At 63.2% G+C, this 112,637-nt stretch carries 115 protein-coding genes and 3 pseudogenes; 68 read left to right on the top strand and 50 right to left on the bottom strand.

Translation table 11 applies throughout. From position 1 onward, the window contains the following. Positions 1-188 precede the first annotated feature (188 nt). Positions 189-809, top strand: coding sequence for a DUF6188 family protein (locus CH271_RS21415; protein ID WP_179274735.1), 621 nt, complete (start codon positions 189-191; stop codon positions 807-809). On the opposite strand, the gene CH271_RS21420 is transcribed toward CH271_RS21415, so the two are convergent. Further along, on the bottom strand, positions 788-1,537 hold the full coding sequence (locus CH271_RS21420) for a YqjF family protein (protein WP_256986484.1): 750 nt from the start codon (positions 1,535-1,537) through the stop codon (positions 788-790). The genes CH271_RS21415 and CH271_RS21420 overlap by 22 nt on opposite strands. Positions 1,538-1,560: 23 nt before the next feature. Further along, entirely contained in the window at positions 1,561-2,229 is a 669-nt protein-coding gene (locus tag CH271_RS21425) for an SIMPL domain-containing protein (RefSeq protein ID WP_037190699.1), read from the bottom strand. Positions 2,230-2,316: 87 nt separating this feature from the next. Between CH271_RS21425 and CH271_RS21430 the strand changes: the two genes are divergently transcribed. Continuing rightward, positions 2,317-3,309 (top strand): isopenicillin N synthase family dioxygenase, encoded by a 993-nt coding sequence (locus CH271_RS21430; protein ID WP_094634741.1) that lies wholly within the window; start codon positions 2,317-2,319, stop codon positions 3,307-3,309. Here the strand turns inward: CH271_RS21430 and CH271_RS21435 are convergent. Continuing rightward, on the bottom strand, positions 3,303-3,731 hold the full coding sequence (locus tag CH271_RS21435) for a DoxX family protein (RefSeq protein WP_218828520.1): 429 nt from the start codon (positions 3,729-3,731) through the stop codon (positions 3,303-3,305). The genes CH271_RS21430 and CH271_RS21435 overlap by 7 nt on opposite strands. Before the next feature lie 34 nt (positions 3,732-3,765). Between CH271_RS21435 and CH271_RS21440 the strand changes: the two genes are divergently transcribed. Further along, complete coding sequence (locus tag CH271_RS21440; RefSeq protein ID WP_094634743.1) at positions 3,766-4,833, top strand: DNA polymerase IV; 1,068 nt, start codon at positions 3,766-3,768, stop codon at positions 4,831-4,833. Here the strand turns inward: CH271_RS21440 and CH271_RS21445 are convergent, their stop codons facing one another. From CH271_RS21445 to CH271_RS21455, 3 genes are all read right to left on the bottom strand, one after another. Beyond that, positions 4,834-5,538 carry a TerD family protein gene (locus CH271_RS21445; protein WP_094634744.1) on the bottom strand — a complete coding sequence of 235 codons (705 nt, stop codon included), beginning with the start codon at positions 5,536-5,538 and terminating at the stop codon, positions 4,834-4,836. Between the two features lie 118 nt (positions 5,539-5,656). Next, entirely contained in the window at positions 5,657-7,408 is a 1,752-nt protein-coding gene (locus CH271_RS21450; protein WP_094634745.1) for a pyruvate dehydrogenase, read from the bottom strand. Positions 7,409-7,604: 196 nt separating this feature from the next. Next, the gene (locus CH271_RS21455) at positions 7,605-8,657 is read right to left on the bottom strand and encodes a LacI family DNA-binding transcriptional regulator (protein WP_094634746.1); all 1,053 of its coding nucleotides are present in this window, start codon (positions 8,655-8,657) and stop codon (positions 7,605-7,607) included. Positions 8,658-8,769: 112 nt separating this feature from the next. On the opposite strand from CH271_RS21455, the gene CH271_RS21460 reads away from it, so the two are divergent. The 10 genes from CH271_RS21460 to CH271_RS21505 all read left to right on the top strand — a co-directional run bounded on the left by CH271_RS21460 (position 8,770) and on the right by CH271_RS21505 (position 19,520). After that, the gene (locus tag CH271_RS21460) at positions 8,770-9,804 is read left to right on the top strand and encodes a formamidase (RefSeq protein ID WP_037190707.1); all 1,035 of its coding nucleotides are present in this window, start codon (positions 8,770-8,772) and stop codon (positions 9,802-9,804) included. A 159-nt stretch (positions 9,805-9,963) separates the two neighbouring features. Next, the gene (locus tag CH271_RS21465; RefSeq protein WP_094634747.1) at positions 9,964-10,596 is read left to right on the top strand and encodes a flavin reductase family protein; all 633 of its coding nucleotides are present in this window, start codon (positions 9,964-9,966) and stop codon (positions 10,594-10,596) included. Continuing rightward, positions 10,593-11,486 (top strand): carbon-nitrogen hydrolase family protein, encoded by an 894-nt coding sequence (locus CH271_RS21470; protein WP_094634748.1) that lies wholly within the window; start codon positions 10,593-10,595, stop codon positions 11,484-11,486. The genes CH271_RS21465 and CH271_RS21470 overlap by 4 nt, the downstream gene beginning before the upstream one ends. Then, on the top strand, positions 11,464-12,495 hold the full coding sequence (locus CH271_RS21475) for a hypothetical protein (protein ID WP_037190708.1): 1,032 nt from the start codon (positions 11,464-11,466) through the stop codon (positions 12,493-12,495). Before CH271_RS21470 ends, CH271_RS21475 begins: the two co-directional genes overlap by 23 nt. Before the next feature lies 1 nt (position 12,496). Continuing rightward, positions 12,497-13,756 (top strand): FAD-dependent monooxygenase, encoded by a 1,260-nt coding sequence (locus tag CH271_RS21480; protein ID WP_094634749.1) that lies wholly within the window; start codon positions 12,497-12,499, stop codon positions 13,754-13,756. After that, entirely contained in the window at positions 13,753-15,183 is a 1,431-nt protein-coding gene (locus CH271_RS21485; RefSeq protein ID WP_256986485.1) for an MFS transporter, read from the top strand. Before CH271_RS21480 ends, CH271_RS21485 begins: the two co-directional genes overlap by 4 nt. Beyond that, positions 15,183-16,034: an FAD binding domain-containing protein gene (locus CH271_RS21490; RefSeq protein WP_094634750.1), complete on the top strand. Its 852-nt coding sequence runs from the start codon at positions 15,183-15,185 to the stop codon at positions 16,032-16,034. The genes CH271_RS21485 and CH271_RS21490 overlap by 1 nt, the downstream gene beginning before the upstream one ends. Further along, positions 16,031-18,397 carry a xanthine dehydrogenase family protein molybdopterin-binding subunit gene (locus CH271_RS21495; protein ID WP_256986486.1) on the top strand — a complete coding sequence of 789 codons (2,367 nt, stop codon included), beginning with the start codon at positions 16,031-16,033 and terminating at the stop codon, positions 18,395-18,397. The genes CH271_RS21490 and CH271_RS21495 overlap by 4 nt, the downstream gene beginning before the upstream one ends. After that, entirely contained in the window at positions 18,394-18,897 is a 504-nt protein-coding gene (locus CH271_RS21500; protein ID WP_094634751.1) for a (2Fe-2S)-binding protein, read from the top strand. The genes CH271_RS21495 and CH271_RS21500 overlap by 4 nt, the downstream gene beginning before the upstream one ends. Then, positions 18,894-19,520, top strand: coding sequence for an SRPBCC family protein (locus CH271_RS21505; protein WP_094634752.1), 627 nt, complete (start codon positions 18,894-18,896; stop codon positions 19,518-19,520). The genes CH271_RS21500 and CH271_RS21505 overlap by 4 nt, the downstream gene beginning before the upstream one ends. 4 nt (positions 19,521-19,524) lie before the next feature. Here the strand turns inward: CH271_RS21505 and CH271_RS21510 are convergent, their stop codons facing one another. Both CH271_RS21510 and CH271_RS21515 read right to left on the bottom strand, forming a co-directional pair. Further along, positions 19,525-20,190, bottom strand: a complete 666-nt coding sequence (locus CH271_RS21510) for an aspartate/glutamate racemase family protein (RefSeq protein WP_094634753.1) — start codon at positions 20,188-20,190, stop codon at positions 19,525-19,527. A gap of 3 nt (positions 20,191-20,193) precedes the next feature. Then, the gene (locus CH271_RS21515) at positions 20,194-21,612 is read right to left on the bottom strand and encodes an MFS transporter (protein WP_094634754.1); all 1,419 of its coding nucleotides are present in this window, start codon (positions 21,610-21,612) and stop codon (positions 20,194-20,196) included. A gap of 199 nt (positions 21,613-21,811) precedes the next feature. Between CH271_RS21515 and CH271_RS21520 the strand changes: the two genes are divergently transcribed. After that, a complete protein-coding gene (locus CH271_RS21520) occupies positions 21,812-22,486 on the top strand; it encodes a GntR family transcriptional regulator (RefSeq protein ID WP_094634755.1) in 675 nt (224 codons plus the stop codon). A gap of 7 nt (positions 22,487-22,493) precedes the next feature. Here CH271_RS21520 and CH271_RS21525 read toward each other — a convergent pair whose 3' ends face one another. Beyond that, positions 22,494-23,612 carry a YbfB/YjiJ family MFS transporter gene (locus CH271_RS21525; protein WP_094634756.1) on the bottom strand — a complete coding sequence of 373 codons (1,119 nt, stop codon included), beginning with the start codon at positions 23,610-23,612 and terminating at the stop codon, positions 22,494-22,496. A 155-nt stretch (positions 23,613-23,767) separates the two neighbouring features. Between CH271_RS21525 and CH271_RS21530 the strand changes: the two genes are divergently transcribed. Genes CH271_RS21530 through CH271_RS21545 form a run of 4 tightly spaced genes read left to right on the top strand, consistent with a single transcriptional unit; the run spans position 23,768 to position 26,506 of the window. Further along, a complete protein-coding gene (locus CH271_RS21530) occupies positions 23,768-24,067 on the top strand; it encodes a type VII secretion target (protein ID WP_094634757.1) in 300 nt (99 codons plus the stop codon). Next, positions 24,064-25,071: a hypothetical protein gene (locus CH271_RS21535; protein ID WP_094634758.1), complete on the top strand. Its 1,008-nt coding sequence runs from the start codon at positions 24,064-24,066 to the stop codon at positions 25,069-25,071. The genes CH271_RS21530 and CH271_RS21535 overlap by 4 nt, the downstream gene beginning before the upstream one ends. Beyond that, a complete protein-coding gene (locus tag CH271_RS21540) occupies positions 25,068-25,979 on the top strand; it encodes a hypothetical protein (protein WP_143546091.1) in 912 nt (303 codons plus the stop codon). Before CH271_RS21535 ends, CH271_RS21540 begins: the two co-directional genes overlap by 4 nt. Continuing rightward, on the top strand, positions 25,976-26,506 hold the full coding sequence (locus tag CH271_RS21545; RefSeq protein WP_143546092.1) for an LpqN/LpqT family lipoprotein: 531 nt from the start codon (positions 25,976-25,978) through the stop codon (positions 26,504-26,506). Before CH271_RS21540 ends, CH271_RS21545 begins: the two co-directional genes overlap by 4 nt. Here the strand turns inward: CH271_RS21545 and CH271_RS21550 are convergent. Continuing rightward, a complete protein-coding gene (locus CH271_RS21550; protein WP_094634761.1) occupies positions 26,503-27,870 on the bottom strand; it encodes an MmgE/PrpD family protein in 1,368 nt (455 codons plus the stop codon). The genes CH271_RS21545 and CH271_RS21550 overlap by 4 nt on opposite strands. Before the next feature lie 178 nt (positions 27,871-28,048). On the opposite strand from CH271_RS21550, the gene CH271_RS21555 reads away from it, so the two are divergent. Together CH271_RS21555 and CH271_RS21560 are read left to right on the top strand one after the other, a co-directional pair. Further along, positions 28,049-28,861: a cyclase family protein gene (locus CH271_RS21555; protein WP_037190730.1), complete on the top strand. Its 813-nt coding sequence runs from the start codon at positions 28,049-28,051 to the stop codon at positions 28,859-28,861. Beyond that, the gene (locus tag CH271_RS21560; RefSeq protein ID WP_094634762.1) at positions 28,858-30,285 is read left to right on the top strand and encodes an MmgE/PrpD family protein; all 1,428 of its coding nucleotides are present in this window, start codon (positions 28,858-28,860) and stop codon (positions 30,283-30,285) included. Before CH271_RS21555 ends, CH271_RS21560 begins: the two co-directional genes overlap by 4 nt. 58 nt (positions 30,286-30,343) lie before the next feature. Here CH271_RS21560 and CH271_RS21565 read toward each other — a convergent pair whose 3' ends face one another. After that, entirely contained in the window at positions 30,344-31,171 is an 828-nt protein-coding gene (locus tag CH271_RS21565; protein ID WP_094634763.1) for an HpcH/HpaI aldolase/citrate lyase family protein, read from the bottom strand. Further along, positions 31,168-31,956 (bottom strand): IclR family transcriptional regulator, encoded by a 789-nt coding sequence (locus tag CH271_RS21570; RefSeq protein WP_037190737.1) that lies wholly within the window; start codon positions 31,954-31,956, stop codon positions 31,168-31,170. Before CH271_RS21570 ends, CH271_RS21565 begins: the two co-directional genes overlap by 4 nt. A 210-nt stretch (positions 31,957-32,166) precedes the next feature. Here CH271_RS21570 and CH271_RS21575 point away from each other — a divergent pair, with 210 nt between their 5' ends. The 9 genes from CH271_RS21575 to CH271_RS21615 are packed head-to-tail and all read left to right on the top strand — an operon-like array spanning position 32,167 to position 41,523. Beyond that, positions 32,167-33,387, top strand: coding sequence for an ABC transporter substrate-binding protein (locus CH271_RS21575; RefSeq protein ID WP_037190739.1), 1,221 nt, complete (start codon positions 32,167-32,169; stop codon positions 33,385-33,387). Beyond that, entirely contained in the window at positions 33,384-34,373 is a 990-nt protein-coding gene (locus CH271_RS21580; RefSeq protein ID WP_094634764.1) for a branched-chain amino acid ABC transporter permease, read from the top strand. Before CH271_RS21575 ends, CH271_RS21580 begins: the two co-directional genes overlap by 4 nt. Next, complete coding sequence (locus tag CH271_RS21585; RefSeq protein ID WP_037190742.1) at positions 34,370-35,413, top strand: branched-chain amino acid ABC transporter permease; 1,044 nt, start codon at positions 34,370-34,372, stop codon at positions 35,411-35,413. The genes CH271_RS21580 and CH271_RS21585 overlap by 4 nt, the downstream gene beginning before the upstream one ends. Continuing rightward, positions 35,410-36,132: an ABC transporter ATP-binding protein gene (locus CH271_RS21590; RefSeq protein WP_037191073.1), complete on the top strand. Its 723-nt coding sequence runs from the start codon at positions 35,410-35,412 to the stop codon at positions 36,130-36,132. Before CH271_RS21585 ends, CH271_RS21590 begins: the two co-directional genes overlap by 4 nt. Then, complete coding sequence (locus tag CH271_RS21595) at positions 36,129-36,833, top strand: ABC transporter ATP-binding protein (protein ID WP_179274734.1); 705 nt, start codon at positions 36,129-36,131, stop codon at positions 36,831-36,833. Before CH271_RS21590 ends, CH271_RS21595 begins: the two co-directional genes overlap by 4 nt. A 13-nt stretch (positions 36,834-36,846) precedes the next feature. After that, entirely contained in the window at positions 36,847-37,479 is a 633-nt protein-coding gene (locus CH271_RS21600; RefSeq protein ID WP_094634766.1) for a hypothetical protein, read from the top strand. Next, entirely contained in the window at positions 37,476-38,849 is a 1,374-nt protein-coding gene (locus tag CH271_RS21605; protein WP_094634767.1) for an FAD-dependent oxidoreductase, read from the top strand. The genes CH271_RS21600 and CH271_RS21605 overlap by 4 nt, the downstream gene beginning before the upstream one ends. Before the next feature lie 20 nt (positions 38,850-38,869). Further along, the gene (locus CH271_RS21610) at positions 38,870-40,336 is read left to right on the top strand and encodes a dihydroorotase (protein WP_094634907.1); all 1,467 of its coding nucleotides are present in this window, start codon (positions 38,870-38,872) and stop codon (positions 40,334-40,336) included. After that, positions 40,333-41,523 (top strand): CaiB/BaiF CoA transferase family protein, encoded by a 1,191-nt coding sequence (locus CH271_RS21615; RefSeq protein WP_037190752.1) that lies wholly within the window; start codon positions 40,333-40,335, stop codon positions 41,521-41,523. Before CH271_RS21610 ends, CH271_RS21615 begins: the two co-directional genes overlap by 4 nt. A gap of 40 nt (positions 41,524-41,563) precedes the next feature. Here CH271_RS21615 and CH271_RS21620 read toward each other — a convergent pair whose 3' ends face one another. Further along, positions 41,564-42,490, bottom strand: coding sequence for an ABC transporter substrate-binding protein (locus CH271_RS21620; RefSeq protein ID WP_094634908.1), 927 nt, complete (start codon positions 42,488-42,490; stop codon positions 41,564-41,566). Between the two features lie 74 nt (positions 42,491-42,564). Further along, positions 42,565-44,862 carry an ATP-binding cassette domain-containing protein gene (locus tag CH271_RS21625; RefSeq protein ID WP_094634768.1) on the bottom strand — a complete coding sequence of 766 codons (2,298 nt, stop codon included), beginning with the start codon at positions 44,860-44,862 and terminating at the stop codon, positions 42,565-42,567. Between the two features lie 174 nt (positions 44,863-45,036). On the opposite strand from CH271_RS21625, the gene CH271_RS29395 reads away from it, so the two are divergent. After that, entirely contained in the window at positions 45,037-45,507 is a 471-nt protein-coding gene (locus CH271_RS29395; RefSeq protein WP_256986487.1) for a PASTA domain-containing protein, read from the top strand. Position 45,508: 1 nt separating this feature from the next. On the opposite strand, the gene CH271_RS21635 is transcribed toward CH271_RS29395, so the two are convergent. Continuing rightward, the gene (locus CH271_RS21635; protein WP_094634769.1) at positions 45,509-46,048 is read right to left on the bottom strand and encodes a DUF2231 domain-containing protein; all 540 of its coding nucleotides are present in this window, start codon (positions 46,046-46,048) and stop codon (positions 45,509-45,511) included. An 89-nt stretch (positions 46,049-46,137) separates the two neighbouring features. Between CH271_RS21635 and CH271_RS21640 the strand changes: the two genes are divergently transcribed. After that, positions 46,138-47,634, top strand: a complete 1,497-nt coding sequence (locus CH271_RS21640) for an acyl-CoA synthetase (RefSeq protein WP_037190760.1) — start codon at positions 46,138-46,140, stop codon at positions 47,632-47,634. A gap of 7 nt (positions 47,635-47,641) precedes the next feature. Here the strand turns inward: CH271_RS21640 and CH271_RS21645 are convergent, their stop codons facing one another. From CH271_RS21645 to CH271_RS29405, 3 genes and pseudogenes are all read right to left on the bottom strand, one after another. After that, complete coding sequence (locus CH271_RS21645; protein WP_256986488.1) at positions 47,642-49,327, bottom strand: HNH endonuclease signature motif containing protein; 1,686 nt, start codon at positions 49,325-49,327, stop codon at positions 47,642-47,644. A gap of 46 nt (positions 49,328-49,373) precedes the next feature. Further along, positions 49,374-49,625, bottom strand: a complete 252-nt coding sequence (locus CH271_RS29400) for a DUF3253 domain-containing protein (protein WP_230596286.1) — start codon at positions 49,623-49,625, stop codon at positions 49,374-49,376. A 15-nt stretch (positions 49,626-49,640) separates the two neighbouring features. After that, positions 49,641-49,814, bottom strand: a pseudogene (locus tag CH271_RS29405) (DUF2256 domain-containing protein); the annotation flags it as partial. Between CH271_RS29405 and CH271_RS21655 the strand changes: the two are divergent. Next, a complete protein-coding gene (locus tag CH271_RS21655) occupies positions 49,792-50,358 on the top strand; it encodes a peptide deformylase (RefSeq protein ID WP_037190763.1) in 567 nt (188 codons plus the stop codon). The pseudogene CH271_RS29405 and the gene CH271_RS21655 sit on opposite strands and share 23 nt — an antisense overlap. Here CH271_RS21655 and CH271_RS21660 read toward each other — a convergent pair whose 3' ends face one another. After that, positions 50,359-50,799: a hypothetical protein gene (locus tag CH271_RS21660; RefSeq protein ID WP_094634770.1), complete on the bottom strand. Its 441-nt coding sequence runs from the start codon at positions 50,797-50,799 to the stop codon at positions 50,359-50,361. It abuts the gene before it with no gap. Further along, on the bottom strand, positions 50,799-51,131 hold the full coding sequence (locus CH271_RS21665; protein WP_094634771.1) for a hypothetical protein: 333 nt from the start codon (positions 51,129-51,131) through the stop codon (positions 50,799-50,801). The genes CH271_RS21660 and CH271_RS21665 overlap by 1 nt, the downstream gene beginning before the upstream one ends. Before the next feature lie 108 nt (positions 51,132-51,239). On the opposite strand from CH271_RS21665, the gene CH271_RS21670 reads away from it, so the two are divergent. Together CH271_RS21670 and CH271_RS21675 are read left to right on the top strand one after the other, a co-directional pair. Beyond that, positions 51,240-51,653, top strand: a complete 414-nt coding sequence (locus CH271_RS21670; RefSeq protein WP_094634911.1) for a DUF6992 family protein — start codon at positions 51,240-51,242, stop codon at positions 51,651-51,653. Between the two features lie 142 nt (positions 51,654-51,795). Then, positions 51,796-53,064, top strand: a complete 1,269-nt coding sequence (locus CH271_RS21675; protein WP_094634912.1) for a DUF4185 domain-containing protein — start codon at positions 51,796-51,798, stop codon at positions 53,062-53,064. On the opposite strand, the gene CH271_RS21680 is transcribed toward CH271_RS21675, so the two are convergent. Beyond that, entirely contained in the window at positions 52,997-53,659 is a 663-nt protein-coding gene (locus tag CH271_RS21680) for a hypothetical protein (protein WP_094634772.1), read from the bottom strand. The two genes, CH271_RS21675 and CH271_RS21680, sit on opposite strands and share 68 nt — an antisense overlap. Further along, positions 53,656-54,612: a hypothetical protein gene (locus CH271_RS29410; protein WP_256986489.1), complete on the bottom strand. Its 957-nt coding sequence runs from the start codon at positions 54,610-54,612 to the stop codon at positions 53,656-53,658. Before CH271_RS29410 ends, CH271_RS21680 begins: the two co-directional genes overlap by 4 nt. A 104-nt stretch (positions 54,613-54,716) precedes the next feature. On the opposite strand from CH271_RS29410, the gene CH271_RS29415 reads away from it, so the two are divergent. Both CH271_RS29415 and CH271_RS21690 read left to right on the top strand, forming a co-directional pair. Beyond that, a complete protein-coding gene (locus tag CH271_RS29415; RefSeq protein ID WP_256986490.1) occupies positions 54,717-54,851 on the top strand; it encodes a hypothetical protein in 135 nt (44 codons plus the stop codon). An 81-nt stretch (positions 54,852-54,932) separates the two neighbouring features. After that, positions 54,933-56,291 carry an acetamidase/formamidase family protein gene (locus CH271_RS21690; RefSeq protein ID WP_094634773.1) on the top strand — a complete coding sequence of 453 codons (1,359 nt, stop codon included), beginning with the start codon at positions 54,933-54,935 and terminating at the stop codon, positions 56,289-56,291. Between the two features lie 20 nt (positions 56,292-56,311). Here CH271_RS21690 and CH271_RS21695 read toward each other — a convergent pair whose 3' ends face one another. After that, on the bottom strand, positions 56,312-56,929 hold the full coding sequence (locus CH271_RS21695) for a TetR/AcrR family transcriptional regulator (protein ID WP_179274733.1): 618 nt from the start codon (positions 56,927-56,929) through the stop codon (positions 56,312-56,314). An 85-nt stretch (positions 56,930-57,014) separates the two neighbouring features. Here CH271_RS21695 and CH271_RS21700 point away from each other — a divergent pair, with 85 nt between their 5' ends. Next, positions 57,015-58,367: a cytochrome P450 gene (locus CH271_RS21700; RefSeq protein ID WP_094634775.1), complete on the top strand. Its 1,353-nt coding sequence runs from the start codon at positions 57,015-57,017 to the stop codon at positions 58,365-58,367. Between the two features lie 2 nt (positions 58,368-58,369). Here CH271_RS21700 and CH271_RS21705 read toward each other — a convergent pair whose 3' ends face one another. The 7 genes from CH271_RS21705 to CH271_RS21735 all read right to left on the bottom strand — a co-directional run bounded on the left by CH271_RS21705 (position 58,370) and on the right by CH271_RS21735 (position 64,765). Further along, positions 58,370-59,233: an alpha/beta fold hydrolase gene (locus CH271_RS21705; protein WP_094634776.1), complete on the bottom strand. Its 864-nt coding sequence runs from the start codon at positions 59,231-59,233 to the stop codon at positions 58,370-58,372. Between the two features lie 47 nt (positions 59,234-59,280). Beyond that, entirely contained in the window at positions 59,281-59,577 is a 297-nt protein-coding gene (locus CH271_RS21710; protein WP_094634777.1) for an antibiotic biosynthesis monooxygenase family protein, read from the bottom strand. Positions 59,578-59,648: 71 nt separating this feature from the next. Further along, positions 59,649-61,025 carry an NAD-dependent succinate-semialdehyde dehydrogenase gene (locus CH271_RS21715; protein ID WP_094634778.1) on the bottom strand — a complete coding sequence of 459 codons (1,377 nt, stop codon included), beginning with the start codon at positions 61,023-61,025 and terminating at the stop codon, positions 59,649-59,651. A 67-nt stretch (positions 61,026-61,092) separates the two neighbouring features. Then, positions 61,093-62,079: a helix-turn-helix domain-containing protein gene (locus CH271_RS21720; protein WP_252342085.1), complete on the bottom strand. Its 987-nt coding sequence runs from the start codon at positions 62,077-62,079 to the stop codon at positions 61,093-61,095. Positions 62,080-62,188: 109 nt separating this feature from the next. After that, on the bottom strand, positions 62,189-62,671 hold the full coding sequence (locus CH271_RS21725) for a hypothetical protein (protein ID WP_094634779.1): 483 nt from the start codon (positions 62,669-62,671) through the stop codon (positions 62,189-62,191). Between the two features lie 22 nt (positions 62,672-62,693). Then, entirely contained in the window at positions 62,694-63,221 is a 528-nt protein-coding gene (locus CH271_RS21730) for a flavin reductase family protein (RefSeq protein ID WP_218828517.1), read from the bottom strand. A gap of 119 nt (positions 63,222-63,340) precedes the next feature. After that, a complete protein-coding gene (locus CH271_RS21735) occupies positions 63,341-64,765 on the bottom strand; it encodes an NtaA/DmoA family FMN-dependent monooxygenase (protein WP_094634914.1) in 1,425 nt (474 codons plus the stop codon). 629 nt (positions 64,766-65,394) lie between these two features. Here CH271_RS21735 and CH271_RS21740 point away from each other — a divergent pair. The 6 genes from CH271_RS21740 to CH271_RS21765 all read left to right on the top strand — a co-directional run bounded on the left by CH271_RS21740 (position 65,395) and on the right by CH271_RS21765 (position 70,541). Next, positions 65,395-67,632, top strand: a complete 2,238-nt coding sequence (locus tag CH271_RS21740; RefSeq protein ID WP_037190794.1) for an NADP-dependent isocitrate dehydrogenase — start codon at positions 65,395-65,397, stop codon at positions 67,630-67,632. Positions 67,633-67,858: 226 nt separating this feature from the next. Continuing rightward, positions 67,859-68,227, top strand: a complete 369-nt coding sequence (locus CH271_RS21745; RefSeq protein WP_094634781.1) for a WXG100 family type VII secretion target — start codon at positions 67,859-67,861, stop codon at positions 68,225-68,227. A 21-nt stretch (positions 68,228-68,248) separates the two neighbouring features. Continuing rightward, positions 68,249-68,539, top strand: coding sequence for a WXG100 family type VII secretion target (locus tag CH271_RS21750; protein WP_179277878.1), 291 nt, complete (start codon positions 68,249-68,251; stop codon positions 68,537-68,539). Further along, the gene (locus CH271_RS21755) at positions 68,536-69,876 is read left to right on the top strand and encodes a colicin D domain-containing protein (protein WP_094634783.1); all 1,341 of its coding nucleotides are present in this window, start codon (positions 68,536-68,538) and stop codon (positions 69,874-69,876) included. Before CH271_RS21750 ends, CH271_RS21755 begins: the two co-directional genes overlap by 4 nt. Further along, positions 69,876-70,175, top strand: a complete 300-nt coding sequence (locus tag CH271_RS21760) for a colicin immunity domain-containing protein (RefSeq protein WP_094634784.1) — start codon at positions 69,876-69,878, stop codon at positions 70,173-70,175. The genes CH271_RS21755 and CH271_RS21760 overlap by 1 nt, the downstream gene beginning before the upstream one ends. Before the next feature lie 69 nt (positions 70,176-70,244). After that, a complete protein-coding gene (locus tag CH271_RS21765) occupies positions 70,245-70,541 on the top strand; it encodes a colicin immunity domain-containing protein (RefSeq protein ID WP_094634785.1) in 297 nt (98 codons plus the stop codon). Between the two features lie 127 nt (positions 70,542-70,668). Here CH271_RS21765 and CH271_RS21770 read toward each other — a convergent pair whose 3' ends face one another. Then, positions 70,669-71,502: an adenylate/guanylate cyclase domain-containing protein gene (locus CH271_RS21770; RefSeq protein WP_179274732.1), complete on the bottom strand. Its 834-nt coding sequence runs from the start codon at positions 71,500-71,502 to the stop codon at positions 70,669-70,671. Further along, positions 71,499-72,479: a GlxA family transcriptional regulator gene (locus CH271_RS21775; RefSeq protein ID WP_094634786.1), complete on the bottom strand. Its 981-nt coding sequence runs from the start codon at positions 72,477-72,479 to the stop codon at positions 71,499-71,501. Before CH271_RS21775 ends, CH271_RS21770 begins: the two co-directional genes overlap by 4 nt. 123 nt (positions 72,480-72,602) lie before the next feature. Between CH271_RS21775 and CH271_RS21780 the strand changes: the two genes are divergently transcribed. Beyond that, positions 72,603-73,241, top strand: coding sequence for an isochorismatase family protein (locus CH271_RS21780; RefSeq protein ID WP_094634916.1), 639 nt, complete (start codon positions 72,603-72,605; stop codon positions 73,239-73,241). A gap of 45 nt (positions 73,242-73,286) precedes the next feature. Here CH271_RS21780 and CH271_RS21785 read toward each other — a convergent pair whose 3' ends face one another. Next, positions 73,287-74,489 carry a vWA domain-containing protein gene (locus CH271_RS21785; protein ID WP_094634917.1) on the bottom strand — a complete coding sequence of 401 codons (1,203 nt, stop codon included), beginning with the start codon at positions 74,487-74,489 and terminating at the stop codon, positions 73,287-73,289. A gap of 217 nt (positions 74,490-74,706) precedes the next feature. On the opposite strand from CH271_RS21785, the gene CH271_RS21790 reads away from it, so the two are divergent. The 4 genes from CH271_RS21790 to CH271_RS21805 all read left to right on the top strand — a co-directional run bounded on the left by CH271_RS21790 (position 74,707) and on the right by CH271_RS21805 (position 77,898). Continuing rightward, positions 74,707-75,126, top strand: a complete 420-nt coding sequence (locus CH271_RS21790) for an EVE domain-containing protein (RefSeq protein ID WP_256986491.1) — start codon at positions 74,707-74,709, stop codon at positions 75,124-75,126. Between the two features lie 12 nt (positions 75,127-75,138). Continuing rightward, positions 75,139-76,110 carry an alpha/beta fold hydrolase gene (locus tag CH271_RS21795; RefSeq protein WP_094634787.1) on the top strand — a complete coding sequence of 324 codons (972 nt, stop codon included), beginning with the start codon at positions 75,139-75,141 and terminating at the stop codon, positions 76,108-76,110. A 22-nt stretch (positions 76,111-76,132) separates the two neighbouring features. Further along, positions 76,133-76,789 (top strand): nitroreductase family protein, encoded by a 657-nt coding sequence (locus CH271_RS21800; RefSeq protein WP_094634919.1) that lies wholly within the window; start codon positions 76,133-76,135, stop codon positions 76,787-76,789. 104 nt (positions 76,790-76,893) lie between these two features. Further along, positions 76,894-77,898, top strand: coding sequence for an HNH endonuclease (locus tag CH271_RS21805; protein ID WP_094634788.1), 1,005 nt, complete (start codon positions 76,894-76,896; stop codon positions 77,896-77,898). Positions 77,899-77,913: 15 nt separating this feature from the next. On the opposite strand, the gene CH271_RS21810 is transcribed toward CH271_RS21805, so the two are convergent. From CH271_RS21810 to CH271_RS21820, 3 genes are all read right to left on the bottom strand, one after another. Next, positions 77,914-78,981: a ParB/Srx family N-terminal domain-containing protein gene (locus CH271_RS21810; RefSeq protein ID WP_094634789.1), complete on the bottom strand. Its 1,068-nt coding sequence runs from the start codon at positions 78,979-78,981 to the stop codon at positions 77,914-77,916. Between the two features lie 139 nt (positions 78,982-79,120). Then, the gene (locus tag CH271_RS21815; protein WP_094634790.1) at positions 79,121-80,347 is read right to left on the bottom strand and encodes an MFS transporter; all 1,227 of its coding nucleotides are present in this window, start codon (positions 80,345-80,347) and stop codon (positions 79,121-79,123) included. 33 nt (positions 80,348-80,380) lie between these two features. Beyond that, complete coding sequence (locus tag CH271_RS21820) at positions 80,381-80,911, bottom strand: GNAT family N-acetyltransferase (RefSeq protein ID WP_094634920.1); 531 nt, start codon at positions 80,909-80,911, stop codon at positions 80,381-80,383. 121 nt (positions 80,912-81,032) lie between these two features. On the opposite strand from CH271_RS21820, the gene CH271_RS21825 reads away from it, so the two are divergent. The 5 genes from CH271_RS21825 to CH271_RS21845 all read left to right on the top strand — a co-directional run bounded on the left by CH271_RS21825 (position 81,033) and on the right by CH271_RS21845 (position 85,996). After that, complete coding sequence (locus CH271_RS21825; RefSeq protein ID WP_094634921.1) at positions 81,033-81,887, top strand: ABC transporter permease; 855 nt, start codon at positions 81,033-81,035, stop codon at positions 81,885-81,887. A gap of 3 nt (positions 81,888-81,890) precedes the next feature. Next, on the top strand, positions 81,891-82,610 hold the full coding sequence (locus tag CH271_RS21830) for an ABC transporter ATP-binding protein (protein ID WP_094634791.1): 720 nt from the start codon (positions 81,891-81,893) through the stop codon (positions 82,608-82,610). Between the two features lie 36 nt (positions 82,611-82,646). After that, positions 82,647-83,693, top strand: a complete 1,047-nt coding sequence (locus tag CH271_RS21835; RefSeq protein ID WP_094634792.1) for an ABC transporter substrate-binding protein — start codon at positions 82,647-82,649, stop codon at positions 83,691-83,693. A 29-nt stretch (positions 83,694-83,722) separates the two neighbouring features. After that, positions 83,723-84,826 (top strand): LLM class flavin-dependent oxidoreductase, encoded by a 1,104-nt coding sequence (locus CH271_RS21840; RefSeq protein ID WP_094634793.1) that lies wholly within the window; start codon positions 83,723-83,725, stop codon positions 84,824-84,826. A 138-nt stretch (positions 84,827-84,964) separates the two neighbouring features. Then, the gene (locus CH271_RS21845) at positions 84,965-85,996 is read left to right on the top strand and encodes a zinc-binding dehydrogenase (protein WP_094634794.1); all 1,032 of its coding nucleotides are present in this window, start codon (positions 84,965-84,967) and stop codon (positions 85,994-85,996) included. Between the two features lie 84 nt (positions 85,997-86,080). Here CH271_RS21845 and CH271_RS21850 read toward each other — a convergent pair whose 3' ends face one another. The 4 genes from CH271_RS21850 to CH271_RS21865 are packed head-to-tail and all read right to left on the bottom strand — an operon-like array spanning position 86,081 to position 90,092. Further along, positions 86,081-87,214, bottom strand: a complete 1,134-nt coding sequence (locus CH271_RS21850; RefSeq protein WP_094634795.1) for a serine hydrolase domain-containing protein — start codon at positions 87,212-87,214, stop codon at positions 86,081-86,083. Continuing rightward, a complete protein-coding gene (locus tag CH271_RS21855; RefSeq protein ID WP_094634796.1) occupies positions 87,204-87,845 on the bottom strand; it encodes a TetR/AcrR family transcriptional regulator in 642 nt (213 codons plus the stop codon). Before CH271_RS21855 ends, CH271_RS21850 begins: the two co-directional genes overlap by 11 nt. Further along, complete coding sequence (locus CH271_RS21860) at positions 87,842-89,404, bottom strand: class I adenylate-forming enzyme family protein (protein ID WP_094634797.1); 1,563 nt, start codon at positions 89,402-89,404, stop codon at positions 87,842-87,844. The genes CH271_RS21855 and CH271_RS21860 overlap by 4 nt, the downstream gene beginning before the upstream one ends. Positions 89,405-89,429: 25 nt before the next feature. Further along, positions 89,430-90,092, bottom strand: coding sequence for a nitroreductase family protein (locus CH271_RS21865; RefSeq protein WP_032383742.1), 663 nt, complete (start codon positions 90,090-90,092; stop codon positions 89,430-89,432). A gap of 183 nt (positions 90,093-90,275) precedes the next feature. On the opposite strand from CH271_RS21865, the gene CH271_RS21870 reads away from it, so the two are divergent. Both CH271_RS21870 and CH271_RS21875 read left to right on the top strand, forming a co-directional pair. Continuing rightward, positions 90,276-92,216, top strand: a complete 1,941-nt coding sequence (locus CH271_RS21870) for a flavin-containing monooxygenase (RefSeq protein WP_179274731.1) — start codon at positions 90,276-90,278, stop codon at positions 92,214-92,216. A gap of 130 nt (positions 92,217-92,346) precedes the next feature. After that, positions 92,347-92,742, top strand: a complete 396-nt coding sequence (locus CH271_RS21875; protein ID WP_094634798.1) for a RidA family protein — start codon at positions 92,347-92,349, stop codon at positions 92,740-92,742. Positions 92,743-92,808: 66 nt separating this feature from the next. Here CH271_RS21875 and CH271_RS21880 read toward each other — a convergent pair whose 3' ends face one another. Next, the gene (locus CH271_RS21880) at positions 92,809-93,456 is read right to left on the bottom strand and encodes a hypothetical protein (RefSeq protein WP_094634799.1); all 648 of its coding nucleotides are present in this window, start codon (positions 93,454-93,456) and stop codon (positions 92,809-92,811) included. After that, positions 93,456-94,121 carry a hypothetical protein gene (locus tag CH271_RS21885; protein WP_094634923.1) on the bottom strand — a complete coding sequence of 222 codons (666 nt, stop codon included), beginning with the start codon at positions 94,119-94,121 and terminating at the stop codon, positions 93,456-93,458. Before CH271_RS21885 ends, CH271_RS21880 begins: the two co-directional genes overlap by 1 nt. A gap of 261 nt (positions 94,122-94,382) precedes the next feature. On the opposite strand from CH271_RS21885, the gene CH271_RS21890 reads away from it, so the two are divergent. Both CH271_RS21890 and CH271_RS21895 read left to right on the top strand, forming a co-directional pair. Beyond that, positions 94,383-94,907: a hypothetical protein gene (locus CH271_RS21890; protein ID WP_094634800.1), complete on the top strand. Its 525-nt coding sequence runs from the start codon at positions 94,383-94,385 to the stop codon at positions 94,905-94,907. Positions 94,908-94,933: 26 nt separating this feature from the next. Then, positions 94,934-95,449 (top strand): hypothetical protein, encoded by a 516-nt coding sequence (locus tag CH271_RS21895; protein ID WP_094634801.1) that lies wholly within the window; start codon positions 94,934-94,936, stop codon positions 95,447-95,449. Between the two features lie 177 nt (positions 95,450-95,626). Here CH271_RS21895 and CH271_RS28975 read toward each other — a convergent pair whose 3' ends face one another. Beyond that, positions 95,627-96,808 carry a hypothetical protein gene (locus tag CH271_RS28975; protein WP_179274730.1) on the bottom strand — a complete coding sequence of 394 codons (1,182 nt, stop codon included), beginning with the start codon at positions 96,806-96,808 and terminating at the stop codon, positions 95,627-95,629. A gap of 176 nt (positions 96,809-96,984) precedes the next feature. Then, positions 96,985-97,758 carry an 8-oxoguanine DNA glycosylase OGG fold protein gene (locus tag CH271_RS21905; protein ID WP_094634802.1) on the bottom strand — a complete coding sequence of 258 codons (774 nt, stop codon included), beginning with the start codon at positions 97,756-97,758 and terminating at the stop codon, positions 96,985-96,987. A 360-nt stretch (positions 97,759-98,118) separates the two neighbouring features. On the opposite strand from CH271_RS21905, the gene CH271_RS21910 reads away from it, so the two are divergent. Genes CH271_RS21910 through CH271_RS21925 form a run of 4 tightly spaced genes read left to right on the top strand, consistent with a single transcriptional unit; the run spans position 98,119 to position 102,187 of the window. Continuing rightward, entirely contained in the window at positions 98,119-98,859 is a 741-nt protein-coding gene (locus tag CH271_RS21910; RefSeq protein ID WP_143546095.1) for a hypothetical protein, read from the top strand. Next, positions 98,856-99,812 carry a beta-ribofuranosylaminobenzene 5'-phosphate synthase family protein gene (locus tag CH271_RS21915; RefSeq protein ID WP_094634804.1) on the top strand — a complete coding sequence of 319 codons (957 nt, stop codon included), beginning with the start codon at positions 98,856-98,858 and terminating at the stop codon, positions 99,810-99,812. Before CH271_RS21910 ends, CH271_RS21915 begins: the two co-directional genes overlap by 4 nt. After that, on the top strand, positions 99,805-101,382 hold the full coding sequence (locus CH271_RS21920; RefSeq protein WP_094634805.1) for a non-canonical purine NTP pyrophosphatase: 1,578 nt from the start codon (positions 99,805-99,807) through the stop codon (positions 101,380-101,382). The genes CH271_RS21915 and CH271_RS21920 overlap by 8 nt, the downstream gene beginning before the upstream one ends. After that, positions 101,369-102,187 (top strand): DNA adenine methylase, encoded by an 819-nt coding sequence (locus CH271_RS21925; protein ID WP_179274728.1) that lies wholly within the window; start codon positions 101,369-101,371, stop codon positions 102,185-102,187. Before CH271_RS21920 ends, CH271_RS21925 begins: the two co-directional genes overlap by 14 nt. A gap of 345 nt (positions 102,188-102,532) precedes the next feature. On the opposite strand, the pseudogene CH271_RS29635 reads toward CH271_RS21925, so the two are convergent. From CH271_RS29635 to CH271_RS28980, 3 genes and pseudogenes are all read right to left on the bottom strand, one after another. Then, positions 102,533-102,718, bottom strand: a pseudogene (locus CH271_RS29635) (integrase core domain-containing protein); the annotation flags it as partial. Positions 102,719-102,772: 54 nt separating this feature from the next. Further along, complete coding sequence (locus tag CH271_RS29640) at positions 102,773-102,955, bottom strand: hypothetical protein (protein WP_094634808.1); 183 nt, start codon at positions 102,953-102,955, stop codon at positions 102,773-102,775. 17 nt (positions 102,956-102,972) lie between these two features. Beyond that, positions 102,973-103,206 (bottom strand): annotated as a pseudogene (locus tag CH271_RS28980) (IS3 family transposase); the annotation flags it as partial. A gap of 195 nt (positions 103,207-103,401) precedes the next feature. Between CH271_RS28980 and CH271_RS28985 the strand changes: the two are divergent. The 5 genes from CH271_RS28985 to CH271_RS21965 all read left to right on the top strand — a co-directional run bounded on the left by CH271_RS28985 (position 103,402) and on the right by CH271_RS21965 (position 108,670). Continuing rightward, the gene (locus CH271_RS28985; RefSeq protein WP_179274727.1) at positions 103,402-103,854 is read left to right on the top strand and encodes a hypothetical protein; all 453 of its coding nucleotides are present in this window, start codon (positions 103,402-103,404) and stop codon (positions 103,852-103,854) included. 688 nt (positions 103,855-104,542) lie between these two features. Beyond that, entirely contained in the window at positions 104,543-105,535 is a 993-nt protein-coding gene (locus tag CH271_RS21950; protein WP_179274726.1) for a thiamine-phosphate kinase, read from the top strand. A gap of 24 nt (positions 105,536-105,559) precedes the next feature. Further along, positions 105,560-106,456, top strand: a complete 897-nt coding sequence (locus CH271_RS21955) for a radical SAM protein (protein ID WP_094634812.1) — start codon at positions 105,560-105,562, stop codon at positions 106,454-106,456. Between the two features lie 54 nt (positions 106,457-106,510). Further along, complete coding sequence (locus CH271_RS28990; RefSeq protein ID WP_179274725.1) at positions 106,511-107,941, top strand: hypothetical protein; 1,431 nt, start codon at positions 106,511-106,513, stop codon at positions 107,939-107,941. Positions 107,942-108,484: 543 nt separating this feature from the next. Next, complete coding sequence (locus tag CH271_RS21965; protein ID WP_094634814.1) at positions 108,485-108,670, top strand: hypothetical protein; 186 nt, start codon at positions 108,485-108,487, stop codon at positions 108,668-108,670. Positions 108,671-108,672: 2 nt separating this feature from the next. Here CH271_RS21965 and CH271_RS21970 read toward each other — a convergent pair whose 3' ends face one another. The 3 genes from CH271_RS21970 to CH271_RS21980 form a co-directional block, all read right to left on the bottom strand. After that, positions 108,673-109,050 (bottom strand): hypothetical protein, encoded by a 378-nt coding sequence (locus CH271_RS21970; protein WP_094634815.1) that lies wholly within the window; start codon positions 109,048-109,050, stop codon positions 108,673-108,675. Between the two features lie 61 nt (positions 109,051-109,111). Further along, positions 109,112-110,422, bottom strand: coding sequence for a cytosine permease (codB, locus tag CH271_RS21975; RefSeq protein ID WP_094634816.1), 1,311 nt, complete (start codon positions 110,420-110,422; stop codon positions 109,112-109,114). Then, entirely contained in the window at positions 110,419-110,883 is a 465-nt protein-coding gene (locus tag CH271_RS21980; protein WP_032368971.1) for a nucleoside deaminase, read from the bottom strand. Before CH271_RS21980 ends, codB begins: the two co-directional genes overlap by 4 nt. A 144-nt stretch (positions 110,884-111,027) precedes the next feature. On the opposite strand from CH271_RS21980, the gene CH271_RS21985 reads away from it, so the two are divergent. Beyond that, positions 111,028-112,302: a PucR family transcriptional regulator ligand-binding domain-containing protein gene (locus CH271_RS21985; protein ID WP_256986493.1), complete on the top strand. Its 1,275-nt coding sequence runs from the start codon at positions 111,028-111,030 to the stop codon at positions 112,300-112,302. Beyond that, positions 112,268-112,579 (top strand): helix-turn-helix domain-containing protein, encoded by a 312-nt coding sequence (locus tag CH271_RS29420; protein WP_256986494.1) that lies wholly within the window; start codon positions 112,268-112,270, stop codon positions 112,577-112,579. Before CH271_RS21985 ends, CH271_RS29420 begins: the two co-directional genes overlap by 35 nt. The last annotated feature ends 58 nt before the right edge of the window (positions 112,580-112,637 follow it).

The following is a 112,637-nucleotide window of genomic DNA, read 5'->3' on the forward strand; positions in this document are numbered from 1 at the left end:
CCCCTACTCCCACCCCCTCCGGCAAACGCGCGCGCATTCGCCATCCGCGCGCACAATCGCATCCCGACCTGTACCTATTCCGCGCGCACCTGACACACGCGCGCGCATTCGCTCGCCTCCAGGCCGAACCTCCCCTCCCGGCCAGTCTTCGTGTGCTCCCACGAGATTCTGTGGCACAGTCGATATCGATGAAACTCGCAGTCGATCAGCGCCGCGTCAGCAAAATTCTGCTCGATTTCGATCTGAGCATCGAATTCGACAACGGTGCCAGCATTGCCTTCAGTGAGGTGACGGTCGATGACCTCATCGTCGACGAGGACAATCAGTTCGAGGGCCTACGAGCCTTCGCGACATTGCACGGACTTGTGTGCGACGACGCAGACTACGACGAATCCGGCGTTCTCCGTTTGACGTTCGAGGGCCGGCAGCGAGTGGTGGCCAGTCCGCGAGTCGAAGTGGAATCCTGGGAGTACAGCGCCGCGGACGGCTCGACTGTGTTGTGTGGACCGGAAGGGGCCGTCGAATCGTGGCCCGCACCCGAGCGCCCGGAGGCGGAAGCCCCGACTGTCGAGAGGCTTCCTTCCATCGGTGCCACTGTGGTCCGGCTCTCGACCGGCGACGACCCTGCCGTCGAATTCTCGGACGGCACGAAGTTGCTGTTCGACCTCGCCCTCGACGCCGGGTACCTCGTCTTGCGGGAAAGCGTGACGTCGAGCTCCCACTCGGACAGTGCTGCTGCAGCACAGGGGGACTGGGTCGTCGAACTGTCCTCGGGTCACGTGATCTTCTACCGACCGCGCACCGTGTAGGGCCTACCGAATTGAGTCTCGACACCGGGGGAGTACAGCACCGAGTCCGGTGGCCGGGTACTCACGTCGGGTAGGCCCGCCGCTGCCACGAGCTCGTCGGCGCAGTGGGTCAGCTCCGCATCGACCAGTGGCCAGTGTCGGTGCACGTTCGGAACGTACAACAGGCGTCCGGCGAGTGAGGTGTGCAATCCCCAACGCGCGGTGAGGAACACAGCGAGTGGATCCTCGGACATGTCGCGTGACCCTCTGACGACGCCGAAGTCCGTCGTTGCGCCTCGGCGCGGCGGTGCGAGTCGTCGGCTGCGGTAGCCGATCGTTCGACTGTCGTCGTCGATGTCGATCGATGACCAGCGGTACGGAACGCGAGCGGCGTTGGTGCCCAACACGACTGCGAGTCTGGTTGCTTCCAGTGATCGGAACACGACGCCGCGTCGACCCTCCGCGTCGATCGAGTACAGGCGCACGTTGATCTCACCGAACGTGCCGAAGTACGGAACGGGGTGACGGTAGCCGAGGCCGGCTCCGACCATGTGGAAGCCGATCAGTCCGACCCACGACGAGCCGTCGAATTCGTCGGGCGCGCACCCTCGGGGCAATAGCGGGGCGACAGCCGAACTCGGAACCCGCCAGTGCAGAAAGACGAGCCGTTCCCATCGCTGATCCATCAGGATCGGACGAGGCAGCAGTGGTGGCCGCGGCCAGAGGCGTCGGGCATCGTCTCGATTCATCGTTCGAGCGTAGGCGCGACGCGTCAGGAGGCAGTGAATCGGGCGTGCACGCTCGCGGAGATCGTGATGTTCTCCGGTTTGAGGGCAAACCCGGCCGGCGCGGATGTGGCGGCGAACATGCGCGCCGAGGATTCGGCACCACCACTCTCCGCGATCCCTGGCAGCAGACCGGGGTCGGCCACCGCGACGGCCTGCACGCCCGATCTCCCCAGACTCGACGCGTAGGACTCGGCCTTGGAGACGGCGTCGCGAACAGCGAGTTCTCGGACGGCGAGGGTGTGAGCAGTTCTGCTGGATTCGGTGAGGTCCCAGCCGAAGTGGTCGATCGACACTCCCTCGAGTGCGGATGCTGCGTAGACGAACGCATCCACCAGATCGAGTTGGCTGAACTGCACCTCCACGGATGCCTCCGCTTGATACACGTACGGCAGCTGTTCTCCGTCGTGGTTGAACGGGCGGTGGCGCGAGTGGCGCACTTGGTCGACCGACCACCGATCGATGGGGCCGCCGTCGCTGTTGTAGAGCGGCTCGACCAATCTCGTGAGCTCCCGGACGAGTTGCTGAGCCGGTTCGGACGCCGACTCCGCCGTTCGTCCGTCGGTACGGACGGTCAGCGACAGCGTGCACTGCTCGGGCGGATAGGTGGCTGCGCCGTGACCGACGACTGTGATGTCGAGTGCTTCATGGCTCATGGCGTCCAGTCTCGCATCCGCGCACCGATATTCACCGAATCTCAACAGTGCTGGCCGACGCGTCAGGTGGGGAGGACAATTAGGAACATGCTTCCTGTTCTCGATCTTGCTTCCGCCGAAAACGACCCCCGCGCGTTCCAGCGGTCACTGCGCGAAGCTGCTCATCGTTCCGGCTTCTTCTATCTCGTCGGACACGGGATCGAGACCGAACGAATGCACGAGGTGCTGCGTCTTGCGCGTCGGTTCTTCGCCGTGCCGGACCATGTGAAGGACGAGATCAGTCAGCTGAAGAGCCCGCACTTCCGCGGTTACTCACGGGTGGGTGGGGAGCTGACCAACGGCCGGGTGGACTGGCGGGAGCAGATCGACATCGGACCCGAGCGCCCGGCCATCGACGGGGCCGAGGGGTACTGGAACCTGCAGGGTCCCAATCTGTGGCCGTCACAGCCCACAGGCTTCAGAGAGACGTTCGAGGAGTGGGAACGCACGGTATCGGGTCTCGGACTTCGCCTCCTGCGACATTGGGCGCAATCCCTCGGAGCCCCCGAGAACGTGTTCGACGATGCTTTTGCCACCGCGCCCGCGACCCTGATGAAGGTCGTGCGTTACCCGGGCACTCCCGATCATTCGCAGGGCGTCGGTGCGCACAAGGACTCCGGGGTGTTGACGCTGCTGCTCGTCGAGCCGGACTCGACCGGGCTGCAGGTGGAGACGACGCCCGATACCTGGATCGACGTTCCGCCGTTGGCCGGGGCATTCATCGTCAACATCGGTGAGCTGTTGGAAGTGGCGACCGGCGGCTATCTACGGGCGACGCGGCATCGGGTCGTCGCGCCAGGGCCTGACACGGACCGGATATCGGTGCCCCACTTTCTGAGCCCGGCCCTCGATGCCGTCGTCCCGGTGATCGAACTGCCCGCCGAATTGGCGCAGCACTCACGAGGTGTCGAGAACGATCCCGACAACCCCATCTACAGCACCTACGGTGAGAACGCGTGGAAGTCACGTACGCGAGCACACCCCGACGTGGCGCAGTTGCACCACGGCATCGCTCCCGTCGGTCGGCAGTCTGCCTACTGACGCCGGCTGCGGCCCCGACGTGACGCCCGGTACTGGGCCCACGCCCCGGTGCACCACAGCGCCCAGACGATCAGCAGCGGCTGGAACAGCAATCGGATTCCTCGTGCCGTATCGGAGTCGAGGCCGAACGCGTCGGTGTGGGTGACGAACTGCGAGATGTTGCCGGGGAAGACCGCAACGAAGAACGCGGCGACCACCCAACCCACGAGCGGCGCGCGAGTAGTCCAGAACAGCAGCGCCAGGCCGAGCACGATCTCCACGACGCCCGATGCCAGCACGACGAAGTCGGTGCTCAGTGGCACCCACTCGGGAACCTGCGCTGCGAACGTCTCGCGCGCCCAGAAGAGGTGGCTGAGCCCGGCGAAGACGAGGAACGCCCCCAACACGACCCGCCCGATGGTGCGAGAAATCGATTTCGTCATGGCGACATGAGACACCACGGGCACACTGAACACCATGACCGGGAGCGCTTCGACCGACTTCGCTCGTCGCCGATGGGTACTGCATGTCGACCTCGATCAGTTCATCGCCGCCGTCGAAGTGCTGCGCAACCCCGATCTGGTGGGCAAGGCAGTGGTGGTCGGAGGGCGGGGAGATCCCACCGAACGCGGGGTGGTCTCGACGGCCTCGTACGAGGCGCGTGCGAAGGGCGTCGGGTCCGGAATGCCACTGCGCGTCGCTGCGAAGAAGATTCCCGACGCGGTCTTCCTGCCCGTGGACAAGCCGGCGTACGACGAGGCGTCGGCGATGGTGATGGACACTCTGCGGACGTTGGGGTACGTGGTCGAGGTCATCGGCTGGGACGAGGCGTTTCTCGGTGTGGAGACCGACGATCCCGAGGGTGTGGCGAAGACGGTGCACGACGCCGTGTTCGACGCGACGGGGCTGCATTGCTCGGTGGGCATCGGAGACAACAAGTTACGAGCCAAGATCGCCACCGACTTCGACAAGCCGCAGGGCGTCTACTGGCTGACGCAGGACAACTGGTTCGAGGTGATGGGCGATCGCGGCACCGATGCGCTGTGGGGGATCGGCAAGAAGATCTCGAAGAGGCTGGCCGCCCTCGGCATTTCGACAGTCCGAGAACTGGCCGATGCGCAGGACGAGGACCTCGGCGCCGCGTTCGGACCGAAGATCGGTCCGTGGCTCGGGACGAAAGGGCGAGGCATCGACCTCGCGCCGGTGACGTCCGAGCCGTGGGTTGCACGGTCGCACAGCCGTGAGGTCACGTTCCAGACCAACGTCGCCGATTGGGCGGTCATCCGAGACGAGGTCGCCGGTTTGACGTCGAAGGTGTTGGCCGACATCGAAGCCGAGAACCGGCCGGCTGTTCGGGCGGCATTGAAGATCCGCTACGCGCCGTTCGAGACGCATACCGTCAGCGCACCGATCGTCGGTGCGCCGACCTTCGATCCGAAGATTCTGACCTCGGCTGCGGTGGCCCTCGTCGACCGCCTCGACCACAGTCGCGAGGTTCGATTGATCGGCGTCCGGCTGGAAATGACTCCGCCGCAACCTCACTGACTACTTGCGACCCGCCGCCCAGCGCAGTCCCCAACCGTACTTCTTGTCGAGGTCGGCCTGGCTACCCTGGATGTACTCCACCTCGCGGGTGACGGTGATCCCCGCAGAAGTGTTCTCCAACAATGCGATCGAGCAGATTCGCGCGGAGTTCTCGGCCGAGTCGAGGCGTACCTCGACCTGTGGTCCGCTGGTGGGGTACAGCGTCACCACCCCGTCCACTGCTGCCCAGTTCGGCGCGCCGTCGTAGATCATCGCGAAGATCAGGATTCGAGCGAACTTCTCGGGATGGGCGAGGTTGATGTGCATGTTCTCGCCGCCGCTGACCGAACCGGAGCGATCGTCGCCGTCGAGCGCGATGAACGGGGAATCCTGCAGTGAACCGAAGCTGTTCCCGAGTGCCTGGACGACGCCCTTGGAACCGTCGCGCAGTTCGTAGAGGCACCCGAGGTCGAGATCGACACCGCCGGAGCCGTACGACGCCGCGGCCAACTTGGCCAGGAAGCCCTTCTTCTTCGGCTGCGCCGCGGGTGCGCCGGTCGACCAGTTCAGGTTGACCCGCATCGAACCCTGCTTCTCGCCGGACTTGGTGAGGCTGATCGTCGGCGACGCCTTGGACAGCGTCACTTTGCTCAGACTGACCGGAGCACCGGCCTGCGACGCCGAGGATTGCCCGGACGAGGGCTTGCGTGTGTAGTCGATGGCCATGGTTGTGCCTTCCGGAACGGTCGGTTACCGGATCGAGGTGTCCGGTTTGGGCGGTGTGTCGACAATAACCGCCTGTCCGAACATCTCGATGATCGCACCGCTGCGTACGAGAATTCGTCTACGGTCGAGGCACGTTACGCAGATTCGACTTGGCCATTCGCATTGCCTCGCCGACGCCGCCGTTGAGCACGACCTTGCTCATCGCGAGCGCGAATCCCTTGATCTGCTCGCCGGTGATGGTCGGCGGGACGGACAGTGCCAGCGGATCGGTGATCAGTTGCACCAGCGCCGGTCCGTCGACCGCGAACGCGGTCTCGAGTGCGCCGCGGATGTCCTCGGGCTGCTCGACGCGTTGTGCGTGGATACCCGCGGCGGCGGCGATGCCGGTGTAATCGACCTGGGGCACGTCGACGCCGAAGTCGGGCAGACCGTCGACGAGCATCTCGGCCTTGACCATGCCGAGCGTGGAATTGTCGAACAACACGATCTTGACGGGCAGCTTGTACATCGCGACGGTCAAGAGTTCGGAGAGCAGCATCGAGAACCCGCCGTCGCCGGAGATCGAGACGACCTGGCGGCCCGGATTGGCGAACTGCGCTCCGATGGCGTGCGGCAGGGCATTGGCCATGGAACCGTGCAGCATCGACGCGACGAATGCCCTTCTGCCGGTGGGGTTGATGTAGCGCGCGGTCCACACGTTGCACATGCCGGTGTCGGTGGTGAACACGGCGTCGTCGGCGGCGAGGTCGTCGAGCACCGAGGCAGCGTACTCGGGGTGGATCGGAACGAGCTTCTCGGCGTTGCGGGTGTACGCGCCGACGGTCTTCCCCATCAGGTCGTTGTGCTTGTCCACCCACTTCTCCACGTAGCGGCGGTCGGTCTTGCGAGTGATCAATGGCTGCAACGCATTCAGTGTTGCCCGAACATCACCGTGGATCGGGTACTGCACCGAGGTTCGACGCCCCAGCTTCGTGGGATCGATGTCGATCTGCGCGGTCGTGACGTCCTCGGGCAGGAACTGCTGATACGGAAAGTCGGTGCCGAGCAGGATGAGCAGATCCGCGTCGTGAATTCCTGCATGGGCCGCGCCGTAGCCCAGCAACCCTGTCATGCCGACGTCGTACGGGTTGTCGTACTGGATGAATTCCTTGCCGCGCAACGAATGTCCGACGGGGGCGCCGATGGTGTCGGCGAATGCCACCACCTCGTCGTGAGCACCCTTGACTCCGTAGCCGGCGAAGATGGCGACCTTCTCGGCATTGTTGATGGCCTCGGCCAGTTTCTGGATGTCCGCCGCAGGCGGGGTGACGACCGGTGTCGAGGGAATGGCTATCGGGTCCATCGATCCGGCGGCCGACAATTCGGCGATGTCGCCGGGGAGCGTCAGCACCGACACCCCACCACCGGTGATGGCGGCATTGATCGCCGCTCGGAACACCCGGGGTGCCTGCGCGGCGGTGGAGACGAATTCGTTGTAGAGCGAGCACTCACCGAAGAGGCGATCGGGGTGCGTCTCCTGGAAGTACCCCGAGCCGATCTCGCTGCTGGGAATGTGCGACGCGATCGCCAGAACCGGTGCGCCGGAACGGTGTGCGTCGTACAGGCCGTTGATCAGATGCAGATTTCCCGGTCCGCACGAACCCGCACAGACGGCGAGTGTGCCGGTGGTCTGCGCGTCGGCAGACGCCGCGAACGCCGCGGCCTCCTCGTGTCGTACGTGAATCCAGTCGATACCGCCCTTGGCCGATCCGCCGGTGCGACGCACTGCGTCGACCACAGGATTGAGACTGTCGCCGACGATGCCGTAGATGCGTTGTACGCCGGCGTCGACGAGTCCTCGAACGAGCTGATCGGCCACTGTGGTGGGCATTTCACTGTCTCCTCAAAATTCGGTGACGCACCGATATGCCTCGGCCGCGCCTTCTCGACGCCTTCCCTGCACCGAGGGTCTGCCAAACATAGAAGTGCACGCGACGGAGGGTCGTCAAGGTGAACCTGCTGGTGAAGGCCCTCTACGATCTCCGTCACGTCGGGATGTTCCAGGCAGCACCCAGAGATGACTGCGGCTACCCGCCGACCGGCGAGAAGTGGCTGGGTGCAGTTCGCCCCGGAACCGTGGAGTCGCGGACGACCAGTGTCGGCGTGAGTGCCACCGAGGACACCGGCAGTCCGTGAGTGACGGCCAACAGCATTTCGGCTGCGCGTGTGCCGATTTCGCGGTGTGGGCTGTGCACTGTCGTCAAGGGCACCGTCAGCTCGCTGCAAATCGAGATGTCGTTGTAGCCGACGACCGCAACGTCGCGTCCCGGCTGCAATTCCGCTTCGCGCAGGACGCCGAGAACTCCGATGGCACTGAAATCGTTGGTCGCGAAGATCGCCGTCGGCGGTGTCGGCAATGCCAGAAGTGCTGTGGCCCCGCGTCGTCCGGCCTCGGGATCGAAGCCCTCTTCCCGTACGTACTCGTCCGGAACGTCGATGCCTGCATCGCGGAGGGCAGCTCGGCAGCCCTCCAATCGGTCGATTCCGGTGCTGGCCCACGCCGGGCCGGACACGATCCCCACTCGGGTGTGGCCGAGTCTGGCCAAGTGCTCACCGGCGAGGTAACCGCCCCGATAGTCGTCGCACGTCACCGAGGTCATCCCCGGGTATCTACGGCTGATGAGCACGAACTTGATTCCTCGGCGGTGGAGGTCCTCGAGGTTGTCGCTGTCGAGGCGAGCGTCCCCGAAGATGAGGCCGTCGACGTTGCGGCCGAGCAGCAGATCGATGCGTCGACGCTGCTGAATCGGATCGTCGTGGGTGTTGGCGACGAAGGTCTCGTACCCGGCACGGTTCGCTGTTTCCTCGATGGCGTCGTACATCGCCGAGAGCACCACGTCGGTCAATCGGGGGACGAGTACTCCGAACGCGGTGGACTTCTTGGTGGTCAAGCTCGCCGCGTTGGGGTTGGGGACATAGTCCATCTCGCGGGCCAGCTCGAACAATCGCAGGTCTCCGGCGCTGGCACCGGCCGGGTCGAGCGCAACGCGTCGCAGAGCTCGGGAAACGGTCGAGACATGAACTCCCGCAGCAGCTGCGACCGTTTTGAGCGTGACGCTTCCCGACGTAGTGCTGTCCACTGGCGGTTCCCCTCGATCCTCCGTCGGCGCTGCCCCGACCCCTGATGACCCCTAAGCTAGCACCGTGCGCAATCGTTTGCGCAACAAGTTGCCCTCGAGGAACGGACATTCGATGACAGGTTTGGGTGGTCTCAATCCGTCGCCGACGTCGCTCACGCTCGGCCTGGTTCAGCAGCAGATTCCGCTGATCACGAGCATGGACGATGTGAACGCGACGACCGATCGTGTGTGCAGGCAGTTACGCGAGGCGAAGGCCGGCTTCTCGGCGCTCGACCTCGTGGTGTTCCCCGAGTACTCGCTGCACGGTCTGCGCAAGTCGTCGTGGGCGTCCGACGAGGTGATGTGTGACATGGACGGTCCGCAGGTGGAGCGGCTGCGCGACGCGTGCCGTGAGTCGGCAGTGTGGGGATGTTTCAGCATCATGGAACGTAACCCCGGCGGAGCGCCGTTCAACTCCGGAATCATCGTCGACGACCGAGGTGACATCGCGCTGTACGTCCGCAAACTGCATCCCTGGACGCCCAAGGAGCCGTGGGAGCCCGGCGACATCGGCCTACCGGTCTGCCCAGGTCCCAAGGGGTCGGTGCTGTCGCTGTTGATCTGCCACGACGGAATGTTTCCCGAGATGGCGCGGGAGGCGAGCTACCGCGGTGCCAACGTGCTGCTGCGCACGGCGGGGTACAAGTTTCCGCTGCGGCAGTCCTGGCGTATCACCAACGAGGCAAATGCCTTTCACAACCTGGCGTACACGGCGTCGGTGTGTCTGGCGGGGGAGGACGGCAACGGCATCCCGTCGATGGGCGAGGCGATGGTGTGCGACTACGAAGGAACGATCGTCGAGCGCGGCGATTCGACACCCGATCGGGTGGTGACCGTGTCGATCGAGCCGGCCAGGGCGGATGCGGCGCGTCGCGAGTGGGGAGTGGAGAACAACATCTATCAACTGGGTCATCGTGGGTACACCGCGCTCGATGGAGGGGCGCGCGATTGCCCGTACACCTACGTTCGCGACCTCGCCGACGGAACCTACCGAGTGCCGTGGGAGGACGAGGTTCGCATCGTCGACGGGACCTCGGAGGGGTACGGACCCCCGCGTCGGCTCGGCAGCGCAACCGATTCCGCGCGGGCCGGTCTGCGCGGGGAGTAAGGCGGAGGTTACGCGACCCGTGCCCGTGTAACGGTGCCATTAATTGGTTCCGGATTTGTCGCCCAAAGCTCGACATCGACCGAGAAACCCCTCTATCGTCAGAGCAACGCAATCGGTTGCACGACCGGTTGCACAGCAAGCGAAAGAAGGCTCGTTTCGATGACTTCCCAGGTAGGCGACTCTCTGGAGCTCACGGATCGCACCCGCCACGACATCGAATCGATGTCGTCGGGGGATGTGTACAAACTGCTGTCCTGCGCGGTGCAGCCTCGTCCGATCGCATGGATCTCGACCGTTTCCGGCGACGGCGTCCGCAACCTGGCACCGTTCAGCTTCTTCAACGTCGCGTCGCGCAATCCGGCGACGCTGATGATCTCCATCGGTGAACGCATCGGGTTCCCCGGAGAGTTCAAGGACACACTGGTCAACATTCGCGACACCGGCGAATTCGTCGTCAATATTCCGTCCGCCGACACCGTGGATGCGGTGACCGCGAGTTTCGCCACCGTCGATGCGGAGGTCGACGAATTCGAGCTCTCGCACATGACCGCGGTGCCGTCGGTGTCGGTCGCGGCCCCGTCGGTGCTCGAATCCCTGGTCTCTCTCGAATGCCGGACGATGCAGGAAATTGCACTCGGCACGGACACTCTGGTGTTGGGGACCGTGACGGCGGTGACCAGTAGGCCTGGACTGCTCACCGCCGACCTGCACGTCGATACTCTCGAACACCGTTTTCTCGGCAGGCTGGCGGGCCCGTTCTACACCACCGACATGAATCGGGTGGCGCAGTGACCGCCTCGGCCCGGCTGCGCGGCGTCGACACCGAATCGGTCGTCGATACGTTCGATATCGCTGTCGTGCAGACCGGTTCGCGAATCGGAGCCTGGCAGCAGAACATCGACGCGGTGCGCGCAGAGGTGCAGGCTCTCGCCGCGAGCGGGTCGAAGGTGATCGTTCTGCCCGAATTGTTCGCCAGCGGTTACGATCTCGACGGCATCGAAACCATGGCAGAGTCCGTACCCGGTCGAACGTCGACCGCACTCGGAGTGCTGGCCGCCGAGACCGACACGGTTCTGGTGACGGCCATCGCGTTTCGTGATGCCGACGGAATCGTCTTCGACAGCTCGCTCGTCGTGGGGCCGGGCGGCCTGATCGCTCTGGGACACAAGCGCTTTCTGTGGGACCGAGAGAAATCGGTGTTCACTCCTGGCGCTGAGAGCGGACTGCTGGTCAGCACTCCGTTCGGCACCATCGGCGTCGTGATCTGCTACGAGGCAGGGTTTCCCGAGACGGTCCGCGACCTCGTCCAGCGAGGAGCCGATGTGATCGCCGTACCGTCGGCCTTCGGGCACGTCCGTTTGCACGTATGGAAGCTGCTGACCCGCTCCCGCGCACTCGAGAACGGCGTCGTCGTCGCGGCCGCCGGACTCACCGGACAAACCGGCGACGGCCCACGGTTCGCGGGCCACAGCGTCATCGTCGGACCACAGGGGCGCACCATCGTCGAGATGGACGAGAGCGTCGGATCGGTGTCGGCAACAGTGACTCGCCGCGAGTTGCTCGACGCACGCGACGAAGTCCCCTATCTGAAAGACCTTGCCCGACTGGGCGGTATCACCGAGACACGAACGACCGAGAACGATCACGAGAGGAACCGAGATGTTCGATCTGCGATCAGCTGATCTGTTGCGCGCCTTCACCCGTCAGCTCGAGCTGTGCAAAGTTCGGCCCGGAGAGCAGGTGGTCATTCTGGCGGAACCGTCGAGCCGCGGTGATTACGTCTCGGCTGCGTTCGGGGCGGCTCAGAGTTTGGGCGCACAGGTACTCTCGGCCACCGTTCCCGGCGGCAGTCCGGCACCGATGCCGAGCACCCACACCGGTGCGGGCCCCGGTCTGGTGTCGGTCATGAACAGTTCGGTCGCACAGGACATGCTCAAGGGAGCCGACCTGGTGGTCGATCTGACCAGCGAGGGCTTCATCCACGCGCCCATCCAGCAGGAGATCCTGGCCGCCGGAACGCGCATCATCTTCGTGTGCGACGCCCCGGACGTGCTCATCAGGAACATGCCGCAGGACGGAGACAAGGAACGGGTGCAGGCCGGCGTCGATCTGATCCGCAACGGTTCGACCATGCGCATCACCAACGAGGCCGGCACCGATCTCACCGTGCAACTGAGCAATTCGCAGCCCGAGTTCCAGGTGGGCTTCGCCGACGACAAGGGACGCTGGGACCACTGGCCGTCCACCATGGTGCTGTGTTGGCCGGAGATCTCCAACGGACAGATCGTGTTGTCCGAGGGAGATATCCTGCTGCCGTTCAAGGAGTACGTCCGCGACAGGACGACACTGGCCGTCACCAACGGCCACATCGACGAGGTCACCGGCGGCGCAGAAGCGGCACTGCTCAACATGTTCTTCGACGACTCCAACGACAAGTGGGCGCGCTACCTGTCCCACATGGGCTGGGGGTTGATGAAGACCGGCGACTGGTTCGCGGCCGCGATGTACGGCAAGGACGACATCATGGGCATGGACGCCCGAGCGTTCGCAGGCAGCTTCCTGTGGTCCACCGGCCCGCACCCCGTACTCGGCCGAGACTCCTACGCACACCTCGACATCGGGATGCGCGCCTGCACCGTATCCATCGACGGCATCGATGTCGTCACCGAAGGTCGATTGGTGGAGAACTGACATGGCACCGATCGAAGTGGTCGTCGCAGGCGGCGGCCTGGGCGGGCTGACCGCGGCGCTCTCGCTGCGGCACAGGGGAATCCAGGTAACGGTACTCGAAGCTGCCGCCGAGCTGGGCGAGGTCGGCGCAGGCATCCAGACCGCTCCGAACGCCAGCCGCATTCTCATCGCCCTCGGTATGCGCGAGAAGCTCGAAGCAATCAAGACCGAGCCGATGGATCAGGTGCGCAGGCGGTGGGAGAACGGCAAGGTCATCGCGCTCACTGCACTCGGCGAGTACTGCAAGAAAACGTTCAACGCGCCGTACTGGCACTACCACCGCGCAGACCTGCACTCTGCCATCCACGCGCAGTGCCTCGACCCCGACGGCCCCGGCCCGGTCGTGGTGTTCGAGACCGACGCGAAGGTCGTCGAGGTCGATCGCACCGACCCGATGCGGCCCGTCGCGGTCACCGGAGCGGGACGTCGGTACGAATCGGATCTGCTCATCGGAGCCGACGGAATCCGATCGACGGTGCGCGATCTCATCGGTCTGCCCGACACGCTGGTGTTCTCCGGCGAAATGGCATACCGCGCACTCATTCCGGGTGATCGCATCGTCAAGGATCCGGCCACCCGCTGGCTCGTCGACCGATACCAGAGCACCATCTGGTACGGACCCGACCGACACCTGGTGCACTACATGATTCGTGACGGCGAATACCTCAATGTCGTTGCGCTGGCACCGTGTACCGACGAGGTCCGCGACGGTGGACCACGGCTCGTCGGACCCGAGGAACTGATGGCGACGTTCCCGGACTGGGACGACCGTGCCCACGCGATGCTGTCCAAGGCCGACGAGAACGTGCTGTGCCAGGCGCTCTACTACCGCAGGCCCGACCCGCGTTGGACCGACGGCCGCGTCGCGCTGCTGGGCGATGCCTGCCACGCCATGCTGCCGTACCAGGCGCAAGGTGCCTCGCAGGCCATGGAGGACGCAGCCGTGCTGGCCGAGGAACTCGCGAAGGTGACCGCGAGCGGAATCGACGACGCGTTGGCGCGCTATGTCTTTCGCCGGGCCCGACACGCGCGGATGGTGCAGGACGCGAGCCTGCAGAACAAGACCTTCTACCACATACCCGATGGACCCGAGCAGCAGAAGCGGGACGCGACACTGGCGTCGTTCGATGGGGAGTCCGACATCTCGTACGACTGGCTGTGGAGCGGTACACCGCTCGACGACAGCGACGACGAGAAATTCCATTACTCGTTCGTCCGATGACGACCTCGGACCACAACACCGCGCCGGAGGCTGCGATGAAGACTGGTGATCAGGTAGTACAGGAACTCCCCTGGAAATGGGGTGTGCAGGGCAAGATCTTCATCATCGGCGGGCTGGGTTACATGTTCGACGCCTGGGACGTGGCGCTGAACGGCTTCTTGACGCCGCTGCTCGGAAGTTACTGGGATCTGTCCCAGGCCGAGCGTGGGCTCGTCGCCACCGGCAACCTGATCGGCATGGCCGTTGGAGCCGTCGTGTGGGGAACGATCGCCGACCGAGTCGGGCGAAAACGTGCATTCTCGTTGACGCTGTTGATTTTTGCGCTGTTCTCGGTCCTGGGTGCTTTCGCACCGAGCTTCGAGATCTTCATCGTTCTGCGGTTCCTCGCAGGGTTCGGCCTCGGCGGCTGCATCCCGGTGGACTACGCGTTGGTCAGCGAATTCTCGCCACGCCGCATTCGCGGCAAGATTCTGTCCGCGATGGACGTCTGGTGGCCGATCGGTGCCACCATCTGCGGCGTCGTCGCCACACTTCTGGTCCCGATCGACGGTGATGTTCGCTGGCGCTACATGCTGCTGTTCATGGTTCTGCCTGCGCTGCTGCTGTTCTGGGTCCGACGCGGTATCCCGGAGTCGCCCATCTACCTCGCCAAGGTCGGCCGAGAAGCCGAGGCTCGCGCCGTCATCGACGACATGGTGACGCGCACCGAATCCGAGGCCGTCGAGTACGTCATCGTCGCCGATACCGCACCGAAGGGTCCGGGCGGCATGAAAGCTGCTCTGACACAGCTCAAATCGGTCTGGCGTTACAGCCCGCGCATCACCGCCGCAGCCTGGATGCTGTTCGTGTCCATCATGCTGCTCTACTACGCAGCGCTGAGCTGGATGCCGTCCATCCTCCGCGCCGAGGGCTACGGAGAGTTCGCAGCCTTCGCCGGTACGACGCTCATGACCGGAGTCGGCATCGTCGGTGTGCTCACCTCGGCGTTCATCGTGGAGATCTTCGGACGCAAGTGGGTCATCGGGCTGTCCGGCCCGATCGCGGGTAGCGCGCTGGTCATGTTCGCCGTCATGCTCGACATCCAGTCGGCTGCGCTGATCTGGCTCGGAATCTTCGGATTCGTCATCCAGCTGACCATCCCGGTGCTGTACTGCTACGTCTCCGAGCTCTATCCCACCAACATCCGCGCATCGGGATTCGGGTACGCGTCCTCGGTCAGCCGGGTTGCCACCGGCTTCGCGCCACTGCTCTTCGGCTCCGTCATGTGGCCGATCCTGGGTCTTCCGTTGACCTTCGGCATCGTCACCGCGTTCGTGTTGTTCGCGGTCATCTGGATGGCGTACTTCGCACCCGAGACCAAGGGGCGCGAACTCGACACCCTCGTCGACGAACCCACCGAGGTAGTCGCAGGCGAGGCTCGGGTCTGATGAAGCCCGCACAGTTCGACTACCACCGGGCGCGCGATGTCTCGGGTGCAGTGCGGCTGCTGTCCGAGTTGGGCGAGGACGCGAAGATCATCGCCGGAGGCCAGTCCCTGGTCGCCATGATGAACTTCCGCCTCGCCCGGCCCGGGCATCTGGTCGACGTGGGTGGGTTGAACACACTGCGATACATCCGCCGAGAAACCGACGGCCTGCACATCGGGGCGCTCACCACCCACCACGACGTCGAATCCGGCGACGTGGGAACGGACTTCGCCGTCCTTCGCGAGGCCATGCGGTGGGTGGGGCACTACCCGATTCGTACCCGCGGCACCGTCGGGGGCAGCATCGCTCATGCGGATGCGACGGCGGAATGGTGCTTGTTGGCCATCCTGCTCGACGCCCGCATCGTCGTCGAGAGCGTGCGGGGGCGGCGAACCGTCGAGGCAGACTCGTTCTTCTTCGGGTACTACTCCACCGATCTCGCGTTCGACGAGATGATCGTCGAGATCGTGTTCCCGAACCCGGCACCGCACGCTGCGGTGACCGAATACGCCGAACGACAGGGAGATTTTGCGATCGTCGGCGCAGCAGTGTCCCTCGATCTCGACGGCGTGGCCGTGGTGGGCGGGCGCGTCGCCCTCGCCGGGGTCGGCGCGACCCCGATGCGATCTCCCGCCGGCGAGGCCGCTCTCGCGGCAGGAGGAACGTTTGCCGACTGCGCGGACGCCGCAGCCGAAGCACTGGAACTGGAGGACGAGGGCATGGTCACCGCCGAGTACCGCCGCGCCCTGGTGCGCACGTTGGTCGCCGAAGCCTGCAGCGACGCACTGGTATCGCAGGGGGTGCCCACGTGAGCGTCGATCAGGTTCTCACGCCGAAATTCGTCGGCACCTCGGTCGCACGCCGCGAGGACCCTCGATTGCTCACCGGCCGCGGCAGATTCGTCGACGACATCGCGATGCCGGGCATGCTGCACGCCCAGTTCGTGCGCAGCACCGTGGCGGCCGGCCACATCACCGGTCTCGATGTCGGTGATGTCACCGGGGTCGAGGGAGTGCGCGGCGTCTTCACCGCGGCGGACTTGGACCTGCGGCCGATCCGCGCCGAATTGTCGAGTCCGCTGAGCGAATTCGTGCCCACCGATATGCCCGTGCTGGCGCACGACGTCGTACGTTACGTCGGTGAGCCGCTGGCCATCGTCGTCGCCGCCGATGCGTACAGCGTCGAAGACGGGCTCGAAGCGGCACGAGTGTCGTACCGGACCGTCACCGCCGTCACCTCCGCAGACCAGGCCATGTCCGAGGGCATTCCGCTGGTGCACGATTCGGTGCCGAACAACACCGTCGTGGACGTGCAGATGTTCGCCACCGAGGGCATCGACGAGATCTTTCACGACGCGCACACCGTGGTGTCCGTGCAGTCCAGAACGGGGCGTCAGAACGCACTGCCGCTCGAGACCCGCGGATGCATTGCCTACTGGGACGACCGCGACGAACAGGTGATCATCTACATCTGCACGCAGGTCCCGCACCAGGTTCGCACCGTCACCGCACAGTGCCTCGGTCTCGACGAACGCCAGGTTCGGGTTGTCGTGCCCGACATGGGCGGCGGGTTCGGGCAGAAGTGCGTCGTCGGTCGTGAGGAGATCGCCGTCGCGGCAGCTGCATTGAAGCTCCGTCGCCCGGTCAAGTGGATCGAGGACCGCAAGGACGCACTGACGGCCTCGTTCCTGGCCCGCGAACAGCAGTACGACGTGCGAGCCGCGTTCGATTCCGAGGGCCACATTCTCGGCCTCGACGCAGATGTCGTGTGTGACATGGGTGCGTACTCGTGCTACCCCTTCACCGCAGGCATCGAGCCGCTCATGGCCTCGGCCGAAATGCCTGGGGTGTATCAGGTTCCGGCGTACCGGGTGCGGGGCCGTTCCGTGTTCAGCAACAAGGCACCGACCGCGCCGTACCGAGGGGTGTCCCGGCCGCAGTACGTCATGGTGATGGAGCGGCTGTTCGAGCGAGCGGCTCGTGAACTGCAGCTCGATGCAGTGGAGATCAGGCGGCGCAACGTCATCACCGCCTTCCCGTACACCGGCGTCAACAACATCACCTACGACCCGGGCTCGTACCTCGAGGCGCTGAACCTGTGCGAGCAGACCCTTCGCGACGGCGGTTGGTACGACTTCCAGGAGCGGGCGACCGCAGACGGCCGACACATCGGCATCGGATACTCGTGCTTCAGCGAGCGAACCGGATACGGCAGCAGCGCATTCGCGGCTCGAAAGATGAACGTGGTGCCCGGGTTCGACATCTCGGAGGTCAGGATGGACACCTCCGGAACCGTTGTCGTGACCACCGGAACGATGAGCCACGGGCAGAGTCACGAGACCACGATGGCGCAGATCGTCGCCGACCGACTCGGCATCGGCGTCGAACAGGTCAAGATCGTGCAGGGCGACACCGACCGCATCACCTACGGCTTCGGGTCGTTCGCCTCCCGCTCGATCACCATCGGCGGCAGTGCAGTGGCGTTGGCGTCGAACAAGCTGGGAGACAAACTGTGTGAGATCGCGGCGCACCTGATGGAGACTCGCGACGACAACGTCGAGCTTGCTTCGGGGCGCGTCCGTCAGCGCGACGACCATTCGAAGTACGTCACCTACCGGGACATCGCCGACGTCGCGTATCTGAAGGCGCAGCTGCTGCCGAAGGGCGTCGAGCCGGGATTGTCCGCGACGGCGAGCTTCGACGTGTTCAACGACGGAACGTTCTCCAACGCCACGCACGGCGTTGTCGTGGAGTTGCACGAGGGCACCGGCCGAGTGGAGATCCTGAAGTACGTCTGCGTCGAGGACTGCGGAGTCGCCATCAACCCCAAGATCGTCGAAGGACAGTGCCGGGGCGGAATCGCCCAGGGCATCGCCGGTGCGTTGTTCGAGCAGGTGTCGTACGACGATCACGGAAATCCACTGTGCGCGAGCTTCATCGACTACAAGGTGCCCACCGCCTGCGAAATCCCGGACATCGAGATCCATCACCTCGAAACGCCGTGCCTGTTCACCGAATCCGGGGCCAAGGGAGCCGGTGAGGGCGGCACGATCGGCGCACCGGCCGCCGTGCTCAACGCCGTCAACGACGGATTGCGCTCCACCGGAGTCGAACTGAACGACACACCGATCACCCCCGTGGCGGTACAGGCGGCACTGGCGAAGGGAAGGCCATGAGCAACAAGCAACTGATCGAACTGAACGTCAACGGAACCATCCATGAGGTGATCACCGAATCACGCCGAACTCTGGTCGACGTACTGCGGCACGATCTGCAGCTCACCGGAACGCATGTCGGGTGCGAGCACGGCGTGTGCGGAGCCTGCACCGTGCTGATCGATGGGAAGCCGGCCCGCGCGTGCCTGACGTTCGCAGCGCAGGTGGAGAACTCGGACATCGAGACCGTCGAATCACTCGGCATCGACGGTGAATTGAACGATCTGCAGCAGGCCTTCGCAGACCACCACGGTTTGCAATGCGGGTTCTGCACACCGGGATTCCTGATGTTGGCCGAGGGCTACCTCGCCGACAACCCCGATGCCACCAAGGAACAGATCCGCGAGGTGGTGGCGTCGAACTACTGCCGATGTACCGGGTATCAAACCATCGTCGAGGCCATCGACTCGTGTGCCGAACAGCGGCGCTGCGCCGGCTGTGTGAACGGAGTTTCCCAGTGATCTTGACCAACACGCTCGATATCGATGCCTCCGCCGAGGACGTCTTCCGGCTGATCAACGACGTCGAGAAGGTGGCGACCTGCGTACCGGGTGCCGCCATCACCGGTAAGGACGGTGAGACCTACCTCGGCGGAGTCAAGGTCAAGGTCGGCCCGATCAGTGCGTCGTACGCCGGTACGATTCGCTTCCTCGAGGTCGATGCCGAAACCCGAACGCTCTCACTCGAAGCCAAAGGAGCCGACTCGCACGGCAACGGCGATGCCGAGGCCCAGGTGAAACTGGCGGTCGAGGCGATCGGTGACCGTTCGCGGTTGACCCTGGACACCGATCTGGTGATCAGCGGAAAGATCGTCTCGTTCGGCAAGGGCGCGATCGTCGCGGTGTCGAACAAGGTGCTGCAACAGTTCGCCGTCAATCTCGGTGCGCTGCTGAGTGGTTCGGCCACGGCCGAATCGACCACGCCTGCAGCGGTGAAGACCGCTGTTGCGAGCCCGATCGGCGGCGAATTGAACGCGATGAGCCTGATGCCCGAACCGGTGCGCAAGTACGCACCGATCGCGGGCATCTTCCTCGCCGGAATGGTCGAGGGCTGGCTGGTGTCCAGGGCCTTCGGGCGACGGTAGAGAGCTAGCTGCGTACCGCGTTCGAGATTCTGTCGACAACCATCGCAATGGCACTCGGAACCGGCTCGATGACGTCCACGTCGGTGCGCAGCGCCAGCCGCCGGGCCGAATCGCTCAACGGTCCGCCGCCGATGACGACGGCCGTCGCTCCGGCGGCCACTGCTGCATCGACCGCCGTTCCCAGTTCGGCAACGCTCGATGCGAGGTCCTCGGCCAGGACCAACGGCGATGACGCGGTGAGGAACACCCCCGCGAAATCGCCGTCGGGCACGGTGGCACGAGTCAGCGCATCGAGCTGGGGGGCGAGATCGGCTGTGGTGGTAGCGATCGCGAAGCGGCGACCGCCTCGTGCGGCGCGCAGGATTCCTGCCTCGCCGATCCCGACGACCGGAATGTCGACGAGGGTTCGGAGTTCGGCGGCACCGGGATCACCGAACGCGCCGACGATCACCGCGGCCGGGCCATGGCGCTCGATCGCGTCGAGGGCCGCGGCCACGACATCCGGTCCGGCAGCACGCAACTGTTCGGTGCCGGTGATCATCGCCGGTCCGGTACCCGCGGTGACCCCGATGACGGTGAATTCTGTGTCGTGGAGCCACCGCCGTGCGACGTCGACGAGCAGCTGCGTCGTTGCAGTGTTCGAGTTGGGGTTGATCACGAGAATTTTCACTGCTCAGCCATCTTCCGGCATGGGTTGTCCGAAGGTCTCTTTCGGGAACTGCACGGCAATTCCGCACACGATGAACAGGCCGGCCAGCATCGCGAACATGGCACCCACGCCGGACGAGTCCAGTACGGCTCCGGCGATGAGCGGGAACAGTCCGCCGGAGAGGGAGCCCAACGCCAGGATCACCGACGTCGCGAGGCCACGGATTCGTGTGGGGTACTGCTCGGGTGCGAACAGCCAGATCGTCGTGTTGAGGATGATGACCGAGAAATTGAACAGGGCACCGAAGAACAGTACGAGGCCGATGGACGTTGCGAAGAAGCCGAATCCGAGCCCGGCGACGATACCGAGTACAGCGCCACCGGTCAGCGTCACCTTGCGGGGGAGTTTGCGAGCGATGAGTGCGGCGGTCAGCGCGCCGATCAACGATCCGGACTGCATCACGAGGGTGTACCAGAGCGCACTCGAGATCGACATTCCCCGCTCGGTCAGGATGACGGGGATCAGCGTGAGCATCGAGATCTGTGCTGCGTAGGACATGCAGACGGCAATGCCGAGGGCGAGAGTGCTTCTGCGGTAACGCTGCCCGAACATTTCCGTCCACCGTGCGCGCGGTGCGGCGTGATCATCGACCGAGGTGTCGACGTTCAAGTACTGAACCTCGGAGTCGAGGGTGCCGCGAAGCTTGCCCTGCGCCAGGCGGTTGATGACGGTATTGGCTTCGGCCACACGGCCTGTCGCGGCGAGGAAGCGAGGTGTTTCCGGAAGCGAGCGGCGATAGACCACGACCGCGAGTGCGGGCAGTACGAGCAGACCGAACAGCCAACGCCAGCGGTCGTCACCGGTGAAGATCGCGAAGACGATGACCCCGAACAGTGGGGCGAGCATGTTGCCCAGACCTGCGGCCGCGACGTTGATCATGCCGACCGCGGTACCGCGATGCTTGGCGGAGAAGAACTCGGAAAGCATGATCACTGCTACGGCGATCTCACCGCCGAGTCCGAGCCCGACCAGGAATCGAGCGCCCACCAGCACCTCGTAGTTGGGTGCGAATGCGCACAGTAGCGAGCCGAACGCGAAGACTAGAAGGTTTGCGCCGAGGAGGGTTCGACGACCGAAACGGTCCATCACGGCTCCGGCCAGGATGCGCCCGAGTGCGACGGCGGTGAACGTCGCGGTGTTCAGCAGTCCGATCTCGGTTCCGCCGAGGCCCCAGGATTCACGCAGGAGCGGTCCGGTGATGCCGACGGCATTCTGTTCGATGGCATCGAAGAACACACCGAACAGGACCATGGCGACGATGCCGAAGTGCGCCGTGGTGAGGCCGATCTTCGAGTACGACGCCTCGATCTGTTCGCTGAGGCTACCGGCCTCGGGCGGTGGGTCGATCGGTGACGGCTTCTCGTTCCTGGTCGGGACGCTCATCCCAGTGCCTCTCGCTAAGTGGTATACCAACAACGGAGAATTTACGGAGCATCAGGCCGCGACAGGTTTCTCGGCGGTAACACTTGTGTTTCCAGGTCCTCTCACCAGTGTATTCCTGTTGAGGTCTTCGTCGGGAAAAGTCTGCGGACTGCTTCTGTGGATGCGCGGTATACCTTCAGGTCGCTGGTATACAAGCATCATGGCATCCACGGAAGGTCGCGAGTCGCTGTCGCGTTCGGTGTTCGACGCGATCAGAACACGCATCCTCGACGGCCGCCTCCGACCTGGTGAAACGCTGAGCGAGCGCAATCTGGGAACCGAGCTGCAAGTGTCGAGGGTGCCTATTCGTGAGGCGCTTCCATTGCTCGAAGCGGCCGGGTTGGTGACGCTGTCGCCGAGACGCCCTGCCGTGGTGACGGGAGTGACCAGAAGTTCCGTCGACGAGTTGTACGACATCAGGTCCGCGCTCGAGCCGCTCGTGGCTCGACGGGCAGCGTCCGCTGTGGCGGCGGGCGCGGACGCGTCATCGCTGGTCGACGCCGTGTCCCGTGCAGGTGCAGCGCTCGACCGGGGCGATTTACTCGAATTCCATCACGCGAGCTCAGGGGTGCACTCGGGGATCGAGGCGTTGTCCGCCAACCGGCTGTTCCCGGTCATCATGGAACCGTTGCGCGAGCGCAGCAATCGACTCAACATGGCCAATCTCGAACGGGATCCGTCGCTGCGACACGGGGAGCATGTTTCCCTCGTCGACGCCATCGCGAAGGGGGATACGGAATTGGCTGCCGCCGTTGCGTTCGCACACGTGGAATGGGGCCGAGCACGAACCTTCGAGACTCTGGCGCAGGTTCCGGGTTACGACCCGCAGCACTGAGCCGTACTCAGCGCGACGCGGTCAGTCTGGACACCTGTACGGCCCCGGCAGTCCCGAGCACGAGTACCCCCGTCGCGACAGCAAAGGCGATCGCATAGGAGTCGCCGATGGCAGGCGCGACGATCAATGGGCCGAGTACCTGCCCGACGCCGTAGAACGCAGTCAGTGTTGCCGCGGTACGCCCGATGGGCAGTGTCTGAGCTGTGCTCATCGTCAGCATCGTGATGCCCATGAACGTTCCGCCGAACAGTAGGGCCGAGAACACGGCGGCGACGGTGTTCCCGGTCAGAGCGGGGAGGACCGCTGCGATCGACTGCAACGCGAACGCTGCCACCAGGGCATTGCGCATGCTGGTTCGGCGGGCAACCGCCTGCCACAGCACCGTCGCCGGTACCGCGGCGAATCCGACGACGATCCACACCGCCGGACCAACCGACGTGCTGCCGTGGCCACCGACCGCAGCCACGAGAAACGTGCCGACGATGATGTAGCCGAGACCCTCGAGAAAGTACGCGAACAGCAATGTCCGCCATACGGTCCGGGTCTTGTGGTCGATGTCGCCCGGCGTAGCCCGCGTTGTGGGCTCCGGATGCACCCGTAGCGTCCACGCCGGGGCGATGAGGACCGCTGTCAGTAGCGCCGAGCACACCCACAGCGACTCCCAGGACAGGTGCGGTGCGACGAGCAGCGTCAGAATTCCCGACGCCGCGATGCCTGCGCCGACGCCGCCGAACGCGATGCCGGGGGAGGCACCGTCGGCGCGATGTTTCGTGACGGTACTCGCGCACGCGATGAAGACCGCTGCGCTCGCCAGGCCTGCCAGGAATCTCAGTGCGGAGAACGCAGCGGTGGAATGGACAGCGGCCATGGCCAACTCGCTCGCTACGAGGACCACGGTCCACAGTCGGAACGATGTCGTCGTGTTGATCGACGGGCGCACGGACAACACGATTGCACCGACGAGATAGCCGGCGTAGTTCGCGGTCGCGATGACGGCACCGCTGCTCGGCGTCACCTCCGCCGCATCGACCATGATCGGCAGTAGTGGCGTGAACACGAATCGCCCGACGCCCATCGCGGCCGCGAGTCCGGCCGCGGCAGCGAACGACAGTCGACGGCCGTTCATGGCGAGCACCCCCTATATCGTTAGCCGGGCCAACGGTACCCGCCGCATTCGCGACTCCGGAATCGGACCGGACGGAACCGATCCGAGCCCACAGGCGTCAAACCCCATGACGCCGATTCACCGGGCGTCGATACGGTGCGACTCGGGGGAGCGTCATGACAGTGAATGTGGATCCAGCGATCCTGCGGCAGTTCTCGAATGTGTTGTCGGCAACTGGCGGGGTGATCCGTGAGGTGGATGCTCTTGCTCCGTTCCGGGAATCGGAGAATGCGGTGCAGGGTAGTGACTTCCGCGCAGCATGTGCGGCGGCAGCAGCCGCAGCGGCCGGAGCTGTTGCAGCCCTGGCCGGGCGGGCCGAATGCGTCGCGGACATCGCCCGCGGCGTCGCGCAGAACTACGAGATCGCCGACGACGAACTCGCCCGCCGCCTCGCTGCGATGGACCAGCCGAAGTGACCCCCACCGTGCCGCACGTCGCGGGCTGGGAGCCGGAGTCGATGCGCAAGACGATGATCGAACTGTCGGAGATCGTCGAGCGCGTCAACGGCCAGCGCACCGGAGTGCTGGAGGAGCAGGACACATTGGCCGAGACGTGGACCGGTGAGGCAGCCGAGGCCGCAGCCGAACGCGTGGTGGCCGAATGCTCCCGGATGAGCTCGGTGTGCAATGAGATCGATTCACTCGGTAAGGCATTCGAGACCGCAGCAGCAATGGTCGACGCCGCGAAGGCGCACCTGCAGGCGCAGGTGTCGGCGGCGACGACGAGCGGGTTCGCCGTTCGGGCCGACGGTGTGGTCGACCCCGACGGGATGATCGCGTTGATACCGGACGTCCTGGGTGAAGAAAAGGTACGACAGGCCGACGAACTACGTTCTGCTGCAGCGCAGTTGACCGACGACATCCAGGATGCTCTGAGGCAGGCAGACCGAGCCGCACTCGACGCTGCTCAGCAGTTGGCCGAGCCCACGAAGCTGTTGACCGAGCTTGCGCTCGGTAGCCCGACCGGGAAGTTCATCGAGAACCCGGACGGATCGTTCTCGTGGATGCCGGACTGGCCGACGACCGTAGCAGCGACGGTGATCGGGGGCATGAGCGACGCAATGACGAGGGCGCTGGAACTTCCAGGTGTCGGTTCCGTGGACGATGTTGCCAAGAACATCGGTCGGGGGTTGGGGGCGTTCGGTGCGGTGGCGGGAACTGTTCCCTCGATTACGCACGATATCGACGAGGGGGTGAGCCCCACTGAGGCGATTGCGGTCAACACTGCGAGTACCGCCGCCGGCCTCGCAGCTGCGAGCTACGTGACCGGCGCCCTGGCGGGACTCGGTGGTGCCGCGGGTTCGGTGTTTCCCGGGCCGGGCACGGTGGCCGGTGCTGCCGCAGGCGTCGCGTTGGGTGCCCTGGTCGGGGGCTCCGTCAGCCACGGCGTATCGAAGGTCTTCGAATGGACGCTGCGATGACCGATCGTGAGGACACAAGCGCGAACACGCCTGCGGATCCGGGACCTGTGTGGGTGCGGAGGTGGCGCAGTGTCCACCTCGGCTGGCTTGCAGCGGTTTTCGGCATCTGTACGGTAGTGGTGGGACTGCTGGTTGTCGCCATCCCTGTGATTGCCAGGACGGGCGCAGGCGGCCTCCTGGCACTGTTGTGGCTCGCGTTCTTCGTGCTCCTTCCCTTGGGGATGGCTGTGCCGATGTCCGGCATCGGATCTGCGCGACTGTCACGTTTCGTGCGGCGGGTCGATGTTGCAGGCGTCGGCGCCGGTTTGTCGGTGCCCGGGCGCGGGGACTTCGTGGCTCGGGCAGGTCTGCTCGCCTTCGCGTCGGTGGTGGGCCTGTCCTACTTCGTATTCAGGGATGACGGACCGGGCCCTCGTCAAGGGAGGGCCGAGTTGCTGACGGCGATAGGCGCGCCGGCATGCTTGGCGTGGTTCGTCCTGGGGTTCGTCATCGTCAACCGCACCAGGGTCTCTCTGCACCCCGAAGGTATCGTCCAACAGATCTATCGGCGTCGTGGGTGGAAGGTGTCGAACGACGTGACGGTCCTGCCCTGGAGCGACATTGCGGATCTGCGCCTGGAGGAGCATCCGAATCCAGCTGTACCGCACCGAGGTGACCTGCCGGTGATCAGAGTCCCGCGCCGATCGAGCGAGACCGACGAGCCGGAGCTGGTCATCATGGCGTGTGAGAAGAAGGTCGAACCGAATACGCTGCTCGCGCTGCTTCTGTGGTGTCGCGACAATCCCTGGGCGCGCGAGCAACTGGGACGCGAGGATGCGCGGGAGTTACTGCGTCCGCCCAGCCTGCGCGAGCGCATCCGCGCCGACCGTGCCGCATCGACTTTCGGTGGAAGGAGCACTGTCCAGTGACGGTTCGAGAAAGGACGATGGAAACCTATCTCCGGCAGCAGGATGTCGAACTGGCACCGGTGCACCGCGACGAATGCGACAGGTTCGGGCTCGAGCTCCTGGTGCTACCGGACTGGGAGGCTGTTTCCGAGCATCACTTCCCACACGCCACCGCGGTGCTGTCCTCACCGGTGAACGCGGTCGAGGGATTCGTACCGAACGCGGTCGTTCTGGTCGGCAAACTCAGTCGATCGGTCCATCCGGAATCGTTGCTGGACTGCGGCTTCGGTGACTCTCGGGCGCTGCCCGGCTGGGTCGAGATCGGTCACGACCGAGACTCGTTCTGCGGTCTACCGGCCGTCTCGATCGCAGGTCGCTACGACTGCGACGGTCGGTTGCTCTTCGCCCGGACCCGGTACGTCGTCGTCCACCACATCGTCGATCAGTATCTGGTGCAGGTGACTGTCACCGTGCCGGATTCGCTACGGCAGACATTGTCCTGCGCTGTAGACGCATTCGTCGACGAGGTGCGCTTCGGGCGAAGCTAGTGTTTGGGCAGCTCGCGCAACAGTGCCGCCACGTCCTCCGTCGCGCCGAGGGCATCGACGATGTCTTCGAGAACGGTGGTATCGGATTCGCCGACCAAGCGAGAGATCTTGGCCCGCAGTGCGGCGTAGTCCATCGGGAAGTGGTCGATGTCGCCCACTGGATTCGGGGTGGTCGCGGAGACCGTACGTCCGTCCTTGAATTCGATCGTCACCTCGGCGGCTCGACGCGCGGGCAGCAGAGCATCGAGTTCGCTCGATGTCGCCACGTCGACCCGAGCGCTGAACAATTCGGCCGCCGCGAAAGTCGCACTTCGAGGATCGAGAGATTCGACGTCTATCGCGTCGGACACGACGGCGGCTGCAACGACGAACGGCAGCGAGAACATGGCGCCCAGCCTGCTGGAGGGGTGTCGGCGAAACAGTGGTTCTGCCAACGAATGCGTTCGCACCCGCACATGTTCGATGTCGTCCGCGGACCATTCGGCATTCGAGCGCAGACTCTGCACGGCGTCGACGGCGGCGTGCGTGTACGAGCAGCTGGCGTGCTGCTTCGTGTAGCCCTCGAGCGTGAGCCATCGATCGCCGAGGTCCTCCGTCAGTCTGGCGGTGTTCAAGGTCCCGACAATCGCGCCCAAGGTGTGCTCGATGGCACCCGAGTTGTGCACCGCCCCCGATCGGGCCAGCCTGGCCGCGTTCAGGCCCGCCCGCGCGGCACCGCCGATCCACAGGTTGCGGGAGAAGTTTCCGTCGAGAACCACCGCCCATGGCGCTACATGAACCAGCGCAGACGAGGAGTCGATCGCTGCGGCAACCTCGTTCGCACCGGCACCGTGTATGGATGCCGCTGCCGTGGCCGCACCGGTAGCACCCCAGTGTCCATGGGTGTGCCAGGAGCTGTTGCGGTTCAGTGCCCAGCCGAATCGGGCAGCAACCTCGTATCCCGCCACGATGGCCGTCAGGAAGGTCGAACCCGAAATCGGCGTCGGTGAAAGCCTGGTCGCGGCGACAGCCGCGGGGAGCACGTGCGCAGCAGGATGACCGGCGGCGTACTTGTTTCCCTCGTCCAGTTCGAGGCAACACGATGCGATCGCGTCGAGCTCGGACGCGGTTTCGACAGTGGTACCTGCGCTCCCACCGATCGGGTGCGTCGATCCGGTCTCTGCAGCCCAGTTCCTTCGCAATTCGACCATCTCGGCGGAGCGGGCACCGGCGAGTGTGACACCCAGTAGATCGAACAGGACCAACCGAACCCGGTCGTTCAGCGGTGCGGTCAAGGGTGCGCCCCTGAGCTCGACCATCACGGCAGCCAGACAATCGACTGCGGCAATATGTTCCGTTGAGCGAAACGCGCGTGAACCGTCCATTCGCGGACTGTAGAAGGTGGAGAATGAAAGAGTCAATGATCGAGACGGGTTACCAGCAGACTGCTACGCTCGTCCTAGCGTCGGCGCAACTCTCTGAGAGTCACAAGCGTTCCGGCTAGCGAAACGAAACTACGCTGGTGTGAGGTGCCTGCTCAGCGTCGAACGAGGAGATGAAGCAATGTCCGATCAACTTCTTCGTGCCGTCCAAGGGGGCGTGCACGTAGTCGATCTCGGGAGGCAGCTGAGAGTCGGCATGCCACAGTCACCCAATCATCCGCAGTTCTGGCACACGTTGCCGCGCAGGCACGGTGACATGACCCGAGCGGATGGCGGCAGCGCCGCGAACGACATGATCACCACCGGAACGCATGTGGGCACGCATATCGACGCCCTTGCTCACGTCAGCCAGGACGGCAAACTGCACGGCGGCGCCGATGCAGGTCAGTCCTGCCTCGGTGGGAAATACGTCGAACACGGCGTGCACACCATCGAGCCCATGATCCGCCGCGGTGTGCTGCTGGACATCCCGAGGCGCCTCGGTGTCGGCCGCTGCGAGGGTGGATACGAGATCACCGTCGACGATCTCGAATCTGCCTGTGCAGCCGAGGGTGTCGAGATCGGACCTGGCGATGTCGTCTTGATTCGTAGCGGCTGGGGGCAGTTGTTCGCCGAAGGGCTGCCCTACGTCGGCGGACCGTCCGGCGTTCCCGGAGTCGGAGAAGCAGGTGCGCAGTGGCTGGCGGACAAGGGCGTACACGCTGCGGGTGCCGACACCATCGCGTTCGAGCGGCTCGCTCCCGGCAGCGGCCATGGTCTGCTACCCGCGCACCGGGTTCTCCTGGTGGAGAGCGGAATCTACATCATCGAGGCACTCGACCTCGAAGAGCTCTCGCAGCAGGAACTCTTCGAGTTCACGTTCCTCCTCGTTCCGCTGAACATCTTCGGCGCAACGGGTTCGCCGGTCCGGCCGTTGGCGGTGAGGTCCGCATGACCGAACGCACTCTCGCACAGCACATGGCTCACTTCGCCGCGACCACCCGCTACCAGGATCTACCCGAGGCCGTTGTCGCCTCGGTGGGGATGCGAGTACTGGACACGCTCGGCATCGCGGTGGCCGCCACCGACCTCGATACCAGTCGGGCCGCGACCGCGTGGGCACGAGAACAAGGTGGGTCGGCAACGGCGTCCGCCGTCGGGCTCGACGTTGCACTGCCTCCTGCCATGGCCGCCTTCGTCAACGGCGTGCTCGCACACTCGCTCGATTTCGACGACACCCATCTGCCGTCGATCCTGCACCCGAGTGCCAGTGTGGTGCCTGCGGCACTCGCGGCCGCTCAAGAGCACGGGGCCGACGGCCGAGAACTCGTACGGGGCATCGCGATCGGGCTCGAAGTCTGTGTGCGGATCGGAATGGCGGGCTTCGATCCGGAGACCAAGAATTCGGTGTTCTTCGAGCACGGTCAACACGCCACTTCCATCTGCGGTGCCATGGGCAGCGCCGTGGCTGCAGCGGTCATCGGTGGTGCATCCGAGGATCGGATCGTGGACACGATGGGTATTGCCGCGTCGATGGCGTCGGGCATAATCGAGGCCAACCGCACCGGCGGAACGGTCAAGCGTATGCACTGCGGATGGGCTGCACACTCCGCTCTGTCTGCGGCCGGGCTTGCGCGACACGGGATCACGGGACCGCCGACCGTCCTGGAAGGCCGATTCGGCTTCTTCCAGGCCTGGTTGCACGAGCCGGGTCGAGCCGACGAAATTCTGGACGGACTCGGCTCCGAGTGGGCCGTTCCCGGAATCTTCTTCAAGCCCTACCCGGCCAACCACTTCACCCATGCTGCGATCGACGCGGGAGCAGCCCTGCGGGCGAGGGGAATCGGGCCGGAGCAGATCGAGAAGCTGGAGCTCGGAGTGCCCGCGGCGAACCTGCGGACGATCGGCGAACCCATCGACGTCAAGCGCACGCCCGAGACCGGATACATGGCTCAGTTCAGCGGGCCCTACGCGGTGGTGGTCGGCCTGCTGGGCGGGGGCGGACTCGGTGCTGCGCTCGAGGATTACACGGACGAATTGGCGAAGTCAGCCGATCGGCGAGCGCTGATGGCCAAAGTCGACGTCGTTCCGGATTCCCGATGCGATGCCATTTTCCCGCATCAGTTTCCAGCGGTACTGACCGCAACCCTGACCGACGGAACAGTCGTCGTCGAAGAGGTGCTGACCACCCGCGGAGGACCCCAACGGCCGCTGTCGTTCGGTGAGGTCTCGACCAAGTTCACCAGCAACGCCGGGCCGTTCCTCTCCGACGTCGAATTGAAGGAACTGGCCGGTCGATGCGATCGGCTCGGGGACCTGACCGACATCGGAACACTGCTCGCGCCGTTGACCGATCTGAAATCGTCCACGCAGCAATAGGACAGTCCTCGGGCACCGTCACCCCTGTGGCGGTGCCCGAACTGCGGTTTCGACCAGTTCAGGCCCGGGCGAGGATCTCCCGCGCGCCCCGTACCACTGCTTCGTCGACGAATCGGCCGCTGTCGTCCACGGTCGGACCGCCCTGGGCCACGTCGTAGAGTTCCACCAGTCGACGGGCCGCAGCGACATCGTCCGCCGACGGCGTGAGTGCGGCATTGATGATCGGGACCTGGCTCGGGTGCAGTGCCGTCCGGCCGCGGAACCCCATCTGCACGAAACGTGCTGTGGTGGCGACAAATCCGTCCAGGTCGCGGAAGTCGGTCGATGTCGGAGCGATCGGCGCGGCCAGACCTGCGGCAGCGCAATCGATCACGACGCTCAGGCGGATGGCGTCGATCATCGCTTCGGTGGACTCCGAACGGATGATCCGCAGGTCTGCGAGCAGGTCGACCTCACCGATCCCGAACGTTCGAACTCTGTTGCACCGAGCCATCTCCGGCAGAGCGCGCAAGGAGTGAGCGGTCTCGATGAGGCCGATCAGCTCGATGTCGGGGAGGTTGCGCATCTCGAGGAATTGGTCCGCACGTGTCAGTGACTCGGTCGAACACTTCGCCACCATGATGCCGGTGGTGCCTGTTCTGGCGACGGCCTCCAGATCCTGCGTCATGAACTCGGGGGTGACTCGGATCCAGATCTGGGTATCGGTCGACGACCTCGACTCCAACCACTGCGCGACCTCGTTGCGCGCTCGATCCTTGTCCGGCAACGGAACAGCGTCCTCGAGGTCGATGATCACCGCGTCGGTGTCTCCGCGCACTGCCTTGTCGAACAGTTCGGGTTTGTTCGCGGGGACGTAGAGGAACGACCGGGCAGAGGTGGGGGTCATCGAGCTGCACGCGCTTCCAGGATGCTGGTGATCGACTGGGCTGCCGCGACAACCTGACCGGCGTGCACGATGTGTTCGTCGTCCGCGGACGAGGAGTAGCGGAAGGCTGGACCGGACGAGCTGACCGATCCGAGTACGTGCCCTGCGGCGTCGAAGAACGGAGCGGCGATCGAGGCTGCACCGGTGTTTCGTTCGTTCGTCGAGGTTGCGTACCCGTTGGTGCGGATCTCGGCGAGGCGAGCGCGGAAGCGGGTCTCGTCGGCGTCGGGGGAACTGCTGCGGAGCTCCTGAAATGCTTCCTGCGCGAATCGATCGGGGAGGAACGCCAGGATCGCTCGGCTCGATGCACCCGAGTGCAGCGCGTACTGAGGCCCGATCTCGACGACCATCTTGACCTCCTGAGGGCTCTCGTACTGATCCAGATAGACGCGTCGGTGCCCGACAAGCACCGACAGTGTTGCGGTTTCGCGTGTATTCGCCCGCAGCGCGCGGAGCACCGGAGCGGCGATCGAGCGAACGTCGAGCTGGCTCCACGCCTTGGTGCCGAGTCCGATCGCCGCCGGGCCGAGTGAATAGGTCGACTCGCCCGCGACCGGCTGCACGATCGACCGCGACGCGAGCGATTGCAGAATGCGGTGCACAACAGCCTTGCTCAGGTCCAAAGTGCGGGCGATCTCGGACACGCCGAGCGCCCGGTCGGATTGCGCGAAGGCGATCAGTACATCGGCGACACGATCGGCCGACTCGGTTCCGGTCGAGGTCTCCAGTGCAGGCTTGCTGACCATAAGTGCCACCTTTCGGATGTGCAGGCGTTCCGCTGAGCGAACCATACCCGTAACAAGAAATTGACGGAAGAGCCTGTTCTGAGGCCGTGATGCGTGCCATACTCGATTTCAGCGAGATCAATCATCAATCTGATGGTGCGCTCAGCGGAACGGTAGGTTCCGCCCAGTGGTTCGACTCGGCGCCGATGGGCGCGGAAGGCAGATTCGACAATGAAGAAGCTCGTAGGTGTGCTGACAGCCGTTGCAGTCGTGGGTGCAGCAGCGTGTGGTTCCTCCACCGGCTCGGACGACTCCGGCCCCATCAAGATCGGATCGGTTCATCCCACCACCGGAGCTCTGGCAGGTGTGGGCGGATTGATGAACGACGGTGCTGCTCTTGCGGTGGCCGATATCAATGCAGCAGGCGGTATTTCGTCCTTGGACGGTCGGCAGCTGGAGTTGGTGTCGGGTGACAGCCAGGGCAAAGCAGAGGTCGGCCAGAGCGAGGCACAGCGACTGATCGACGACGGCGCGGTGTCGCTCATCGGCACGTACCAGAGTGACGTCACTCAGAACGTCGCCTCGGTCGCCGAACGATCTCGGGTGCCGCTCGTGATCGACGTGGCCGTCGACGACAAGATCCTCGATCAGGGTTACCAGTACTCCTTCCGGATGCAGCCGAACGCCTCCAGCATGGGTACCGACGGTGCCAAGGCACTGGCCGCGATCGAGGAGCAGACCGGCCAGGCCATCGACCGAGTGTCGTACCTGCATATCGAGGGATCCTTCGGCGACAGCGTCTTCAACGCATTCGAGGCCGAGGCAGCCAATCAGGGGATCTCGTCGGTCCAGGAAATCACCTATCCCGCAACCAATTTCTCCGACGCCACCACTCAGGTCCGTGAGGCAGCGGTATCGAATCCCGACGTCATCGTCGCGACCGGCTACTACCCGGACGGTTTGTTGATCGCGCGTGCGGTGCAGCAGCTGAACCTGAACGTCAAGGGTGTCTACGGAATTGCCAACGGCGCGTTCGACGACAGCTCGTTCCCCAGCGATGCAGGCGCGGCCGGCAACGGCGTGTTGAGCGCCAACTACCACTACGACGCCACCAGTGACCGCGTCACCGACATTCGTACGCGGTTCGAGGCTCAGTACGGACGCCCGATGGAGACCGCAGCGATGCTGTCCTACCAGGCGGTCGAGGTCATCGCGGCGGGTCTGAACGACGGCGCCTCCAGCGACCCGGAAGATCTGCGCGAGGCCATTTCCGGCGTCTCGATCGACGACCCGCTCCTCGCGTTCAGCGGACCGATCGAGTTCGACGAGACCGGGCAGAACAAGAACGCGACCGTCATCGTCATGCAGGTCCGCGACGGTGCAGTCGCTCAGGTCTTCCCCGAGGAGTTCGCAACGGACGCACTCGAGTTCCCCGTGGGAGCCGGCCAGTGACGGCCGCTACCTCGACTGCGGAGAGGACGGGTAAGAAAGGTCTGGCCGGGATCGGCCCTGGTATCCCGGTCGCGGCAGCGATCGTCGTCATCATGGCCGTGATCTACCTCGTCGGTGGTAAAGATCAGGGCTTGGTCACGCAGTCGGTCGTCTCCGGACTTCTGCTCGGCGGCGTGTACGCACTGATCTCCGTCGGACTGACGCTCATCTTCGGCGTTCTCGGGATCGTGAACTTCGCCCAGGGCGCGATGCTGACGATGGCGATGTACATCGTGTACGCCCTGTCCAACGCGGGTCTGCCGGTCTATGTCGCAACGCTGTTGGCCGTTCCGGTGATGTTCCTGTTCGGGATGGTCGTGCAGGCAACGTTGCTGACGAAATTGACCATCAGCGGTAGTCACGACGGCCCACTCCTGGTGACCCTCGGCCTGTCGCTGCTGATCATCAACGTGCTGCTGATGATCTTCGGCGGACGACCACAGTCGGTGCAGGCACCGATCGAGGGTTCCCTCGACGTGCTGGGTGCCGTCGCGTCGTGGCCGCGAGTCATCGCATTCATCGGGGCTGCTCTGGTCGCCGTCGCGCTCACCGCGGTACTGAAGCGGACGCCGCTCGGATTGTCCATTCGCGCAGTCGCATCCAACTCCGAGGGCGCCAAGCTGGTCGGCGTCGACATCGGTCGGGTCTACGCGCTCACCTTCGGTATCGGTGCAGCCTGCGTCGCCGTCGCCGGCGGGTTGATGACACCGTTCACCAGTCTGACGCCGTCGGTCGGAGAACAGTTCACCATCCTGGCGTTCGTCATCGTGGTTCTCGGCGGACTCGGAAGCGTCGTGGGAGCCATGGTCGGTGGCCTCGTCATCGGCCTCGTGCAGACCGTCGGCGCGCTGTATCTACCGGGAACAGGCTCGTTGATCCTGGTGTTCGCGGTGTTCGTTCTCGTCCTGTTTCTCAAGCCCGAAGGATTGTACGGAGCTCGCCGATGACAACGACAACAACCGCACCCACCCCGGTGTCGGACGATCCACGGTTGAAGGACACCTGGCTTCGTCGCCAATTGATCACGCTCGCCATCGGTTTCGTCGTAGTGGCGGCATTGCCGCTGCTGCTCGGTGAGCAGGCGCAGACGGTTGCCGTTCGCACGCTGATCTTCGCCGTGATGGCCGTGGCGTGGAACATCATGAGCGGGTTCGGTGGCATGTTCAGCTTCGGCCACGCCGCCTTCTTCGGAATCGGTGCCTACACCGGTGCATATCTGTTGGTCGAACACGGCGTTTCGCCGTGGATCTCGATGGTCGTCGCGGCGATCATCTCGGCGGTGGTGGGAACCCTCATCGCGTACCTGTGTCTGCGTTACCGGCTCGCCGGGTCCTACTTCGCGTTGGCCACGTTCGCCTTCGCGCAGATGTTCCTGCTGCTGGTGCAGAACCTCGAAGTCTTCAACAAGACCGAGGGATTCAATGTGCCCATCCTGCCTCGTGATTCGTGGTGGATGCTGCAGTTCGAGAAGGGCAGCCCCAACTACGTCTGGATTCCCCTCGTCATCCTGGCCCTTGCCGTTCTCGGAACCATCTTCTACACCCGCTCGCGGGCCGGGCAGTTCGTCCAGGCCACCCGCGACGACGAAACCGCAGCAGCCTCACTCGGTATCGACACGATGAAGTATCGGCTGATTGCCGTGGCGGCGAGTTGTGCTCTGACCGCAGTCGCAGGCGTCTATTACACGCAGTACTACTTCTTCGTCGGCCCGGAACAGGCCTTCGGTTCGGCGGTCTCCGTCGAAGCGATCGTCCCGGCCGTCATCGGCGGCATCGGCACGATCTGGGGACCGGTCATCGGCGCTGCCGTGATCGGGCCGCTGTCCGAGTTGATCAACGAGCTGCTGAGAAACCCACCCGCCTTCCTCGAATTCCTGCAGGGAACAATCGGATTGGACGTTGCCGCGTACTCGGTGATTCTGATCGCGATCGTGATCTTCCTGCCCAAGGGAATCTTCGGCACGATCCGTGAGAGGTGGAACCGATGAGCCTGTTGAGCATCGAATCCCTGAGCAAATCCTTCTCGGGTATCCACGCGGTGCGCGACGTCAGCCTCGATGTGCCCGAGCACGAATTCCTCGGCATCATCGGCCCCAACGGGGCAGGTAAGACGACCTTGTTCTCCCTGCTGTCGGGTGAGCAGCCGCCGACCACCGGCCGAGTGATCTTCGACGGTACCGACATCACCGGTTGGCCGGCGAGCAAGATCGCGCGCGCCGGGCTGGTTCGCACCTTCCAGCTGATGCGCCCGTTCGAGTCGATGTCGGTACTGGAGAACGTCACCATCGCCGCATTGTCGAAGCGCAAGTCGCGCAGGGATGCTCGGCGTCACGCCCTCGATGTCCTCGATCGTGTGCAATTGTCCGATCAGGTCGGCGGCAAGGTCTCGGCCATGTCGACGGCGGGACTGAAGCGACTCGAGCTTGCGCGCGCACTGGCCATGGAGCCACGTGTGGTGCTCCTCGACGAGGTTCTCGCCGGGCTGGTCCCAGCCGAGCGTGCGCCGATGATCGAACTGCTGCGCACAGTGCACCAGGAGGGCCAGACGGTGCTGTTCGTCGAGCACATCATGGCTGCGGTGATGGCACTGTCCGAGCGTCTGGTGGTCATGCACGAAGGTGCGGTGCTCACCTCGGGTGACCCACGCACGGTGGTTGCCGACGACCGCGTCGTCGAGGCATACCTCGGTGAGGAGAAAACAGCATGATGCTCGAAATCGACAACCTGCATGCCGGGTACCGTCGTCTGGAAATTCTGCACGGGTTGACCCTCGCGGTCGACCGCCACGAGATCGTTTCCCTGATCGGTGCCAACGGGGCAGGTAAGACGACAACGCTGCGCGCACTGTCCGGTCTGGTTTCCACCTCCGGCGGTAGGATCATGTTGGACGGCAACACCATTCGCGGCATGCGGGCGGATCGGATCGTGCGAGCGGGGCTCGTGCACGTGGCACAGGACCGAGCACTGTTCGGCAGCCTCACCGTCGCCGACAACCTCGAGATGGGTGCCTACACCCAGAAGCGCAGCGGTGTGAAGGAATCCCTGGACCAGGTCTACGCGCTGTTCCCGATTCTGGCCGAACGACGAGAACAACGGGCCGACACCATGTCCGGTGGTCAGCAGCAGATGCTCGCCATCGGTCGCGCGATGATGTCGAAGCCGCGAGTACTGACACTCGACGAACCGTCGGTCGGGCTCGCCCCCAAGCTCGCAGCTCAGGTGCTCGACGCGATCGTCCGCATCCGTGATTCGGGTGTCACCGTGCTGATCGTCGAGCAGAACGCAGCGCAGGCACTGGCCATCTCCGATCGCGCGTACGTCATCGAGAGCGGGTCGATCGTGTTGACCGGCACCGGATCCGAACTGGCACACGACGAACGGGTCAAAGCTGCGTACCTCGGTATTTAGGAGTTCACCCCACATGCACCTCTTGGCTTTCACCCCGATCGACGTCGACGCGGCAGAACTGCAGCGGCGGCAGGATCGGTACGACCAACTTTCCCCCTCGGGGATCACCGTCGAGCTCCGCAACATCGGGGCCGACGCGCCCAGCGCACTGGACACCGAACGCGACATCAGACGGTCCGAGGAGGTGCTGTCGGCTGCTTTCCGATCCGTGCACGAGACGGAAGCCGACGGGTTTCTGCCCGACTGCGTGCTCGATCCCTGCGCCGAAGAGGCAGATTCGTTCGCGCGGCCGCTCTACGGACTGACCCGGTTGACGGCATCGTTCTACGCGTCCCAGGGACACCGGCTCGGCGCACTGGCGCGCAACGACGCCATTGCCGCGGAAATGGACCGCCGTCTCGGGTTCTACGGGATCGTCGCCGAAGCCACCGAGGTACTCGGACTCGGTGTGCACGATATTGCCGACACCGGAGCCTGGGGGAGAGCGGTCTCGGAACACGCGAGCAAGCTCCGGTGCACCATCGCCATCAATGCGTGCTCCGCCGTCGATCTCGTCGATCCACCCGCGTCGCCGCAGGTGGTCGACCCGACCGCCACTGCACTGCGGCTGCTCGGTCTGCGATCCGAACTGCAGGTCACCGCGTGAGCGAGGACGGACCCGACCTGGTGGTGGCAGGCGCGGGCGGCGGGCTCGTTGCTGCTCTCCGAGCCGCCGAGCTCGGGCTCGACGTGCTGGTGGTCGAGGCCAGTGCGCACTTCAAGCGGGGCAACAACACCGCGATGTCGACCGCCATGATCCCAGGCGCGGGTTCGCGATGGCAGCGTGAGGCCGGAATCGAGGACTCGCCGCAGCAGTTCTTGGACGACGTGTTGCGCAAGACCAAGGGCACTGCCGATTTACGGCTGGCGTCCACCCTCGCCGATGTCAGTGCGCCGTTGGTGGAATGGCTCGCAGATCATGTGAAGTTGCCGCTCACCCTCGTGACCGATTTCTCGTACCCGGGGCACTCGCAATTGCGTTGCCACACTGTCGAAGGCCGTCACGGCAGTGCGATGCTCGAGCACCTTGCGCGAGCGGTGGCGGACGAGCCACGCATCGATATGTTGACTCCCGCTCGCCTGACCGACGTGTCCGTCGATTCCGACGGGGCCGTCGACGCGGTGACGATCACGATGCCCGACGGCAGTATCGACGTCGTTCCCACTCGTGCAGTTCTGTTGGCCACCAACGGTTACGGTGCCAATGCTTCGATGGTGGCCGAGCATGTCCCCGAGATATCGGCGGCGCGTTATCATGGCAGCGAGCACTCCACCGGTGACGCGCTCGCCATCGGACGTCGTCTCGGAGCCGAGTCGGCGTATCTCGATGCGTACCAGGGGCACGCAGCGCTGTCGAAGCAGGCCACGACGCTCGTCGGCTGGGCGACGGTGATGCACGGCGGTGTTGTGCTCGACGTCAACGGCCGTCGGTTCGGTGACGAGACGACCGGCTACTCCGAGTACGCGGCCACGCTCGCGTCCAGGCCCGGATCCGAGGGGTGGATCATCATCGACCGGGCGATCTACGACAAGTGCTTGTCGTTCAAGGACTTCCAGCAGACGGTCGACTCGGGTGCCGCGGTGTGGGCGGACGATGCCGATAACCTTGCGGCCGCAACAGGGCTTCCACCTGCGGCAGTGGCGGAGGAGCTCGACGCTGTGGAAAGGTATGCCTCGGGTGAGGCACCGGACCCGTTCGGCCGCAGCTCTTTCGAGCACACTCTCACCGGGCCGTATGCCGCCATCAAGATCGTGCCCGCGTTGTTCCATACGCAGGGCGGCCTCGTCGTCGACGAGAACGCACGTGTACTGCGAACCGACGGTTCGGCCATCACCGGCCTGTTCGCCTCGGGCGGTGCCGCGATGGGCATCTCCGGCCACGGTGCTGCCGGGTACCTCGCCGGTAACGGATTGCTGCCGGCGCTCGGACTGGCGTACCTCGCGGCAAGCTCGCTCCGAACCACTGAACTCTTGTGAAGAAACTCGAAAGGACCATCATGTCAACGCTGTTGATCACCAATGCGCGCGTAGTTCGGCCAGGATCCGACGCCCCCGACGAGGGCGAGTTTCTGGATCTGCTCATCGAAGACGGCAAGTTCACCCGTATCGAGGCGAACATCGATGCAGCAACCGCAGAGACCGTCATCGACGCGGCAGGCAAGGTCGCATTCCCCGGTGTGGTCGACGCACACCAGCATTGGGGCATCTACAACTCGCTCGGCGACGATGCCGAGACCGAGTCGCGGGCGTGTGTCCAGGGCGGTGTGACCACCTCACTGTCCTACATGCGGACCGGCCAGTACTACATGAACACCGGTGGTTCCTACGCCGACGTGTTCCCGAAGGTCCTCGACGCCACCGAGGGACGTCCCTACGTCGATTACGCGTACCACCTCGCGCCGATGTCGAAAGAGCACATCGACGAAATTCCTGCGCTCATCGCAGATCACGGCGTCACCTCGTTCAAGATCTTCATGTTCTACGGCAGCCACGGGCTCCACGGGCGGTCGACCGATCAGAGCGAATTCCTGATGACGCCCGAGGGGGAGCGCTACGACCTGGCGCACTTCGAGTTCGTGATGCGCGGCATCCAGGCGGCACGGGAGCAGATGGGCGACAAGGCCGATCACATCTCGCTGTCGCTGCACTGCGAGACCGCCGAGATCATGAGCGCGTACACCAAGATCGTCGAGGAGGAAGGCACCCTCGAGGGCCTGGCTGCGTACAGCGCGTCACGGCCACCGCACTCGGAGGGCCTCGCCGTCACCATCGCGTCGTTCCTCGCGGACGAGACGCAGCTGCCCAACATCAACCTGCTGCACCTGTCCTCGCGCAAGGCGTTGACTGCGGCGATGCGGATGGCAAAGGCGTTCCCGCACGTCAACTTCCGCCGTGAGGTCACCATCGGGCACCTGTTGGCCGATATCGACACCGCCTACGGCCTCGGCGGCAAGGTCAACCCGCCGCTGCGTCCGCGCGACGACGTCGAAGCGCTGTGGGAGCACCTGCTCGCAGGTGACATCGACTGGGTCGTCAGCGATCACGCGTGCTGCAAGGACGAGAAGAAGTTCGCCGAGGACCGCGGCGACATCTTCGCCGCGAAATCAGGCTTCGGCGGTGCCGAGTACCTGCTGCCCGGACTGGTCAGCGAAGGACGCAAGCGCGGCCTGAGCTGGCGTCGCATCGCCGAGCTGACCTCGCTCAACCCTGCCCGGCGCTACGGCCTACCGGGCAAGGGTGACATCGCCGTCGGGATGGACGCAGACATCGCTCTGATCGACCCGGACCATACCTGGACCGTCCGTCCGGAGGATTCCGAGTCGGCGCAGGAGTACACACCGTTCGAGGGATTCGAGCTCGGTGCCAAGGTGACCGACACGTTCGTCCGCGGTCAGCGGGTACTCACCGACGGTGCCGTCGCCGGTGCTCCCGCAGGCCGCTACCTGCACCGTCCGTACCTGTGACGGGCCCACTGGAGGGCATCAAGGTACTCGACATCTCGACGATCCTCGCCGGCCCCCTCGTCGCGCAGATTCTCGGCGATTTCGGGGCGGAGGTCATCAAGATCGAGCACCCCACCAAGCCCGACGGTATGCGCGGACACGGCTTGGACAAGGACGGTCATCCGCTGTGGTGGACGATGATCAGTCGCAACAAGCGAACGATGACCCTGAACCTCGGAAACGCGCACGGCGGAGCGATCTTTCGTCGCCTCGCCGCAGAAGCCGACGTGGTGGTCGAGAATTTTCGGCCGGGAACCCTCGAACGCTGGGGACTGGGATACGACGTTCTCTCCGAGCTCAACCCTGGTTTGATCCTGTTGCGTGTCACCGGCTTCGGTCAGACCGGACCGTACGCAACGAGGCCTGCCTTCGGCACGCTCGTCGAATCGATGAGTGGGTTCGCGCATCTGACCGGCGAAGCCGATGGGCCGCCGACGCTTCCGGCGTTCGGGTTGGCCGATTCCCTCGCCGGGATTGCGGGTTCGTCTGCCGTCTCGATGGCTCTGCTGCACCGCACCAACAACGGCGGTAAGGGCCAGCAGATCGATCTGGATCTGTTGAGCCCCATCATGGCTGCGGTCGGGCCGGGCGTCATCTACGCCGATCAGCTGGGGATCGATCAGGAGCGAACCGGGAACCGGTCGAGCAACAACGCGCCCCGCAACCTGTACAAGACCGCGGACGGGCATTGGTTGGCGATCTCCACGAGCGCCAATTCGATAGCCGAACGCGTGTTGGTGCTGGTGGGTCACCCGGAGGTGCTCGACGAACCGTGGTTCGCCACCGGTCGTCAGCGCGCCGCCCATGCCGATCTTCTGGACGAGTACGTCGGCGGCTGGATTGCCGAGCGGACCAAGGACGTGGTGATCGACGAGTTCGAGAAGGCCGGAGCGGCAGTCGCTCCCGTCTACAAGCCGAGTGACCTGTTGTCCGATCCCCAGGTCAACGCCATCGAAATGGTGACGACCGTCGAGGACGACGACCTCGGCCCCGTGCGCATGCAGAACGTCATGTGGCGGATGGGTGGCAGCCCCGGCCGGATCAGGTACACCGGCCGCAAGCACGGTGCCGATACCGACCAGGTGCTTACCGAAATCGGCTGTAGCGCCGACGAGATCGAGGCGATGCACCGCGACAGCATCGTGTAGAGCGCGGCGGGTGATCGCGATGTCCGGTCACCCGCCGAGTTCACATCGGAATCTGCTGCACCACGGCGGCGACGGCTTCCACCTGGTCCGCGATGCGTGGCCCCCACCGACTCGACAGGTCCTCGTCCATCGGGAAGATCCTGCCGTCTCGGACGGCGGTCATCGAACCCCACCCCGGCCGAGCCGCGACCGATTCGGCTGTGACGCCGCAGCATTGGGCGTCGGCGAGGAACACGATGTCGGGATCCGCGGTGATCACCGATTCGGCGGACAGCTGTGGGTAGTCGCCTGCGCCGGAGCCGTCGGCGATGCTCGTCAGGCCGAACAGACCGTAGATCTGGCCGACGAAGCTCGCGCTCGACACCGTGTACAACGTGTCGTCGAGTTCGTGGAAGTACGTCAGCGGTTCATCACGATCCGGAACGCTCGCCACCGCGGCGTCGATCCTGGACCGCATCTGCGCGACCACGGCGTCGCCGTCGGCGTCGTGCCCGGTCGCATCCGCAACGCGTTCGATCTGGGAGTACGCGTCGTCGAGGCTCGTCGCGGCCGGGACCAGCAACGTCGGAATACCCGCCTCGGCCAGAGTGGACGTCACGAGGCCGAGGTCGGTGGAGGTGATCACCAGATCGGGGTCGTACGCGACGATCGCCTCGAGGCTCGGCGTGAACGCCGACAGCCCGGTCTTCGGAGCGTCGGCGGGATAGTCCGACTGATCGTCGACGGCCGCCACCTGCTCACCCGCCCCGACGGCATACAGGGTCTCCGTCGCCGTCGGGCTGAGCGAGACGATCGAACGAGGCATCGCGTCGATGGTGACGGTCCCGCCGTCCGAGCCCGACGCGATCGTCCTCGGGAACTCCCCGCTCGACGCCATGGCCGAGGTGGCGGCCGGCGGGGAGTCCGTGGTCGTGCTGCCGCAGCCGGTCGCGACCAGCGCGACGACCGCGAACCCGGCTGAGATCATTCGTGCCGATCGACGCTGCACTGCCACTCCTGGGTTTCCGATGTCTCTGGAGCGCCAACACTATCGGGTCGCGGTCAGCGCCCCAGGCTCCGTGCCAGGTACGTGCCGGTGTGGGTGTCCGAGACCACCAACTCGTCGACGGTTCCGGTGAAGGTGATCAGACCGCCGTTGTGCCCGCCGTCGGGGCCGAGGTCGATGACCCAATCGGCGGCGGCGATGACGTCGAGGTTGTGTTCGATGACGATCACCGACCTGCCCTCGTCGACCATCCCGGACAACAACGCGATCAGGTTCGACACGTCCGACGGGTGCAGACCGGTCGTCGGCTCGTCGAGGACCAGCATCGGCGACGACCCGACCAGTTCGGTAGCGAGCTTGAGCCGTTGCCGCTCGCCGCCGGAGAGCGAGGACAGGTTCTGGCCCAGCGAGAGGTAGCCGAGCCCGACGTCCCGGCACCGGCTGAGGATGTCACGGATCTTCTTGACCTCGAAGAAGTCCTGAGCGTCCTCGACGGACATCTCGAAGATGTCGGCGATGCTGATGCCGTCGACGGTATGCCGGATCGCGCCCGAACGGAATCTCCTGCCCTGGCACGTCTCGCAGGTGCTCGTCACCGGGTCGGTGAACCCGAGGTCGGTGAAGATGACGCCACTGCCCTGGCAGTCGGGGCACGCGCCGTCGGAGTTGGGCGAGAACAGCGACGGCGGCTGGCCGGTCTTCTTGGCGAAGTACGCGCGGATCGGGTCCAGCAGACCGGTGTAGGTCGCGGGGGAGGAGCGGCGCGATCCGCGGATGGGTGCCTGGTCGATGATGACGGCGTCCGGCGCGGCCTCACGGAGGTGGCCGTGGATGAGGCTCGATTTGCCGGAACCCGCGACGCCGGTGACGGCGGTCAGAACTCCGAGCGGCACGTCGACGCTGACGTCGCGCAGGTTGTGCGTGCTCGCACCGGTGATGCTCAGCCAGCCCGAAGGCGCACGGGGAGTGCGTAATTCGACGCCCTCGCGGCGCAGCGCGGCACCTGTCCTGGTGTCGGCGCGGCGGAGTTCGTCGTAAGTGCCCTCGAACACGACTGTGCCGCCTGCCTTTCCCGCGCCGGGGCCGATCTCGACGACGCGGTCGGCGATGGCCATCACCTCGGGGTCGTGCTCGACGACGAGGACGGTGTTGCCCTTGTCGCGCAGCGCGAGCAACATGTCGTCGAGGCGGTGAACGTCGCGGGGGTGGAGGCCTGTGGTCGGTTCGTCGAAGACGTAGAGCATGTCGTTGAGAGTGGCTCCGAGGTGGCGGACCATCTTGATGCGCTGGGATTCACCGCCCGACAGCGACGACGTCGCCCGGTCCAGGCTGAGGTAGCCCAGACCGAGATCGACGAGCCTTCGTAGCTGCGTGACGATTTCGGCGGTGACGGTGCCCAGTCCGTTGATCTGCCACCCGTCGATGCGGTCGGCGAGTTCGGACACCTGCATCGCGAACGCGTCGGGCAGAGACAGTCCCTCGAGGGTTGCGCCGCGGATGGCCTCGTTGTAGCGGGAGCCGCCGCAGGACTCGCAGACGCCGCGCGTGACGATGCGCTCGAACGCGAGCTTGGCCTTGCCCTTGAGGGCATCGGCGTCCTTCGCCAGGTAGCTGCGCCGGAACCGGGACACGATCCCCTCGTAGCTCTTCATGACGGCGTCGGGGTTCAGCACTTCGACCTCGCCGGGCTTGGCGTCGAAGAAGATGTGGCGCTCGCGGGCGGAGTACTGCTCGATCGGGACGTCGAGATCGAACAGGCCCGAGTCGGCGAACACCCGATACGGCCATTTGCCGACCTCGAAGTCCGGATGCCGGAACGGCCCCTCGCGCAGGGACTTCGACTCGTCCACGAGTTCGCCGAGGTCGACGACCTTCGCCTCACCGAGCCCCTCGCACTCGAGGCACATGCCGGCCGGGTCGTTGAACGAGAACGCGTTCGCGAACCCGATCGTCGGGGTGACGCCGCGGGACCACAGCATGCGCAGCCAGTCACCGATGTCGGTGATGGTGCCGACCGTCGACCGCGGGCCACCGAACAGACGCTTCTGGTCGACGATCACGACGGCCGACAGGTTGGCGATCAGATCCGCGTCGGGACGGCCGTAGGACGGAAGGAAGGTCTGCGCGAACGCGGTGAACGTGGAGTTGATCTGCCGTTGAGCTTCGGCAGCGATGGTGTCGAACACGAGTGATGATTTACCCGACCCGGACACGCCCGCGAACACGACGAGCGAGCGCTTGGGCAGGTCGAGGTTCACGTCGCGAAGATTGTTCTCGCGTGCTCCGCGAACCATGATCGTGGACAGTTCGGTGCTGGATGGCTGGGATGGGGTGGTCGGCTGGGCCTGGGTCATGTGCGCTGAGGTCGCCTTTCGCCGCCCCCGACGCTGGTTCGCCCGGGGCCGACGCAGTCTACCGTACGCCGTACGGAAATGCCGTTCGTGCGTCCGCAGTAACAGACTTACCGGTCTGGCGATCTCACATGGGCGCCGGTTGCATCAGGCCATCGGTCGTGTCGAAAGGTATTCATGACCAGTAGTAGTCGTTTCCGCGTGCGATCGGCCATCGTGCTCGCCCTCCCGGCGATCGTCCTCGCGGGCTGCGGATCGCAGGACTCCACCGAGCCCGAAGTGCGCACCGAAGTCCGGACGGTGACCGTCGAGGCAACGGCAACCCCAGCGGCTATCGCGCCGACGTCGGTCGACAGGATCGTCCTTCCGGACACCACTGCGCCCGAGCCGTCCGCATCGGAGCCGGCCGCGCCGGTCCTCGTTGCCATGCCTCCGGTCGTATGCATGAATTTGCAGTCCGCGCAGAATGCGATCCAGGCAGCGGGGATCTTCTACTCCCGCAGCGCCGATGCCTCCGGCGAAGGTCGCATGCAGGTCAACGACTCGAACTGGATTGTCGTGGCGCAGGATCCGCCCGCAGGGACGCTGATCGGTGAGGGGGATGCTCTGCTGTCCGCGGTGAAGATCGGTGAGCCCAGCAACTGCTGAACTACCGGCGAATGCTGTGCTTGCCTGCTGGAGCCGGTTCCTGCTCGGTCGAGCTGTAGGCGAGGTGGCCTCCGATGAGGCCGCCGACGCTGGCTGTCGCCAGACCGGCCGCAGCCAGCGCCTTGGCGATGCCGTCGGTCTGGTTCCGGCGACGTATGTACGAGCCGAGGAAGAGGACGACGCCGGTCGCGTTGGAGGCCGCGTGGATCATCCCGACGCGTCGTTGGCGGGTGTTCATCGTCGACCAGTCCGCCCAGCCGGTGGCGATAGCTGCCGGCGCGGACACCAGCCCGAGGGAGATGACCAGCTTGCTCGCCCTCGATTGGTGATTCATCAGGTCGAGGGCGACTGCGCTCGTCCAGCTGCCGATGGTGACGTTGACGAGAGCCGGGTGGATGGGGTGACCGATCCACCGTCCCCTCAGTGCGCCACCGACGGCGGTGTCGTCCAGTGCGGGTTTCAGGACACTGTTGATCGCGTTGCCGGCACCGTCGAGAAAGGACGCCGATTCGAGGCTGTCGAGTGCTTGTTTCGTCTTCATACCTCGCCGCATGCCCCGCTGACGCTGCGCGAACCGTAAGGGCAGCCAAACACGGGACGAGATGCTTGGACGTCCTATAAAGTCGGGTGATGAGCAGCGGAACACGAGTGAACACCGTCGACGGCGTCCTGCGACGGTCGGCCGCGAAATTTCCTGACCGTCTCGCCGTGACCTTCGAGGGACGCAGTCACACCTACGGAGAACTCGATACCGCGGTCACCCGCGCCGCCCGACGACTGATCGCGTTGGGATTGAACAAGGGTGACCGTGTGGCGGCGTACGGCGTCAACTCGGACGCGTACGTCGTCGCGTTCCTCGCTTGTGCGCGAGCCGGATTGGTGCACGTTCCGATCAACTACGCGCTGGTGGGCGACGAATTGCGGTACTTGCTCGACCAGTCGGGCTCCCGTGTGGTTCTCGTGGACCCGGCGTTGACGGCCACCCTCGACTCCGTTCGTGGAGACCTGACGATCGAGCACGTGATCTCACTTCCCGATGTACTGGGCACGGACGGCGACGGCTCCGAACTCGAACCCGCCGCCGATTCGACCGACCTCGCTCAGTTGCTCTACACCTCGGGAACGACGTCGAAACCCAAGGGCGCGATGATGTCTCACGGCGCACTCGTCGCGGAGTACGTCTCGTGTGTCATCGCGCTCGGGTTCACCCAGGACGACGATCCGCTGCTCGTGATGCCGATGTACCACTCGGCGGGGATGCACGTGTTCATGCTGCCGTATCTGTCGGTGGGTGCCACGGTCCGCTTGATGCGCAGGCCCGACGTCCCGGAGATCCTGCGCCGCATCGAAGAGGAGAAGATCAAGTCTCTGTTCCTGGCACCGACGGTGTGGGTTCCGCTCGCCAATCACCCCGACCTGGCGACGCGCGACCTCTCGTCGCTGAAGAAGGCGCAATACGGTTCGTCGATCATGCCCGTCACCGTGCTCACTCGGCTACGTGAGCGGTACCCGGACATCGAGTTCTACAACTGCTTCGGGCAGTCCGAGATCGGTCCGCTGGCAACGGTATTGCAGCCCGAGGAGCACGAGGCGCGGCCGGCGTCGTGCGGACGTGCGGTGTTCTTCGTCGAGACCCGCGTCGTCGATGCCGACGGCAACGATGTGCCGGACGGCGAGCCCGGGGAGATTCTCTACCGTTCTCCTCAACTGTGCGACGGCTACTGGGACAAACCGGAGGCGACGGCAGATGCGTTCTCGGATGGGTGGTTTCATTCCGGCGACTTGGTGACACGCGACGCCGAGGGTTTCATCACCGTGGTCGACCGGATCAAGGACGTCATCAACACCGGCGGCATTCTCGTCGCGTCACGCGAGGTGGAGGATGCGATCTATACCCATCCGGCGGTCGCCGAAGTCGCGGTGATCGGGACGCCCGACGACAGGTGGATCGAGGCGGTGACGGCCGTTGTCGTGCTCAAGGACGGCAGCGAGTTGTCGTCGCAGGTGCTGATCGACCATGTGAAGGGTCGGATAGCGCCGTTCAAGGTGCCCAAGACCGTCACCTTCGTCGACGAATTGCCGCGCAATCAGAGCGGAAAATTGCTCAAGCGTGAGCTACGCAGCTGACCTGTTGTCAGGCTGCGCGACGTTTTCGTCGGTGATAGCTGGGGATGGGCCGTCTCGAGGGGTCGATGGATTCGGGTGGGATGGCGTAGGGGTGTCCGTCGTCGCCCATGAACAGTTGCCAGTCGCCGTGGTGGACGAGGCGGTGGCATTCTCCGCAGACCAGAGCGAGGTTGTTCAGGTCGGTGGGGCCGCCGTGTTCCCAGAATGTCACGTGGTGGGCTTGGCACCACTGTGCGGGGCGGCCGCACATCACGCAGCAGGTGTCGCGGATGGTCAGAGCGATCCGTTGGTCGTCGCTGGCGAGGCGGGTGGTGCGGCCGAGGGCGAGCGGGACGCCGTGGTGGTCGACGATGACGGGGGTCAGGTCGGCGTCGCAGGTGAGAAGTTCGGCGAGGGAGCGACTGATCGGCCCGGTCCAGTCGAAGTGGAACGGCCACTCGGCATCGCCCGGCTCGGGCGCAGACCTCTGCCCGGAATCGCTGCTGGAATCGTGGGTTCGTGAATTGTCGGTTCGTGAATTGTCGCCGGCACCAGCACCAGCCCCCTCGCTGACACGGTGACCGCCGCCAGCACTAACACTGCTCTCAGGGACGCCGTGACCGCCGCCAACACCACTGGGACTTGTGCAGGTATCACCGGTTCGCGCGATGGCATCGGCCGCGGGTGGCGTCGAACCCGTTGGTGCGCATGCGGATCGGCCTCTACCACTATCGGTGAGCAACTCCCGCAGCGGGACGATCAGGTGCACCGACGCCCGCGACCCGCCCGCCGATCCGCGGCTGCTGCCGTGTAGGTGCCGGTCGAGGATCTGATCGAGCGCGTCGGCCCGCCGCTTCGACGGACCACGCGGGTCGCGCTCCCCACCGGGACCCGGGCGCGGGGCAGTCAACGGCGACAACACCGTGAGCAGCTTCTCTGCCAGCAACCGGTCGACGTTGCCGCCGATCTGGAAGCGGCCACCGGCAAGCGGATGAACGTCGAAACGGTTCAGGTCCGGATTCTCCGACACCGGTACCGGCGGCGGCCCCGGCGGAACAGGTTCGGGCCCAGCAGGTTCGGGCCCAGCAGGTTCGGGCTCGCCTGACCGACCTGTATCGCTCGAGGTTCCTGCATCACCGGAGTTTCCTGGGTCGTCGGTGTCGCTGGACCCGGTATCGGCTCGGCTCGCCTGTTCCCGTTCTTGTTCCTGTTCTTGTCGTTGCTTCTCGGCCTGCTTGTGTCGGGCTCGGGCGTCGTCGGCCGCTGAGTGCGCGAGTGCTTGCGCGCGGGAGGTGACCTGCCCGGCGGTGCTGCGCATCGCGGTCTCGAGCAGTTCCGCGACGACAGCGTCACGGCGCTGCTCGTCGAGGGTGGGGTCGGCGACCACCACGGTGGCGTAGCCGTCGGCGATCGCCGAGGTATGCGCGGCGTGGATGTCACCACCTGCGAGGGCGTTCGACACGCTCGGCCACTCGGTGAGCCATTGCCCCAGCTCCATCTGACGGGCAGCGGACCCGTCGGTGATCCGCACCGATCGTGCGTACCAGCGGGTCACCGACGAGTGACCGAGCTTCATCGCCAAACCGCGTCGGTCCATCTCGGCCAGCAGTGTCAATCTCGTTGCAGCGAGCGCGTTTTCGAGGGAGGCAACGTCGGCCAGCTCGGAGACCAATTCCTGGTCCCCGAGCCCGAACACATCCCCCCATGTCTTCACCCCACGAAAGCTATACCCACCCACCGACACGTTTCCGCGATGCCGGTCAACGCTTCCAACGAATGCGGATCGGGCCCTTCGCGGTCGACGGATCGACGACGGATCCCTTCTGGGTGATCTCGACTTCTCCCGCGTCGACCATGCGTCGAGCCGCGCGGCGAACCGGTTCCATCAACTCCCGCCAACCGTCGTCGGACAGGGCGCGTGCGACGTCGGAAGGGCAGATCGTGGAGTCGCGGGATCGGGCGTCGAGCAGAGAACGGATCTTGTCTTCGAGTTCCTTGTCGGTGGTGCTCACCTTGTGCCGCCGGCATGCGTCGCTGCAGTACTTGATGTCATCCCAGTTCTTCTCCCACTTCTTGCGCCATTCGATTCGCCGCCCGCACGATGCGCAGACCTTGTCCGCGGGGTGAGCCGTGGGGGAGCGACGGGAGTGAGCCATGCTTCGACAGTAACCTCGTCGCATGGCGATTCGACCCATTCTCATTGCCGGTGACCCGAGGCTGACGACGGTCGCCGAACCCGTCACCGTGTTCGACGCGGAGTTGGCCGCGTTCGTGGAGGACCTGTTCGAGACCAACACTGCGGCGCATGGTGCCGGTCTCGCCGCCAATCAGGTCGGCGACCCGCGTGCGGTGTTCGTCTACGACCTGAAGGACGGCGGAGTGCGTCACCGCGGGCACGTGGTCAATCCAGTGCTCGAGACGTCGGCGATCCCGGAGACGATGCCTGACCCCGACGACGGTGAGGGGTGTCTGTCGGTTCCTGGGGAGCGGTACCCGACCGGCCGCGCGGAGTGGGCCCGCGTGACCGGTGTCGATGTGGAGAACACTCCTGTGTCGGTCGAGGGCCACGGTTACCTGGCTCGGTGTCTGCAGCATGAATCCGACCATCTGGCCGGTCACCTGTACCTCGATCGCCTGATCGGCCGCAATCAGCGCGCCGCGAAGAAGATGATCAAGGCCCGAGGATGGACCGGGCCCGGCAGCAGCTGGCTGCCCGGATCTGACTCCGACCCGTTCGGTTGGTGATCAGCAGGCCCCGGTGACAGCGCATGCCGTCGATCGTTCGAGCTTCCAGCGGCCATCCGACACAACGAAGTCGATCGTCGTCGGTTGCCCCAGTGATGTTCCTGTCGCCTCGACTCTGTCGGGCGCAACGGTAGAAACGCGGTCGAAACCAACCTCCGACACGATCCCACCGCTGTCGAAGACCGCGGCGTTTGCCTCCGCTGATCCCTCGAGCGCATCGGCACGGTCGCCCCGTTCGGCGGTCCAGTCGAAAACGGTACGGAAGATCGCGGTCGCTTCGTCCGGGGTCGGGATGTCGGTGGGCGCGACGGAGGGAGGCGGGGGTGGGAACGACGACGGCGCAACGTTCACCGCCGCCTCGATGGTCGGCTCGGGTCCCGTTGCGGCGCAGCCGGTAAGAGCGATGAGAGCCAGTCCGCACAGGACGCGGCCGGCGATCATCAGAACGGGTTGTAGACGTAGAGCGTCCGGTAGTCCCATTCAGACGATCCGGCCGGGATTCGGATCTGAGTCAGGGCTTGCCCGTTCTGGGTGCACCAGCTCAGGCCGTGAAACGACGAGCAGTCGATCTGTCGGCTCGTGCCGAACGGGCTGACGATCAACGACTTCGTGCCCGCTGCGCCGTATGCCGCAGGGTCGAAGGCGCTCACGAAGTTCGCGGTCGAGTCCTTGGGGCCGAACGGGTTGTCGTCGGGTGCTGCGGACGCTGTCGGCGCGACGAGCACTGCGCCGCCGATCGCCAGCGCGACTCCGGCGAGGACCTTCTTCAGCATGGTGGCTCCGTTCGTTTCGAGCGCGAATGCTCGGTGCTCATGAAATCGGCTGCAACCGACCGCGCGTTACGAACCGGCTCCTCTCGCGAACGCGGCACACTGGAGTCCATGACAGCACTCGAAGCGCCCATCGTTGCCCAGCGGCTCGGCCGTCTCCTCGCGGTGTGGGGCGGTGGAAGTGTGCTCGCCGGAACGATGTTGGCGTTGCGGGGATCGTCGCCTGCCCGGCGGGCGTTCGGGTTGCAGACGGCAGGGTGGGGTGCGATCGATCTGGCGATCGCGGGTGCGGGCGCGCTGAGCTCGAAGCCTCCGACGGCTGCGAGTCTGAGCCGGCTGCTGTGGATCAATGCCGGTCTCGACGTCCTCTACATCGCGACCGGTGCGCACATCGCGGTGAGGAAGCCTCGGTTCGGCGGCCGGATCACTGCTGACCAGGCGCTGGGCCACGGCACTGCCGTCGTTGTGCAGGGCGCTGCGCTGCTCGCGCTGGATACGACTCACGCGCGCATGATCGCCGACTAATCACACGAGTGTCATTCTCGCCGCAGGCGTTTTGTCAAGTACCGACACGTCCGATTTGTTGCGTGATCAGTAGATTTGCGTAACACTCGTCCCATCAGTCACATCAGTATCGTGGGTCACACGGGAAACGGTGGGTTCGTCCATGCGTCTACGTAGTCGGCAGATCGCTGTCGGGGCTGTCCTGGCACTGGCAGTGAGCGGACTCAGCGCTCTGACCGCGCCCACCGTGTCGGCCGAGCCGTGCGGTGGGCTCGGCGGGCCGGGCTCGTCTCCGCTGTTCGGGTCGTCGGGCAGCGCGGGCATGTCGGGCAAGAACCCGCAGGGCCCTCAGGGGCCGCTTCCTCGGATCACCGGCAATACCCAGAGCATCGCCTGGGTCACCGGTCCGCAGAGCGTGAACAACACCTACAACGACCTCGCGATGTCCGGCACCGACCTCGGGATCAGTTGGGACAACGGTGCCGGCCAGATCCTGATGGCGTTCGGTGACACGTTCGGCGACTGCTCCTCCGGCAATGCGCAGTGGCGCAGCAACGCGCTCTTCCGGTCGGACAAGGCGTCGACGAACTTGGCGCAGGGCATCAAGATCGGGCCGGCCGATCCTGCGGACAACACCTCCGGTGCCGTCGTGCGCGCCGGCAGTCCGAACTATGCAGCCGAGATCATCTCGAGCGCAAAGCTACCGAGCGTCGAGGACACGACGATCCCGACGGCGGCCATCGCGATCGGCAACACCCAGTACATCAACTACATGTCGGTGCAGAGCTGGGGAACACCCGGGCGCTGGGTCACCAACTATTCTGCGACGGCCAAATCGACTGACAACGGCCAGAATTGGTCGACGGATCCCAAGACGATCCGCGTCAACAAGGGTGTCACCATCCCTGGCTTCACCAACGTCCACGAGAGCCAGGGCAAGTTCCAGCAGAGTGCCTATGTGCTGGGTCGCGATGGCGAGTACCTGTACCAGTTCGGTACTCCCAACGGACGATTCGGCGACGCCTTCGTCTCGCGAGTGGCACCGAACGACATCGAGAATCTCGACGCGTACGAGTACTCGACGCAGGATCCGGATCCGACGAAGCAGTGGTCGAAGAACATCGGCGACACAGTTGCCATCGTCAAGGGCCCGGTCAGTGAGATGTCGGTTGCGTGGAACGACTACCTCGGCCGCTACGTGATGATGTACGGGGACGAGAACTCTCGCACTCTGGTCGCTCGTACTGCGGACAATCCCGAGGGTCCGTGGAGTGCTCCGAGGACCATCCTCGACGCCAATCAGACGGCCGGCGGCATCTACGCACCGTTCATTCACCCGATGTCGAGCGGAAAAGATTTGTACTTCACTGCTTCTCGGTGGTCGGACTACAACGTACTGCTGTTGAAGACGAACCTCGATGCGCTGAAGTGATCTGCACCGATCGTTCGATGGCCGCGTCGAGGTAGGCGTCGACGTCCAGATCGAGGTCTGCGCCGAGCAGTCCGCGGCGAATGGTCGAAAGATACCTACTCGACGGTTCGCCGGGCTCGCGCACGGTCGAACTGGTCAGTGTGAAGGCGGGTCTTCCGTCGATATCCGGAAGCCGTAGCAGTGCATCGTATTTCCCGCGGAAGCTCTCGCCCTCGCGATCCACTGCCAGCTGCGACCACTGTCCGATGGCGAGTGTCTCTGTCGCCCCGATATCGACGGCTGCGACGACGTTCTCGACCGCGGCCAGATGAGCGAACTGAGCTCGCTCGATCAAATATCCGCGCCCTACAGAATGATTCGCAGGATCGACCGTCGTCGAGACGAATGCGGATGCTCCGGTCCAGCGCCGGGAGACTCCCGCGAAATACAGCGCATGATCGATCCGCAGCCATCGTTGTTCGACGGGTGGCGACGCGGTGGGTGCCGGCGGGTGCGCACCGAATTCGGAGCGCTCGTCCGACCCGGTCAGGTAGGTATGGAACCTCTCGCGCAACAGGTTGGACCCGTACGAGACGTACCACAGCCGATCGGTCACTCGGTCTCGAAGAGCTGCCGGTATGCCTCGGCGAGCAGGTCGGCCGCGAGGTCGTGGTTGTGTGACGCTGCGCCCGTTGAGTTTCCGGATCGCATCAATCTGGCGTTGAGGCCGTAGGCGAGGTCGTCGAACGTGTCGTCGTCGATGCCGAGGTCGACGTCCACGTCCTCTTCCAGCAGCGCGCCGAGGTCGATCGACCACGACCACACACGTTCGTCCCGGTAGGGTCCGCGCCCGGCGCTGACCGTCTCGTTGGAGACCTCGAGTTGCTCGTCGGTGCGGTCGCGCGGAACGTTGGTGTTGATCCGGAGGTCGAGTTCTATCGTGTCGTCGTCGTGCACGATCTCGTCGACGCGGAGCGTCTCGAAGCCGCCGCACGTCAGCGTCACCAAGCGTCGAGGCCCGGTGTCGGCGGGATTGTCGGAGAGGGCAGCGATCTGCCACAGGTACTTCGCGGTGTTCGCCGGGTCGGGTATCGAGGAGTTGATGTAGTCGGCCACGATGCTGCGGATGGCCGGGTAGGCGATGTGGTCGGAGAGTTCCCAGAACTGCTTGCGCGCCTTGCCGACTGCCGTGTCGAGCAGTGTCGCCCGCTTGGCTCTTTCCTTCGGCAGTGCGGATTTCGCGCTCGGGGCCTCGCCGATCGCACCGGGCACCGAGGGGCGCTCGCGGAGGTGGGTCAGGCGCGACACGAGTTCCTGCAACTGCTCGAGCTGGTCTGCGGTTCCGGCCGCGAAGTCGAGTGCCTCGATGTCGGTCCACGCGTCGACGTCCGCCGTGAAACGCGCGGCGACCGACTCTGCGTAGCCCACGTAGGCCGAGCCGTCGGTGAAGTGCAGAACGTAGAGCCCGGCTCGGTGTTCCTTGGCCGCAAAGACCGTGGCGATGGATCCGGCGTCGGTGACGTCGAATCGTTCGAAGGCGAATCCGTCGGGTGTGGAAGCTGTCGGCATGGTTGTGAATCTACCGACGTCAGTGGGAAGCACCTATTCTCGCTTGCGCCGTTGAGCAATGTATATCGCGGTCGACTCTTTCTCAGGGTGCTCCCCCCTCCGCAGTGGCAGGCCCGTTCATCGGTCTGCTGTGGCTGGTCGTCGACGGAGGCGGATTCGCCGAGTTCGTCGCCGTCACACTCCTTGCTGCGGTCACCGCCCTCTGGTGGTCGGCGATCGGCGGCAGCGACCCCAGCTGAGCAATTGGGGCGACGCGTGTTCGTAACTGCCGAGAAACACCTCCGGTCTACGTTCGAGATTCGGACAATTCAGGAGGCATCATGGCGCGGTCGATGGCGGAGCAGGCAGCGGAGACGATCACCAAGGGGATCGGACGTCGCGGATTCATCCAGGCGGTCGCCGCGCTGGGCGCAGGTGTCGGGATCGCCGGAACGGCAGCCTGTTCGACGTCCTCGACGAGCACCGCCGCCGCGAGTTCGTCGGCCCCGGCACCGGTCGGCATTCTTCAGCCCGGCGCAGGCGATATCTCCGGTGATCACTACCTGAGTTCCGAAGTCGACAAGGTTCTGTGGGGGTACGTCCCGACGGTCGAGTCCGAGTCGGTGCTGCAGATGAAGTCCGGTGAGACGGTGACCATCGATGCGCTCAGCCACGAGGGCATTCTCGAGGATCAGGGCCGCGATCCCGTCGAGTTCTTCGGCGGCAAAGGTGTATCGGAGTCCGATGTGCTGCAGGACGCCATCGACATCGCCGGCGGGTACGACCGGACGGTCCGCAACTTCGACGTCGACGGCCCTCATGTGGTGACGGGCCCGGTGTTCGTCGAAGGGGCGCAGCGCGGCGACGTGCTCAAGATCGAAACGCTCGAGGCGATTCCCCGCGTTCCGTACGGCGTGGTGTCGAGTCGGCACGGCAAGGGTTCCCTGGCGGTCACCGCGTCCGGTGAGGCACCTGCAGGTATCAGCCTGGACGAGGTGATGCCGCCGATCGGCAGCGACGGCAGGCCGTCGGGTGACCCGACGCAGTACGGCAACGTCTCCACCTTCACTGCCGTCGAGGACGGGCAGGGAGTGATGCGTTACGGCGATGCGGCCGTGCGCTTTCCGCTGCGTCCGTTCATGGGCATGATGGGCGTGGCGTTCGCCCGCGACCCGGGTCTGACCTCGCCCAACGCGAATTCGATTCCGCCGACGCTCGGCGGCGGCAACATCGATGTCGGTCTGCTCGGTGTCGGATCGACGTTCTACCTCCCGGTGTTCGCGGAGGGTGCGTTGTTCTACGTCGGCGATCCGCACATGGCGATGGGCGACGGGGAGGTGGCGCTCACCGCGATGGAAGGTTCTCTGCGTGGCACCTTCCGCCTCACCGTCTGCAAGGCGGGCAGCGGTGATGCCCCCTCCGTCGCGTACTCGTATCCCTTTGCCGAGAACGAGGACTCGTGGATTCCGATCGGCCTGTCCGATCCGGACGGTGCCGTCGGCGGCCAGAGCTCGGACCTGAACGCTGCCATGCGTCGCGCCGTGGTCAACGCGCTCGACTTCCTCGAGACGGACCTCGGCATGGACCGGGCGACGGCCTATGCGTACCTCTCGGCGGCCGCGAACTTCACCGTGTCGCAGGTGGTCGACAAGACGGTCGGCGTGCACGGTCAGATCTCCAAAGCGCACTTCGACCGGTAAGAGTGCGCCTTCGGCGCACTTCAGCGGTGTGCGGTCGCGACGAAGTGGCGGGTGGCGGCGTCGACTATTTCCGTGGGGGAGATGTCGATCTCGCCGTTCAACCATGCGATGACCAGTTCGGCGAGTCCGCCGATGAACAGCAGTCCGTTGATTTCGGATTGTGGTTGCGGCCAAGCTTGTTCGCCGAACAGCTCGCGCGATTGCTCGGCGACCAGATGGGCGAACGCGCGCATGGACTTTCGTCGGTAGTCTCGCAGTGAGTCGACGGCGAGCGACTCGATCATCGCGACGCGGCCCTTGCGTCGGTCGTCGGTGAGCACGCCGACGAACGCGGCGATGGCGTTGCGCACCTGTTCCTCGACGGTCGGGGCGGGGGAGTGCAGCGCGTCCAGAGCAGCGGCCCGAATCTCGTCGGATACCGACTCCACCACCTTCTCGAGCAAGTCCTCTTTGCTGGTGAAGTTCTGGTAGAAGTAGCGCTCGGTCAGCTTCGCCTCGGCGCAGATCGCGGTCATGGTCGTGTTCAAGGCACCGGCCGTCGAGAACACTTCGAGTCCGGCTTCGAGCAACCGTGCGCGACGGTCGGCGGTGCGATCGTCGGCGCTCATGCCGTTGTAGCGGCGCGTCGTGGAAGCCATGGGTAGATCTTGACAGAGGGAGGAAGTGTGACGCAGACTACATCCCATCTGACAGGACGCTCTGTCAGATTGATGGAGGTCGACAATGGCACGCGCTCTGGCTGCTCCACCTGCAGGTTCGGCACTTCAACCGGTGTTCGGCGACGGCGGTATGCCCGTCGTGGGCCACACCCTGGAGTACATCCGAGACCCCCTGAAACTGCTCGGGAGTCGGTGGGAGAAATACGGCGAGGTGTCGTGGCTGACGATGGCCGGCCAGAAGTGGATCACCGTTCTCGGTCCGGACGCATGCCAAGAGGTGTTGCAGAACGCCGACAAGGCGTTCGCGAACGGTGACGGCTGGTCGCTGCTCATCGGCCCGTTCTTTCACGGCGGGTTGATGCTGCTCGACTCCGACGAGCATCTGAAGCACCGACGAATCATGCAGCAGGCCTTCACGAGGGACCGACTCACCAAGTCCGTCGAGGCGTTGAATCCTGTCACCGCAACCGGTTTGGATGCGTGGCAGGGCGGGCGCGACGTCCAGGTCTACCCGGCGCTCAAGGCGTTGACGCTCGAGGTGGCGACGAGCATCTTCATGGGCGGCACCGAGGGCAGCACCCAAGCCGAGATTGCCGAGCTCAATTCGAGTTTCGTTGCGTGCGTCCAGGCCGCGACCTCGATCGTGCGGTATCGAGTTCCGGGAACGCGGTGGAAGCGCGGCCTCGACGGGCGCGCCATGCTCGAGCAGTTCTTCCGGCGCTATCTACCGGCACGGCGCGCCACCGAGACCGACGACCTGTTCTCGGTTCTCTGCCACATCGAGGGGAACGACGGCGAGCGTTTCTCTGACGACGAAGTGATCGACCACATGATCTTCCTGCTGATGGCCGCTCACGACACGTCGACGATCACGCTGTCGACGATGATGCAGTATCTCGGGCAACATCCGCAGTGGCAGGACAGGTGCCGCGCGGAATCCGAGGCGCTGGGCACTGCTGCGCCGACACTCGCGCAACTCGACGAACTGCACAGCGTCGACCTGGTGATGAAGGAATGCCTGCGGCTGGTCTCGCCCACTCCTGTGGTCGCGCGCCGAGCCGTCAAGGACACCGAAGTGCAGGGAAAGTTTGTCCCCGCGGGGACGTATGCGTCGGTCGCTCCGCACTTCACGCACCATATGGAGCAGTACTGGCCCGACCCCGAGAAGTTCGACCCCGGCCGCTTCGCCGACGACCGTCGCGAGGACAAAGTGCACCGCTACGCGTGGGAGCCGTTCGGCGGAGGCGTGCACAAGTGCATCGGCATGTTCTTCGCAGGCGCGGAGATCAAGACCATCATGCATCATCTGCTGCTGCGGTTCGACTGGTCGGTCGACCCCGATTACGTTGCGCCGCTGAACTTCACGTCGCTGCCCTTCCCGGAGGACGGGCAGCCCGTGCAGCTACGGAAGCGGTAGGTCTATCCGGCGCGGTCGGTGAGCCAGCCGATGATGTTCGCGGTGACCTCGTCCCGGTTGGTCTCGTTGAGAATCTCGTGGCGAGCGCCGGGGTAGAGGGTCACGGTGACGTCGCTCATCCCGGCCTCGCGGTACCGGGCAGCGAGGGTCTCGATCAGCTGTCCGCCGCCGGCCAGAGGGTCGTCGGTTCCCGAGGTGATCAGCAGCGGTAGATCTGAGCGGATCTGCTGGAGGTTGTGCGGGTCGGCCAGCTTGTCGGCCTCACCGAACAACGCGGGGACCGTCGACTCAGGGAGGTCGAAGCCGCACAGAGGATCGGCGACGTAGGCGTCCACTTCGGCCTCGTCGCGGGTGAGCCATTCGTATCCGGTGCGGTGCTCGAAGGCGGCGTTGAACACACTCAGGTCACCGGCGGGGGCGTCGGCCATGCCGGCCGCGAGGATGTCCAGCGTGGTCGATCCCGACAACACCACACCCTCGTACAGGTCCGATCGTTCGATCAGAACATGCTGCGCGGCAAACGATCCCATCGAATGGGCGAACAGGAACAGTGGCAGGTCCTGGTACTCGTTCAGCAGCGTCTCGCCGAGTTGCTCGATGTCGGCCCACAAACCCGCGAACGCGGCGGCACCGAAATCGCCAGGGGTGTCGACGATCGACTCTCCGTGGCCGCGATGATCGGATGCGACGACATGAAATCCGGCGTCGTTCAAGGCGGAGGCGAACCGGGCGTAGCGGCTGCCGTGCTCGGCGAGACCGTGTGCGATCTGCACGACGCCGCGAGCCGGATCGGCCGAGGTGGTCCAGGTGTAGGTGCTGATCTCGATGTCGTCCTGCTTGGATACGAACGACGAAGCGTTGGCCACGAAAATCTCCTCGAAACGGCGACGGGAACGAGACTCGAACTTATCTCCTAGGCGTTCTCCATCGGGTCGAAATGCGAGACGACGGGGAACGGCTCGTAGAAGTGATGCAGCAGCGTCTTCCACTCCTGGTACTCGTCGGATGTCCTGAAGCCCTCGGTGTGGTCTTCGAGTCGTTCCCACTCCACCAGCAGCAGGTACGTGTTCGGCTGCTCGATGCCCCGCGACAGGGTCAGATTCACGAACCCCGGCATCGAGGAGATGATCGATGTCGCGTCGGCGAAGGCGGTTTCGAACTCGTCGGTTCGATGGGGGATGACGTGCAGCAGGGCATGTTCGACGATCATCGGGACAGTATGCCCATGATCGACAACAGCTCCCCGGGCACCGTGCCCGGGGAGCTGTAGAAAGAGGCGGTCTACTTCGCGGAGACGCGCACCAGCTTCTTGTTCACGAACTCGTCCATGCCCCACGGTCCCAGCTCACGGCCGACGCCGGAGCGCTTGACTCCGCCGAACGGCAGGCCGGGCAGGGTGGTGCCGTGTTCGTTGACGAAGGCCATGCCGACCTCGAGCTGCTCGGCCACGTCGCGCGCCTTGTCCAGGTCGGCGCTCCACACCGAGCCGCTCAGTCCGTATGCCGAGGAGTTCGCCAGTTCGATTGCCTGCTGCGGGCTTTCGACCTTGTAGATCACCGCTGCCGGTCCGAACAGCTCTTCGCTGTACGCACGCATGTCCGGGGTGACGTCGGTGAGCAGCGTCGGCTGCACAAATGCACCCGGCCCGTCGATCTTCTTGCCACCGGTGAGCAGTGTTGCGCCCTTGGCGACGGCGTCGTCGATCTGCTCGATCAACGTGTCGGCGGCGGTCTGCGACGACAGCGGGCCGAGGGTGGTGTTCGCGTCCAATGGATCACCGGTCTGCACTGCCTCGAACGATGCGGTGAGCTTGGTGACGAAGTCGTCGTAGAACTCCTCGGCGACGAGGATGCGCTTGGCGGCGTTGCAGGCCTGGCCCGCGTTGGACAGCCGCGCCCGGGTTGCGGATTCGACCGTGGCGTCCATGTCGTCGGAGTCGAGCATGATGAACACGTCCGAGCCGCCGAGCTCGAGCACGACCTTCTTGAGGTTGCGTCCCGCGGTTTCGGCGACGGAGGTGCCGGCCCGCTCACTGCCGGTGAGCGAGACACCCTGCACGCGTGGGTCGGCGATCATGTCGGCGATCTGATCGTTGGTCGCGAAGATGTTGATGTACGCGTCCTGCGGGAGTCCGGCCTGCTGGAAGATCTCCTCCATCAGCAAAGCCGACTGCGGGCAATTCGGTGCGTGCTTGAGCAGAATCGTGTTGCCCACCATCAGGTTCGGGCCGGCGAACCGGGCAACCTGGTAGTACGGGAAGTTCCACGGCATGACGCCGACGAGGGCTCCCACCGGTTTGCGCTGCAGCACAGTGTCTTCCGCGCCGGGGACGTCGAGTGTCTCGTCCTCGAGCAGCGCCGGTCCGTTGTCTGCGTAGTAGCGGTAGATGTTCGACGACAGCTCCACCTCGCCTTGGGATTCGGTGAGGGGCTTGCCCATTTCGAGCGAGATGGTTCGGGCCAGTTCGTCGGAACGCTCGGTGTAGAGGTCGGCGACCTTGTGCAAGATTTCGGCACGGTGCTTCGGTGAGGTCTTGCGCCACGTCTGGAAACCGGCGTGTGCGTCGGTCAGTGCGCGCTCGACGCCGGCCGCGTCGAGAGTCTCGAATTCCTTGACAGTTGTGCCGTCGGCAGGATTGACAGTTTTGTAGGTCGTCATGATCTGTTCAACGGTCGGGGAGGGGTCCGTTGTTCCTATTCGGGCAAAACGGATGCTCCGACGGTGGTCAGGAAGGGGTCCGAGGCCCGCCGTCGCGGTGACGCGCCCGGTACTCCATGGGCGTGCAATCGAATTGACGGCGGAATGTACGCGTCAGATGCGAGCTGTCGTAGAAGCCCCACCGGGCAGCGATCTCGCCCAGAGTGACCGCGGGATCGGCAGTGAGGATGTCTCGTATCGCGCCGTTCATGCGTTCGTGGCGCACGCATTCGGAGAAGGTGGTGCCGGCCGCGTTCAGTAGGCGATGCATCGTGCGGGTCGAGATCATCGCCTCGCGCGCTGCGGCGTCGGCGCTGACGCGGCCGGACGGTAGGGCGGTGCGGATGTAGTGGCGCAGCATCATTCGGGTGGCGTTGTCGCGTGTCTCCGAATCGCGGGTGGTCGTCGTCGATCCGGCCACCGCGGTCAGCACGTCGACGAACGATCGATCGAGTGTCGCGAGCGCGCCGGGGTCGAGCGTCGAGCTCTCCTTCCACAGGACCGACATCATCGATCCCACCAGTGCACCCGCACCCGTCGTGGTGTCGATGCTGGTGCCCGTCACCGCGTCGGGATTCCACAGCTCCCGCGGGATTCGGAACGAGAGCACTTTCCACATCTCTCTGCTGTCGGTCTCGCGGTACTCCATCTGGTACGGGCGGGTGGTGTCGAACACGGTGATCGAACCAGGCGTGATCAGCGAGCGGCGTTCGTCCTGCTCCGCGAGGCAGGTTCCTTCCAACTGGAGATTGACGAACACTGCGTCGAGCGGCGCGCGCGTGACTTCGCGCCGACCGTGTTTGAGGACCTGGGTGACCGAGGAGATCTCGGCGCAGTTGACCACCGCCAGTTCCTGAGAGTCGACCCAACCCGGGACGCCGTCGGGAACGGAGCTGCGGTCTCGTTGCGAGCGGCCTCGATGGGGAGCCAACGGAGTGAAGGCCTCGCACACCACGTCACCCCAGTAGCTCACCTGCTCCTGGGGACTCAGCCCGGACGTGGACCAGTACGGCACGATGGCCCTCCTCCCGTGTGTCGGCGTTCCCTGGAACCGACGATAGATCGCCTGATCGACAGCTGTATTTCCCCGGCGTAACAACCTCGACCGTGGCGGTCGTCGCGCGTCAGGCCGTTCTGCGGTACGTCGATTCGGAGTGGGCTGCCCTGGTGTGCAGCATCGGCAGGACCTCGTCGAGGAGGCAGCGTTCGAGTTCGACGCGATGAGTGTCGAGCAGGGGAACGATCGTCACCCCGTCTGCGACGTGTGCTGCCGCGATGTCGGCGATGAGTCCGGCCAGACCCGACGGTGTGCCGATGTAACAGACGGTCCTGGGGGCGTGGACTCGTGCGTCGGCCAGTTCCGTGCGCGCTGTTCTCGCGTCGTGCGCTATGTGAACCGCGACGTCGAGAACGACCGACGGCGCATCTGTCCGGTGCCCACGGTCGTTGTGCGCCGCACGCAGGCGGGCTCGTGCGAGCTGAGCCGTGGCGAGATCGTCCGCCCGGATGTGTACGGTCTCGGCGACCGGTGGGTCGGTCAGCCACCGCGGATCCGACTGGTCGGTCGGTGTGAGAGACAGTGCGACAACCATATTCGTGGTGAGCATGAAGGGTCCGTTCGCGTCGAGGTCAGTGAGTGGGTTCGGGTGGGGTCAGGGACCGCAGGGTGGATCCGTGCCATACGAGGGGGTCGGTGCTCGGATCGCTGCCCATGCGGTGCACCTCCATCACCACGACGTCGTGGTCGCCGGCTCGAATCTCGCTGTGAATGCTGCACTCGAGGTGCGCTGCGGCACCGCCGATGAAATGCGCTTCGGTCTCGGAGGTGAACGAGTCGATCCCGTCGAATCGGTCTCCGGACTTCGAGGACAGCTGACCGATCGAGGATCGGTGGAGTCCACTGAGCACCGATACCCCGATTCGCGGCGCGCTGCGCAGCGTGGGCCAAGTGGTCGACGTGTGTTGCACGGCGAACAGCACGAGGGGCGGGTCGGCGGAGATCCCGACCTGAAAGGAAGACGCCACGAGACCGACCGGCACGTCGTCGATGACGGCCGACAACATGACGATGCCCGACGGGAACAGTGCGAACGTCTTGCGAAGCAGGCTCGTGTCGTCGGAGACGTCGACGAGCGTGAGTGAGGGTGGTGTTGCCATCCGGGTCATGTGTGACCGCCGTTCTTCGGTGCTGGGGTGGTCGAGCGGGGGGATGGCCGCCGAGTGCGGCCATCCCCCCGTCCGGGGAGAGCGATGCGTGCAGAGTGTGCGGTGGCGTGTCAGACGCCTGCGGTGACCCAGTCGACGTGTGTTCCGCCCGTGCCACTGACTTCGGCGTCGCGCACGAAGGCTCCGCGGTACTTGGCGGCCGCATGCCGATCGGGGAGCTGAGGGCCGATCTCCGGGAACATGCGTTCGCGGAGCGTGCCTGATCCGTATTGCTTCTGCGCGAGTCCACGCTCCTGCAGCACCGGGATCACGTGGTCGACGAAATCCTCCGCCGACTGTGGGAAGTACTGGATGATCTGGTTGACGCCGTCCACGCCCGCGTCTTGCCACTGCTCGAGCTGATCGGCGATCTGCTCGGGGGTGCCCACCATGCGGCTGGCGTAGGACAGGGCCCCGACGAGATCGGAGACCTTGGCCTTCTGTCCGTTGTTGGAGTCCTCGAACATGCGGGCGTAGCCCTGCACTCCCGACATCGAGGTCTGCTCGATCGGCATGTCCGGATCCAGGCCGGACACGTCGATGCCCATGTCGCGGCCGATGTGTGCGGCCAGGCCTCGATAGCTGATGTCCTCGTCGATCTCGGCGGACTTGCGCCAGGCCTCTTCCTCGGTGGACCCGACGACGAACGAGAAGCCCTGGATGAACTTGAGGTCGCCTGCGTTGCGGCCGGCAGCCACTGTTTCCTTGCGCTGCTCGGCGATGCCCTTGCGCGCTCCCTCGATCGTCGGATACACGACGAACGTGGCCTCGGCATGACGAGATGCGAACTCACGTCCCACTTTCGACGATCCGGCTTGATACATGACCGGTGTGCGCTGCGGGGACGGGGACGCCATGTGTGGGCCGAGGACCTTGTAGCGCTCGCCCTGGTGGTAGATCCGGTGAATCTTGTCGGCATCGGCGTAGACCCCGGCTTCGCGATCTGCGAGCACCGCGCCGTCGTCCCACGATCCTTCCCACAGTTTGTAGACGACCTTCATGTACTCGTCCGCCCAGCGGTATCGCTCGTCGTGCTCGACGATCTTGTCGAAACCGAAGTTCTGCGCGGCCGAGTGGGTGGCGCTGGTGACGATGTTCCACCCGATTCGCCCCTTGCTCAGGTGGTCCATCGTCGACATCTTGCGAGCGAAGCTGAAGGGGTGCTCGGTGAGGATCGAGCTGGTGAACGTCAGTCCGAGGTTGTCGGTCGCCCCGATGAGAGCAGCGCAGAGAGCAGCCGGGTCGTGGCAGGGCATGTGCAGCCCCTCCTCGATGTACGCGTTCCACTTGCCCTCGTACGCGGGATCGATCCCGACGACGTCCGCCAGGAACAGCGCGTCGTACTTGCCGCGTTCGAGCGTCTTGGCGAGGTCGACCCACGTATCGAGGGTGTCGAAATGTACCTGGGTGGTTTTCGGATTGCGCCACAGACCGTGATAGGTGTGCGAGACGGTATTCATCTGGAATGCGTTGAAGATCATTCGATTGCGTGTCATGGAGAGAAATCTAAACAGCGCTTGTGTCGCATCCATTAAACGCGGAATCAGTTGCGTTTCGATCACCTCACCGGTACTGCCCGTGGGAAGTGAGGAAGGTGGGAAATCTGAATCAGCTGTGATGCAACATGATTGGCGTATCGGAGTCGGTGGTCGCTGTCGTGAAAAGGGCATGGAAAAGCCGCACTCTGCTCGTGTCGTTCGGCAGATGTGCGGCGCTTTATCGGGAATGTGAATGTCTGAAATTCCACCTACGGGGTGCGCGATGAAATGAGTTTCGATCGGTGCGAGGGTCTGTTTTTCTCGGCCTGTTGTCGGAGGAATTGTTTCTCGTGGATTCGCGTGCGCTCGGTTCACGGGGACGGTCGTCGGGGTGTGCGTTCCATGTTGCCTGCGCAGTGCGGTGTCCCGATTGTAAAAATCGGCCATCTTTTTGTACGGGTGCGCCAGGTCGGTGGATCCGGGCGTGGGGAGGCGGGTCTGCCGACCTGCAGAACTGCTACTGGTCGGTAACTTCGGCGCGTGGATGGAGTGATACCCCACTGCCCCGCACAGCAGCAGATTCGAAGATTAAAGTCGAGGTTGGACGCATCCAAAAGACGACGTTGAAACTGAGGCAAAGGCGAAACATGACAGCGAAGAAGCCGACCATCATTTACACCCTGACCGACGAGGCGCCCATGCTGGCGACTCACGCGTTTCTGCCGGTCATACGTTCTTTCGCCAGCGCGGCCGAGATCAACGTCGAGTCGAGTGACATCTCCGTTGCCAACCGCATCCTCGCCGAGTTCCCCGATTACCTCAACGAAGACCAGCGAGTGACCGACAACCTCGCCGAGCTGGGCAAGCTGACGCAGCTGCCCGAGACCAACATCATCAAGCTGCCGAACATCAGCGCCTCGGTGCCGCAGTTGCTCGCTGCCGTCAAGGAACTGCAGGACAAGGGCTACGCGATCCCCGACTTCCCCGGCAATCCGAAGACCGACGAAGAGCGCGAGATCCGCGAAAGGTACACCAAGTGCCTCGGCAGCGCGGTCAATCCGGTTCTGCGCGAAGGTAACTCGGACCGTCGTGCTCCGAAGGCCGTGAAGGAATTCGCCCGCAAGCACCCGCACAGCATGACCGAGTGGTCGATGGCGTCGCGCACCCACGTCGCGCACATGCGCGAGGGCGATTTCTACCACGGTGAGAAGTCGACGGTCGTCGACGGTGATCGTGAGATCAAGATGGAGCTGCTGCCCGCCGACGGCGAGCCGATCGTGCTCAAGGAGTCGGTCTCGCTCACCGACGGTGACGTCATCGATTCCATGTTCATGAGCAAGAAGGCGCTCCTCGATTTCTACGAGCACGAGATGCAGGACGCCTACGACACCGGCGTCATGTTCTCCCTGCACGTCAAGGCGACGATGATGCGGGTATCGCACCCCATCGTGTTCGGCCACGCGGTGCGCGTGTTCTACAAGGACGCGTTCGCCAAGCACAACGAGCTCTTCGAGGAGCTGGGCGTCAACGTCAACAACGGCCTCTCGGACCTCTACACCAAGATCGAGACCCTCCCGGCGTCCAAGCGCGACGAGATCATCGAAGATCTGCACAAGTGTCACGAGACCCGTCCGGAGCTCGCGATGGTCGACTCCGCCCGCGGCATCTCGAACTTCCACTCGCCCAGCGACGTGATCGTCGACGCTTCCATGCCCGCGATGATTCGCGCCGGCGGCAAGATGTGGGGAGCGGACGGACGTCCGAAGGACACCAAGGCAGTCAACCCCGAGTCGACGTTCTCCCGGATCTACCAGGAGATGGTGAACTTCTGCAAGACCAACGGCCAGTTCGATCCCACGACGATGGGCACCGTTCCCAACGTCGGCCTGATGGCGCAGAAGGCCGAGGAGTACGGCTCGCACGACAAGACCTTCGAGGTACCGAAGGCGGGCGTAGCGAACATCACCGACAAGGCCACCGGCGAGGTGCTGCTGACGCAGACCGTCGAAGAGGGCGACATCTGGCGTCTGTGCATCGTCAAGGATGCCCCGATCCAGGACTGGGTCAAGCTCGCCGTGACGCGCGCGCGTGAATCCGGAATGCCGGTCGTCTTCTGGCTCGACCCGTACCGCCCGCACGAGAACGAGCTCATCGGCAAGGTGCGCAAGTACCTGAAGGATCACGACACCGAGGGCCTCGACATCCAGATCATGTCGCAGGTTCGCGCGATCCGGTACACGATGGAGCGTCTGGTCCGCGGACTCGACACCATCTCCGCGACCGGCAACATCCTGCGTGACTACCTCACCGACCTGTTCCCGATCCTCGAACTCGGCACCAGCGCCAAGATGCTCTCCATCGTTCCTCTGATGGCAGGCGGCGGACTGTACGAGACGGGTGCGGGCGGTTCGGCTCCCAAGCACGTCAAGCAGCTCATCGAGGAGAACCACCTGCGCTGGGATTCGCTCGGCGAGTTCCTGGCTCTGGCCGTGAGCCTCGAAGACCTTGGCATCAAGACCGGCGACGTCAAGGCGACCATCCTCGCCAAGGCACTCGACTCCGCCACCGGCAAGCTGCTCGAGAACAGCAAGGGCCCGTCGCGCTCGACCGGTGAACTCGACAACCGTGGCAGCCAGTTCTACCTTGCGCTCTACTGGGCACAGGAACTCGCCGAGCAGACCGAGGACGCCGAACTGGCCAAGCACTTCGCGGCACTGGCGAAGACGCTCGCGGAGAACGAGGAGAAAATCGTCTCCGAGCTCAACGAGGTCCAGGGCACCGCAGTCGACATCGGCGGCTACTACTACCCCGACCCCGAAGCCACCGCTGCAGTGATGCGTCCCTCGAAGACCTTCAACGAGGCTCTGGAGTCCGCGAAGCAGTAGTTTTCTCCGGCTCACCCCCTCATCGAATGAATGGTCCATTCACGCGCTCAGACGTTGTGAATGGACCATTCATTCGTTCTGGGGCGCACCAGCATTGGGGTTTACCGCCCACCCTGTTCGGATAAATGTGACTTTCACGCGCTCAGACGTGCGCCCGAGGCTGGATTCTCGGTTGTAACGGGTGCGGTTCGATGGAACCGACTGGGGTTGGCCGACGTCCAACTCCATGAGCGTCGATTTTCGGCAAGCAGCGGCGGCGCAGACGGGGGAGCACATGTCGGACGACACGAGGTCAGCGCCAGCGCTGGTGGTCGAGTTGCAGCAGATCGCTGAATATGCCACTTTCGTTCAGGCGACGGCCGTTGCGCTGTCGAGCGGAACGGCGAAGGCGGACCGTCAGATAGAGGGTCTGCTCGAGTCGTGGCGTGGGCCCGCCGCCACCGCATATTGGGAGGGGTGGAACGACTTTCACAGTGGCGCGGTTGCGGTCGCGGGAGCCTTGGCCAGAATGGGTGATCTGCTGAACGAGGCAGGCGTAGCGTATTCCGACACCGACCAGGCCAATGCGCGCACCCACAGCTCTTTGAATCTGTAGGCGCGCGAAGTGGGTCGTTTCGTGGTGAATTTTGCCGAGTTGGACAGTGCGTTGGCCGAGCTGGAAGCCTTTCTCGGTCTTGTCGAAGACAACCTCGAAGCAATCGAGGCGAGAACCGCCCAACATCAACAGCAATGGGAGGGTGCCGCGGCAGCGAATTACGACGTCGCGCAGCGTGTGTGGCGGGCCGGCGCAGCCGAAATGGCAGCGGGGCTGATGGAAATGAGGGGTGCCGCGGCCGCCGCGCGCCGCTCGTACTCCGAGGCATCGAACGCCAACCTGCGGTTGCTCGGACGCGGAACGACTGGATGAGCGATCTGGATCTCGATCCGCAGGACTACTACGACGTAGCTGATATCTGTGTCCGGGTAGCTGTCGAGTTTTTCGGTGCCGCCAACCAGCATCTCGATCAGCTGTACGGGTGTGGGAGCATGGCGGGCAGCTACGAGGAGGCCACGGAGTGGGCATCATCGTACGACGCTCGGGCCAACGAAATGGTGGACACGATCCGATTTCTGGCCGAAGCCATTCACCATTACGGCAACGTCGTCGCTCACCTCGGGTTCAACCACGCCATGGCCGACTACAACGCGGCCGTCGCGTCGGGCCAACAGTCCCAGTTCCCGCCGGATCCACCGTCGAGCCCGACGGCACCGATGTTCGTCTGCAAAGCTCCCGTTCCGTCCGCCGGCGGCGATGGTGGTCTCCTCGACAGTGGCCTCGGACTGGTGGAAAAGATCGGCATCATCGTCCCGGACGGAGATACCGACAAGCTTGAAATCGCGAGGTCTGCATGGGCCGCAATCGCAGCCGACGCCGCGTGTGCGGCAGTACCCGACGCGCTTGAACGAGCGGCGGCCACGTTCGATAGCGTCACCGCACCCGACGCGGTTTTCGTGGACGAGGACTTGCGCGAGTTGAAAGCTACGGCCGATGACGTCCTGAAAGCAGCCACCGAGCTCGCGGTGTCTTGTGAAGAGCACCGTGACGGTCTGAAAGAACTGCGCGGCGACCTGATGGGCGAATTGGAAGTTTTGCGCGATGATCTGCTGAAAGAGTTGGCGATAACCGCAGCTATCGGTGTCGCTGCCTCTTTCGTCACTTTCGGACTTGGTGCAATCGCCGCGTCTGCGAGGGCGGTCTCGATCGCCGCCCGGTTCGCTTCCCCGCTTCGGCGTGTGATCGATGTGTGGAAATCGGTCCGAAACCTTGGGAGAGGGGTGGAGCGTGAACGGGATCTCCAGCGGAGGCAGAAGGAGCTGAAAAGAATCAAGGACCTCGGTGACGAGAGCCCCTCGCTCAGTCCGGGTCCTGGGCTCAGCCCGGCAATCAAGAGGATCGATCCGGTCGATGTCACGTTTGATGCAGGTCAGATCGAGAAGAAGTTCAAGCACGCCGCTGACTTCGGCGTATCCGAACCGCGTGGCAGTGACGGCTTCCGGCATTTCACGGAGAGGGTGCGCGAGTTCATGGCGGATCCAAAAACCGAGCACATCTCCGGTACCTACAGGGGTGACGAAGTACTTCTGAGCGTAAACCGAGACACCAAGCTTATTGTGGTTCAAGGCACAGACGGAAGGTTCGTCAGTGGCTGGGAAATGAGTGAGGACCAGATGGCGTCGGTTCTCAGTGAGGGGAGACTGTACTGATGAGTGCTACCGGGAGGGCGGCCGAGCAGGCCCTGATTTTTATTCCCACTATCGAGGCTTTCGTAGATGGGAGTCACACCACCGATGTCTTCGAGAAGGAATATTTGAGGCTGGTGAAGCGGACTCCGGGGATACTCGAAAGGGAGGTGTCCGAGATCGTCAACGGTCTGTTCGGCGACGTGGACGCTTACGTCGCCGAGGACAGGTTGCGTGGCGATGACGATCTGGACGCAGGACAATTGCTTGTCTGTGCGACTGGGGCGTTGGAAAAACTTCGTCAGTTGAGTCGAGATGGATAGTGTCGATCTCTCGTTGATCCGCGTTCGCAAGTCAGGAATGCGCTCTGATATGAAAATCGTGAGGGGGTGATGACGGAGCATCAGAGATCGGTCGAAGCAATGGTGAGCCAATACAGGGGGCTGATCGCGAACTTTGCACAAGGAAGAATTTCGGCAGATGATTTCGAGACCGATTTTATTCGCATCTTCACCAACGATAAAAGTCAAGTGCCGGGTAGCGAGTTCATAGTTCTCGACAAGCTATTTTTCGGTGTAGATGATTACGTTTCGGATCCGGAGCTGCGCGACTGCCCGGGTGATCTTTCGGCTGGACAGCTCAGGGAACGTGCGGCGGCCACCTTTTCGGAACTGTTCGGTCTCGAGTGAAACAGCTCTTGGACGCTTGGTGAGCGCTGCCATGTCAATTCTGTTGGCGCTTGTCAAGCGCCCGAGGCTTGGCGCAGGGGGGTCTGTGAATAGCAGCCGGCTGAAAGGACCGGTGTGAATGGACCATTCATTCGTTCAGGGCGACCTGCGCACTGGGCAGCGCCGGCAGTGCCACCGGATACAACTGGAAGCTTCCGCTCATTCCTTTGAGTTCGACGTCTCGCGGAGTACCGAGAGTCAGATCATGCGCCGCGCCGATGGCATTCCGCACCGGTTCACTGACCAGAATTTCGCCGCCGTCGGCCTGTCCCGCGACGCGTGCCGCCATGGCGACGTTGAGTCCGAACAGGTCGTCGCCTCGACGTACCGAGCTGCCGACGTGCACGCCCATGCGGACGCGGATGCGGTCCCAGCGATCGGGGTTCTGCAGCAGCGCTTCCTGCACCTTCACTCCGCAGCGCACCGCCTGGGCCGGGTCGGAGAAGGCGATCATGTAACCGTCGCCCTGGCTCTTCACCACATGACCGCCGTGGTCGTCGACGTGTTTGCGGATCAACTTGTTGTGTTTCTCGAGCAGCTTCACCCAGCCGCGGTCGCCGAGTTCCTCGTTGCGTGCGGTCGACCCCTCGATGTCGGAGAACATCACCACGATGTCCCCGTCGGCGGTCATGCGGGCCAGGTCGGGGCGCTCTACTTTCGCCCAGCCCGCGAGGTCCTCGACGGAGTTGCGGACCGTTGCGCCGAAGCCCTTGGTGATGAGTAAGTCCGTGGTGTGGAAGGCGGTTCTGATCGCGAAGGGCACCAGGCCGCGTCGCTTACGACGTTGTTGCGATTCGAGTGCACGGTCGAGTGCGCGACGTGTGTGCTTCAACTTTCGACGCGACACGATCAAGACCACACCGAGAGCGATGATGGCGGCGAGCTCGACTCCGGCAACTATCCACAGGATCACGTCGCTCATCCTTGCCTGTCGACGGTGCTTGTGGTTGCACAACCGACGGTGAACTGCCGTCGATAGGCCGTCGGGGTCACGGCGAAGGCCGAGCGAAAGTTCTGGCGCAGGGTGACGGCGCTGCCGAAGCCGCACGCATCGGCGATCTTGTCGATGCTGTGATCGGTTGTTTCGAGGAGGCTTCGGGCCTCGTTCAGCCTCTTGTCGAGGACCCATCGAGCCGGGGTGGCGCCGGTCTCGAGCTGAAATTGCCGAATGAAGCTGCGTCGGCTCATGCGTGCGTGTTCGGCCAGTCGCTCGATGGGCAACGGCTCGCCCAGTCGCTCCAGCGCCCAGGTCAGCACGTCGGCGATGGCGGTGTCTTCCGGAGTCTCCGTGACCGGACGCTCGATGTACTGCGCCTGGCCACCGTCGCGATGAGGTGCGACCACCAGACTCCGCGCCACCCGCGTCGCCGCCGCCGAGCCGAGGTGTTTGCGCACGATGTGCAGGCAGGAATCGATCGACGACGCCGTTCCTGCAGACGTCATGACGTCGCCGTGGTCGATGTAGAGCACCGACTCGTCGAGTCCTTTCTGCGAGTTGCGTTCTCGCAGTTCGGGCATCTTCGTCCAATGTGTGACGGCCGGGCGTCCGCCAAGCAGGCCGGTGTCTGCGATGGCGAACGAACCGAGGCACAGGCCGGCGATCTCGGCACCACGTGCATGCGCATCTCGCAGTTTCGTCGACAGTGCGTTGTCGATGCGCGGCAACGATTCCGGCCACGACGTCACGATGACGATGTCGGCCCAGTCGACGGTATCGGGGCCAGCGATGTCGCCGACCGGAAAGCCCTCCTCGGTGCGGATCGACCCGGCTTCGTCCGACCACACCCGCGTCTCCCAATCCGGGGCGAGTCCGAGTCGAGTCACCTCGCCGAACACCATCAACGGCGCGGCGAGGTGGAACATCGTGATGCCGTCGAACGCGTAGAGCGCGATCCGCATGGCGTCTCCGATCTCGAAGGTTGGCGCAAATACATCGAAAGTATGCATCCGTGCCACTCGTGGATGCAAGGCCGACACCGCAGGATGAGAAGCGACCGAGATCGCCAGTCGAAGGAGAACACCATGACCGCACCGCGTAGAGCCTTGATCGTCATCGACGTCCAGCAGGAGTACTTCGAGGGTGTGCTGCAGATTCAGTACCCGCCTCGAGACGAATCGTTGGCCAACATCGTCCGGGCGATCGAAGCCGCTGCGGCGCAGGATCTTCCCGTTGCGATCGTGCAGCACGAGATGCCAGACGGTGCACCCGCGTTCGTGAAGGGCACCCCGACCTACGAACTGCACCCCCACATTCAGGCGCTCGTGCAGCCGTCCTTCGAGCGAGTCGAGAAGAAGTACAGCAGCGTGTTCGCCGGGACCGGCGTCGCGAAGTGGTTGCAGAGCAACAATGTCGACACCGTCACGATCGTCGGATACATGACCAACAACTGCGATCTCGCCTCCAGCGCCGACGCCGAGGTGCTGGACCTGAACGTCGAGATTCTGTCCGACGCCACCGGCGCGATCAATCTCTCGAACGAGGCGGGCACCGTCTCAGCGGAGCAACTGCACAAGGCGTTGATGGTGCTCCTGCAATCGAACTTCGCAGCAGTGGCGTCCACCGATCAGTGGGTCGACGCAGTCAAGAACGGAAACGGGCTCACTGCAAACAATCTGGTGGTCTCGGCGGCTCAGGGCAACGACGCGGTGGGTACCTCCTGAGTCCACGACAGGCGGTCTGAGTTCCACCGAATCGGGTGTCCGTCGTCAGTCGATTATCTTCGCCGCCCGAGCTGCACGAACCCAATCCGGGAATTCGCTGAGGATTCGTTCGTACAGCTCGGCGTCGGAGACTTTGTCGATGTCGTCGAGCGCGAAGAACCCGGCGTTGTCGATGAGTCGGCCTTCCATGGTGTCCAGCTTTTCGAGGACGCCGTAGTTCGCTTTGCCGACACCGATGAACTGCCAGAAGATGGGCGCGCTGGACGCCGTCCGCATGAAGCTCGCGATCGGCCCGCGTTTGGTGAAGCCACCGTCGGTGAAGAACAGCACCAACGTGGGCTGACGCGAGGCGACCGTAGACAGGATCTGATTCATGATCGGCAGTTCGTCGTTGGTGCCGCCGATCGACGAGTAGTCGATGCCGCCATGGTGGCCGTACAGGTGGAGGTAGGTGTCGGCCCAGGAATCGGTGTCGGCGACGGTGATGACTGGCAGTTGCGCGTACCACGAGCCGTAGAGGTAGGGTTCGAGCTCGCCGTCGTCGTCGAGCTGGGTCGCAACCGGAACCATTCGTTCGACAACTCTGTGCACTACGCGCGTCGTGTACTGCTTGCTCATACTGCCGGTTTTGTCGATGACAAGAATGATTCGAGCCCGCAGTCCCACAGCATCTTTCGTCAACAACACCTTGTGTACATGCTTCTTGCGAAGATCGAGCTTCTCGCGTTTGACCATCGAGAGCTTTTCCTCGCCCGCCACGGAGCGCACTGTCGGGGTCTCGGTGTCATCGACGTCGACCCCGTGTTCGCGGACGAGATCGGCAAAGCCCGCGTCCCAGCCGGCGCTCACATTGCGCACCTTCCAGTCGCCGCCGCGGCGATAGATTTCGACCAGAACTGCTGCAGTTTCCGTCGTCAAACCCGATGCTGGACTGACGATGTCGCTCGACCTTACGGTCATTCCGGCGCGAGTCGACAGTGCGCTCTCCGATGCAACCGCGACGACGATGGCGTCGACGTCGGTAGGTACGAGACGCAGGTCGATGCTCAACGACCGCGTCGATGACAGCCGGACCGCGCCCTCGGGCGACGATGGCTGATTGAAGAACACGAAGTCGTCGTCGTTGCGTACTTTTCGACTCGTGTTCACTTGGAACGCAAGTAGGTCGACACCGTTGGCATCGTCCACGGTGACCTCGAATGCTCGTGCCTCGATCAGGGCATTCCCGCCTTTTGTCAGGGTCGTCATGGTGTCCTTTCGGTGTCGCCGGAACACATGAGGCCAGCGTAGTGGCGACTCGAATTGGTGTAAGAGCTGGTGCGAGAGGCGCGTCCTGAAATGTATGTCCGACCGTCGTCGCCGAGTGGGAGATCCCAACGAGCTGCCATTTACACCAGGTGGGTTGGTAATTGTCCCTGCGCAGAGCAACGACGCTGTCGCCGAGTTTGTCATTACTATGGCGAGTGTGACGGCACGCGCGATAACCGACCAGACGCTCGGTGCGTGGGTGATCAAGTGCAATCCGCAGAAGACCGATCTCGCACCGATGGTCGAAGAAGGACGTGCGCACGAGCACTGGTGCGTCGCGGACAACTATCGGAGTCGACTGATGGCACCCGGGCAACCCGTGTTGTTCTGGGTCAGTGCCCATGCCCGACGCGGAGTCTGGGGCGCAGGCAAGTTGACCGGCACCCCGGTCCCGGGTCCGCAGTGGAAAATTTCGACGGACATCGCCCTGTTCGATGAGCCGATCCTCGCATCGAGCATTCAGTCCATCGCAGCACTGTCGACACTCGAGGTGTTCCGATCGCCGCAGCAATCGAATCCGTCCTGGGTCGACGTGTCCGCGTGGGCAGTGATCCGGCAAATGCTGCCTCCCGAATGATGTGATGGCGGTATGACACTGGAGGACGAGCCGACACTGCACGGAATGTTGGACGTGGGGGACGGGCAGCGCATTTACTGGGAGCAGTGGGGCCCCTCCGACGGAGTCCCGGCGGTGTACCTGCACGGCGGTCCGGGCGGGACTCTGAACGCGAGCCAGTTTCGTCGTCACTTCGACCTCTCGAAAGTTCGCGCAGTCGGATTCGAGCAACGCGGGTGCGGACGGTCCACTCCGCACGCGTCCGATCCCTCGACGTCGTTGTCCACCAACACCACTGCCCATCTGATTGCCGACATCGAAGCCCTGCGCGTGCACCTCGGTGTCGACGCCTGGATCGTCAACGGTGTGTCGTGGGGATCCACCCTCGCCGTCGCATACGCCCTCGCACACCCGGCGCGTGTTCTCGGCGTCGTTCTGTTCGCCGTCACCACGACCGGTCGTGAGGAGGTCGATTGGATCACCGAGGGCGTCGGCGCGATCTTCCCCGAAGCGTGGGATCGTTTCGCTACCTTCGCCGAGCAGGCCGGCGTCGGCTATCGCCGCGGACACGGACGAATAGTCGACGCCTACGCCCAACTACTGAACTCGAACGATCTTGTGTTGCGGGACAGCGTATCTCGGGAATGGGCATTGTGGGAAGCTGTTCACATCTCGATCGGTACCGGAGGTATCAGGCGCGATCCCAGGTGGGACGATGACCGGTTCCGCCTTGCCTTCGTCCGACTGACCACGCATTACTGGTCACACGACGGGTTTTGCGATCCGCCTCTGCTCGACCGCGCCGCAGGTCTGCGCAATATCCCGGGCGTCCTGATCCATGGCAGACGTGACGTGTCCGGACCCGCCGTCACCGCGTGGCGTCTGCACCGGGAGTGGCCCGGATCGACACTTCTCGTCGACGAGGGTGAAGGGCACGGTGGCAGGTCCATGGCCGCGCAGTGGGACGCAGCGAACGAGGAACTAGTTGACGGTGCCTCGAAGTGACCGGATGGTGCATGATCGAGGGGTGACTTCCTTCCCGATCATCGACCTCACTCCCGACGAGCTGCTGACCACGACGCGCACCGTCCGTAAGCGTCTCGATCTGACGCGACCGGTTCCGATGGAGCTGATCAAGGAATGTCTCGAGATCGCTCTGCAGGCACCGTCCGGCTCGAACAAGCAGGGGTGGCAATGGATCGTCGTCACCGATCCGGATCTCCGTGCCCGCATCGGTGCGATCTACGGCGAACTGTTCAGCGCGTATCAGGCGTCGAAGCATTCCGCTTCGGCGCTGTTCGCCGACGACCCGGAACGTGCCTCGGTGCAGAAGCGCGTCGGCGACAGTGCCGGCTGGCTCGGCGAGCACATGGGTGAGGTTCCGGTTCTGCTGATTCCGTGCATCCAGGCCGGCAAGACGCTCCCGGCCGGTAATCAGGCCGGTCTGTGGGGCTCGCTTCTGCCCGCGGTGTGGAACTACGCCCTGGCTGCACGGGCGCGCGGTCTCGGAACGGCCTGGACCACAATACATCTCGCGAAGGAAGCCGAGATCTCCGAACTGCTCGGCATTCCCGAGGACTTCCATCAGGGTGCGCTGATTCCAACGGCGTACTACACGGGGGAGACGTTCAAGGTCGCTCCGCGGGATCCGATCGAGACGGTGCTGCACGTCGATCGCTGGTAGTTCGTAGCCGGGCAGGGCACGGCGAAGGCCTGGGCGCGAACACGCACCGACGGTCGCGAAGTACCGCCTCTGTGTAGCGTGGTTGCGATAATGCTGGAGAGCGAATGACAATCGATCCGATGGGTGCCGGGGTAGCCGCATTCGTCGATCCGAGTGCAGACATGCTGCGGGATCAGTGGCTGTCGGTGATAGCTCGCAAGGCGGTTCCACAGGGCGTGCGGCAGGTGAATTTCGTTCCTTGCGAGGTGGTTCTGTGCCACTGTGCTTCGCTGCTGATGGATCACAGCAAATACGGCAGCTCGACTGCGCACAAGGCAGAGTTTCCGGTGCAGCACCTGGCCCGATTGTTCAAACGACCCCCGACATCGATCATTGCGAAGATGGCAAATCTGGACGGAACCCGCAGCAACGGCGGAAAGTACGAACTCGAGGTTGCGGCACGTCTGGGCGATGTCAAACTTCTGCAGGGAATCTATCTCCGAATTCTCGATGCTGCACGCAGCCTTGGTATCGACCGCGATCAGTTGCCGGACTTCCTCGGGCTCGAGGACGGTGAGCAGTTCGAGCTCGAAGGGCAGTACGAGCTGGATTCCAGCGATGTCGAGTCCTCGCTCGTCGATGCGTTGGAAAAATGGGCTCGCGAGCGCGCTGACGTGCCGATCGCAACGACGGAGAGAATGCTGATTTCGGCGGTACGCGTGGGGCAGCACCGCTTTGCGCAGTCGGTGTTGCGAAATCATCAGCACCGCTGTGTGTTCTGCGGCATGAGCGGTGTGATCGGCGGAAAGCGTCGGCCGCGGTTGCTGGCGGCGAGCCATATCAAGCCGTGGCGAGACAGCACGAACAAAGAACGTCTCGATAGACGCAACGGTCTCACCGCGTGCCCAACCCATGACGTCGCTTTCGACACCGGACTCATCACGGTGAACAAGGATCTCAGTGTCAGTTATGCGCCTGGGATCGAGAACGACGTGAAGGTGTCACAGCCCCTGCGTCATGCGCTGGGAAAGCCCCCTCTGCACGAGAAGCTCATTCTCGGTAAAGAGTCGGTAGCTCCTGAGGTGTCGTACCTGACCTGGCATCGGGAGAACGTCTTCGTCTCGCTGTAGAAAATGACGCAGCTATTACCTGGGCAGCCCCATCTTGTATTGCAAGGCGTAGGCCAGCTTGCCTGGCTTGTCGTCCGAGTACGGGGCCGACAGCTTTCCGAATTCACCCTTGGTGGCTGCCTTACCGTCGTTCCATGCGTCCAGTGCGCCGAGTTCCGCTGCGGTGCGGCCACTGTCGATCACCGCGTCTTTCGGTGCGGCGACCTGGGCGCGCGAGACCGACTCGACGGTGCTCAGGTAGCTCGTGATGTTGTTGCTGTCCCAGCCGCTGATGTCGACGGCACCGGAGTCGCGGACCCATGCACCCCAATAGAATTCCTGGAACGGGATGGTTCCGGGGGTGAAGCCGATGTCGCGGGCGAAGTAGGTCAGGCTGCGGTACCTGTCGTTCTGGAACTTGGCGAGGCCGACTCCCGATGGGAGTTGCTCCACAGGAACCTCGTTGCCGTCGACGTCGTAGTTCCACACCCACTTCTCGGCTTTCATCCGCGCCCAGAAGTCGGCAGTGCTCAGATCACTGAGGTTCGCGACCACCCGCAGTCGGAGATGCAGATTCGGTCCACCGTCGGCCGTTTCGTAGAACGAGGTGAGCGTGTGGTGTCCGTCGGTCAGGTACGGCACGCCGCCCGGGCCGATGACGACGGTCTTCATGGGCGCGATGGTGTCGGGCGTTTCCTGGCCGACGGGCACAGTGCAGGTGAATGACGACGGATTGTCCAGTCGCGCATCGGGCAACGCGGACGCGGCCTCTTCCTGGCCGTTGGCCTCGCACCAGTCGTCGAACTTCTTGTTGATCTCGTCCTTGCCGAGCGTGTATCGACCGAGCTTGTAGTACACCTCGTCGTACCCGAGTGACGGTTGTGTCGCGCGCACCTCACCGATCGGCAGATCGAGAAGCTCACCGGCTTCGGCACATTGGTAACCGAGCCCCGAAGACGATCCGGAGGGGAGCAGGTCCGCGACCTGACACAACGGCGACGCTGTCCGTGCCGGCGCGGCAGTGGCAACGCCGCCCATCGACGCGGAGACGACAGAGACCAGTGCGAGTGTGCCCAGTAGGGCAGCTCTACGAAGCGAGGCCATTCGTGCAACTCCTATGAGTTCGAGTGAAGATCCCCGGAGACTGCCGCACTCCGGTCACCGGCCGATGTCGCGGAACCGAACCAGAGATGGTCCGGAGATGAACGCGCCACGTCGCGTACGCAGCCCTGGGATGGTGGTGTCAGAACTCGGCTTCAGGGTGCCGCGGTGGCGAGAACGCCACTATGGCTGCGGCGATGGCGAATACGACGATGACGCCGATCAGGGTCGGTCGTTCACCGATCACGCTGACCAACAGGCCCGCGATCACGGCACCGAGGGCGGCCATGGTGCGGTTGACGGAGCGCCTGGCAGCGTTGACGCGCCCGAGTAGCTCATCCGGGGTGAGCGCTTGCCAGTACCCCATCTCGTTCGCGTTCTCCGCGCCCGCCGCCAGACCTTGTAGGCCCAAGGCTGCGAAGAGCAAGACATGGCCGACCGCTGTGTCGGTTGCGAAGGCCACGAGAATCCAGGCGAGGGGATAGAGCGTGCGGGCGAGGATGACTGCTCGACCCGAGCCGATTCGCTTGCCGAGCGTGTGGGCAATGGACGCTCCGAGCAGGCTGGCGGCACCGAATGTCGTCAGCAGCAATCCGTAGTTGTAGGCGCCGAACCCGAGCGAGCGGAGCGCGAAGAGCGACAGCACGGTCAATGCGGCTCCGTTGGCGAGGAACCACACGTGTGTCGAGACAGCGAGCGGGTTGAGCGTGCGGTGACGATACGTGAACTTCAGACCGTCACGTACTTCGCCGATCAGGTTGCGGGCGTGAGCAGTAGGTCGAGGCTCGTCCACATCGAGGCTGTGATTGAGCGCTGCGTCGACGACATAGCTGATGGCATCGACGGCAATCACCAGGGGCGCGCCGAGCACTCCTACGAGTCCGCCTCCGATCGTCGGCCCCAATGTTGTTGCGGCCGCATCGGCTTGGTCGAGTCGAGCATTCGCCTGCACCAGTTGACTGCGTGGCACCAACCGGGGCAGCAACGACTGCGTCGCAGCGAATCCGAACACCGAGAAGGATCCGAACAAGAGCAATACGACGATCAGTACCCAGATGTGAAGCAGGCCTGCGAGCCACAGCAGCGGCACAGCGCCGAGCGTCACTGCGCGGCCGACACTGGCCCACACCAGAATCGGCTTGCGACGCCACCGATCGACGTACACCCCGGCGACCAACCCCAGTACCGCATAGGGGATGAACTGTGCAGCGTTCACCACCCCGACCTCTAAGGGTGTCGCGTCCAGAAGCTGCACAACCAAGATGGGCATCGCAACCGCTGTCACCGACGAGCCGGCCGAGCTGATCACTGCGGCCGTCAGAAACCGGCGAAACGACGAACGACTGCCCGGCGTCGAGACGTCACTCACGGGTTCTGCTCACGATGCCTCCGCACGACCGACTCAGCGATCCTCGCGCAACATCGCGTAGACGAGGGTGTCGGTCCATTCACCCTTGCACCACCAGTTCTGGCGGAAATGCGCTTCCTGACGCATCCCGACCCGCGCCGCCAACCGGGCCGACGCGTCGTTGCGGCCGTCCAGCTGTGCGCTGATCCGGTGGATTTGGGGTAGCAAGAACACGTGCTCGACCAACGCGTTCACCGCCTCGGTGGCGTATCCGCGGCCCGCGACGTCGGGGGAGAACGTCCACCCGAGCTCGACGAGAGCCGGGGAACCGTCGACCAACCAGGCCTCGACGTTGCCCACCACCGTTCCCTCGTGTTCGACGACCATCGAGAGCGCCTGGGTGTGCAGTCCTGATCGCTTCATCCGTTTGCCCACCGCCGCAACGGCATCTGCGTGTGTCCACGCTTCGTGCAGCAGGTAGCGGCAGACTTCCGGGTCGCTGTAGTACGCGAGAATCCGGTCTGCGTCGTCGGGTTCGTACAGACGGAGGGTCAGGCGCTCGGTGTGGATGGGCTCGACAGTCATAAGGCCGATTCTGCCCGACTTGCATTCACGCTGATTCGAACCCTGGTCGTAGACCCCGGTGTGATCGAAGGTGAGTAGTCGAACCTGTTCACACTCAACCGGAAGGCCTGTACCCATGGTCATGACGTCGTACGCCGCTCCCGCGGGACCCGTGGACACGCGCGTCGGCGATGCTTCCGACATCGGCTCCACACCCGTCTCGCCAAAAGATTCTGCGTGGCAGCGGTACCGATGGACGGTGCTGCGCGCCCTGTCACCCGTCGTCCTCCTCGTCCTGTGGCAGATTGCCAGTGCTGCCGGAGTCCTCTCCGAACGAGTGTTGCCTGCTCCGTCGCTGATATTCGACGCGGGTCTGGAGTTGCTGCGCAACGGTGAATTGGCCGACGCCCTGGCCATTTCGGGAACCCGCGTTGTCCAGGGCCTCGTACTGGGCGGGGTGATCGGGGTGGCGCTCGGAGCGCTCGTCGGACTGTCCAAGCTCGCCGAGGCAACAGTCGATCCGCCGCTGCAGATGCTGCGCGCTCTCCCGCACCTCGGCCTCATCCCGCTCTTCATCCTGTGGTTCGGGATCGGCGAGACTCCCAAGATCCTGCTGGTTGCTCTCGGAGTCGCATTTCCGCTGTACCTCAACACGTTCTCGGCAATCCGTCAGATCGATCGCGACTTCCTCGACACGGCCGTCGTACTCGGTTTCTCGTGGCGTCAGCGGTTCACCACCATCATCCTGCCCAGCATCGCCCCGCAACTGCTGGTGGGACTGAGGCAGTCGCTGGCCATCGCGTGGTTGTCGCTGATCGTGGCCGAGCAGATCAATGCCGAATCCGGGCTCGGCTACATCATCAACAATGCGCGAGATTTCCTGCGTGTGGACACCATCATCTTCGGACTCGTCGTCTACGCGCTGATGGGAATCGCCACCGACGGCATCGTGCGAATCCTCGAAAAGCGATCCCTCCGTTACCGATTGGATGCCTGATTCATGACTTCGACGACGACTTCGGTCGCCACCCTGCACGGCATCGACAAGTTCTACGGATCCAGCCACGTGTTGAAGGGCATCGACCTGTCCATCGAACGCGGTGAGATCGTGTCGCTGGTCGGACGATCCGGTTCCGGCAAGTCGACGATCCTGCGCGTTCTTGCCGGGCTGTCGACGGACCACACGGGTGAGCGGCACGTCGCCGGGAATCCCGCTGTGGCCTTCCAGGAACCGCGGCTGTTTCCGTGGCGGTCGGTTCGCCAGAATGTGTCCTACGGTCTCAACACCGCAGGCGTCACCGGCAGCGACGCGCTGACCGCGGCAGATGCGACCCTCGACGAAGTCGGGCTCGCGGACAAGCGAGACGCATGGCCGATGACGTTGTCCGGTGGGCAAGCTCAGCGCGCCGCGCTGGCTCGGGCGTTGGTGGGGGAGCCCGAACTGCTCCTCCTCGACGAACCGTTCGGCGCGCTCGACGCACTCACACGACTGACCATGCAGTCCCTCCTGCTCGATCTGTGGGGACGACACGGCTTCGGCATTCTGCTGGTCACCCACGACGTCGACGAGGCAATCGCGTTGGGGGACAGGGTGGTGGTGCTCGAGGGGGGTGCCGTGGCCGAGACCGTCACCGTCGACCTGCCTCGTCCCCGCGACCGGGGAACAGCTGGATTCTCTCGCATTCGCACTCACTTGCTCGGTGCCCTCGGCGTCCACTGAGTAGTCAATTCCTCCCATAAGAAGGATCTTTCACGCATGTCGTCACACGCTCGTTCCCGATCGCTGCGCGCAGTCGGGATACTCGCTGCCCTGTCTTTGACGGTCGTTGGACTCACCGGTTGTGTCTCCCGTGGCAGCGACACCACAGCCACCGCAGCGCCCGAACTCGTCTCCAACGACCAACTCGCCACGGTCACCCTCGACGTCGGCGACCAGAAGGGCGGCACCGAGGCACTGCTTCGTGCATCGGGTGAGCTCGACTCTGCGCCCTACGATGTCGCGTTCTCCACCTTCACTTCCGGTCCGCCTCAGGTGGAGGCCGCAACGGCAGGGCAGATCGACTTCGCGGTCACGGGCAACACGCCTCCGGTGTTCGGTGTGGCAGCCAACGCGCGCATCAAGGTGGTCTCCGCCTACACCAACGATGCGAGTGGCGATCAGATTCTCGTGCCTGCCGATTCGACTCTCGTATCGTTCGCAGGCCTGCGGGGCAAGAAGATCGCAGTGGGCAAGGGAAGTTCGGCGCACGGCCATGTGCTGCTGCAGTTGCAGAAGGCCGGCTTGACCGCCGACGATGTTCAGCTGGTGTTCCTCCAGCCCGCCGATGCGTTGACGGCATTCACCTCGGGTGAGGTCGATGCCTGGGCGATCTGGGATCCGTTCACCGCGATCGCGCAGGTCCAGAACGGCTCGAAGACACTGACCACCGCCGAGGGTGTGGCCAACGGTTACGGCTTCGGCATCGCGTCGCAGCAGGCCCTGGACGATCCTGCGAAGAACACGGCGTTGCAGGACTTCGTGATTCGTCTGGCCAATGCGTCCGCATGGGCGGCCGCCAATCCGGCCGAGTGGGCAGCGGAGTACTCGACGGCCGTCGGGATCGATCCGGCTGCGGGTGAATTGGCGCAGGGGCGAAGTCAGCGACCCGCAATTACATTGGACGACAATGTGATCGAGTCCGAGCAGGCGCTCTTCGATGTATTCGTCGAGAGCGGAAGTATCCCCGGCGGCAACGCGTTCGCAGACTTTGTCGACACGCGCTACAACGACGCCATCGCCGACGCGACTGCCTCGACCAACTGATCACCGACCACGTCGTAGGAGTTTCACTCGTGACCGCACGTATTTTTTGGTTCCTTCCCACCGCAGGCGACGGCCGCTCCATCGTCGGCGCGTCCCACGCATCTGGCAATCTCCGCGAACCCACCGGGTTTCGTCGCCCATCGCTGCGCTACCTCACCGAGGTCGCTCAGGCCGCGGACCGGCTCGACTTCGAGGGCGTGCTGACCCCGACGGGAACGTGGTGCGAGGACGCATGGCTGACCACGGCGGCGTTGCTGCAGAGCACCCGACGGCTGAAGTTCCTCGTCGCATTCCGCCCCGGTCTCACGCCGCCCACGTTGGCGGCGCAGCAGGCCGCGACGTTGCAGCGGTTCTCGGAAGGGCGAGTGTTGTTCAACATCGTCACCGGGGGCGACGACGTCGAACAGCGCCGTTTCGGGGACTGGATCGACCACGATCAGCGATACGCTCGCACCGACGAGTTTCTCGAACTCGTACAACGCATATGGACCGAGACCTCGGTGGACCACGAGGGTGAGTTCTTCAAGGTTACCGATGCGCGGGTGTCGGAAGCGCCGGATCCGGTGCCCGAGTTCTGGTTCGGCGGCTCCTCCGAGCCGGCTCTGGCCGTCGCCGCCAAGCGGGTGCAGACGTACCTGACGTGGGGCGAACCGCCGGCCGATGCTCGCGCCAAGATCGAGAAAGTGCAGGCGCTCGCGGACGCCGAGGGCCGCAAGCTCACCTATGGCATTCGCCTGCACACCATCAGCCGCGACACGTCCGAAGAGGCCTGGGCCGTCGCACAGAAGCTCCTCGACGAGCTCCCCGAGGAGCAGGTGTCGGCGGCACACGCGCTGCACTCGTCCTCGCAGTCCGAGGGACAGCGTCGAATGGCCGCATTGCACGGTGGCAGCAAGGATTCGCTCGAGATCTACCCGAACCTGTGGGCCGGTGTCGGACTCGTTCGCGGCGGCGCGGGAACGGCGTTGGTCGGCTCACACGAGGAGGTCGCGAACCTGATCGGCGAATACCACGACGCCGGGTTCGACGAGTTCATCCTCTCGGGCTACCCCCATTTGGAAGAGGCGTACCACTTCGCGGAGGGAGTGCGTCCCATCCTCGACGCGCGCGGAATCACCTTTCCCGCCAGATAGGTTCGCGCGCCATCGCCGGTTTCGACATCGCCTGCTGGATCGACAGTGCGACTTCGGAGACCGACCACCACCGCTGCCCCGATCACGCCGGTGGCCCTCCCGTACTCTGAACATGCGCACTACGAGAGACGAGATGGCATGAAAGCACTGGTATTCCGCGAGTACGGCGGCCCCGAAGTCCTCAAGATCGAGGAGCTTCCGGACCCGAATCCGGGATTCGGTGAAGTGGTGGTCGATCTGAAGGCGACCGCGCTCAACCACGTCGACATCGATGTGCGCGAGGGCGTCTCGCGCTTCGACTTCGCGATGCCTCACACCTTGGGCCTGGAGGGTGCCGGCGTTATCTCCTTGGTCGGCGACGGTGTGGACCCTGCTCGGATCGGTGAGCGCGTAGCCGTCTCGTACATTCGCACCTGCGGCCACTGCGAGTGGTGTCAACGGGGCATGGAGAACATCTGCGTCAACCGCAAACTGCTCGGCGAGCACATACCGGGCACGTACGCGCAGAAGATCCTGACACCCGCCGACCATTGCCTGACACTTCCCGACACCGTCGACTTCGGTGAGGCGGCGGCCTCACTCAGTGCATTCGGCACCGCCTGGCACGCACTCATGAGCCGCGCCGAGGTGAAGCTGGGAGAGACCGTGCTGATCCATTCGATCGGGGGTGGCGTCGCATCGGCTGCACTCCAGATCTGCAAGGCTGCCGGCGCGACCGTGATCGGTACAGCCAGCCGAGACGACAAGTTGGCTCAGGCGACCGCTGACGGTGCCGATCACGTCATCAATTACACGACAACCAATGTGCGCAACGTCGTCGACGAGATCACCGGGGGCCGAGGGGTCGAGCTGGTCTTCGACGGCGTAGGAGGGACAGCCTTCACCGAGTCGATGTTCATGCTGCGCCCGTACGGCCGTCTGGTGTCGATCGGTGCTCATGCGGGAGAGGTCGTCGAGTTCGACATCGTCGAGTTCTTCCGCCGCCAGATCTCCTACATCTCTTCGCATACCCAGACGCGCGACGAGATGCGTACTGTGCTCGATCTCGTCGGCAAGGGGGTGTTGCGCCCGCGTATCAACTCGCGTTATGCCCTGGATCGCGCCGGGGAGGCTCACGAGGAGCTGGCTGCGCGTACCGCCTACGGGAAGATCATCCTCGACATCGATTGAGGAGAGCGTGGGTGGACGCGATGCCGTCCTGCGGTCGCGCCACATCACCCTTCAGGAGACACTCCCTGGACCCGCGGAGTGCAGTCAGCCGAGGGCGTCGTAGACGGCGCGCACGTACTGCTCAGCTCGCTCCGAACCGATGATTCCGGGACCCATTCGGTTCATGACGTAGGAGATGGTCAGCTGCGACTCCGGATGCAGAACGGTCAGCGATCCGCCCCAGCCTCCCCAGAAGCAAATCTTCCGGTCGGGGATATAGGGCATCGATTCTTGCTGTGGCAGAGCGAAGCCCAGGCCGAAGCGCAACGGAATGCCCAGGGCCAGATCGACTCCGTTGGATTGCTGCTCGAAGATCGAGTCGATGGTCTCCGGGCTCAGCAGCCGTACGCCGTCCACTGTCCCGCCTCGGGAGATGACCGACAGGATCCTCGCGACCGATCGTGCGTTGCCGTGCCCGTTGAGTGCACCCATGTCCGCGGCACGCCATGCCGGGGTGTTCGCGGACGAGGCCTGCACCAACGGTCCGAGAAAGGTGTTGCGACGCACCATCGTCGGATCGGGCGCGGCATCATCGGTCGGCGGGGGCGGCGGTACGACGTCGGCGATCCGATCCCAGTCGCTGTGCGCGGCACCGATCTGGAAGTCCGCTCCGAGAGGACCGACGATCTCGTCGGCGACGAACTGCCGCAACGACTGTCCGGTGACGCGGCGGACAACTTCGCCTATCAGGTGGCCTTGGCTTGCCGCGTGATACCCCGAAGTAGTGCGCGAATCCCACCACGGTGCCTGCGCAGCCAGACGCGAGGTGGAGAGTTCCCAGTCGTAGAGGTCCTCTTCGTTGAACGGTCGGTCCCAGCCCGAGACGCCGGAGGTGTGCGACAGCAGATGCCGGACCGCGATGTCTTGCTTGCCTGCGGCCGCGAACTCGGGCCAGTACGTCGCGACCGGCGAATCGGGATCGAGCTGTCCGCGGTCGATGAGCATCAGCGCCGCCAGGCACGTCACCATCTTCGTCGTCGACCAGACGTTGGTGATTGTGTCCGACTCCCACGGCAGGCGGCGCTCGGTATCGCGGTAGCCACCCCACAGGTCGACGGCGGTGTGGCCGTCGAAGTCGACCACAATGGATGCGCCGAGCTCCGCTCCGCTATCGAGGTTGGCCGCCAACGCGTCACGCACGCCCACGAAGCGGGGGTCGCAGTGACCGTCAATTGCCATGTGACGCACCCAGAACGCGGTGAACGGCCAATTCGACGTAGTTGTCGGCGACGTCCTCGATGCTCAGTTCTCCGCCGTCGTGGAACCAGTTGCTGATGCCGTTGAGCATGTCGGTCAGAGCGAACGACGCCAGCCGCGCATCCGGGACGGTGAATTCACCACTGCGCATTCCGGCGGTGATGACGTCGCGGACGCGTCGTTGGTACTGGCGGCGGTAATCCTCGATGACAGTGCGGTGCTCGGGCGTCAGCGAGGCGAGCTCGTGCAGGCCCACGATGTACTCCACCCGTCGCCGATTCAGATGCACCAGGTGCGCACGCACCAAAGACGACAGGCGTTCGGTAGGCGTTCCGGCTGCGTCGAGCAGCGGCAGGTTCTCCTCGGCCGGTTCCTGGGTGACCGTCAGGCAGATCGCGAAGAGGATGTCTTCCTTGGACGGGAAGTGGTGGTACAGACTGGCACCCTTGATGCCGACGGCGTCGGCGATATCGCGCATCCCCACGTTCGCGTAGCCCTCACGCGCAAAGATATTGGCGGCATTGGCGACGATGTCATCTCGCCGCTGGCGGGTCCGAACCTGACGGGGGAGTGCAGTGACCTCGGCCGGCTGAGTTGGGTCAGGCTGCGTCATACCGTCTCCTCGACCGCCGCCAGCAGTCGCAGTTCACGCTTGAGGATCTTGCCCTGCGGGTCGACGGGCAGTTCGGCCACGATGTGCACCGACTTGGGTGCCTTGTACGACGCCAACTCGGTGCGGCAGTACTCGATGATGGCGGCCGGGTCGGCGGTCACTCCGTCGCGTGCGATGACGAAGGCCGTCACGGCCTCGGACCAGTACGGGTTGGGTACTCCGACGACGGCCGCACGCAGCACGTCCGGGTGGAGGTGAATGGTGCGTTCGACTTCCTGCGACGACACGTTCATCCCTCCCGACTTGATCATGTCCTTCATCCGATCGTAGAAGAACAGGTTGCCGTCGGCGTCGATGCGCACCATGTCGCCGGTATGTACCCAGCCGTCCCTGAATACCTCGGCGGTGCGCTCGGGGTCCTTGAAGTAGCCGAGCATCACCGATGGAGTGCGGCAGAGCAATTCACCGATCTCGCTGTCATTGCCCGCAGGGTCGACGACCTTGATCTCGAGGTGGGTGACGGGCTTGCCGATCCACGACGCGTCGCCGTCGGGAATGTCGTCGAGTGTCGTGAACCAGCCGACCGAGCCGAGCTGCGAGAGTTCCGACTGTCCCCAGTAGGTACCCCAGATGGCCTCGGGTGCCGCGGCGGCCCAGGCGCTGATCGTGTGCGGTGACACCTGGCCACCGTAGGTGAGGCAGCGCCTGACCTGGCTGACAGCCTCGGGGCCGAACTGCTCGTTACGGGCCAAGGCCAGGTAGAACGTGGGTGTCTGTGCGATGACGGAGATCTTCTCGGCGGCAATGATGCGCAGCGATTGAGCCGGGTCGACCGTCGCGGGCAGGACGAGGGTGGCACCCATCAGAGTCAGCGTCGTCATCGAGCCGAGTCCGGCGATGGTGTGGAAGGGCATGACGAACAGCCAGGTGTCCTCCGGCCCGGTGCGCAGGCCCCAACTCCACGCGGGTGCCGTGGAGATGAGGAAGTTGCGGTGCGGGATCATGACGCCCTTGGGTGCCGCTTCGGTTCCGGAGGTGTAAATGACCATCGCGACGTCGTTCTCGTCCATCTCGACGTCCGGCTCGGTGGACGGTGTGTTCGCCGTCAGTGCGGCGTACTCGGGGCCGTAGGTCACCAGGGTGGTGGTGTCCGGCTTCACCGAGGAGATGATCTCGGCGTAGGCCGAATCGGCCACCACCACGGTCGGTTCCGCGTGTTCGAGTTGGTGCTTCACCTCGGCCGCGCGATACATCACGTTGATGCCGGTGAAAGCCGCACCGGCCTTGAGGGTTCCGTAGTACGCCACCACCACATCGATGCTGTTGCGAGCCATCGATGCGACGCGGTCACCCGAGGTCACTCCGAGATCGACCAGCAGGTTGGCGAACTGGTTTGCCCGAGAATCCAGTTCGCCGTACGTGGTGACCTCGCGGGTGCCGTCCGCCGCGTAGCTGATGAACGCAACCTTGTTCGGCTGAGTCCGCGCATGGCGACGCAGCTGATCGCCGATGGTGGCGCGGCCGATGGGGGAGCGGTGGTGGGTGGCAGTACCGGGCACGGCGGACTCCTTCAGATGCGTGGTTTTAAAGTGCAGGCGAGAGCGCAGCGGAGTCGAACATCGGCTGCGAGAACGTCTCTGCCGCAACGATCTGCTCCACCGGATCACGGGTGAGCTTGCGCGGGAACGACTTCTCCGGATAGCCGACGGCGATGTGCGCGGCGGTGATGTAGTCGTCCGGGATGCCGAGCAGTTCGCGAATGGCGGGTTCCTCGTGGCACAGCAACGTCGTCACCGCGGTCGCGACGCCCTGATCGCGCAGACTGAGGCAGAGGTTCTGGACGGTCGGGTAGATGGACGCGCCGCCGACGACGGAGAGTCGGCCGAGTTCGTGGTCGGTGGGGTGCAGTCCGTCCAGTGCGGCGCAGACCACCACGATGGCGGGTACCTCGGCGAGGTGGCGGGCGAAGTAGTCGGCGTCCTGCACGGTCTTCGGCAATGCGCCGACGGCGACGGTTCCGCCGGTGATGCCGGCGAAGTAGGCGTCCCACATCGGGAGGTAGAGATCGGCGAGGGCTTGCTTGCGGGCGGCGTCGCGTACGACTATCCACCGCACGGGCTGACGGTTGCCGCCCTGCGGGCCGAAGCGGGCGACGTCGAACGCGGCCTTGAACACCTCGTCGGGAACGGGATCGCTGAGGTACCGCCTGCAGGTGCCGGTGGTGCGCATCGCCTCGGTGAGTTCCATGGGTGTTTCCCTTCGCCTGTCCGCTGTTAGGTAGTGCCATGAAGCATCGTGTGGCGTGGGCCACATTGTCAAGGGTTGAGATGCTTTGAATCTGGAGATTGTGAATCCCTTGCGCAAAATTGCCTAACCGTGGTTAGTTGAGCTGTCGGAGTCGGATGGAGCAGCTCACAGCAGGAGGTACCGGTGTCCACAGACGCAACAACGGCAGCGGAAACCGTGGGTGGGGTTAATCGGGACTTGGTAGATCGGGGCCGGCTCTCGCGGGCTCTGACCGTGGCCAACCTGCCCACGCTGGTGGCGGTGCTCTATCAGTTGACCGGGGATTCCATGTGGCTGGCCGATCCGTATCGCCCTACGCGTAGTCGGGGCATGGACAACAACGACACGGGCGGATTCGACGACGCCGTTGCCGACCGCATCCGTTCCACGGCGCTCGATGCGATCTGCGCGTTCCACGACGGCGCGCCGATGGCGGTGCCCTCGCCCGATTCCGAGCACCTCGTCGAGATGATCAGCGTGGCCGTCGGTGAGCAGGTTCCTCCCGAGTTCGGTGTCATGGTCGCCGAGGACATGGGTTTCACCACGTCGGACACCCCGGTGGCCGCACCGAACGATCTGTCGGTAATCGTGATCGGCGCCGGCGTCTCCGGCATGCTCGCTTCCATCAAGCTGCACGAGGCGGGCATCAAACACACGGTGCTCGAGAAGAACTCCGACGTGGGCGGCGGCTGGTTCGAGAACACATACCCCGGGGCGGGCGTCGACACCCCCAGTCACCTGTACTCCTACTCCTTCGCGCCCCGGGCCTGGAGCACCCACTTCGGCAAGCGCGACGAGGTGTGGCAGTACCTCAGCGATGTCGCGTCCGAACACGATCTGCGGCAACGCATTCGCTTCGACACCGAGGTGGCGACCGCCGAGTACGACGCGCAGAGGCAGGGCTGGACCGTCACGACGGTCGACGGCGAGACGTTGACCGCCGATGTGGTGATCACCGCGACCGGTCAGCTAAATCGGCCGAAGGTGCCTCACATTCCCGGGCTCGAGTCGTTCGACGGACCGATCTTCCACACGGCGAACTGGCCGTCGGATCTGGATCTGACCGGCAAGCGCGTCGCTATCGTCGGAACCGGGGCCAGCGCCATGCAGGTGCTGCCGGCCATCGCGTCGACGGTGGGGCATGCGACGGTCTTTCAGCGTTCACCGCAGTGGGTCTCGTCGAGCGACGTGTACTTCACCGAGATGGGCGACGATACCAATTACCTGATGGATGTCGTTCCGCTGTATCGGCTTTGGTACCGAACCAGGCTGGCCTGGAACTTCAACGACCGCGTGCACAGTTCGCTGCAGGTCGATCCCGAGTGGGAGCATCCGCAGCGCTCGATCAACCCGATGAACGACGCCCATCGACGGGTATTCACTCGCTACATCGAAGCCGAGCTCGAGGGCAGGCCGGATCTGATCGAGAAGTCGCTTCCCGATTACCCGCCCTTCGGTAAGCGCATGCTTCTCGACAACGGCTGGTACGCCGCGCTCAAGCGCGACAACGTCACCCTCATCGCCGACGCAGTCTCGTCCATCACCGCGAACTCGGTTGTTGCGCAGGATGGTTCGGAGACCGAGGTCGATGTAGTGATCCTCGCGACGGGCTTCGAGACGCACAAGCTGCTGACGCCGATCGACGTGCGCGGACGATCCGGAGAGTCCATCCGCGATATCTGGGGCCCGGAAGATGCGCACGCGTACCTCGGCATCACCGTTCCCGACTTCCCGAACTTCTTCATCACCTGCGGTCCAGGAACGGTATTGGGCCATGGGGGTAGCTACATCACCATCGCCGAATGCCAGGTGCGTTACATCATCGATGTGCTGAACGACATGGTGGACAAGCGAATTGGAGCCATCGAGTGCAAGGCCGACGTCGAGGCTGAATACGTCCGCAAACACGATGAGGCGCACGCGAAGATGATCTGGTCGCACGGCGGCATGGACAACTGGTACCGCAACGACGCCGGACGCGTGGTCTCGACGTTGCCGTGGCGCATCGTCGACTACTGGGAGATGACGCGACGGGCCGATCTCGACGACTTCGTTACCGAGGCTCGGCTGGACGAGGCCCGCTGATCAGGTGGATGTCGCCTGAACGCCGTTGGTAGGCGAGACCGTATGGGCCTATAACGCCGACGATGTCCGAATTCCGTGCAAGGCTCGGCGGTGCACACTCACCCCGAACGATCGAATGGAGCGCGCGGCGATGGAACGAACGGCAGTCAACCCGGTGCGATGGTCGGTGGACATGGGATTCAACCAGGGGGAGGTCGTCTCGGGGCAGGCTCGGACGCTCTACCTCTCCGGCCAGACGTCGACGGGCGATGACGGCTCACCTCAGCACCCCGATGACATGGGCGCGCAGTTGTCCCTGTGCCTCGACAACATGGAAGCCGTTCTCGCCGAAGCGAATATGTCCTTGGCGAACCTCGTCCGGCTCAACGTCTACACCACCGATGTCGACGCGTTGCTGCCGCACTACGGCGACTTGGCAGCGCGATTGGGTGCGGCGGGCGTCAAGCCGACCAGCACCCTGCTCGGGGTGACCCGGCTCGCGATTCCCAGTTTGCTGGTCGAACTCGAGGGCACCGCGGTCGGGTAGATCGACTACTGGGACGCGGCGGGCCGCGACCTCGTCGTGGAGCCCCGTCTGGACGAGGCTCGCTGATCAGTTGGATGTCGCCTGCTGCATCGAGAGCACGAATCCGTGTCCACCGCCCGCGTCGCAGATCATCGCTTCGACGCGGGAGAAACACGTGAACCGATTGAAGGTGATGGATGTGTTGTAGTCCAACGGTTGTGCGTTCTCGACCCCGAATTCGCCTTGGTTGAAGCAGGTCGGCGTCACCTTCCCCGGGGTCATGTAGAAGCCCTTGCCGAGTTGGTCGATGGTGAACGACGGGGTGACGCAGTTCGCGCCGTCGGGTATCGGAGCATCTGCTGCCTGGCAACCGGACGAGAATTCACTGTCGCCGATCTTGCAATAGATGTTGCCCGACGGCGACTTCCAGCCCACCTGATTGCCGTACGCGCTGTATCGAGCCGGGTCGACGGGGGTGATAGGTGCGGTGTTGTTCGCGGGGTCGGAGGCGGTCGGGTTCGATTCGGTCGCCTGTGGTGCTTCTGCCACACCTTCCGCGTCGCCACCGGTGGAGTCGGTCGGCGCAGCAACGGTCACCTGCGGAGGTGCCGGCATCTGCACGCCCACGTCGGTGGATGGGGCCGGATCAGCAACAGGTGTTTCCTGACTGCTGCACGCCGTCAGTGCAGCTGTGGTGAGCACTGCGGTCAGCGTGAGTTTCCAGAACTCCCTCATCAGAATGCGATATTGACGTCGCGGGAGATCATGAAGCCTCTGTCGCCGTCGTAGCAGGTGATGCCGGCTTCGTCGGAGCGGCAGAAGGTGCCGGTGACGCCGATGATCTGGCCGTATTCCAAGACTCGAGGGCGTTCAGGTCCGCCGACGAAGATCCCCTGGTTTGTGCAGATCTGTTCGACGGTGCCGTCCTGGTTGATCTTCGCCCCGTAGGTGTTGTTATCGGTGTTGAGGCACTCGCGGCCGGTGTTGCCCGGCACCGAGTAGCGGACCTGGCAGCCCACGATCGTCCCGGGCGCATTGGTGGAGTTGAATCCGCAGAACACATTCCCGCTGGGGGACTGGAAGAAGTATTGGCTGCCGGCCTGCTCGAAGTCACGTGCATCGACGTTGACGTCGTCACGGTTGGGCGCGGGCGCTACGGCTGGCGGGCTGGCGGCGGTGGGTATTGCTTGTACAGGGGTGACCACGTCGGGAGCCTGCCCGAATCCGCCTGAGCCGCTGCCACCGTCGGAGTCGGAGTACGCGTTGGCCGACGGAGCCGCCGCGCTGGTGACGGGCGCTGCGTCGGTGCTCACCTGTTCCTCGGAGCCGCAGGCGGTGACTGCGAATGCGGTCGCTGCAATCACTGCGCAGGTGGCCACGAATCTGCGGGTTCGACTCATTGGTTCGTCCTCACCGGTGGCTGCGGAGTGCGTCACCTCTGATCAATGAATCGAACGGGCCAAGTGGTCTGTTAACGTCTTTCGTGTCACGACCCCGTCACGAATCGGTATACGAGTGGTCCTTTTGTCGCATTTGCTGCGAGGGTGGGTCGGGTAAAGACTCAAGAACCACTTGATGTTTCAGGTTCAACTGAGGTTCTTGGTTCGATGTCACGAGCGATCCGGTATCCGATTGTGCGACATGATCGAAAGGCGTGCTGTATGCGAAAGTCATTGCGGCGAGGGGTCGTATCGATCGCACTGACGATTCCCCTGATTCTGGGTCTCGGCGCGGGAACGGCCGTGGCAGCGCCGCAGACCACGCTGCTCCAGATTCCGGTGGTCACCGATTTTCAGATCGCACCGGGCGCAGTGCCCGGTGGGCTGTTCCAGACCATTCCGATGAAGGCCACGGTCGGTACCGAACCGGGTGTTCTGCTGTTGTCCGCGGCGAATATCGCGCCGTATGCAGACCAGTATCCGTACCGAAGTCTCGGTGTGAACTGGCGAAACTGGGACATTGGCTTCCGTGGAAGCGCGGGACTGCGGCATTGGCAGGACAACCCCAACCCGGGCCCGCCAAACGACCTGCCGCCGCTACACAGTGAGCAGTACCCGCGCGAAGTAGCTCTGCCCACCGGAAGTGGCTGGGTCGAGATCACCGTGACCCACTACCGCGATTACTACGACGGCGAGCCCTACGCAGACACGCTGATCCCGGGCAAAGGCTTGATCTACGTCCCCTGATCCGAACGCGTATTGAAAGGCAAACAATGCGAACATCTTTACGACGCGGAGTAGTTGCGCTGGCGCTCTCCGTGCCACTGGTTCTAGGTGTCGGCGCTGGTACGGCAACGGCGGCCCCCACGACGTCCGAGCTTCTGGTTCCTGTTGTCACCGGGCCGGAGTTCGGTCCGGCTGGGGTTCCAGGCGGACTCGTTCAGACGATTCCGATCGAGGCGACAGTAGGTGAGAGGCCGGGTGAGGTGCGCTTCGCTGCTGCCGACATCCGGCCGTACTACTACCAGTTCGCGTACCGGCACCTGACGGTCAACTGGCGCAACCTGTCTACCGGTGAAGTGGGCTCCGCCGGCTTGCGGCACTGGAACGATGAGATCGATCGGACTCAACCTGCCAATCAGGGTGGCTCGCAGGCATACCGCTTGCCCGTGGAGGTGACCGCTCAGACGGGTGCAGGTCCCGTGGTCGTGACGGTCACCCACGACCGCGAGAATCCCGATGCGTCGAACGCCCTGATTCCCGGGTTGGGTGTGCTGTTCGTTCCGTGATTCGTATCGACGCTCAGCTGGTGCAGAAGTGCGCTGTCTGAATCAGCTGTGAGGCAACCGAATTGGCCCTGTCTGGTGCGCAACGTGATGTTGGTGAGGCCGCCGCCAGTTGTGCTTTCGAGTAGTTTCGGCGTTGTTGAATCCATCAAGAATGCGTCGTCGGCGTGTGCCGGAGTCTCAGTGCCCGAAGAACTCTTCCTTCAGTCGGGCATGTAGGTCAGCCACGTTGACGGAATATGTGGCTGATGCGTGGTGCAAGGTCTCCACCGCGGCGCGGTAGGGATCAGGGTCCTGTGCACTGTAGAGCGCCGGTATCGCCATGTGCCGCGGGCTTATCGGATAGTCGTAGGGGTTCCCCGGCGTTGTCGACAGAGAGCTTCGTCCGACGAAACTGGCAGAGCTGGAGACGATTTCGTCGCCGCCTTCCTGGTCGGTCGAATCCAGCTGGGCGAACGCCAGACCGATATTGGATATCTCGTCGAACGGCGCGGGCATCGCGCGGCCTTCGCGAAGTGCGGCAAGAGCGGGACTCACCCACGATGCGGTAGACAGACGAGCGTGGTCGGTGGCTGCTTCGGCGCACCACACGGCAATGGAGCGCGCGGTAGTCTCCGATGCTTCGAGAATGTCGACGATCAGATCCCTGTCGAGCCGAACCAGGCCCTGGCCACCGTTGTAGGTCGAGACCTGCGGGATCGGGTCACCACCCCACTCGGCTGCGTGGCGTTCTGCGGCGCGGGCGTCGAGTTCGCTGCGCTCGATCAACCGACCGGGCTCAGCGTCACTGGCGAATTGCCAGATGAATGCGGGACGGTCGTCGTCCGGTTCGGGTTCCGGGGGAGGCTCGGTGTCAGCAGGGACTCCGTAACCGGGCATGTTCCAGCGAACGGCGGGGCGTGGTTCCACGCCGTCGTCCGGCCACAAGCGGACGCGCCACTCGTCACCGGGCGTCGTAGTGCCCGGCCAGCCGTAGTTCACGAAATTTCGACCAGCGATCTGCACCACGTAACGGCCGGGCGGGACGGAACACTCGACGGAACTCATCGGAGTCGAGTCGATCTGCAAAATGCCACCAGGCCCGATTTCGATCCGTTCCTCGCAGACCTGCTGCCAGCTGCTCTCGTCGCTGTGCGGGCGGGTACCGAACACTTCGATGTCGATGGGCATCTCGAAGTTGTTCTGGTGCGGACTGAGCACCACTACCGTCGAACCGTCACCGGCACTGGGTCGAACGGCCATTGCCCGCTCCAGGAGCGTCATTTCACTCGGATCGGCCTCGCCGCCACGGAGATAGAACTGACCGTGATCCATGGCCAGCACCACCTGCTGGGTATGGGCTGGCTTGTCGGGAGCATCCACCCCTGCACAGTGCCATAGGCCGCACCCGCCGAAAACGGTTTTGTCTGACGAGCCGTGTGTCGGCCTCTCTTCACGTAGCCGACGACTGAGGTCGTCTCACTGCGCTGAGAGACTCGCGCACCTAAGTTGGGAAAAAGATTGCCCCGGTCGAGGGTCATCGATCCGGGCACGGCCGTTCAGAACAATGTGGGTGCGGTGTAGCGACCGTGTCGTGCTTCGTTGAGTCGGGCGCTCCAGCGCTGTACGAGCCACATTTCGACGAGCTCGGGGCTGGCGCCGATGTCGGTGGCCCATGCGGTGATGAGTTCGACGTAGCGGTCGTAGCGGCGACGAGTGAAGCCGGTGACGGACGGGTCTTCGAGCCACCCTTCGTGGATGAGGGTCGAGACTCCGTATTGGTCGATCAGCTGAGCCGGACCGCCGTAGACCGACGCCTTGACGGCCCACAGGAACGTGGCCATCAGGGACATTCCGACGCCGGGCGCATCGGGCCAGCCGGACCAGGTCGAGTTCGGATGGTCGGGCACTGCGCGGTCGCGGACGCAGCTCGCGAGCACAGCGAGAGTCTTGGCGACCGGGTTCTCGTCGGGACGGCTGAGGTGCGGGTTCATGACGTCGGGAAAACGACGCTTGGATCTGCGGTGTTTGTGGCTGCCCTGCCAGGCCGCGCAGAGAAACAGCAGTCCGAGCGAATCATGTTCGCCGGTAGCCAGATCGGTGCCGATTCGCAAGTCGTTGCGCTGCACGGTGGCTCCGCCGTACTCGACAATTTCGCCGTCGAGGTTGCGGCCGCGGAGCCGAAGATCATGACCGGCTCGGTCGAGGTGGCCGTTCCACCAATCCAGGTCCACCTCCACACCGTCGTCGAGCACATGCAGGTCGTAGCTGCGGTGCTGACACCACTGCACACAGGCCGTGGGAGGCGGGAACCCCTCGTCGAGTCGTGACATACCGCCATCGAAGCATCGGGTACCGACAGACCCCCGACGCGTTCGCGAGATCGTCCCGCACAGCAGATCTACCTTGCCCCCCGCAGAGCATGTCGAGTGCAGACCCCGACGACTCGCGATTGCGAGGAACTCACCAGTGGCACGCAAGCCGGACTGAAACGAACCATGTCAGCTCGGGCCCAAGCTGAGCGCCTCTTCAATGATGCGGAGAGTGGAAGCGCCGGTGATTCGAGCGTCTAAGCTTCCGACCGTCGGATGTGACGATGCGCGGGCAGAGACTTCACGATTCCTCCAGGCGCAGCTTCCCTCGATCGTACTGGACATACCGTTATGCTCACGGACGAGACTTGGAGGTATCGAGTGGGTGTGAAGCGGTTAATCAAGAAGGTCGGCCGTCCCGGGTCAACGGTCTACTTCTTAGTTCATCTGGTGCTGATGATCGGCGGCATCACCTTGACCCTGCTCGGCGGCCCGATTTGGGTATCCATCGGGACGTCGTTGATCGCGACCGCAGTCGTTGGTTTCGTAACGTTCATCTATGTTGCGGCGGGAGAAGAGCAACGCGATCGTGCACGCAACCTTGAAAAAGCTGGCGTGGATCGTGTTTATACAGCAAGAGCAGCGCAAATTCGTTCTGAGTATGATTCCAGGCTCTCGTCTGTAAAGAGTAACGTCGATATTATGGGTTTTGGGTTACGTGATTTTGGCCGGGACTACATGGACAAGCTCGCTGAGTTAAGTCATCGAGCCCGAGTGAGGATACTGCTCCTCGACCCTGATAGCCCGATTCCCGGAAAAAAAGACGAGGAGGAAGGGCGGTCGCCTTCGCAGACGGAGAACGATATTAAAGAATTCATTCGTAAGTTCGATCAGTTGTACTCGAACAACTCCCAACTTGAATTGAAAGTATACACCTGTTTGCCGACAGTGAACGTATTCAGAATCGATGAAGAGCTCTTCTGGGGGCCGTATCTGGTCGGGTCCCAAAGCGCGAATACAATGACCGTACGAGTAAATTCCGACGGTCCGATCTTTGCTCAAGTAATGCAGAACTTCGAGAATGTTTGGGAATCATTTTCGAGATCGTACACAGCGCCATGAGCCGCATTGATTCGATTTCCGTAAGTGCCCCGTCGCGCCTACATTTCGGATTGTTTGACGTATCGGGAACAACCTCTAGAACGTTCGGCGGTGCTGGATTAATGATTTCAGAACCCCGAACCGTCGTCACAGTGTCCTTGGCTGAGGTGGGAATGGAGACCAATGCGCCTGCTGCCATTAATGAAGAACTGAACCTCGCAGTCGAGCGTCTCCAGGGAGGCAATGGCTGTCCTTCGCTCTCGATATCAATACAGAGCTCACCTCCAAGCCATTCAGGATTTGGCTCGAAGACAAGTGTTATCTTGTCAGCACTAGCTGGTGCAAACGAGTTGCTGAGCCTCGGCAAGTCGCAGCATGAACTCAAGCTTGCGAGCGCTCGAGGCAGGACAAGTGGGGTCGGAATCCACGGGTTTTTTTCCGGTGGACTGGTTGTAGACGCAGGTCAGTCTGGCCGAAATCCAGTCGTTCCTACTTCGGTATCTACCTCCGCTTCCTACAGCACGCAGACGAATCGGATTGACTTTCCTGACGAGTGGAAAGTTTGCTTGTTTTCAGTGCCGGGCACTAGATATAGCGGAAAGGCTGAAGTTGAGTTATTCAGAAATCGTCCCCGCGTATCGGAAGAAACTACGCTACTGCAAATTTCTGCTTGCCACCATGAAGTAGTACCGGCGATAATCGAAAAGAACTTTGCCGATTTCTTGTTGGGTCATGAGAAGATGACGTCGGCAGGATTCAAGCAATACGAAATTTCTCGCCAATCAAATTCTGTGAAAGAGCTAATTTCTCAGTTGAAGAAGCACAATTTGTGCGTCGGAATGTCAAGCATCGGACCGCTTGTGTACACGATTGTCGACGACTTGGCACTGTTAAAGGATTTGGAATTACGCGCGAAGATCCCAGGTTTCGAGATCGTCAGTGCTGACAACAGGGGATGGGTAATCAATGGCTAGGCCAGAGAGGCGGGCCATATTCGGAAGCGCTGAAAAGCGTCCCGTTTTGGTATTTTTCACTTCGAGTCGATCAAAGTATGCGCAAGCAAAAATGTTGCTTGAATCGTGCGGTTTACGTCTCACCTACCGCAGCCGTGACAGTGAAGAATATGATGAGAGCTACTCAGGATCGAAAGAGGAACTTTTAGAAGGTGGAATTAAGCAAATCGAAAGGAGAGGTGGCGCAAATGGATCGTACTTTTTCATTGAAGATACCACTGTAAGGATCGATGCCCTGAGTGGATCCAAGGACACCCCCGGTCTCGAAACAAAGGAATGGTTCGAGCGTACAAACTTTGAACAACTTGATGCTGAACTCAAAAAGTTTGGCTCTAGATCTGTCACAGTCAAGTCATGCATAGCGCTCTACATACCGACAATAAATCGTATCGAATATTTTTATGGTGAAACGTCCGGCCTAATTGCGGGTAGGCCGTTCGTGGGTGACACACGTGAGATTTATTCATGGCTGACGGGCGACAACTTTAACCGCTGGTTCATTCCGGATGGTGCTACTAAAACTCTGAGTGAGATGGATTACGAAGAGTCCTTGCCGTTCGACTTCAGGGCAAAGAGCCTGGCTAAATTGGTCGACCGTATGGAAGAATATTCAATTGCACTCAATGCCTCGACGGCAATGTACGTCCGGAAGGCGCGCGTCCCAGAAGAGCAGCAGGGGCTGTTTGACTTTGGCGCATCGGTGACCGTGGTCGTGGGCCCAACCTGCGCCGGAAAAACGACCTTCGGCCATTACGCCCAGCATCATTTTGAGGCAGACTTTATTGATGCATCCGATATTGTTCGACTGATGCAGGAAAGAAAAGGTCGCACAATGGAAGATATCTCTTCGTTCTCGCATGACCTACTTTCGACCGAGGGTCCTGATGTGGTTGCGAGATATATTTCTGACACCTACTTAGAATCCTCCATTGACGGTCCGGTAGTAATAACCGGATTTAGGGCAATAGAAGAGCTTGAATATATACGCTCAAGGCATCACAAATTAAGTGTAGTTTCTATTGAGGCTCCGTCCCGTATTCGTTTCGAGCGATACATCCGACGAAACTCTAGACGAGTAATAAACTCTTACACTGAATTTCAACTTCACGACGAAGCGCAGCACCGTCTTGGGTTGCTTCGAGTTGCGTCTGATCTATCAGATAAGAGAATTCTGAATGTTGGCGACGAAGACTCATTCTTTGCTCAAATTTCTACTGCTTTAGGTGGGGCTACGGGACCGACCAAGGGAGTATCCAAAGTAAGCTCAAGGCTCGACCCCGAGAAAAGTCAATTATACAGATGTTTGGCGGTATTACGGAGCTCTGGTAGACCTTTGACAACGCAGGAGCTTGAGCATTCGTTCGATGTGTCCAAATTCGTGCGGTACAACAATGCAAATAAAATTCTAAAAAGATATCCGGAACTTGCTACAAGGCAAGAGAGCATCGGGAGCAATATTCGATATCAGATCACACCCCAAGGTCTCGCATTTCTTGGTGCGGTGGACGGGTTGAATCGTGCTCCGGCGTGATCCAGTTTTACGGTGGGCCGGAGGTAAGCGAACCGTAGCGTATGAGTTAGCTAACATGATGGGATTTAGGTCTGAATGCTCCCACTATTTCGAGCCCTTTCTTGGCGCTGGATCCGTCTTCTCGGCGTTAAATCCCGAATCGGCAACGCTGGGTGATTTGAACTCGGACCTGATCAGGTTTTATCGACACCTGAGGAGCTCGCCGTATCGTCTCCATGATGAGATCTCCAAGATCCCTCGAGTAGACTCCACTCAGAGTTACAACCGTGCTCGCATGGAATTTAACGAAAGCGCAAAAGGGATTTATCGATCTGCGCTCTTCTATGTGTTGAATCGAACCTGCTTCAACGGAATCTGGCGCGTTAACATGAATGGCTTCTTTAATGTTCCATATGGTAATCGCGAGTTTCGTGGAGCTGATATGCAGCAATGGATCTCCGCGTCTCGGCAACTGAAAGGTGTTGAGCTTGTAGACGGCGACTACACCAAATCGGTTAGGTTTGCGCGGCCGGGGGATATTGTCTTTTTCGATCCGCCGTACCTCGCATCAAAGACCGAGATGTTCACACGGTACACCACATCCCCTTTCGGGGTTCGAGAGCACATCGCGCTTAAGTCTGAGGTCGAACGACTTACGGACTTGGAGGTGGCAGTATTCGTGACCTTGCGCGACAACGAAACTGCACGGACCTTGTACCGCGATTTCAAAGTTCGTAACATTAGGGCGTCAGCGGCCTTTGATTTTCTCGCAAATAACAGACCTACATCCGATATTCTGATTACTAATCATTGGTGCGACGCATAAATTGAGAAACTTCCCCGGCGCAGGTCGGCAAATCAGATAGAGAACTCATTCTCACGGTGGTGGATGTTCTCACGCCAAGGGCGTTTCCCGCGGAATGTCGCCGACGTTATCGCTGCCGCATCTTGGTTCAAGATCGAACGTCGTGACGAGGGTGTTCGCGGAGGGCAGTACTTAAGAAGACGACTCCGCTTGAGGGCTCCAACTGAAGAAGCTCGACGGTTGTTCAACAGAATGGCGATGTACTGCGAAGAGCTACATCGTGCCGTGGGTCCGGTCGTACTCTAGGATGATGAAGCCTGAGTTCCGCCGAAAAGTGGACAATGGGTACACGGCCATTGGGCGCGTTCAGTGACTCTTCGTATTGTGGGGTCTGAGCATTCCGATTGTGTAAAGCCTACGGCGAGTGTTGTAGAAGTCTGTCCAGTTGTCAACTGCGGCAACCAATTCAGTCCTGTGCGCGAACGTGTGTCGGTAGTAGTACTCGTGCTTGAAAGTTGACCACAAGCTCTCGGCTCCGGCGTTGTCCCAGCAATTGCCGGTCTCGCCTCATTGAACGGCGCACGCCGTAGCGTTCGCATGCCTGCTTCATGTTCGCAGCGGCGTATGGAGTTCTTGTGTCCGAGTGCATGATGTGCCCGCAAACTCGCCGCCACGTTCGGCGACCGCCATGTCCAGAGCTCCGAGACCGAGCTCGGTGCGCATGTGTTCGGCGACCGCCCACCCGAGGACATTCTTCGAGTGCTCGTCTTTGATGGCGCACAGGTTCATATCGCCCTCGCCCCAGTTCAGGTATGTGATGTCCGAGGTCCACACCGCGTCGAGGCGGCCCAGATCGACTCGGCGCTGGACCAGGTCGTCGGGAACGAGGCGAACGGATCGACGACGGTGTTGCGGACCTTGAACGTGTGTGGGCGGATGCCGACGACACCGAGTGAGCGCATGATCTTGGCGACGGTCTTCTCGGTGATCACATGGCCCTGGTCGTACAGTCCGGCGGTGATGCGCGGTGCTCCGTAGACGCCTTTCGACTGCTAGTGGATCGCGAGGATCTTGATCTCCGGACCAGCCCGTCGTTGCCGGCGCTGATCCAATGCTGTTGTCATGCTGGGTCCATGGTGCTTGTATAAACCGGCGGCCGACACCTCGAGTAGGCGTGCCATCCTGTGAACAGCGGAATTCGCGTACTCCGCGGCCAACAAGTGTACAGCTAAGCTTTGGTTGATTGGCGCGAAGTACGCGGACGCTTTTTTCAAGAACGCGATGTCTTTCTCCTGCTCGGAGACCTGCCGGCGCAACCATGCCAGCTCGGTGCGTTCGGCGGCCGCGAGCGGCTGGTCACCCGATGTTGTGGCGGCCTCGATCCGGCGGCGTTCATCGACGACCCAGCGGCCGAGGAGGGCTTAGTTGATGCCCAGTTCGCGGGCGACCTCAGCGATGGTGCGGCCGGAATCGATCACACCCTACGGGCCGCCTCGACCTTGTACTCGGTCGTGAACGACCTACGTTTGCGGGATATGAGGACATCCTTCCAGCGGAACCCTCGGTCCCGCTATGTCGGTGTCCACCATCCGGGGCGAACCTCAACCAATGATCGTTGCTTGATCGTCGAGGAGCTGACCAAACCCGGTACCAGCTCCGTTGAGGAGCGTGTCGCACGGTTGTGCTGACGCGACGCAACTGTCCGGTGTCTTCCAAGATGGCGATCTGAAGTCCGAAAATCGGACTGGTTGTTTTCGACAGCCTTGTGTACCGTCACTGCACCGCAGCAGTCCGGACGAGCTGTGGCTCGACCTGTCTTCACCTAAGTCCGTACCGGCCTGGATGACGGACTTAGATGCGATGCCGATCGCAGTGCGCTCGGATCGCGGTTGTGGGGACTGTTCCAGGAAGTTTGGCCACACATAGTCCGGCAAGGGGGATAGGCGGATCTATTTGGGGCCGCACCTGAGCAAGTGGGACATCAGCGCGATGGGTTCGTTCTCCGCGGCAAACCAGCGCATGTCCCGGTCCCTGAGCAGCGCGGGCCGGTCATCGTTCGTGAATCGTCAAGGTTCACTACAGTCAGCGCGGGGAACGACACCCCGGCAACCCCACTGCCATCTGAGGCGGAAATCGTCCAATCCGCAGGGCCGGACTTGGCGGCGAGAGGTAGCGAACAACTGAACCTTGGGCCGTTCCGACGTGTCTACGTCTACGCTAACCATGTGCGGTGGATGACATGACTAGTTCCATAGGACCGATCCAGCAATGGTCAGATGTAAGTCGAGGGGTGATGCAGTGAGGGTCGAAGGACCACTGCGGCTCCAGGACATCGGCGAGAAGGAATTTCTCCGCGGAATCCTTCCTACGCTTCCGGTGGCAGATTTCTTCCTCAATGGCTTCGGTCACGATGCTTCTGTCATAGAACTCGGCTCAGAGGGAGACGAGGTACTTGTAACGAAGATTGACCGAGCGGCTCAGCCCGTGGCTACAAGACGTGGTTGGGCGGATTACACATTGTGGGGTTGGCTCGCTACCGCTGCGTGCGCTAGCGACATCCTTGCGGTTGGCGGACGGCCAAAAGCCATGATGTTGTCGTTAATACTTCCAAGAACTTTTGAGGTATCGGCGGCAACCCAGATCATAGCGGGGTGCGTGGACGCTTGCGCAGCTCACGGAATGGCCTTAGTCGGAGGTGATACAAAGGAGGGGCCAAGTCAGGAAGTCGTGGGATCTGCGTTCGGAATTGCCAAACGGGATCTTACTTTTGGAAGAACTGGGGGTGGGCCCGGTGATTACCTCGTCCTCGCTGGAAAGCTCGGCGGTTACCAGGCTGCATACACACGACTATCCCATGACGATTCGACCGGCGAGAACGACGATTTGCTCGCTTACGTGTCGAGACCCACGGCTCGATTGCGGGAGTCGCTGATCATGATCGAAAGCGGGATGGTGGTATCAGCAATTGACTTAAGTGATGGTCTGTACGACGCGGTTTCAGTCTTGAGCGGAGAACATGGAGCGCTCATTGATGAAGTAAGTCTTCCGATGCATGCGTTTGCCCAGGCCGCAATTCAAAGATCCGGTGGGTCCCCTTTGGATTTTGCTTTCGGCGTTGGCGATTGGGGAATGCTGTTTGCGATTCGTGAGTCAAGTTTAGATCTACTCACCGGACAGCTCCGCGGACTTGATGTCGATCTAGCTATTGTAGGAGTGATTCAAGAGAGCGAAGGAATATTTGCCAAAACTATTTCCAACGGAGTGATTCCTTTAGCGCCCATTATCAACGAGCATTTCGCCACACGCATGGAAGACGAGGGAAGGTACTTTAGCCTCCTTGATTCTGGTCGTAAACAAGAGGAAGTCTAGCATTGTGATCTGTAAGGCGAGATCATGAGCGAAGTGGTAAAGCACTGCGCTGCATGCCAGAAAGAAGAGTCGAGTCTCTGCTTCGGCGCATTCGCACGGGCTGGAATATTTAGGGTTCATTGGGAATGTTGGTCTCAATGCAATCTCGGCTGCGGTTTTTGCTACCGGACAAATAGCACTCCTCTGCGTGGGGAATCTGCGGTCCGGCTGGTCAATTTAATCGCTGACGGGGGGGCGCGTGACCTCGTTTTTGCGGGTGGGGATCCATCGCTTCGTCGTGACATCTCAAAGCTTTGTTCGATCGCTCGTGAACGCGGCCTTTATGTCGAGGTGCAAACGAATGCTCAGATTTGGACCGATGAGGTCCAGGCGGCGGCAAAATTGTCAAACTCAATTGCCCTCTCGCTGGATGGATTGAGTGAAACGCATGACCAGATTCGAAAGAAAGTTGGTAACTTTTCGAACGTCGTTAAGGCGATGGATTGGCTGGAAGAAAACGAGATTGAGTACCGTGTGAGGTCTGTTGTAACTTCGTCGAATGTGCGTGAGTTTATGGAGCTAGGGGAGAGGTTTCTGCTTGGGCGGCCACACCTGTCGGAGTGGGGTATCCAGGAGTTAGCGCAAATTGGTCAAGCGACTGCTAGCTGGAATGAGTTTTCCGTAGATGATTCGTGCTTCTTGTCCATAAGCCGCCAGCTGGTAGAACGGTTCGGTGCGCTGATTAAAGTCGTAACGGCGGATGCAAAGCGTGGAGCCTACGCGATGATCCGTTCAGATGGTCAGCTCTACGGAACGCTCGGCGCTTTGGAGGGGATTTACTACCCTGTCGCGGGTGATCTGACCAAAGAGCATTTGGCTGATGCAGTTTGTCGTTTGCCATTCGATACCGCACGCCAACGCGCTCGCTATGGTTCAATGTGAGTCATCTAGTGGGGGTGCCGATGCCATTCACCGGGAAGAGAGTGGGTACAGCGAGTGACCGCTGAAAACGGAGCGATGGCAGATTCTGTAGAGGGCGATGCTGCGGTCGCAAATTTGGAGTGCTCAGTGCCCCGTCTGGGCGTCTATTTCATATTTACGGTTGATATCGCTGCGATTGTGAAAGCGGGTGATCCATGGCCTGCGCTTATGAAAATTCGTACGGACCATGAGTCTCGGCTCGCCGCGGCATCTGGGCTGGTTGGGGCTGGTGGCAATAGTCGCACGTACTCAAGCGACATGCGTTCCTGGATGGAAGAGGCAATACGAAAAAAAGGCAAAGCCATTTGGAATGATAGTTTTCTGATGGAAGATGCGCCCTACGTTCTCGAACCCGCTCCATTCTGGTTGAACGGTCGTCAGGTAGCGAGCGGCAGTGTCTTGTCGACAGAGGGCGATAAAAGTCTATCCTGCTGCCTGCTTCGTTCCACGACATTTCACCTGTACCGAGAACTTGTTCCTGTCTACACGGTCGAATACTTGATCGAGCAACCCGATCGTGAAAGTCGTGGAATGAGTGTCGACTCGATAATTACCACTCTCAATCGGCTAGAATCAATTTCATGGCTAGACGCTAAACGGCAGATGGAAACTTGGCTTAGCGTCGACCGAATTTCTGAGATCTCAAAGGTGCTAGGCGACGACGTAATCGTAGACGTCGCGGGCTTGACTGGCGATGAATTTAAACGTAAGGCTCGAGTGCACAAACTGCTTGTGCTGGGGGATCTGTATCGCGCGGGGGGAGGCGGTGTTGAGTTAACTACTCCAAGCAGGGTGGCGGCTGCCGCAGTGCTTGATCGACCCGAGATCGCAGGAATGCTCAACACTGCAGATTGGTACGAGTTGTACCGCCCTGAATATCTGGAAAATCTGAAGAAAAAGAACATTGGCTATCGCAGTGACGAAGTATTTCTAACTGATCGCAAGGCTTCGCTCATTGCAAACGAGAATTTTTGGAACACAAATAACTCGCTGAATGAATACCGGCTCGATATACTTCTGTCCATCGAGTTCTACATGTCACGGTTGGTGCAGTGTCACTCTTTGCTTCAGTATTTGCAGAAGAATGAGGTGATCCGTGACGTAACAAATATTGATCCCGCGGTAGCTCTGGACGGGGTCGTAGCAGCCGGGAAAAGCGCCGCCAGTCTGAGTGAGTCGCTTGATCCGGCCCGTCTTGTAGACCATGGTTTCACTCGTCTATTTATGTTGCGGTTACGCTCGGAGCTTGGTATCGAGAATATTCTTGACTTTATCGGCGAGCGAATTGATGACGCGACAAAAAGCGTGCAGCTGCGGTCGGCTGTTACGGCTGAAAGCCATACGGCAAGTCGAGCCTTAAAGATTGCTCAGGCGAGCATGTGGCTATCGGGTGCTGTGTTGGCTCTCACCGTTGTATTCGGTCTGTTCGGTGTGTTGGGATCGTAGCCTTTCTGACAGAAGTTGGCAGATTGCATCTTGGGCCAGACGTACGGTTCGGGTGGTTGCTCAACCAGTGAGGCCTGTTGGCCCACGCATAAAGGCAGCTCCACTATGCCGCCCTGTATGCGCGAGGTCAACGAAGAGCAGCACGACCGTGCTTCGCGGCGGTACAGCCTCGATGGCACGCAGTACTGATAAGCCGTTGTCCTTGACTGATGGAGTTGGTGGTGATCCGGGGACCTGAGGCTTCTACGAATCGGAGCGCGTCGATGTTGGGAGTAAGCGTTCACGGCGGTGCCGTGATCTCGTCTCTCATTGAAACAGCCGGTGGAGTGTTCGCTGCCCTTAAGAGCGCCCATGTTACGCGGTTGTATTGTCGCTCGCTCGCGCACAGGGGTGGCAGCCAGCGTCGCGGCCAGAATTGACCCGCCACCGGCCGCTGTGCCTCGAAACCCCCGAGACGCCGAGGCCTTCGAGGCCGATACCTGAACGCTCGCCGGCCTTGGTTTTGTCGGGCGTGCGTGTATCCATCCGGCTCAACTCGGGCCTGTGCGAACGGTTTTCGTGCCGTCGGAGTCGGAAGTTCTCGAGGCAGAGCAACTGTTGGCCGACTTGGAACGCGCCACTTCGGGTGTGGCTGTGGACAGCAAGGGATTCCTGATCGACGAGGCTGTGGCCCGAACCGCACGTCGAGTGGTGGACCGCGGTGCCGCCCGGGAGACGATCAACAACTGACGTCAGCCGAAGGCGATGTGAAGCCCCACGCTCGCGGTGGCCCCACCGGCGCTGAGGATGAAGTTGTGTCGTCCTTCGTTGCGGAAGACCATCTGCATCGGCAGGAACCAGAATCGATTCTCGCCTGTGAAGCCGGCACCGGGGATCTGCAGGCCCCGCTGATTCACGATGTGTTCGCCCGTTGCGTCGAGCACTTCGAGCGTCGCGGGAAAGTCCATGCCTATGTCGTCCGGTCCTGTCTGTAGTAACGCGACCAGACGGCATTCGAGCATGCGGGTGTCGCGAGGGACGGTGCAGGTGTCCCAGACACCGCCGAGAATGTCGAGCATGTCTTCGCTGACTCGCGCGTACTCCGCGAAGAACAGCCCGGTGATGATCATCGGCTTCGGCCACCTCTTTCGCCCAACACTGGCGTCGGGGTTGACAGTCGTATCGACAACCCTAAGCGGCCAGGGAGCCACTTGCTGACGCAGCGGCGCGTCGATGCAGAACCACCGTCAGTGCGATGGCAACCACGATGCCGATCAGGGGTGGTATTCCGAATTCGAGTTCCCCGGACAACCATGCGAGGAATGCGGCAAAGGCGTACACCGCGAGATGACGCCAGTGCACCAGCGGGGGAGTGTGCCCCTCGGGGATGCCCCGACGCCAGCGGCACAGGAAGTCACCGATGAGAACACCGCCCAGCGGGGGAATGAAGGTGCCGAGCAGGCTCAGGTAGTCGACCAGATGGTTGTGCACACCGACGAGCGCGAGCAGGGTCCCGATGACGCAGCCGCCGATGATGAACGGTGCCTTGCGGGGATGCCGAAACATTTCTGCGCCGGCGACGCCGAAGGCATATGCGGTGTCGGCGTTGCTCTTCCACAGGTTGCCGAACAGCAGGATCAAGCCCCAGCCGACGAGTCCCAGGTTGTAGAGAACCAGAACGAAATCGCCCTCACCGAAGGTGATTGCTCCGATCGCTCCGAACAGAATCATCATTCCGTTGCCGAGAAGGAACCCGATGATGCACGCCCACGCCGCTTGCGACCCGGATCGTGCGAATCGAGTCCAATTGGGTGCCTGTGTCCCCGCGGAGACGAAAGTGCCGACGACCGTCGTGATGGCGAGCGTGACCGTCATGGTCGTCGTGGGTGCGATCGACGTCAGACCGGAGAACCCACCGACCTCGTCGAGAGAGCGGGAGACCACCCAACACGCCAAGGCAATAATCAATGGCGTCGACACGACCGAGACCCAGTACATCCCGCGGTATCCGTAGCAGGCGGTGATGCACATGAGGATGCTCGCACCGATCATGACCGCCGCCCGCGCGGCATAGGATTCCCAGCCCAATGCCTGCGAGGTGAGCTCACCGATGGTGCCGATGATGACGCCATACCAACCAATCTGCGTACCACCGAGGAGCAACGACGCGAGCTTGGATCCGCGGGTGCCGAAGCTGTAACGCGCCATGAGCACGGTCGTCAAACCTGTACGTGCACCGGCAAATCCCATCATGGCCACGTACGCGCCCAGAATCGCCGAGCCGGCGACGATCACCAGGATGAGGGTCCAGAAACTGAACGCCGTGCCGAGCGCAGCACCGGCCAGCATTGTCGGCGTGAAGATGGTAAAGCCCAGCAGCACAATGGCCAACGAGAAGAACGGCTTGCGGGCAGTGCGGGGCACGGGCGTGACGGGGTAGTCCAGGTCGACCGGTTCGTCGGCCTTCTGTGCGGTGGACTCGTGATCGGCTCGGTTGCTCATGCCTCCTCGCCGATGTCTTCGAGCCACAGGCCTGGGCGCTCCGCCAACATGCGTTCCATGAGCTGCAGACAGGCGGGGTCGTCGACGACGTCGAGCTGTACTCCATGCTCGCGCAACAGACTCTCCGACATCTCGAACGAGCGGTTCTCGCCGATGACGATTCGCGGAATCTCGTACAGCAATGCGGTTCCCGCGCACATGAAGCACGGGGACAGGGTGGTGTAGAGAACGGATTTGCGGTACACCGAAGCCGGTAGTCGCCCCGCTCGCTCGATGCAGTCGGTTTCGCCATGACGAATTGCGCTGTCCATCTGCACGCGTCGGTTCCGTCCCACCGCCAGTACTTCGCCGTCGTGCACGAGTGCCGCGCCGATGGGAACGCCGCCCTCCTCCCAGCCGATCTGTGCCTGTTCGATTGCAAGTCCGAGGAAGTACTCGTCGGTGTGCGCGGGATCGGTCAAGGGGTCCTCCTGAAGCGTCTACGAACGGTGAGGGTGATGCGTGCCATCAGTCGACCAGGCCTCGCACAGATTGCCAAGGGACAACGTGTCACTCGAGCAATAGTCGATCTGGAGCACTGTGTCCCGTCGGCGGAGCATGAACGAATGCTGCCGACTCTGCGAAACGTTCTGGCGCTGCCGTCTTTCGAAGCGGCTGCTGTCGAGGTACTCACGGGCTCACCCGACACCGTGGTCGTCCGCTGGGTGCATTCGTCCGAGGTCTACGAGATGGGCGGCTTGCTGTCGGGCGGAGAACTGTTGTTGACCACCGGACTCGGCCTCCAGGGACGATCGGCCCAGCAGCTGACCGCCTACGTCGACCAACTGGCCGACGCGGGATGTGCGGCTCTCGCAATGGAAGTCGGGCGCTCATTTCTCGTGGCACCGCCGGAATTGGTCGAGGCCGCGCGTCGCCGAGGGGTGGCATTCCTGACGCTGCACACGATCGTGCCCTTCGAGCGGATGGTCGAGGACTTCCACGACCTCGTAATGAGGCGCCGGCTCGGAATGCAGCGCACCGGAGAGCCGGTCTGGCATCAGCTCATGGACCTCGTCGTGGCGGGGCAGGGCATGATTGCCCTACTCGACGCGATCGCACGCCTGGCCGGCTGTGGCGTCGATCTGCTCGACGCGGAGGGCCGCGTCGTCGATCACAACGCTACCGCTGCGCCGCGATCGGCCGATGAAAAAACGTTTCTCGATGTGCGCGGACCCGCGGGCTCGCTCGGTCGGCTCGTGCTGGCCGGACGGACCACCGCACGGCGCTCGGCCATCGGTCACTGCGCGGCCGTGGCGGTAGCTCTGGAACTCGGTCGACATCCCGGCCTCGGTCCCCGGCAGTCCCGTGCACAGGCCGTGATCACCGATCTCGTGGGAGGCACGTCGACCTCACACGGTGACCTGGTCGAGCGCCTCGGCGCAGCCGGTTGGGCACCCACCGAAGGCCACCATGTTCTGGTGGCCGCCGTCGACGTCGATCAACGAACCCCGGCGCGCGAGCTGTTGATTCCGGTTCGAGAGGCGGTCGAGTCCGTCCTCGGGCGGTGTTTGGTCGGGGTGGCTGCGAACCACGTCGTCGTGCTCGCGCAGGGCTGGGTGCAGCCGTCGCCTGCGCGAGTTCGCTCCGCGTTCAACGAGATCGAGGCTCTGCTCCGCGGCGGATCTCATGGTTCAGCATTGCGCACGATCGGTGCGTCGGCTGCGGTTCTCGGGTTGTCTCACATCTCCGATGCGATCGGCCGAGCGCGTGAGGTGGTCCAGATCGCGCGGCGCTTCGGAACTCGCACCGGTGTTCTGTGCGCGCGATGTCGGTGTTCAACGGTTGCTGGGCGCGTGCGTACCGGCCATGATCACGGAGTTCGTCACCGAACAGCTCGGTGACGTGATCGCTTTCGACACCGAGCACTCTGCCGATCTCGTGCGAACCCTCGATGCCTTCGTGGCGAACGGCGGTAGTAAAGCCCAGACCGCGATCGGACTGGGCATCAGGCGACAGTCTCTCTACGCCCGGTTGTCGCGACTCGACACGCTCCTGGGCACCTCGCTCGATGATCCGACGCACCTGGCCGGTCTGGGACTCGCTCTGACGGCGTGGCGTATGCAGACAGGTGTTGACCCGCAGGCCGCATTCGCGCGTACATCGCGCTGCGGAAGCTGACCCCACTCGATCGGAAACGTCGTGGACCCAGTCCTGTGAGGCCCCAACCTGTGTGCCC

This window comes from Rhodococcus sp. 05-340-2 (genome assembly GCF_002258915.1).
Classification (GTDB): Bacteria; Actinomycetota; Actinomycetes; order Mycobacteriales; family Mycobacteriaceae; genus Rhodococcoides.

What these genes read in the sequence shown, in the direction of transcription:
- CH271_RS21555 (WP_037190730.1), top strand. Translation starts at nt 28,049, where the DNA reads ATGTCCGATCAACTTCTTCGTGCCGTCCAAGGGGGCGTGCACGTAGTC.
- CH271_RS21775 (WP_094634786.1), bottom strand. Translation starts at nt 72,479, where the DNA reads ATGCGGATCGCGCTCTACGCGTTCGACGGCATCACGATGTTCCACCTC.
- CH271_RS21635 (WP_094634769.1), bottom strand. Translation starts at nt 46,048, where the DNA reads ATGAAGACGAAACAAGCACTCGACAGCCTCGAATCGGCGTCCTTTCTC.
- CH271_RS21745 (WP_094634781.1), top strand. Translation starts at nt 67,859, where the DNA reads ATGAGCGTCGATTTTCGGCAAGCAGCGGCGGCGCAGACGGGGGAGCAC.
- CH271_RS21970 (WP_094634815.1), bottom strand. Translation starts at nt 109,050, where the DNA reads ATGATCATCACCGGGCTGTTCTTCGCGGAGTACGCGCGAGTCAGCGAA.
- CH271_RS21770 (WP_179274732.1), bottom strand. Translation starts at nt 71,502, where the DNA reads ATGAGCGACGTGATCCTGTGGATAGTTGCCGGAGTCGAGCTCGCCGCC.
- CH271_RS21855 (WP_094634796.1), bottom strand. Translation starts at nt 87,845, where the DNA reads ATGACGCAGCCTGACCCAACTCAGCCGGCCGAGGTCACTGCACTCCCC.
- CH271_RS21425 (WP_037190699.1), bottom strand. Translation starts at nt 2,229, where the DNA reads ATGAGCCATGAAGCACTCGACATCACAGTCGTCGGTCACGGCGCAGCC.
- CH271_RS21550 (WP_094634761.1), bottom strand. Translation starts at nt 27,870, where the DNA reads ATGGACGGTTCACGCGCGTTTCGCTCAACGGAACATATTGCCGCAGTC.
- CH271_RS21620 (WP_094634908.1), bottom strand. Translation starts at nt 42,490, where the DNA reads ATGATCTCAGCCGGGTTCGCGGTCGTCGCGCTGGTCGCGACCGGCTGC.
- CH271_RS21760 (WP_094634784.1), top strand. Translation starts at nt 69,876, where the DNA reads ATGAGTGCTACCGGGAGGGCGGCCGAGCAGGCCCTGATTTTTATTCCC.
- CH271_RS21920 (WP_094634805.1), top strand. Translation starts at nt 99,805, where the DNA reads ATGGCTAGGCCAGAGAGGCGGGCCATATTCGGAAGCGCTGAAAAGCGT.
- CH271_RS21480 (WP_094634749.1), top strand. Translation starts at nt 12,497, where the DNA reads ATGGCACCGATCGAAGTGGTCGTCGCAGGCGGCGGCCTGGGCGGGCTG.
- CH271_RS21710 (WP_094634777.1), bottom strand. Translation starts at nt 59,577, where the DNA reads ATGATCGTCGAACATGCCCTGCTGCACGTCATCCCCCATCGAACCGAC.
- CH271_RS21715 (WP_094634778.1), bottom strand. Translation starts at nt 61,025, where the DNA reads ATGACGACCTACAAAACTGTCAATCCTGCCGACGGCACAACTGTCAAG.
- CH271_RS21830 (WP_094634791.1), top strand. Translation starts at nt 81,891, where the DNA reads ATGACTTCGACGACGACTTCGGTCGCCACCCTGCACGGCATCGACAAG.
- CH271_RS21445 (WP_094634744.1), bottom strand. Translation starts at nt 5,538, where the DNA reads ATGGCCATCGACTACACACGCAAGCCCTCGTCCGGGCAATCCTCGGCG.
- CH271_RS21500 (WP_094634751.1), top strand. Translation starts at nt 18,394, where the DNA reads ATGAGCAACAAGCAACTGATCGAACTGAACGTCAACGGAACCATCCAT.
- CH271_RS21490 (WP_094634750.1), top strand. Translation starts at nt 15,183, where the DNA reads ATGAAGCCCGCACAGTTCGACTACCACCGGGCGCGCGATGTCTCGGGT.
- CH271_RS21575 (WP_037190739.1), top strand. Translation starts at nt 32,167, where the DNA reads ATGAAGAAGCTCGTAGGTGTGCTGACAGCCGTTGCAGTCGTGGGTGCA.
- CH271_RS21765 (WP_094634785.1), top strand. Translation starts at nt 70,245, where the DNA reads ATGACGGAGCATCAGAGATCGGTCGAAGCAATGGTGAGCCAATACAGG.
- CH271_RS21670 (WP_094634911.1), top strand. Translation starts at nt 51,240, where the DNA reads ATGACAGCACTCGAAGCGCCCATCGTTGCCCAGCGGCTCGGCCGTCTC.
- CH271_RS21570 (WP_037190737.1), bottom strand. Translation starts at nt 31,956, where the DNA reads ATGGTCAGCAAGCCTGCACTGGAGACCTCGACCGGAACCGAGTCGGCC.
- CH271_RS21560 (WP_094634762.1), top strand. Translation starts at nt 28,858, where the DNA reads ATGACCGAACGCACTCTCGCACAGCACATGGCTCACTTCGCCGCGACC.
- CH271_RS21755 (WP_094634783.1), top strand. Translation starts at nt 68,536, where the DNA reads ATGAGCGATCTGGATCTCGATCCGCAGGACTACTACGACGTAGCTGAT.
- CH271_RS21725 (WP_094634779.1), bottom strand. Translation starts at nt 62,671, where the DNA reads ATGCTCACCACGAATATGGTTGTCGCACTGTCTCTCACACCGACCGAC.
- CH271_RS21565 (WP_094634763.1), bottom strand. Translation starts at nt 31,171, where the DNA reads ATGACCCCCACCTCTGCCCGGTCGTTCCTCTACGTCCCCGCGAACAAA.
- CH271_RS21785 (WP_094634917.1), bottom strand. Translation starts at nt 74,489, where the DNA reads ATGACGACCCTGACAAAAGGCGGGAATGCCCTGATCGAGGCACGAGCA.
- CH271_RS21660 (WP_094634770.1), bottom strand. Translation starts at nt 50,799, where the DNA reads ATGATCGCCGGCCGCGTCCTGTGCGGACTGGCTCTCATCGCTCTTACC.
- CH271_RS29410 (WP_256986489.1), bottom strand. Translation starts at nt 54,612, where the DNA reads ATGCCGACAGCTTCCACACCCGACGGATTCGCCTTCGAACGATTCGAC.
- CH271_RS21985 (WP_256986493.1), top strand. Translation starts at nt 111,028, where the DNA reads ATGCTGCCGACTCTGCGAAACGTTCTGGCGCTGCCGTCTTTCGAAGCG.
- CH271_RS29640 (WP_094634808.1), bottom strand. Translation starts at nt 102,955, where the DNA reads ATGAACCTGTGCGCCATCAAAGACGAGCACTCGAAGAATGTCCTCGGG.
- CH271_RS21640 (WP_037190760.1), top strand. Translation starts at nt 46,138, where the DNA reads ATGAGCAGCGGAACACGAGTGAACACCGTCGACGGCGTCCTGCGACGG.
- CH271_RS21415 (WP_179274735.1), top strand. Translation starts at nt 189, where the DNA reads ATGAAACTCGCAGTCGATCAGCGCCGCGTCAGCAAAATTCTGCTCGAT.
- CH271_RS21795 (WP_094634787.1), top strand. Translation starts at nt 75,139, where the DNA reads ATGACACTGGAGGACGAGCCGACACTGCACGGAATGTTGGACGTGGGG.
- CH271_RS21435 (WP_218828520.1), bottom strand. Translation starts at nt 3,731, where the DNA reads ATGACGAAATCGATTTCTCGCACCATCGGGCGGGTCGTGTTGGGGGCG.
- CH271_RS21735 (WP_094634914.1), bottom strand. Translation starts at nt 64,765, where the DNA reads ATGACACGCAATCGAATGATCTTCAACGCATTCCAGATGAATACCGTC.
- CH271_RS21530 (WP_094634757.1), top strand. Translation starts at nt 23,768, where the DNA reads ATGACAGTGAATGTGGATCCAGCGATCCTGCGGCAGTTCTCGAATGTG.
- CH271_RS21515 (WP_094634754.1), bottom strand. Translation starts at nt 21,612, where the DNA reads ATGAGCGTCCCGACCAGGAACGAGAAGCCGTCACCGATCGACCCACCG.
- CH271_RS21820 (WP_094634920.1), bottom strand. Translation starts at nt 80,911, where the DNA reads ATGACTGTCGAGCCCATCCACACCGAGCGCCTGACCCTCCGTCTGTAC.
- CH271_RS21780 (WP_094634916.1), top strand. Translation starts at nt 72,603, where the DNA reads ATGACCGCACCGCGTAGAGCCTTGATCGTCATCGACGTCCAGCAGGAG.
- CH271_RS21475 (WP_037190708.1), top strand. Translation starts at nt 11,464, where the DNA reads ATGTTCGATCTGCGATCAGCTGATCTGTTGCGCGCCTTCACCCGTCAG.
- CH271_RS21595 (WP_179274734.1), top strand. Translation starts at nt 36,129, where the DNA reads ATGATGCTCGAAATCGACAACCTGCATGCCGGGTACCGTCGTCTGGAA.
- CH271_RS21675 (WP_094634912.1), top strand. Translation starts at nt 51,796, where the DNA reads ATGCGTCTACGTAGTCGGCAGATCGCTGTCGGGGCTGTCCTGGCACTG.
- CH271_RS21600 (WP_094634766.1), top strand. Translation starts at nt 36,847, where the DNA reads ATGCACCTCTTGGCTTTCACCCCGATCGACGTCGACGCGGCAGAACTG.
- CH271_RS21730 (WP_218828517.1), bottom strand. Translation starts at nt 63,221, where the DNA reads ATGGCAACACCACCCTCACTCACGCTCGTCGACGTCTCCGACGACACG.
- CH271_RS21885 (WP_094634923.1), bottom strand. Translation starts at nt 94,121, where the DNA reads ATGAGTCGAACCCGCAGATTCGTGGCCACCTGCGCAGTGATTGCAGCG.
- CH271_RS21450 (WP_094634745.1), bottom strand. Translation starts at nt 7,408, where the DNA reads ATGCCCACCACAGTGGCCGATCAGCTCGTTCGAGGACTCGTCGACGCC.
- CH271_RS21465 (WP_094634747.1), top strand. Translation starts at nt 9,964, where the DNA reads ATGACTTCCCAGGTAGGCGACTCTCTGGAGCTCACGGATCGCACCCGC.
- CH271_RS29395 (WP_256986487.1), top strand. Translation starts at nt 45,037, where the DNA reads ATGACCAGTAGTAGTCGTTTCCGCGTGCGATCGGCCATCGTGCTCGCC.
- CH271_RS21905 (WP_094634802.1), bottom strand. Translation starts at nt 97,758, where the DNA reads ATGTCACGACTCGACGAGGGGTTCCCGCCTCCCACGGCCTGTGTGCAG.
- CH271_RS21895 (WP_094634801.1), top strand. Translation starts at nt 94,934, where the DNA reads ATGCGAACATCTTTACGACGCGGAGTAGTTGCGCTGGCGCTCTCCGTG.
- CH271_RS21915 (WP_094634804.1), top strand. Translation starts at nt 98,856, where the DNA reads ATGAGCCGCATTGATTCGATTTCCGTAAGTGCCCCGTCGCGCCTACAT.
- CH271_RS21845 (WP_094634794.1), top strand. Translation starts at nt 84,965, where the DNA reads ATGAAAGCACTGGTATTCCGCGAGTACGGCGGCCCCGAAGTCCTCAAG.
- CH271_RS21485 (WP_256986485.1), top strand. Translation starts at nt 13,753, where the DNA reads ATGACGACCTCGGACCACAACACCGCGCCGGAGGCTGCGATGAAGACT.
- CH271_RS21430 (WP_094634741.1), top strand. Translation starts at nt 2,317, where the DNA reads ATGCTTCCTGTTCTCGATCTTGCTTCCGCCGAAAACGACCCCCGCGCG.
- CH271_RS21875 (WP_094634798.1), top strand. Translation starts at nt 92,347, where the DNA reads ATGGAACGAACGGCAGTCAACCCGGTGCGATGGTCGGTGGACATGGGA.
- CH271_RS21655 (WP_037190763.1), top strand. Translation starts at nt 49,792, where the DNA reads ATGGCGATTCGACCCATTCTCATTGCCGGTGACCCGAGGCTGACGACG.
- CH271_RS21665 (WP_094634771.1), bottom strand. Translation starts at nt 51,131, where the DNA reads ATGCTGAAGAAGGTCCTCGCCGGAGTCGCGCTGGCGATCGGCGGCGCA.
- CH271_RS21695 (WP_179274733.1), bottom strand. Translation starts at nt 56,929, where the DNA reads ATGGCTTCCACGACGCGCCGCTACAACGGCATGAGCGCCGACGATCGC.
- CH271_RS29420 (WP_256986494.1), top strand. Translation starts at nt 112,268, where the DNA reads ATGATCACGGAGTTCGTCACCGAACAGCTCGGTGACGTGATCGCTTTC.
- CH271_RS21460 (WP_037190707.1), top strand. Translation starts at nt 8,770, where the DNA reads ATGACAGGTTTGGGTGGTCTCAATCCGTCGCCGACGTCGCTCACGCTC.
- CH271_RS21825 (WP_094634921.1), top strand. Translation starts at nt 81,033, where the DNA reads ATGACGTCGTACGCCGCTCCCGCGGGACCCGTGGACACGCGCGTCGGC.
- CH271_RS21805 (WP_094634788.1), top strand. Translation starts at nt 76,894, where the DNA reads ATGACAATCGATCCGATGGGTGCCGGGGTAGCCGCATTCGTCGATCCG.
- CH271_RS21955 (WP_094634812.1), top strand. Translation starts at nt 105,560, where the DNA reads ATGAGCGAAGTGGTAAAGCACTGCGCTGCATGCCAGAAAGAAGAGTCG.
- CH271_RS21865 (WP_032383742.1), bottom strand. Translation starts at nt 90,092, where the DNA reads ATGGAACTCACCGAGGCGATGCGCACCACCGGCACCTGCAGGCGGTAC.
- CH271_RS21690 (WP_094634773.1), top strand. Translation starts at nt 54,933, where the DNA reads ATGGCGCGGTCGATGGCGGAGCAGGCAGCGGAGACGATCACCAAGGGG.
- CH271_RS21835 (WP_094634792.1), top strand. Translation starts at nt 82,647, where the DNA reads ATGTCGTCACACGCTCGTTCCCGATCGCTGCGCGCAGTCGGGATACTC.
- CH271_RS21440 (WP_094634743.1), top strand. Translation starts at nt 3,766, where the DNA reads ATGACCGGGAGCGCTTCGACCGACTTCGCTCGTCGCCGATGGGTACTG.
- CH271_RS21880 (WP_094634799.1), bottom strand. Translation starts at nt 93,456, where the DNA reads ATGAGGGAGTTCTGGAAACTCACGCTGACCGCAGTGCTCACCACAGCT.
- CH271_RS21525 (WP_094634756.1), bottom strand. Translation starts at nt 23,612, where the DNA reads ATGAACGGCCGTCGACTGTCGTTCGCTGCCGCGGCCGGACTCGCGGCC.
- CH271_RS21540 (WP_143546091.1), top strand. Translation starts at nt 25,068, where the DNA reads ATGACCGATCGTGAGGACACAAGCGCGAACACGCCTGCGGATCCGGGA.
- CH271_RS21520 (WP_094634755.1), top strand. Translation starts at nt 21,812, where the DNA reads ATGGCATCCACGGAAGGTCGCGAGTCGCTGTCGCGTTCGGTGTTCGAC.
- CH271_RS21590 (WP_037191073.1), top strand. Translation starts at nt 35,410, where the DNA reads ATGAGCCTGTTGAGCATCGAATCCCTGAGCAAATCCTTCTCGGGTATC.
- CH271_RS21610 (WP_094634907.1), top strand. Translation starts at nt 38,870, where the DNA reads ATGTCAACGCTGTTGATCACCAATGCGCGCGTAGTTCGGCCAGGATCC.
- CH271_RS21740 (WP_037190794.1), top strand. Translation starts at nt 65,395, where the DNA reads ATGACAGCGAAGAAGCCGACCATCATTTACACCCTGACCGACGAGGCG.
- CH271_RS21890 (WP_094634800.1), top strand. Translation starts at nt 94,383, where the DNA reads ATGCGAAAGTCATTGCGGCGAGGGGTCGTATCGATCGCACTGACGATT.
- CH271_RS21850 (WP_094634795.1), bottom strand. Translation starts at nt 87,214, where the DNA reads ATGGCAATTGACGGTCACTGCGACCCCCGCTTCGTGGGCGTGCGTGAC.
- CH271_RS21585 (WP_037190742.1), top strand. Translation starts at nt 34,370, where the DNA reads ATGACAACGACAACAACCGCACCCACCCCGGTGTCGGACGATCCACGG.
- CH271_RS21700 (WP_094634775.1), top strand. Translation starts at nt 57,015, where the DNA reads ATGGCACGCGCTCTGGCTGCTCCACCTGCAGGTTCGGCACTTCAACCG.
- CH271_RS21420 (WP_256986484.1), bottom strand. Translation starts at nt 1,537, where the DNA reads ATGAATCGAGACGATGCCCGACGCCTCTGGCCGCGGCCACCACTGCTG.
- CH271_RS21625 (WP_094634768.1), bottom strand. Translation starts at nt 44,862, where the DNA reads ATGACCCAGGCCCAGCCGACCACCCCATCCCAGCCATCCAGCACCGAA.
- CH271_RS21810 (WP_094634789.1), bottom strand. Translation starts at nt 78,981, where the DNA reads ATGGCCTCGCTTCGTAGAGCTGCCCTACTGGGCACACTCGCACTGGTC.
- codB (WP_094634816.1), bottom strand. Translation starts at nt 110,422, where the DNA reads ATGAGCAACCGAGCCGATCACGAGTCCACCGCACAGAAGGCCGACGAA.